Origin of the sequence: Paracoccus broussonetiae (assembly GCF_031854425.1) — a bacterium.
Lineage (GTDB): Bacteria > Pseudomonadota > Alphaproteobacteria > Rhodobacterales > Rhodobacteraceae > Paracoccus > Paracoccus broussonetiae.
In genome coordinates, this window is sequence record NZ_JAVRQI010000006.1 from 1 (window position 1) to 115,343 (window position 115,343).

At 65.3% G+C, this 115,343-nt stretch carries 91 protein-coding genes (1 of these 91 running past the window's edge); 43 read left to right on the forward strand and 48 right to left on the reverse strand.

What is annotated here, in order from left to right; all coding sequences use genetic code 11:
- Positions 1 to 35: 35 nt before the first annotated feature.
- Positions 36 to 1,310 (reverse strand): L-rhamnose catabolism isomerase, encoded by a 1,275-nt coding sequence (gene rhaI, locus RM190_RS08875; protein WP_311759063.1) that lies wholly within the window; start codon positions 1,308 to 1,310, stop codon positions 36 to 38.
- Positions 1,311 to 1,315: 5 nt separating this feature from the next.
- The gene (locus tag RM190_RS08880) at positions 1,316 to 3,418 is read right to left on the reverse strand and encodes a bifunctional rhamnulose-1-phosphate aldolase/short-chain dehydrogenase (protein ID WP_311759064.1); all 2,103 of its coding nucleotides are present in this window, start codon (positions 3,416 to 3,418) and stop codon (positions 1,316 to 1,318) included.
- A gap of 190 nt (positions 3,419 to 3,608) precedes the next feature.
- Between RM190_RS08880 and RM190_RS08885 the strand changes: the two genes are divergently transcribed.
- Genes RM190_RS08885 through RM190_RS08915 form a run of 7 tightly spaced genes read left to right on the forward strand, consistent with a single transcriptional unit; the run spans position 3,609 to position 10,641 of the window.
- A complete protein-coding gene (locus RM190_RS08885; RefSeq protein WP_311759065.1) occupies positions 3,609 to 4,415 on the forward strand; it encodes a DeoR/GlpR family DNA-binding transcription regulator in 807 nt (268 codons plus the stop codon).
- Between the two features lie 30 nt (positions 4,416 to 4,445).
- Complete coding sequence (rhaS, locus tag RM190_RS08890; RefSeq protein ID WP_311759066.1) at positions 4,446 to 5,438, forward strand: rhamnose ABC transporter substrate-binding protein; 993 nt, start codon at positions 4,446 to 4,448, stop codon at positions 5,436 to 5,438.
- A gap of 59 nt (positions 5,439 to 5,497) precedes the next feature.
- The gene (locus RM190_RS08895) at positions 5,498 to 7,030 is read left to right on the forward strand and encodes a sugar ABC transporter ATP-binding protein (RefSeq protein WP_311759067.1); all 1,533 of its coding nucleotides are present in this window, start codon (positions 5,498 to 5,500) and stop codon (positions 7,028 to 7,030) included.
- Positions 7,027 to 7,998, forward strand: coding sequence for an ABC transporter permease (locus RM190_RS08900; protein WP_311759068.1), 972 nt, complete (start codon positions 7,027 to 7,029; stop codon positions 7,996 to 7,998). The genes RM190_RS08895 and RM190_RS08900 overlap by 4 nt, the downstream gene beginning before the upstream one ends.
- Positions 7,995 to 8,984: an ABC transporter permease gene (locus RM190_RS08905; RefSeq protein ID WP_311759069.1), complete on the forward strand. Its 990-nt coding sequence runs from the start codon at positions 7,995 to 7,997 to the stop codon at positions 8,982 to 8,984. Before RM190_RS08900 ends, RM190_RS08905 begins: the two co-directional genes overlap by 4 nt.
- Positions 8,984 to 9,298, forward strand: coding sequence for an L-rhamnose mutarotase (gene rhaM / locus RM190_RS08910; RefSeq protein ID WP_311759070.1), 315 nt, complete (start codon positions 8,984 to 8,986; stop codon positions 9,296 to 9,298). The genes RM190_RS08905 and rhaM overlap by 1 nt, the downstream gene beginning before the upstream one ends.
- Complete coding sequence (locus RM190_RS08915) at positions 9,295 to 10,641, forward strand: FGGY-family carbohydrate kinase (RefSeq protein WP_311759071.1); 1,347 nt, start codon at positions 9,295 to 9,297, stop codon at positions 10,639 to 10,641. Before rhaM ends, RM190_RS08915 begins: the two co-directional genes overlap by 4 nt.
- 18 nt (positions 10,642 to 10,659) lie before the next feature.
- On the opposite strand, the gene RM190_RS08920 is transcribed toward RM190_RS08915, so the two are convergent.
- Positions 10,660 to 11,463, reverse strand: a complete 804-nt coding sequence (locus RM190_RS08920; protein WP_311759072.1) for a transporter — start codon at positions 11,461 to 11,463, stop codon at positions 10,660 to 10,662.
- Between the two features lie 443 nt (positions 11,464 to 11,906).
- On the opposite strand from RM190_RS08920, the gene RM190_RS08925 reads away from it, so the two are divergent.
- Both RM190_RS08925 and RM190_RS08930 read left to right on the forward strand, forming a co-directional pair.
- Complete coding sequence (locus tag RM190_RS08925) at positions 11,907 to 13,997, forward strand: TonB-dependent siderophore receptor (protein WP_311759073.1); 2,091 nt, start codon at positions 11,907 to 11,909, stop codon at positions 13,995 to 13,997.
- Between the two features lies 1 nt (position 13,998).
- Positions 13,999 to 15,222 (forward strand): MFS transporter, encoded by a 1,224-nt coding sequence (locus tag RM190_RS08930; protein ID WP_311759074.1) that lies wholly within the window; start codon positions 13,999 to 14,001, stop codon positions 15,220 to 15,222.
- On the opposite strand, the gene RM190_RS08935 is transcribed toward RM190_RS08930, so the two are convergent.
- Positions 15,219 to 15,854, reverse strand: coding sequence for a GntR family transcriptional regulator (locus RM190_RS08935; protein WP_311759075.1), 636 nt, complete (start codon positions 15,852 to 15,854; stop codon positions 15,219 to 15,221). The genes RM190_RS08930 and RM190_RS08935 overlap by 4 nt on opposite strands.
- Before the next feature lie 83 nt (positions 15,855 to 15,937).
- On the opposite strand from RM190_RS08935, the gene ggt reads away from it, so the two are divergent.
- Together ggt and RM190_RS08945 are read left to right on the forward strand one after the other, a co-directional pair.
- Positions 15,938 to 17,521, forward strand: coding sequence for a gamma-glutamyltransferase (gene ggt, locus RM190_RS08940; protein WP_311759076.1), 1,584 nt, complete (start codon positions 15,938 to 15,940; stop codon positions 17,519 to 17,521).
- Positions 17,522 to 17,545: 24 nt separating this feature from the next.
- Entirely contained in the window at positions 17,546 to 18,532 is a 987-nt protein-coding gene (locus RM190_RS08945; protein ID WP_311759077.1) for a bile acid:sodium symporter family protein, read from the forward strand.
- On the opposite strand, the gene RM190_RS08950 is transcribed toward RM190_RS08945, so the two are convergent.
- Together RM190_RS08950 and RM190_RS08955 are read right to left on the reverse strand one after the other, a co-directional pair.
- Positions 18,529 to 19,233: a Crp/Fnr family transcriptional regulator gene (locus RM190_RS08950; protein WP_311759078.1), complete on the reverse strand. Its 705-nt coding sequence runs from the start codon at positions 19,231 to 19,233 to the stop codon at positions 18,529 to 18,531. The genes RM190_RS08945 and RM190_RS08950 overlap by 4 nt on opposite strands.
- Before the next feature lie 339 nt (positions 19,234 to 19,572).
- Positions 19,573 to 20,229, reverse strand: a complete 657-nt coding sequence (locus RM190_RS08955) for a TetR/AcrR family transcriptional regulator (protein WP_311759079.1) — start codon at positions 20,227 to 20,229, stop codon at positions 19,573 to 19,575.
- Between the two features lie 164 nt (positions 20,230 to 20,393).
- Between RM190_RS08955 and RM190_RS08960 the strand changes: the two genes are divergently transcribed.
- From RM190_RS08960 to katG, 3 genes are all read left to right on the forward strand, one after another.
- The gene (locus RM190_RS08960; protein WP_311759080.1) at positions 20,394 to 21,593 is read left to right on the forward strand and encodes an HlyD family secretion protein; all 1,200 of its coding nucleotides are present in this window, start codon (positions 20,394 to 20,396) and stop codon (positions 21,591 to 21,593) included.
- A gap of 3 nt (positions 21,594 to 21,596) precedes the next feature.
- Positions 21,597 to 23,177, forward strand: a complete 1,581-nt coding sequence (locus tag RM190_RS08965) for a DHA2 family efflux MFS transporter permease subunit (protein ID WP_311759081.1) — start codon at positions 21,597 to 21,599, stop codon at positions 23,175 to 23,177.
- A 182-nt stretch (positions 23,178 to 23,359) separates the two neighbouring features.
- A complete protein-coding gene (gene katG / locus RM190_RS08970; RefSeq protein WP_311759082.1) occupies positions 23,360 to 25,585 on the forward strand; it encodes a catalase/peroxidase HPI in 2,226 nt (741 codons plus the stop codon).
- 58 nt (positions 25,586 to 25,643) lie between these two features.
- Here katG and RM190_RS08975 read toward each other — a convergent pair whose 3' ends face one another.
- Positions 25,644 to 26,033 carry a DUF1801 domain-containing protein gene (locus RM190_RS08975; RefSeq protein WP_311759083.1) on the reverse strand — a complete coding sequence of 130 codons (390 nt, stop codon included), beginning with the start codon at positions 26,031 to 26,033 and terminating at the stop codon, positions 25,644 to 25,646.
- 119 nt (positions 26,034 to 26,152) lie between these two features.
- Between RM190_RS08975 and RM190_RS08980 the strand changes: the two genes are divergently transcribed.
- Complete coding sequence (locus RM190_RS08980) at positions 26,153 to 27,031, forward strand: alpha/beta hydrolase (protein WP_311759084.1); 879 nt, start codon at positions 26,153 to 26,155, stop codon at positions 27,029 to 27,031.
- Positions 27,032 to 27,086: 55 nt separating this feature from the next.
- Here RM190_RS08980 and RM190_RS08985 read toward each other — a convergent pair whose 3' ends face one another.
- The 24 genes from RM190_RS08985 to RM190_RS09100 all read right to left on the reverse strand — a co-directional run bounded on the left by RM190_RS08985 (position 27,087) and on the right by RM190_RS09100 (position 62,704).
- Positions 27,087 to 27,815 (reverse strand): hypothetical protein, encoded by a 729-nt coding sequence (locus RM190_RS08985; protein WP_311759085.1) that lies wholly within the window; start codon positions 27,813 to 27,815, stop codon positions 27,087 to 27,089.
- Positions 27,812 to 32,209, reverse strand: a complete 4,398-nt coding sequence (locus RM190_RS08990) for an eCIS core domain-containing protein (RefSeq protein ID WP_311759086.1) — start codon at positions 32,207 to 32,209, stop codon at positions 27,812 to 27,814. Before RM190_RS08990 ends, RM190_RS08985 begins: the two co-directional genes overlap by 4 nt.
- A gap of 189 nt (positions 32,210 to 32,398) precedes the next feature.
- A complete protein-coding gene (locus RM190_RS08995; protein ID WP_311759087.1) occupies positions 32,399 to 35,719 on the reverse strand; it encodes a hypothetical protein in 3,321 nt (1,106 codons plus the stop codon).
- A gap of 65 nt (positions 35,720 to 35,784) precedes the next feature.
- Positions 35,785 to 39,072 (reverse strand): phage tail protein, encoded by a 3,288-nt coding sequence (locus RM190_RS09000; RefSeq protein WP_311759088.1) that lies wholly within the window; start codon positions 39,070 to 39,072, stop codon positions 35,785 to 35,787.
- Entirely contained in the window at positions 39,069 to 41,600 is a 2,532-nt protein-coding gene (locus RM190_RS09005; RefSeq protein WP_311759089.1) for a hypothetical protein, read from the reverse strand. Before RM190_RS09005 ends, RM190_RS09000 begins: the two co-directional genes overlap by 4 nt.
- Before the next feature lie 13 nt (positions 41,601 to 41,613).
- The gene (locus RM190_RS09010) at positions 41,614 to 44,043 is read right to left on the reverse strand and encodes a hypothetical protein (protein WP_311759090.1); all 2,430 of its coding nucleotides are present in this window, start codon (positions 44,041 to 44,043) and stop codon (positions 41,614 to 41,616) included.
- Positions 44,040 to 44,438, reverse strand: a complete 399-nt coding sequence (locus tag RM190_RS09015) for a GPW/gp25 family protein (RefSeq protein WP_311759091.1) — start codon at positions 44,436 to 44,438, stop codon at positions 44,040 to 44,042. Before RM190_RS09015 ends, RM190_RS09010 begins: the two co-directional genes overlap by 4 nt.
- Positions 44,439 to 44,453: 15 nt before the next feature.
- A complete protein-coding gene (locus tag RM190_RS09020; protein WP_311759092.1) occupies positions 44,454 to 44,930 on the reverse strand; it encodes a hypothetical protein in 477 nt (158 codons plus the stop codon).
- A gap of 4 nt (positions 44,931 to 44,934) precedes the next feature.
- Positions 44,935 to 45,681: a phage baseplate assembly protein V gene (locus RM190_RS09025; RefSeq protein ID WP_311759093.1), complete on the reverse strand. Its 747-nt coding sequence runs from the start codon at positions 45,679 to 45,681 to the stop codon at positions 44,935 to 44,937.
- Positions 45,678 to 46,823 (reverse strand): hypothetical protein, encoded by a 1,146-nt coding sequence (locus tag RM190_RS09030; protein WP_311759094.1) that lies wholly within the window; start codon positions 46,821 to 46,823, stop codon positions 45,678 to 45,680. The genes RM190_RS09025 and RM190_RS09030 overlap by 4 nt, the downstream gene beginning before the upstream one ends.
- Before the next feature lie 10 nt (positions 46,824 to 46,833).
- Positions 46,834 to 47,112 (reverse strand): hypothetical protein, encoded by a 279-nt coding sequence (locus RM190_RS09035; RefSeq protein ID WP_311759095.1) that lies wholly within the window; start codon positions 47,110 to 47,112, stop codon positions 46,834 to 46,836.
- A gap of 13 nt (positions 47,113 to 47,125) precedes the next feature.
- A complete protein-coding gene (locus tag RM190_RS09040) occupies positions 47,126 to 47,815 on the reverse strand; it encodes a hypothetical protein (protein WP_311759096.1) in 690 nt (229 codons plus the stop codon).
- Positions 47,812 to 48,084, reverse strand: a complete 273-nt coding sequence (locus RM190_RS09045; RefSeq protein ID WP_311759097.1) for a hypothetical protein — start codon at positions 48,082 to 48,084, stop codon at positions 47,812 to 47,814. The genes RM190_RS09040 and RM190_RS09045 overlap by 4 nt, the downstream gene beginning before the upstream one ends.
- A 2-nt stretch (positions 48,085 to 48,086) precedes the next feature.
- Positions 48,087 to 50,009, reverse strand: a complete 1,923-nt coding sequence (locus tag RM190_RS09050) for an ATP-binding protein (protein ID WP_311759098.1) — start codon at positions 50,007 to 50,009, stop codon at positions 48,087 to 48,089.
- Positions 50,006 to 51,163, reverse strand: coding sequence for a Pvc16 family protein (locus RM190_RS09055; RefSeq protein ID WP_311759099.1), 1,158 nt, complete (start codon positions 51,161 to 51,163; stop codon positions 50,006 to 50,008). Before RM190_RS09055 ends, RM190_RS09050 begins: the two co-directional genes overlap by 4 nt.
- 1,006 nt (positions 51,164 to 52,169) lie before the next feature.
- Positions 52,170 to 52,907, reverse strand: coding sequence for a hypothetical protein (locus RM190_RS09060; protein ID WP_311759100.1), 738 nt, complete (start codon positions 52,905 to 52,907; stop codon positions 52,170 to 52,172).
- A gap of 16 nt (positions 52,908 to 52,923) precedes the next feature.
- On the reverse strand, positions 52,924 to 53,424 hold the full coding sequence (locus RM190_RS09065) for a phage tail protein (protein ID WP_311759101.1): 501 nt from the start codon (positions 53,422 to 53,424) through the stop codon (positions 52,924 to 52,926).
- A gap of 30 nt (positions 53,425 to 53,454) precedes the next feature.
- On the reverse strand, positions 53,455 to 55,362 hold the full coding sequence (locus RM190_RS09070) for a phage tail sheath C-terminal domain-containing protein (RefSeq protein ID WP_311759102.1): 1,908 nt from the start codon (positions 55,360 to 55,362) through the stop codon (positions 53,455 to 53,457).
- 385 nt (positions 55,363 to 55,747) lie between these two features.
- Entirely contained in the window at positions 55,748 to 57,631 is a 1,884-nt protein-coding gene (locus RM190_RS09075) for a bifunctional sugar phosphate isomerase/epimerase/4-hydroxyphenylpyruvate dioxygenase family protein (protein ID WP_311759288.1), read from the reverse strand.
- Between the two features lie 163 nt (positions 57,632 to 57,794).
- Complete coding sequence (locus tag RM190_RS09080; protein WP_311759103.1) at positions 57,795 to 58,796, reverse strand: TAXI family TRAP transporter solute-binding subunit; 1,002 nt, start codon at positions 58,794 to 58,796, stop codon at positions 57,795 to 57,797.
- Positions 58,797 to 58,933: 137 nt separating this feature from the next.
- Entirely contained in the window at positions 58,934 to 59,716 is a 783-nt protein-coding gene (locus RM190_RS09085; RefSeq protein ID WP_311759104.1) for a heme ABC transporter ATP-binding protein, read from the reverse strand.
- Entirely contained in the window at positions 59,713 to 60,783 is a 1,071-nt protein-coding gene (locus RM190_RS09090) for a FecCD family ABC transporter permease (RefSeq protein ID WP_311759105.1), read from the reverse strand. Before RM190_RS09090 ends, RM190_RS09085 begins: the two co-directional genes overlap by 4 nt.
- Complete coding sequence (locus tag RM190_RS09095; RefSeq protein ID WP_311759106.1) at positions 60,783 to 61,667, reverse strand: heme/hemin ABC transporter substrate-binding protein; 885 nt, start codon at positions 61,665 to 61,667, stop codon at positions 60,783 to 60,785. The genes RM190_RS09090 and RM190_RS09095 overlap by 1 nt, the downstream gene beginning before the upstream one ends.
- On the reverse strand, positions 61,664 to 62,704 hold the full coding sequence (locus tag RM190_RS09100; RefSeq protein ID WP_311759107.1) for a hemin-degrading factor: 1,041 nt from the start codon (positions 62,702 to 62,704) through the stop codon (positions 61,664 to 61,666). The genes RM190_RS09095 and RM190_RS09100 overlap by 4 nt, the downstream gene beginning before the upstream one ends.
- Before the next feature lie 157 nt (positions 62,705 to 62,861).
- On the opposite strand from RM190_RS09100, the gene RM190_RS09105 reads away from it, so the two are divergent.
- From RM190_RS09105 to RM190_RS09115, 3 genes are all read left to right on the forward strand, one after another.
- Positions 62,862 to 64,931, forward strand: a complete 2,070-nt coding sequence (locus tag RM190_RS09105) for a TonB-dependent receptor domain-containing protein (protein WP_311759108.1) — start codon at positions 62,862 to 62,864, stop codon at positions 64,929 to 64,931.
- A gap of 175 nt (positions 64,932 to 65,106) precedes the next feature.
- A complete protein-coding gene (locus RM190_RS09110; protein ID WP_311759109.1) occupies positions 65,107 to 67,509 on the forward strand; it encodes a mechanosensitive ion channel family protein in 2,403 nt (800 codons plus the stop codon).
- 40 nt (positions 67,510 to 67,549) lie between these two features.
- On the forward strand, positions 67,550 to 68,752 hold the full coding sequence (locus RM190_RS09115) for an AGE family epimerase/isomerase (protein WP_311759110.1): 1,203 nt from the start codon (positions 67,550 to 67,552) through the stop codon (positions 68,750 to 68,752).
- Between the two features lie 4 nt (positions 68,753 to 68,756).
- On the opposite strand, the gene RM190_RS09120 is transcribed toward RM190_RS09115, so the two are convergent.
- On the reverse strand, positions 68,757 to 71,978 hold the full coding sequence (locus RM190_RS09120) for a hypothetical protein (RefSeq protein WP_311759111.1): 3,222 nt from the start codon (positions 71,976 to 71,978) through the stop codon (positions 68,757 to 68,759).
- 445 nt (positions 71,979 to 72,423) lie between these two features.
- Here RM190_RS09120 and RM190_RS09125 point away from each other — a divergent pair, with 445 nt between their 5' ends.
- Positions 72,424 to 73,968, forward strand: coding sequence for a S8 family serine peptidase (locus RM190_RS09125; RefSeq protein WP_311759112.1), 1,545 nt, complete (start codon positions 72,424 to 72,426; stop codon positions 73,966 to 73,968).
- 10 nt (positions 73,969 to 73,978) lie between these two features.
- On the forward strand, positions 73,979 to 74,233 hold the full coding sequence (locus RM190_RS09130; RefSeq protein WP_311759113.1) for a hypothetical protein: 255 nt from the start codon (positions 73,979 to 73,981) through the stop codon (positions 74,231 to 74,233).
- Positions 74,234 to 74,238: 5 nt separating this feature from the next.
- On the opposite strand, the gene hmgA is transcribed toward RM190_RS09130, so the two are convergent.
- Positions 74,239 to 75,624: a homogentisate 1,2-dioxygenase gene (gene hmgA / locus RM190_RS09135; protein WP_311759114.1), complete on the reverse strand. Its 1,386-nt coding sequence runs from the start codon at positions 75,622 to 75,624 to the stop codon at positions 74,239 to 74,241.
- A 132-nt stretch (positions 75,625 to 75,756) separates the two neighbouring features.
- Between hmgA and RM190_RS09140 the strand changes: the two genes are divergently transcribed.
- Positions 75,757 to 76,182 carry a MarR family winged helix-turn-helix transcriptional regulator gene (locus RM190_RS09140; protein WP_311759115.1) on the forward strand — a complete coding sequence of 142 codons (426 nt, stop codon included), beginning with the start codon at positions 75,757 to 75,759 and terminating at the stop codon, positions 76,180 to 76,182.
- A 9-nt stretch (positions 76,183 to 76,191) separates the two neighbouring features.
- Here the strand turns inward: RM190_RS09140 and RM190_RS09145 are convergent, their stop codons facing one another.
- Entirely contained in the window at positions 76,192 to 77,055 is an 864-nt protein-coding gene (locus RM190_RS09145) for an urea carboxylase-associated family protein (protein ID WP_311759116.1), read from the reverse strand.
- 132 nt (positions 77,056 to 77,187) lie between these two features.
- Here RM190_RS09145 and RM190_RS09150 point away from each other — a divergent pair, with 132 nt between their 5' ends.
- The 9 genes from RM190_RS09150 to RM190_RS09190 all read left to right on the forward strand — a co-directional run bounded on the left by RM190_RS09150 (position 77,188) and on the right by RM190_RS09190 (position 86,921).
- Complete coding sequence (locus RM190_RS09150) at positions 77,188 to 78,822, forward strand: acyl-CoA dehydrogenase family protein (RefSeq protein WP_311759289.1); 1,635 nt, start codon at positions 77,188 to 77,190, stop codon at positions 78,820 to 78,822.
- 253 nt (positions 78,823 to 79,075) lie between these two features.
- On the forward strand, positions 79,076 to 79,816 hold the full coding sequence (locus tag RM190_RS09155; protein WP_311759117.1) for a hypothetical protein: 741 nt from the start codon (positions 79,076 to 79,078) through the stop codon (positions 79,814 to 79,816).
- A gap of 78 nt (positions 79,817 to 79,894) precedes the next feature.
- The gene (locus RM190_RS09160) at positions 79,895 to 80,656 is read left to right on the forward strand and encodes a DUF2092 domain-containing protein (protein ID WP_311759118.1); all 762 of its coding nucleotides are present in this window, start codon (positions 79,895 to 79,897) and stop codon (positions 80,654 to 80,656) included.
- On the forward strand, positions 80,653 to 81,279 hold the full coding sequence (locus RM190_RS09165; RefSeq protein ID WP_311759119.1) for a hypothetical protein: 627 nt from the start codon (positions 80,653 to 80,655) through the stop codon (positions 81,277 to 81,279). Before RM190_RS09160 ends, RM190_RS09165 begins: the two co-directional genes overlap by 4 nt.
- Positions 81,280 to 81,369: 90 nt before the next feature.
- The gene (locus RM190_RS09170) at positions 81,370 to 82,620 is read left to right on the forward strand and encodes a CHAD domain-containing protein (RefSeq protein WP_311759120.1); all 1,251 of its coding nucleotides are present in this window, start codon (positions 81,370 to 81,372) and stop codon (positions 82,618 to 82,620) included.
- 61 nt (positions 82,621 to 82,681) lie between these two features.
- Positions 82,682 to 83,140, forward strand: a complete 459-nt coding sequence (locus RM190_RS09175) for a (2Fe-2S)-binding protein (protein ID WP_311759121.1) — start codon at positions 82,682 to 82,684, stop codon at positions 83,138 to 83,140.
- A 2-nt stretch (positions 83,141 to 83,142) separates the two neighbouring features.
- Positions 83,143 to 85,284: a xanthine dehydrogenase family protein molybdopterin-binding subunit gene (locus RM190_RS09180; RefSeq protein ID WP_311759122.1), complete on the forward strand. Its 2,142-nt coding sequence runs from the start codon at positions 83,143 to 83,145 to the stop codon at positions 85,282 to 85,284.
- Positions 85,284 to 85,874, forward strand: a complete 591-nt coding sequence (locus RM190_RS09185) for an Isoquinoline 1-oxidoreductase subunit (protein ID WP_311759123.1) — start codon at positions 85,284 to 85,286, stop codon at positions 85,872 to 85,874. The genes RM190_RS09180 and RM190_RS09185 overlap by 1 nt, the downstream gene beginning before the upstream one ends.
- Before the next feature lie 348 nt (positions 85,875 to 86,222).
- Positions 86,223 to 86,921, forward strand: a complete 699-nt coding sequence (locus RM190_RS09190; protein WP_311759124.1) for a hypothetical protein — start codon at positions 86,223 to 86,225, stop codon at positions 86,919 to 86,921.
- 3 nt (positions 86,922 to 86,924) lie between these two features.
- Here the strand turns inward: RM190_RS09190 and RM190_RS09195 are convergent, their stop codons facing one another.
- On the reverse strand, positions 86,925 to 87,650 hold the full coding sequence (locus RM190_RS09195) for a hypothetical protein (RefSeq protein ID WP_311759125.1): 726 nt from the start codon (positions 87,648 to 87,650) through the stop codon (positions 86,925 to 86,927).
- 73 nt (positions 87,651 to 87,723) lie between these two features.
- On the opposite strand from RM190_RS09195, the gene RM190_RS09200 reads away from it, so the two are divergent.
- The 4 genes from RM190_RS09200 to RM190_RS09215 all read left to right on the forward strand — a co-directional run bounded on the left by RM190_RS09200 (position 87,724) and on the right by RM190_RS09215 (position 90,246).
- Positions 87,724 to 88,674, forward strand: coding sequence for a glycosyltransferase family 8 protein (locus tag RM190_RS09200; protein ID WP_311759126.1), 951 nt, complete (start codon positions 87,724 to 87,726; stop codon positions 88,672 to 88,674).
- Positions 88,667 to 89,530, forward strand: a complete 864-nt coding sequence (locus RM190_RS09205) for a hypothetical protein (protein ID WP_311759127.1) — start codon at positions 88,667 to 88,669, stop codon at positions 89,528 to 89,530. The genes RM190_RS09200 and RM190_RS09205 overlap by 8 nt, the downstream gene beginning before the upstream one ends.
- A gap of 150 nt (positions 89,531 to 89,680) precedes the next feature.
- On the forward strand, positions 89,681 to 89,902 hold the full coding sequence (locus tag RM190_RS09210; RefSeq protein ID WP_311759128.1) for a hypothetical protein: 222 nt from the start codon (positions 89,681 to 89,683) through the stop codon (positions 89,900 to 89,902).
- Between the two features lie 59 nt (positions 89,903 to 89,961).
- Entirely contained in the window at positions 89,962 to 90,246 is a 285-nt protein-coding gene (locus tag RM190_RS09215) for a hypothetical protein (RefSeq protein ID WP_311759129.1), read from the forward strand.
- Between the two features lie 78 nt (positions 90,247 to 90,324).
- Here the strand turns inward: RM190_RS09215 and RM190_RS09220 are convergent, their stop codons facing one another.
- The 7 genes from RM190_RS09220 to RM190_RS09250 form a co-directional block, all read right to left on the reverse strand.
- Complete coding sequence (locus RM190_RS09220) at positions 90,325 to 90,729, reverse strand: PIN domain-containing protein (protein ID WP_311759130.1); 405 nt, start codon at positions 90,727 to 90,729, stop codon at positions 90,325 to 90,327.
- Positions 90,726 to 90,965, reverse strand: coding sequence for a type II toxin-antitoxin system PrlF family antitoxin (locus tag RM190_RS09225; protein WP_311759131.1), 240 nt, complete (start codon positions 90,963 to 90,965; stop codon positions 90,726 to 90,728). The genes RM190_RS09220 and RM190_RS09225 overlap by 4 nt, the downstream gene beginning before the upstream one ends.
- 63 nt (positions 90,966 to 91,028) lie before the next feature.
- A complete protein-coding gene (locus tag RM190_RS09230; RefSeq protein ID WP_311759132.1) occupies positions 91,029 to 92,117 on the reverse strand; it encodes a glycosyltransferase family 2 protein in 1,089 nt (362 codons plus the stop codon).
- Positions 92,020 to 93,027, reverse strand: coding sequence for a hypothetical protein (locus RM190_RS09235; RefSeq protein ID WP_311759133.1), 1,008 nt, complete (start codon positions 93,025 to 93,027; stop codon positions 92,020 to 92,022). The genes RM190_RS09230 and RM190_RS09235 overlap by 98 nt, the downstream gene beginning before the upstream one ends.
- 14 nt (positions 93,028 to 93,041) lie before the next feature.
- Positions 93,042 to 93,998 carry an NAD-dependent epimerase/dehydratase family protein gene (locus RM190_RS09240; protein WP_311759134.1) on the reverse strand — a complete coding sequence of 319 codons (957 nt, stop codon included), beginning with the start codon at positions 93,996 to 93,998 and terminating at the stop codon, positions 93,042 to 93,044.
- Complete coding sequence (locus tag RM190_RS09245) at positions 93,995 to 97,594, reverse strand: glycosyltransferase (protein WP_311759135.1); 3,600 nt, start codon at positions 97,592 to 97,594, stop codon at positions 93,995 to 93,997. The genes RM190_RS09240 and RM190_RS09245 overlap by 4 nt, the downstream gene beginning before the upstream one ends.
- A 418-nt stretch (positions 97,595 to 98,012) precedes the next feature.
- On the reverse strand, positions 98,013 to 99,989 hold the full coding sequence (locus RM190_RS09250; protein WP_311759136.1) for a PhoX family protein: 1,977 nt from the start codon (positions 99,987 to 99,989) through the stop codon (positions 98,013 to 98,015).
- Between the two features lie 200 nt (positions 99,990 to 100,189).
- Here RM190_RS09250 and RM190_RS09255 point away from each other — a divergent pair, with 200 nt between their 5' ends.
- Genes RM190_RS09255 through RM190_RS09280 form a run of 6 tightly spaced genes read left to right on the forward strand, consistent with a single transcriptional unit; the run spans position 100,190 to position 107,077 of the window.
- Positions 100,190 to 101,131, forward strand: a complete 942-nt coding sequence (locus RM190_RS09255; protein ID WP_311759137.1) for a D-ribose ABC transporter substrate-binding protein — start codon at positions 100,190 to 100,192, stop codon at positions 101,129 to 101,131.
- A gap of 55 nt (positions 101,132 to 101,186) precedes the next feature.
- Positions 101,187 to 101,843, forward strand: a complete 657-nt coding sequence (locus RM190_RS09260) for a DUF2291 family protein (protein WP_311759138.1) — start codon at positions 101,187 to 101,189, stop codon at positions 101,841 to 101,843.
- Positions 101,840 to 103,363, forward strand: coding sequence for a sugar ABC transporter ATP-binding protein (locus tag RM190_RS09265; RefSeq protein WP_311759139.1), 1,524 nt, complete (start codon positions 101,840 to 101,842; stop codon positions 103,361 to 103,363). Before RM190_RS09260 ends, RM190_RS09265 begins: the two co-directional genes overlap by 4 nt.
- Positions 103,360 to 104,415, forward strand: a complete 1,056-nt coding sequence (locus RM190_RS09270; RefSeq protein ID WP_311759140.1) for an ABC transporter permease — start codon at positions 103,360 to 103,362, stop codon at positions 104,413 to 104,415. Before RM190_RS09265 ends, RM190_RS09270 begins: the two co-directional genes overlap by 4 nt.
- Positions 104,412 to 105,413 carry a Gfo/Idh/MocA family protein gene (locus tag RM190_RS09275; protein ID WP_311759141.1) on the forward strand — a complete coding sequence of 334 codons (1,002 nt, stop codon included), beginning with the start codon at positions 104,412 to 104,414 and terminating at the stop codon, positions 105,411 to 105,413. The genes RM190_RS09270 and RM190_RS09275 overlap by 4 nt, the downstream gene beginning before the upstream one ends.
- Positions 105,410 to 107,077, forward strand: a complete 1,668-nt coding sequence (locus RM190_RS09280; RefSeq protein WP_311759142.1) for a hypothetical protein — start codon at positions 105,410 to 105,412, stop codon at positions 107,075 to 107,077. Before RM190_RS09275 ends, RM190_RS09280 begins: the two co-directional genes overlap by 4 nt.
- Here RM190_RS09280 and RM190_RS09285 read toward each other — a convergent pair.
- Both RM190_RS09285 and RM190_RS09290 read right to left on the reverse strand, forming a co-directional pair.
- Positions 107,029 to 108,342 (reverse strand): four-carbon acid sugar kinase family protein, encoded by a 1,314-nt coding sequence (locus tag RM190_RS09285; RefSeq protein ID WP_311759143.1) that lies wholly within the window; start codon positions 108,340 to 108,342, stop codon positions 107,029 to 107,031. The two genes, RM190_RS09280 and RM190_RS09285, sit on opposite strands and share 49 nt — an antisense overlap.
- Positions 108,339 to 109,598, reverse strand: a complete 1,260-nt coding sequence (locus RM190_RS09290; protein WP_311759144.1) for a ribulose-bisphosphate carboxylase large subunit family protein — start codon at positions 109,596 to 109,598, stop codon at positions 108,339 to 108,341. The genes RM190_RS09285 and RM190_RS09290 overlap by 4 nt, the downstream gene beginning before the upstream one ends.
- Positions 109,599 to 109,705: 107 nt before the next feature.
- On the opposite strand from RM190_RS09290, the gene RM190_RS09295 reads away from it, so the two are divergent.
- The 3 genes from RM190_RS09295 to RM190_RS09305 all read left to right on the forward strand — a co-directional run bounded on the left by RM190_RS09295 (position 109,706) and on the right by RM190_RS09305 (position 111,976).
- The gene (locus tag RM190_RS09295; RefSeq protein ID WP_311759145.1) at positions 109,706 to 110,530 is read left to right on the forward strand and encodes a phosphogluconate dehydrogenase C-terminal domain-containing protein; all 825 of its coding nucleotides are present in this window, start codon (positions 109,706 to 109,708) and stop codon (positions 110,528 to 110,530) included.
- Positions 110,531 to 110,589: 59 nt separating this feature from the next.
- Positions 110,590 to 111,324 (forward strand): transcriptional regulator NanR, encoded by a 735-nt coding sequence (nanR, locus tag RM190_RS09300; protein WP_311759146.1) that lies wholly within the window; start codon positions 110,590 to 110,592, stop codon positions 111,322 to 111,324.
- Between the two features lie 178 nt (positions 111,325 to 111,502).
- Complete coding sequence (locus RM190_RS09305; RefSeq protein ID WP_311759147.1) at positions 111,503 to 111,976, forward strand: VOC family protein; 474 nt, start codon at positions 111,503 to 111,505, stop codon at positions 111,974 to 111,976.
- Positions 111,977 to 111,989: 13 nt separating this feature from the next.
- On the opposite strand, the gene RM190_RS09310 is transcribed toward RM190_RS09305, so the two are convergent.
- From RM190_RS09310 to RM190_RS09325, 4 genes are all read right to left on the reverse strand, one after another.
- Positions 111,990 to 113,327: a sensor histidine kinase gene (locus RM190_RS09310; RefSeq protein ID WP_311759148.1), complete on the reverse strand. Its 1,338-nt coding sequence runs from the start codon at positions 113,325 to 113,327 to the stop codon at positions 111,990 to 111,992.
- A complete protein-coding gene (locus RM190_RS09315; RefSeq protein WP_311759149.1) occupies positions 113,324 to 113,986 on the reverse strand; it encodes a response regulator transcription factor in 663 nt (220 codons plus the stop codon). The genes RM190_RS09310 and RM190_RS09315 overlap by 4 nt, the downstream gene beginning before the upstream one ends.
- Positions 113,987 to 113,989: 3 nt before the next feature.
- The gene (locus RM190_RS09320; protein ID WP_311759150.1) at positions 113,990 to 114,337 is read right to left on the reverse strand and encodes a PepSY domain-containing protein; all 348 of its coding nucleotides are present in this window, start codon (positions 114,335 to 114,337) and stop codon (positions 113,990 to 113,992) included.
- A 176-nt stretch (positions 114,338 to 114,513) separates the two neighbouring features.
- A protein-coding gene (locus RM190_RS09325; RefSeq protein ID WP_311759151.1) for an arylsulfatase crosses the window boundary here: on the reverse strand, positions 114,514 to 115,343 show its 3' portion. 799 nt of this gene lie beyond the right edge of the window; the window shows 830 of its 1,629 coding nt (coding positions 800-1,629); the start codon falls outside the window, past its right edge — the gene reads right to left on this strand; its stop codon occupies positions 114,514 to 114,516.

Sequence of the window (115,343 nt, forward strand, 5' to 3'; positions counted from 1 at the left end):
AAGGGAAGGGGGGACGCGGCGCCCCCCAGCCTGTTTCAGACGATGCCGCCGCCGCCCGCCGTGACGCGTGGCCGCTCTTCCGCAACCTTCGCCCGATAGCCCGAGGCGCGGTAGGCCGCGACCGGGTCGATTGCCGCCCCCGCACGTGCGCGCGCCATGGCAAGGATCGGCTCGACATCGGTGCGGAAGGCCGCGCGCAACGTCGCCGCGGCCATCAGGGCGTCGTTCGCATCGCGGAAGCCGTCCAGCGCCTCGCGGTCGACCAACGAGGCCTGGATATAGGCCCGCTGGATCTCGCAGGCCGAGACGATCAGGCTTTCGATCGGGTCGGTCACGTTGTGGCTTTGGTCGATCATATGGGCGAGGTTCAGGCCGGGCGTATCCTCAAGTTCGACCAGTTCGTTGAAGACCAGGAACAGGCGGAAGGGCTCGATCGTGCCGCTGTCCAGATCGTCGTCGCCATATTTGCTGTCGTTGAAGTGGAAGCCGCCCAGCTTGCCCGCGCGGATCAGACGGGCGACGATCATCTCGATATTCACGTTCGGCGCGTGATGGCCCAGATCGACGAGGCATTGCGCCTTGTCGCCCAGTTCCTGCGCGATCATCAGGCTGGTGCCCCAGTCCTGCACCACGGTCGAGTAGAAGGCGGGCTCATAGATCTTGTGTTCCGAGAAGATCCGCCAATCGTCTGGAAGTCCGGCATAGACCTGTTTCATCGCGTCCAGATAGCGGTCGAACTGGCGGCTGAGTGAGGTCTGTCCGGGGAAGTTCGAGCCGTCGCCGATCCAGACGGTCAGGGCCTTCGACCCGATCGCGCGCCCGATCTGGATACATTCCAGGTTATGTTCAACCGCCTGCGCGCGCGTTGCCGCATCGGTATGGCTGAGCGAGCCGAACTTGTAGCTGCGCGGTTGATCCGGTTGGTCCTGGAAGGTGTTCGAGTTCATGGCATCGAAGCCGAGACCGGTTTCCTCGGCCTTTTCCAGCAGCAATGCGGGCTCGGCCTTGTCCCAGGGAATATGCAGGCTGACCTTGGGTGTGGCGTCGGTCAATCGGTGGATGACCGCGCAATCGTCCAGCTTGTCCATGATGCCGCGCGGCTCGCCCAGACCCGGGAACCGGGCAAAGCGCGTGCCGCCAGTGCCGGTGCCCCAGCTTGGCACGGCGACGCCGAAGGCGGTGGCACGGGTGGTCAGCGCCTCGATGTCCACGCCCCGGCGCGCAAGGCGTGCGCCAAGGGCTTCGTAATCGGCCGTCAGATCGGCCTCGCGGGAGGCGTTTTCCGCCTCGATCAGGTTCTTGTCGATCATCGCGCTTACCGGGGGAAGGATTGGACGTTGCCGGCATCCACGTTCAGGATGTTGCCGGTCGACTTGGCGGAAAGGTCGCTGGCGAAGAAATAGGCGCCTTCGGCGATATCCTCGGGCAGGACCGAACGTTTCAGCATAGAGCGCTGGCGATACATCTCCTCAAGCCCCTCCTTGTCGGTCTTGTAGGTCGAGGCGCGCTGTTCCAGCCACTCACCCTCCCAGATCTTCGAGCCGCGCAGCACGGCATCGGGGTTCACGACATTGACGCGGATCTGCGCCCCGGCCCCCTCCAGCGCCAGGCAGCGCGCAAGATGGATCTCGGCCGCCTTGGCGGTGCAATAGGCGCTGGCGTTCGGGCTGGCGGCAAGGCCGTTCTTGGATGCGATGAAGATCACCGAACCGCCGATATCCTGCAGGCGGAACGCCTTGAACGCCTCGCGGCTGACAAGGAAATAGCCCGTGGACAGAATGTCCATGTTCTTGTTCCAAAGTGCCAGCGAGGTTTCCTCGACCGGGGCCGAGGAGGCGATGCCGGCGTTCGAGACAAGGATGTCGATGCCGCCAAATTCCACCGCCATTTCGGCATAGGCCGCGATGACCTGATTTTCGTCGGTCACGTTCATCTGCACCTTGCGCACCACGTCCTTGCCATGACGCGAGGCCAGCGCCCTGGATGCCTGATCCAGCGCGTCGGCGTCGATGTCGGCCAGCATCACGCAGGCGCCCTCGCGCAGGAAGCGTTCGGCCGTGGCGGCACCGATGCCGCCCGCGCCGCCGGTGACCAGCGCGACGCGCCCGGCCAGCGATTTCGCCTTGGGCATGCGCTGAAGCTTCGCTTCCTCAAGCAGCCAGTATTCGATGTCGAAGGCTTCCTGTTCGGGCAGGCCCTGATAGGTGCCGATCGCGCTGGCGCCACGCATGACGTTGATCGCGTTGACATAGAATTCGCCCGAGACGCGGGCCGTCGCCTTGTCCTGCGCAAAGGTGATCATGCCAACGCCGGGCACCAGATAGACCACGGCATTCGGATCGCGCAGCGCCGGGCTGTCGGGGCGCTTGCAGCGGTCGTAATAGGCCGCGTAATAGTCGCGATAGTCGGCGACCGCCTTCTCAAGTCCCGCGATCGTCGCGTCCAGATCGGGCGCGGCAGGGTCGAAATCGATGACCAGCGGGCGGATCTTGGTGCGCAGGAAATGGTCGGGGCACGAGGTGCCGAGCGGCGCGAGGCTGTCCAGCATCTGCGAGCCGACGAATTCCAGCACGGCCGGCTGGTCGTCGAAATGGCCGACCTTGTGCCGCTCGTTCGAGATCAGGCCGCGGATCACCGGCATCAGGCGCGCGGCAATGTCGCGGCGCTGCGCGGCGGGCAGGGCGGGGCGCTTTTCGCCGCCGAAGGCGGGCTTGCCTCCGGTCCGCGCCTGAAGCCAGGCCGCGGCCTTGTTGATGATCGCCAGCGTCGTCAGGTAGCAATCCTTGGCGTCGTCAGCCCAAGTGAACAGGCCGTGGCTTTCCAGCACGCAGCCCTTGGCCTGCGGGTTCTCGGTCGCGAATTTCTCAAGCCACAGGCCCAGTTCATAGCCGGGCTTTTTCCAGGGCAGCCATCCGATCTCATTCCCGAAGATCTCGGCCGTCAGTTCCTTCGAATTGACCGAGGCGGCGATGGCGATGATCGCGTCGGAATGGACGTGGTCGACATGCTTGCGGGGGACATAGGCATGCAGCGGCGTGTCGATGCTGGCGGCGCGCGGGTTCAGCGCGAAGGTGCAATGGGGCAGATAGCCGACCATCTCATCCTCGTGCTCGACGCCGCGATACTTGCCCTTCAGCGCGTTCAGGCGATCCATGTAAAGGGTCGAGAAGCCGTCCATCTTCATCGAGCCGATATCGCCGCCCGATCCCTTGACCCACAGCACCTCGACGGACTCACCGGTCAGTGGATCGGTTTCCATCACCTTGGCCGAAGTATTCCCGCCGCCGTAGTTCGTCACCCGCTTGTCCGAGCCGAGCAGGTTGGAGCGGTAAAGAAGCTTTTCCGACTCACTCATTCCCGCGGCGCGGGCATCTTCCCACAGGTTCTCAAGCCTATCGGCCGCAAGTGTCTCAGTCATGGAAACCTCCCTTGGCGGCGGCGATTGCCGTGCCTTCCCTTGCACCGGATACACGGGCGATCTGGCTTTGGTCAATCAATTTCAATCAAAAACGATCATTATGCAGGCGCAGAAAAAGAAAATACGATCAATAATGATTGACAGTGAGCGGTAATGATGGAAACTGATCCGCTAAGCGGAAAGGGCCGACATGCTGGAAACCGAGCGTCATCGCATCATTCTGTCGGCCGTGCAGGAACGCCCCGTGGTCACGGTATCGGACCTTTGCGCGCTGACCGGCGCATCCGAAGCGACGGTCAGGCGCGATATCGGCCAGCTGCACGTCGCCAAGAAACTGCGTCGGGTGCGGGGTGGGGCCGAGGCGATCTCGCCACCGCAATTCGTCGGGATCAATGCGCGCCCCTTTGCCGTGAACCAGACCTACCACATCGCCGAAAAACGCTCTATCGCGCAGGCGGCAGTGGATCTGTGCGAGGATGGCGACGCGATCATCGTGAACGGCGGAACGACCACCTTCCAGATGGTCCATCCACTGACGACGAAGCGGTTGCAGGTCTTTACCAACAGCTTTCCCATTGCCGAACATCTGCTGAAGCATTCCAAGAACACCGTGCTGGTTCCGGCGGGTGCAATCTATCGCGAGCAGAACATCATCCTGTCGCCCTTTGACGAAGACGGCAGCAACCATTTCTATGCCCGGCGCATGTTCATGGGCTGTCGAGGGCTTGGCCCGCTTGGCCTGATGGAGGGCGACCCGCTGCTGGTCCAGGCCGAGCAGAAGCTGATCGACCAGGCCGATGAGCTGGTGGTGCTGGCCGACAGTTCGAAATTCAACCAGCGCTCCAGCCTGCTTCTGTGTCCGCTGAGCCGGATCCACACCGTCATCACCGACGACCGGATCGAGGATCGCGCCGCGCAGATGCTGGAGGCTGCCGAAGTCCGCCTGATCGTGGCCCAGGCCACGGCGGATCGCAAGAAACGCGCGCAGGAGGAGTGACGCGCTTAACTGCTCATAGGGGAGGAACGAATGAGCATAATCGGAAAGGCCCTGACCACCGCCGCGATGGCCTGTGCCATGATGGCCGGGACCGCCCAGGCCGAGGAGATGCGCATCGCGCTGGTCGTGAAGGCGCTGGGGATCGGTTTCTTCGAAGCCGCGAACAAGGGTGCGGAAGAAGCCGCGAAGGAACTGGGTGACGTCAAAATCATCTATACCGGCCCGACCGACACCACCGCAGAAGGCCAGATCGAGGTCATCAACAGCCTGATCGCGCAAAAGGTCGATGCGATCGCAGTCTCGGCCAATGACACCGACGCGCTGGTGCCGACGCTGAAGAAGGCCATGGACCGGGGCATCACGGTCATCAGCTGGGATTCCGGCGTCGCGCCCGAGGGGCGGCAGATGCACCTGAACCCGTCCTCGTCGCCGCTGATCGGCAACATGATCATCAAGTTGGCCGCCGACAACCTGCCGGATGGCGGGGATGTCGCGGTGCTGTCGGCCACCACCACCTCGACCAACCAGAACACCTGGATCGAGGAGATGAACAAGGTCGCGGGCAACTATCCCAAGGTCAAGGTCGTGGGCACGGTCTATGGCGACGACCTGGCCGACAAGTCCTATCGCGAGGCGCAGGGCCTGATGCAGACCTATCCGGACCTCAAGGCGATCATTGCGCCCACCTCGGTCGGGATCGTCGCGGCGGCGCAGGCCGTGACCGATGCGGGCAAGATCGGGCAGGTGAACGTGACCGGCCTTGGTCTGCCGTCCGAAATGGCGGGGCATGTGAAGTCGGGCGCGTCCAAATCCTTCGCGATCTGGAACCCGATCGACCTGGGCTATTCGGCGACGATGGCCGCCTATCACCTGGCCAAGGGCGACGTGAAGGCCGAGCCGGGTGCCAAGATCTCGATCGGGCGGATGGGTGAAATCACCCTGGACGACAAGAACGAAGCCGCGATGGCCGATCCTTTCGTCTATGATTCCAGCAACATCGACCAGTTCAGCTCGATCTTCTGATCCGGCGGACGGACAGGCCCGGCGGTCGCGCCGGGCCGACACCCCAGGGATTTTTCGTCATGCAGCCCAGTCCAGGGGCCGCGGATGGTGCGGCGCCGCCCGTACTGTCGCTTCGCGGCATCGTCAAGACCTTTCCCGGCGTCCGCGCCCTTGGCGGGGTTCAGCTTGACCTGTTTCCCGGTCAGGTCACAGCCCTTGTCGGCGAGAACGGCGCCGGGAAGTCCACCATCGTCAAGATCCTGACCGGCATCTATCAGCCGGACGAGGGGCAGATCCTGGTCGACGGGGCCGAGGTGCATTTCCCCACCGCCGAAGCCGCCGGCCGCGCGGGGGTGACCGCGATCCACCAGGAAACCGTGCTGTTCGACGAACTGACTGTGGCCGAGAACATCTTCATCGGCCACGCCCCGCGCACGCGCCTTGGCCTGATAGATCGCCGCGCCATGCGGGACCGGGCCGCCGCGATCCTGCGCGGGATCGGGGCCGAGCTTGACCCCGGCGTGCGGCTGCGCGATCTCAGCATCGCGTCGCGTCACCTGGTCGCGATCGCCCGCGCGCTTTCCATCGATGCGCGTGTCGTCATCATGGACGAACCCACCGCCGCGCTGTCCCACAAGGAAATCGCCGAGCTTTACGAACTCGTCGAGAAGCTGAAGGCGCAGGGCAAGGCGATCCTGTTCATCAGCCACAAGTTCGACGAGATTTTCCGCATCGCGGACCGCTGGACCGTTTTCCGCGACGGTCAATTCGTCGGGCAGGGCCTTATCTCGGATGCGACCGAGGCCGGGCTGGTGCGCATGATGGTCGGTCGCTCGGTCGACCAGATCTTTCCCAAGCGTCCGGCCCGCATCGGTGATCCCGCGCTGACCGTCGTCGGGTATTGCCACCCGACCGAGTTCGAGGACATCAACTTCACCCTGCGCCAGGGCGAGATCCTGGGCTTCTATGGGCTTGTCGGGGCCGGGCGCAGCGAGGTGATGCAGTCCCTGTTCGGGATCACCCGACCCTCGCGCGGTGCCTGTCGGATCGGTGATGATGTGCGCGCCATCCGTTCGACCGCGCAGGCCGTCGAAGCGGGGATCGTCTATGTCCCCGAGGATCGCGGCAGGCAGGGCGCGGTCAAGGGGCTGCCGATCTATCAAAACATCACGCTGCCGTCGCTGGCGCGCACCAGCCGCGCGGGTTTCCTGCGGTTGGCGAACGAATTTGCGCTGGCCCGCGACTATACCCAGCGGCTGGACCTGCGGGCGGCCAGCCTGGATCAGGATGTCGGCCTGCTGTCGGGCGGCAACCAGCAGAAGGTGGTGATCGCGAAATGGCTGGCGACAAAGCCTCGCGTCATCATCCTGGACGAGCCGACCAAGGGCATCGACATCGGATCCAAGGCGGCCGTGCACGACTTCATGTCCGAACTGGCAGGGCAGGGTCTGGCCGTCATCATGGTCAGCAGCGAGATCCCCGAGGTTCTGGGCATGTCCGACCGCGTCATCGTCATGCGCGAAGGGCGGATTGCCGCCGAGTTCGCCGGCGACGACATGACGCCCGAAAACCTTGTCCGCGCCGCCGTCGGCATCAACGGAGCCGCCGCATGAGCATCCCGAAATCGCGCGAGGCCATCCTTGCGCTGGCCATTTTGTTTCTGCTGGGGCTGATCGCAACCCGCTTTCCGGGCTTCATCGCGCCCGCGAACCTTGCCCGTGTCCTGACCGATACCTCGCCCCTGATCCTGCTGGCGCTGGGGCAGATGGCGGTGATCCTGACGAAATGCATCGACCTGTCCGTCGCGGCCAACCTTGCCCTTTGCGGCATGATCGCGGCGCTGATGGACGGGGCGGGCGTTCCCTTGCCCCTGATCCTGCTGGTGGTCGTGGCCCTTGGGGCCGCGCTTGGCGCGGTCAATGGCGTGCTGGTCTGGAAGCTGGGGATCCCCTCGATCGTGGTGACCCTGGGGACAATGACCATCTATCGCGGCTCGATCTTCCTGCTGACCAACGGCGCCTGGATCAACGCCCACCAGATGAGCGCGGGGTTCAAGGCTTTTCCGCGCATGATCCTGGCGGGGCTGCCGGTGATGACATGGATCGCCATCGCCATCGTCGCCGGGGTCGCGGTCCTGATGAACCGCACGCCCCTTGGCCGGGCCTTTCACGCGGTCGGAGGCAATCCCCATGCGGCGGTCTATACCGGGATCTCGGTCGGACGAACGCAATTTGCGGCCTTCGTTCTGGCGGGGGCGCTGGCCGGGCTGACCGGCTATCTGTGGGTCGCGCGTTATGCGGTGGCCTATGTCGACATCGCGGGCGGGTTCGAACTGGACGTGGTCGCGGCCTGCGTCATCGGCGGGATCGCCATCGCGGGCGGCTCGGGTTCGGTCGCGGGCTGCGTCATGGGGTCGCTGTTTCTGGGGATCATCAAGAACGCGCTGCCCGTCATCGGCATCTCGCCCTTCTGGCAGATGGCGATCTCGGGCGCGGCGATTCTGATCGCCATCGCCTTCAACACGGCCGGCCGGCGCGAGCAGGGCCGCATCATCCTGAAGCAGGCGGAGCATCGGACATGACCACCGTCACCGGACGCCAGATCCCCGACCGGCTGACCACCCCGGCCGCCCGCGCCCTGAAAAGCTGGGAGGCGCTGCTGCTGGTGGTCGCCGTCGCGATCTTCATCGCGAACTCGATTGCCTCGCCCTATTTCCTTGATCCCTGGAACCTCAGCGACGCCAGCTTCAACTTCACCGAAAAGGCGATGATCGCCTTTGCCATGGCGATGCTTATCATCGCGGGCGAGATCGACCTGTCGGTCGGCTCGATCATCGCGCTGGCATCGACGGTGATGGGGGCGGCAATGGCTGCGGGCGCGGGAACGCCGGTTCTGGTCTTGTTGGGGCTGGGCACGGGACTTTTGTGCGGTGCCTTCAACGGGTTGCTGGTGGCGCGCTTCGGTCTGCCCTCGATCGTCGTGACAATCGGCACGATGAGCCTGTTCCGCGGGATCTGCTATATCGTGCTGGGGGATGGTGCCTATACCGGCTATCCCGCCAGCTTCGCCTGGTTCGGTCAGGGTTATGTCTGGTGGGTCTTCACGGTCGAACTGGCGATTTTCGCGCTGGCAGCGGTCGCCTTCGGCATTTTGCTGCATCGCACGAATTTCGGCCGCATGGTCTATGCCATCGGCAACAACGCGACCGCCGCGCGGTTTTCCGGTATCCGCGTCGACAAGATCCGCTTCATTCTGTTCCTGTTGACCGGTCTGACCAGCGGGATCGCCGCGATCTGCCTGACCTCGCGCCTTGGTTCGACGCGCCCCAGCATCGCCTCGGGCTTCGAGCTTGAGGTGGTGACGATCGTCGTTCTTGGCGGGATCAGCATCCTGGGCGGCTCGGGCACGATCACCGGGGTCGTTCTGGCCGCGCTGGTGATGGGGCTGGTGACTTTCGGGCTGGGACTGCTGAACGTGCCGGGCATCGTCATGTCGATCATCGTCGGCCTGCTGCTGATCGCCGTGATCGCGCTGCCCCGGCTTTGGACCATGATGTCGAGGAAATGATGCAGAAATACGCCTTTCGGATGCAGCTCAATCCGGGGATGCAGGATGAATACCGCCGCCGCCATGACCAGATCTGGCCCGAACTGGTCGCCTTGCTGAAACAGGCGGGCGTGCAGGATTATTCGATCCATCTGGACCCGGAAAGCAATGCGCTGTTCGGTGTCCTGTGGCGGCCCGAAGATCACGGGATGGACGATCTGCCCGCGCATCCGGTCATGCAAAGGTGGTGGGCCCATATGGCCGACCTGATGGCCACCCACCCCGACAACGAACCTGTGGCGGTTCCGCTGATCCCGATGTTCCACCTGCCATGACCCGCATCGCCGTCATCGACATCGGCAAGACCAACGCAAAGCTCGCGCTGGTCGAGGGCGAGACGCTGGCCGAGATCGCCGTCGTCACCCGCCCCAACCGCCCGCTGCCCGGCCCGCCCTGGCCGCATACCGACCTTGAGGGGCACTGGCAGTTCTTCCTGCATCACCTTGCCGCCTTCCATGCGGCGCACGGGATCGATGCGATTTCGGTCACGACGCATGGCGCGGCCGCGGTTCTGCTGGATGGGCGGGGAAATGTCGCGGTGCCGATGCTGGACTACGAACATCCCGGCCCCGATCAGCTTGGCGCGGATTATGATGCGCTGCGCCCGGCCTTTGCGCAGACCGGTTCGGCACGGCTGCCACACGGGCTGAACCTTGGCGCGCAATTGCACTGGCTGCTTCGCACTTGCCCGGACCTGGCCACGGGCTTGGCCCAAGTCGTCACGTATCCGCAATACTGGGGCTGGCGGCTGACTGGGGAATTGGCGACCGACGTGACCTCGCTTGGTTGCCATACCGACCTGTGGGATCCGTGGCAGGGGCAATTCTCGGATCTGGTCGAGCGGTTGGGGTTGGCGGGGCGGATCGCCCCCGCGCGCAAGGCAAACGAGGTTCTAGGCCTCTTGCGTCCCGAACTGGCGGCCGCGACGGGCCTGCGCCCCGGCACGCCGGTCGCTGTGGGGATCCATGACAGCAACGCCTCGCTTTATCCCTATGTGCTGGGGCAGGGCGGGGCATTCTCGGTCGTCTCGACAGGAACATGGGTCGTCGCAATGGCGGTCGGCGGCGCCAAGGCGGTGCTGGACCCGGCCCGAGACGTGCTGGTCAACGTGAACGCGCTTGGCCAGCCGGTGCCCTCGGCCCGCTTCATGGGCGGGCGGGAATACGAGATCGTGGGCGCGGGTTCGGATGTCACTGCCAGCGATGCGGGACGCGCCGCCGCCCTTGCGGCGGGCGCGATGATCCTGCCCGCGGTCGAACCGGATTCCGGCCCCTTCCAGCGGCGCGCGATGCAGTGGAGCGTTCCGCCCGGCTCGGCCGAGGCGCGGATGGCGGCGCTGTCCTGGTACCTGGCGATGATGACCGACACCTGCCTTGGCCTGATCGGCGCGCGCGGCCCGGTCTTTGTCGAAGGACCGTTCGCCCGCAACCCGGATTATTGCGCGATGCTGGCGACCCTGCGCCCGGACGGGGTGCGTCTTGCACGTTCCGCGACCGGAACCTCGGCCGGGGCGGCGCTGCTGTGCATGGCGGGGGCAGGCGTGCCGGATACCGACCCGGTTGCACCTACCCCCGAATTGGAAAGCTATGCCGCGCGCTGGAGGGGCCTGGTCGCGTGAACGGGGCCGGGGGCCATCCTAGCCCTTCTTGGGATACAGCAGCGTAAAGGCTGCGCGCAGACCCCAGTCGTCCGGTCCCGCCTCGGGGGCGTCGGCCCAGTAACGTGCGCCGATCTGGAAGCTGACCGGCTGCTTGCCCATCTTGGTGACCTTCGAGACGCCGATATTGATCGGTACGCTCCACTCCTCGGCCTTCCAGTCATAGGTGCTTTCGGTGTTCAGCATGAAAGTCCAGGCCGAGGGGGTCGTATAGGTCAGGAAAGGTTGCAGGAAGGTCGAGCTGAGGTCAGAACGATCATCCTCGCCAGCAACGGACCAGATGTGGTTGGCCAGCATGCCATAGGTCCAGCCATGCTGTTGCTTCAGGACGACGGCGGTGGGACCGATGCCCCATTTCTCACCCCCCAGCAGCTCATCGGTCGCGGTCGGCAGCAGGAAGGCCGGCCCGACGCCCCAGATGATGCCGCCGGGGCCGGGGGCCTTGGGCGAGAAGAAAAAGCTTTGCAGCGTGTCACCCAGGCCGGACTGGCTGCCGGAATCGCCCGCGACGTCGTTCTGCCAGACCACTGGCAGGATCGTGCGCGAGATCACCGTCCAGTCGTCGTTCAACGAGATCGGGATGACGGGCTGGATGTTCAGCACCGTCTTGTCCCCGTCATTCGGGCCATAACCGCTGTCATGGTTCAGCTGGAACGGCAGGCTGATCAGCGAGGCGATGGGGTTTGCAAGTTGCTTGGCCAGATCCGCATCCTGTGCGGCGGCCCCGGTGCCCGCAAGGGCAAGGGCGATGGCGGGGGCAAATACCGTAATGGTTCTGTTCATGCGATCACCGTCCTGAAGGTTAGTCGCCGGGATTAGCTGCCTGTTCCGGCCGTTCCGGCTCATCCGGTCTTGCGCTGATGGTAAAAGCGGGGACAGTCCGGCACCAAGCCACATTGCACGCCCCGGTGGCAGGACGGGCGGTGCTGTGGCGGTTTCGTCACCCTGCGGCCGGGGCAGCGGCCATTAGGGACAGGCGAAATCATTTCAATCTATAGTTGAATGTGGCCCAGCACTCCGGTCCGCGTGGTCGCGCCCTTCAATAAGCGGCTGCGCGTCAGAACTGTGACATCTGCGCCATGCCTGGGACGGCAATTTATCGAGTTGCCTCTAATCCGATTGTTTCAGTCGGCATTGATGCCTACACCGCGCGGGACCCGGACGGAACCCGGTACCGCCGATGTCTTCCGTCCTTCCAAGATAACCGATCGCATCGGATGAATGACATGAAGCCGCGACATCTCCTGACCATGCTGCTGGGCAGCGCCGTCTTTTCCACCGCAGCGTTTGCGCAAGAGATCGTGCAACTGGACACCGTGGTGCTTGAGGCCGAAAGCGACGAAACCCTGGATCAGGATGGGTACATTGCCTATTCCGGCCGCCAGGCGATGCGGATCGATACGCCCATCGCAAGGCTGCCGCAGGCGGTCAGCGTCATCACCCAGGACCAGCTTGAGGATCAGGCCCCGCGCACCATGCTGGAGGCCCTGAATTACACAGCCTCGGCCACGCCGGGGAATTTCGGGTTCGACAGCCGTTATGACTCGTTCTATCTGCGCGGCTTCCCGGCCTATCAGACTGGTGTGTTCCGCGACGGGCTGCGCAGCTTCAACGGCCTGTCGGCGTGGTATCGCAACGACCCCTATACGCTGGAGGGGATCGCGGTGCTGAAGGGCCCGGCTTCGTCCATGTTCGGGGTCAGCACGCCGGGCGGTCTGGTGAATGTGGTCAGCAAGCGGCCCAAGGATACGCCCTATCACGAAACCCGGCTCAGCTATGGCAGCTATTCGCGGGTCGAGGCGGCGGTGGACTTCACCGGTCCGCTGGATCCCGAGGGCGATACGCTTTACCGCTTCGTCGCGCTGGCGCGCGATGCCGACACCTTCATCGACGGCTATGCCGATGACCGCGTCCTGCTCGCGCCCTCGATCAGCTTCCGGATCGGCGATGACCAGCGCCTGCTGCTGACCGCCGAATACGCCAAGGACCGCACTGGCGCGGTGGCCTATTTCCATTTCGCCGACGATCTGGACGTGACGGACGAGCCTGCGGGCGATCCCGATTACAACCGCTTCGATCAGGAGCAATTCCGGATCGGCTACGAATATACCTGGGACATCTCGGACGACACGCAACTGCGTCAAAGCTATCGCTGGACCAAGGTCCGCGCCGACATGCGCTATGCGACGCGTTCCGGCACCTATCCCGATCTCGTCCCCAGCTACTGGCAACGCTACCACGAGACCGCGAAGTCCCACGTCCTCGACCTGATGGTCGAGCATCACGCCCAGACGGGGGATTTCGACCACACCTTCGCCATCGGCGCCGACTATCTGCGCGGCGAATACGATGCCGATTACGGCGGGACGGCGCTCGGCCAGGCCGCGAACGAGGCGCTGGACGTGCCCTTCTACGCCTGGCGCAAGCAAAGCCAGACCGGCGTCTACATCGCCGACCAGATCGAACGCGATGCGCTGACCATCTCGGCCTCGGCGCGCTATGACTGGGTGGATACGGATTATTCCGACTACAACTTCTACACCGGCGCGATCGACAGCGGCAGCCAGAAGGACGAGGCGTTTACCGCGCGCCTCGGCGTGTCCTACGAGTTCGAGAATGGCGTGACGCCCTATGTGAACGTCGCGAGTTCCTTCGCGCCGAACGTGGCGCAGGTCTTTGACGACGTGTCTGACCTGAGCGGCAGCCCCGCCGATCCGACCGAGGCGCTGCAGAAAGAGATCGGCGTCAAGTATCAGCTTCCCGACCAGCGCACCGTTGTGACCGCCGCCTATTACGACATCCGGCAGGACAATGGCATGTCGCTGGTCGTCGGCGGGGACGGCCGCAATCGGGGCCTGCAATACGACCTGACCTCGCGCGGGTACGAACTTGAGGCGATGAGCAATCTGGAGAACGGCGTCAGCCTGATCGCCTCTTACGCGCATATGGATGTCGAGATCAACGAAGGTGCCCCGGGCACCGAAGGCAAGCAACTGTCGGGCGTGCCCGACGACACCCTGTCGCTTTTCGTCAAATATGAGCCGCAGCAGGGCGCGTTGCAGAACCTCGCCGTGATGGGCGGCATGCGCTATATCGGCCGCAGCTATGGCAATGACACCAACACGATCGAGAATGCCAGCCGCACCTATTTCGACCTTGGCCTCAGCTATGATTTCGCGGCGTTCGGCTATGACGGCACCCAGTTGCAGTTGAACGTGAAGAACCTGTTCGATCGCGAGGGGCAGACCTGCACTGGCGACTGGTGCTACCGGGACGAGCCGCGGATGATCGACCTGAGCCTGTCGCGCCGCTTCTGACATGCGGGGGGACCAAATCGGCCGGGCGATGCCGCTGGCGCTGGCCTCGCTTGGCGGTCTTTACGTCACCCAAAGCGTATTGGGCGGATTCATCTGGTCTGCCCTTCCCGCTGTCATGCGCGAGCGTGGCATGGCGCTGGAGCGACTGGGTTTCCTGTCCCTGCTGGTCTTGCCCTGGGCGCTGAAATTCCTGTGGAGTCCCTGGATCGAGGCATGGCGGCGTCCGGTTGCCGGCCCCGCCCGGACCAAGTCCGTGATCCGGCTGGGCGGCGGGCTGATCCTGCTGGCGACGCTGGCGCTGGCACTGGTCGTGGACATGCCACTGCCCGCCCTGATCCTGACGCTGTTCATCATCGCAACCGCCACCGCCACCGTCGACATCGCCTGCGACGGTCACGCGGTCGAGGCCTTCCCATCCTCGGCCTATGGCTGGGCGAACATGATGCAGGTGGGCGGCGCCTATGTCGGCGCGGCCTTGGGCGGGGGGCTGGTCCTGGTTGCCATCGACCGGCTCGGATGGAGCGCGGGCATCGCCGTCCTGATCCTGACTTGCCTGGCCTGCACCCTGCCGTTCCTGTTGTTGCCACAACCCGCGCCCCGCGCCGCGCCTGCGCCAAGCGGTCCAAGCCTGCGCGCCGCGCTGGCCCGACCGCAACTTCGCCGGGGTATCTGGATCACCGCGCTGTTCGTTGCCGCGATGAAGTCGACGCTGGGATATTTCGGGCCGTTCCTGGTGGATCAGGGCTTCACCCTGACCGAGGTCGGGCTGTTCAGCGCCTCGGGCAGCTTGGTCGTCGGCGTCATTGGGGCGATCTTCGGGGGCTATGTCGTGGCAAGGCTGGGCACCCTGCCAGTGCTGATGATCGCGCTGGCGGGGCAGGCGCTGGTGCTGGCCTATTGCCTTGGCGTCGCGGCGGGTCTGGCGCTGCCGCTGCGGCCATTGGCGGTGCTGACGCAGATCGTGTCATCGGCCTGGCTGGCCTTTGGCTTTGTCGCGCTTTACGCGCGCTTCATGCAATGGTCGGATCCCGGTCAGGCGGGTGTCGACTTCACGATTTTCCAGTGCACCGACGCCGGTATCGGCATGGTGCTGGGATTTTTGGGCGGCCAGTTGGCCGGGCATTTCGGATATTCCACGCTGTTCGGAACGGCTCTGGCCTGCTCGGCGCTGTGCGCATTTGGTATCCTGATAAGCTGGCGCCGTGCCGATCCGGCCCGCGCCTAGGCATGCGCCTCGGCCAGCAGCATTTCGGAGATCGCGCTGAGCGAACTGGCCATATGCGCCCGCATCAGGGTCGCGGCGCAATCACCGTCGCGGGCCAGAACGGCCTGCAGGATTGCGCGATGTTCGTCCCGTGACTGTCCGATCCGGTCGCCGCTGCCGCGAAAGCTGGCCTCGCGCCAGGGCAGGCTGCGGCGGTTCAGGTCATCCAGCAGCGCGGCGATCGTCCGGTTTTGCGCGCCACGGCGCAGGGCGTCGTGAAAGCGCGCGTTCACCGTCGCATAATGGCCGTTGTCGTCGGCAAGAATTCGGGTCAGGGCATCCCGCTCAATCTCGGTCATGCGATGCGCGGCAAGGCGGGCGCAGATCGCCTCGATCTCTCCCAAAGTCTCGAACAGGTCACGCAGGTCGGCCACGCTCATCCGGCGCACGACAAAGGCGCGACGGGGGCCGCGTTCGACCAGACCTTCGCTGTCCAGCCGGTGCAACGCCTCGCGCACCGGGGTGCGAGACATGCCGAATTCCTCGGCAATGCCGGATTCGGTCAACGCGTCGCCGGGCCGCAGCGTCCCGGCCACGATCCGCTCGGACAGTGCGGCATGGACGTGATCGGCGGATCTTTCACTATTTGCCATCGAGAACCAATTATGTGTACTGGACAAATCAATATGTATACATAAAAACGAATCCTGACCAGACCAATCCGTGGGAGCATGCCATGACCTTCGATTTCCTTTCGGGCCGGCGCCCTTCGACCTTTGCCCGCAAGGCGATGATCGCAACCTCGCATCCGCTGTCCACCGCAGCGGGGTTGGAGATCCTTGACCGCGGCGGGAATGCTGTGGACGCGGCGATTGCCGCGGTCGCCGTGCAATGCGTGGTCGATCCACTGATGACCGGCTTGGGCGGCGACTGCTTCGCGCTTTACGCGCCGGCGGATGGGCAGGTGAAGGCTTTGAACGGCTCGGGCCGCGCCCCCGCCGCAGCCACCGTCGCCGCGCTGAAAGCCGCCGGGCTGGAAACCGAGATCCCGCAGGGATCGGCCCATTCGGTGACGGTGCCCGGCGCGGTTTCGGCATGGTGCCGCCTGCATGGCGATCACGGCAGCATCCGACTTGCCCAGTTGTTCGAACGCGCCATCGACTATGCGCAGAACGGCTATCCGGTGACGCCCCGCGTCGCGCAGGACTGGGCCGAGGCGGCAGAGTTCATTGGCCGCGATGCGCATGCGGCGGCAGTCTTCCTGCCCCGCGGCCGCGCGCCCCGCGCGGGCGAACACCACGCCCAGCCCTTGCTGGCCGACCGGCTGCGTGAAATCGCGGCCGATGGCGCGGCGGGCTTCTACAAGGGCCAGACGGCGGCGCACATGGTGGCGCATCTGCAAAGCCTGGGCGGCCTGCAGACGGAACAGGATTTCGCCGAAGGTTGCGACGGCGCCGAATGGGTCACGCCAATCAGCGCCAGTTATCGCGGCTATGATATCCACGAATGCCCTCCGAACGGGCAGGGGCTGGCGGCGCTGCTGATCCTGCGCATTCTTGAGGGCTTCGACATGGCCGCGCTGTCCGAGGCGGACCGCATCCATGTCCATGCCGAGGCGACGAAACTGGCCTATCACCACCGGGACGAACTGATCGGCGATCCCGCCCACTGTGAGGGTCTGGTCGAGCGCCTGCTTTCGGACAAGGCGGTTGCGGCCCTGCGCGCCCGGATTGACATGACGCGCGCCCTGCTGCCCGCGCTGTGGGATGAACCCGAGCACAAGGACACGATCTATCTTTGCGTCGTGGACGATCAGGGCAATGCGCTGTCCTTTATCAACTCGATCTTCCACGGCTTCGGCTCGGGCCGGCTGGACCCAAGGACGGGGATCCTGTTCCAAAGCCGAGGCGCCTCGTTCCGGCTGATCGAGGGGCATCCGAACGCGATCGGCCCGCGCAAGCGCCCGATGCACACGATCATTCCGGGCATGGTCACGCAGGCTGGTCGCGTTGTCATGCCGTTCGGCGTCATGGGCGGGCAATATCAGGCGGCGGGCCATGCGGCCTTCCTGTCGGGCGTGATCGATCGCGGCTTGGGTCTGCAAGAGGCGATCGACCAACCGCGCAGCTTTGCCTTTGGCGGCACGCTGGACCTTGAGCGCACGATCCCTGCCGAGACCCGCGACGATCTGCAGGCCCGGGGCCATACGCTGCGCGTCGTGGATTCGCCGATGGGTGGCGCGCAGGCGATCCGCATCGGTTCGGACCTTCTGGAAGGGGGCTCGGACAGCCGCAAAGACGGCATGGCCCTTGGCCACTGACACAATGAGTTCGGAGTTCGGAAAATGCGTTTCCTGAAACGGATCGGCATCGACAGCTACATGTTGATGCTGATCGGCGCGGTCCTGCTGGGGGTGATCCTTCCTGCGCAGGGCATGGCCGCCAGCCTGTCGAAATTCGCCACCTATTGGGCGGTGGCTCTGCTGTTCTTCCTGTACGGGGCCAAGCTGGACGCGGCCTCGGTCCGGGCGGGCATGATGAACTGGCGGTTGCAGGGTCTGACCTTTGCCGCGACCTACGTCATCATCCCGCTGATCGGACTTGCGGTCGCCACGATCTTCGGCGGGCTGCTGCCGTCCGAGGTCGTGCTGGGCGTCCTGTTTCTGGCGGTCCTCCCTTCCACCGTGCAGTCCTCGATCGCGTTTACCTCGATGGCGGGGGGGAACGTCCCCGCGGCCATCTGTGCGGCATCGGTATCGAACCTGATCGGCGTCGCGCTGACGCCGGCGCTGGTGGCGCTGATCCTGCATCAGGGCGGCGGCGGCATCAGCATGGATGCCGTGGTCAAGATTGGTACGCAGATCCTTTTGCCCTTCGTCGTAGGCCAGCTTGTGCGGCCTTGGCTGGGCGAGTTCGTCAAGCGGCACAGGGTGCTGACGCTGACCGTCGATCGCGGCTCGATCCTGCTGATTGTCTATTCGGCCTTCAGCGCAGGGACGGTGTCGGGCCTTTGGAATGAAATCCCGCCGCAAAGCCTGATCCTGCTGATCGCCGTGATGCTGACCTTCCTGGCCGCGGTCTTCGGTGTGATGCTCGGGGCGGGGCGGCTGTTCTCCTTGCCTTACGAGGATCGGGTTGTGCTGTTTTTCTGCGGCTCGACCAAAAGCCTGGCGAGCGGCCTGCCCATGGCCACGGCCTTGTTCCCTGCGGCGACCGTGGGGGCGACCGTGCTGCCGGTGCTGGTCTATCACATGTCCCAGCTGCTGGTTTGCGCCATGATCGCGCAGGCCAGTGCGCGGCGGCGCGCAAGGGCAGGGGCCGTCCCTGTCTAACCGCGAGCTTCTGCCGCGCCGGCAACCCGGCGCGGCGCGTCTTCGGGTTCTATGGACAGGCGGTCGTGCAGAAGGACGGTGATCCGGCCGCGGCTGATGTCGATGATCCCCTGCAGCCGCAATTCATTCAGCTTGCGGTTCACCGTCTGGCGCGAACATCCCGCCAGCGCCGCCAGATAGGTCTGGTTGATGCGCAGCTCCGGCTGGCCGGGGGTGGTGAACTGCTGCAGATAGACGCAGATCCTTTGATCCGCCGTCAGGAAATGGTCCAGCGAGCGTTGGCGATTATCCCGGACCAGCTTGTCCAGCAGCACGCTTGCAAGGTTGGTGACAAGGGTGCGGGCTGGGACATGCTTCAGCAACTGCGCCGTCGTGCAATACAGAACGCGGCTGTTCGCCATCGCCCGGCAGGTCGCGGCACAGGGCTTGCCCGACAACGCCTCGACTTCGCCCAGAACTTCTCCCGGTCCGGCGATATGGACGATGATCGAATTCCCCTGATCGTCGATATAGGTCACTTCGACCTGTCCCTGTTCGACCAGGAAGAACCCCTCGGTCCGTTCGCCCTGCCAAAGAATGTCGCGCGCCGCACGAAAGCTGCGGAACTGGCATTCGGCGATAAAGGCCCGCTTCTGGGCCAGTGTCAGCCCGTCCAGGATCTCGGCGGAAATCAGCGGGGATCCGGCTGCGGGCTGGGTCATGGCAGCAAGCCAAATCCCGTGCCCGCGGGGGGCGCGGCGGGGCCGGGACGGGCGCGGAAGCTGCGAAGCGGCATGGGGGGCGATGCTGGTCAGTGGCCGTTCGCATCATCTTGATGCGCGAAACGGGACGGCGCAAGCCGTCCCGCTCCAACGCCTGCAATAAATGCATGTTCAAACAAAGATACTCGTCAAGCACTGCTGGAGTAATTGCATTTCCACGCCCAGTAATTGCCATCTAGCAGCAGGCGCATCGGCGGAATGTCGCGCAGGCGACATATCCGGCGGTAATCCGCCGAACCTGTCCGAAAGGGCAGGTCGATCTGTCGGGATCGGGCGTCCTCAGACGATTGCAGGCTTCAGGCCGGTCAGGAAACGGGCCACCCGCCGGGCGACATAGGCTTGGGTTTCAGCCGCGCTCAGCGGCGGCATCATCAACAGCGCCCGGCGTTGAAGTCCCGACAGGATCAGGTCCACGAACTCGGCTGCGGCGGCAGGGCAATCGCCGATGGCCAGATCGCCGCGGCTTTCGCGCAAATGCAGGTAATCGGCCAGCGTCGCCACCGAGCGTTCGGGCCCGGATTGATAGATCTTTCGCGCGAGGTCGGGGAATTTCTCTCCCGCGCCGATCATCATGCGCATTGCGGCAAGGATTTCGGGCTGCAGAAGCATTGCGATCATCTGGTGGGCGATCGCCTGCAATTCGTCCTCGACGCTGCCCTGGCCTGAACCGAGCCGGCGCAGGGTTTCCTGCATCCGCCCGCATTCCTTCAGCACCAAGGCCTCGAACATCGCTTCCTTACTGTCAAAATAGACGTAAAGGGTGCCTTTGGACACCGCCGCGGCACGGGCGACGTCCTGCATGGACGCGCCCTCGAACCCCTTCGACAGGAACATGCGCCGCGCACCATCCAGGATTTGCTGGCGTTTGGGGCTGTCATCCGGCTGGGACGCGCTGCCATCGCAGGCTGGTTCCGTCGCAGGCATCGTCGGGGTCATTTTCTTCCTTTTTTGCTGGCAAGGCAGACCGCTCGTCCCTATATCGCTATATTGACCGAACCGTTCGGTCAATATTATTCTGCACCTGCATTCAGCCTCGGAGAATCGGGGCAATCCCAGAACATCCCAGCGCCGCAGCCGGCACCATCCGAAAGGCCGAAACAATGTCGTCGAATTCCGAGACGCCGGAACAGCCGCCGAAGGCGAAGCCCGGAAAGGCCAAGCGTGTCCTGGCGATCCTGGCGCTGATCGTGCTGGCGGGCGGAGGCTATGAAGGCTGGAAATGGTTCACCGTCGGGCGCTTCCACGAAGCGACGGACGACGCCTATCTGCAGGCCGACCTGATCTCGCTTCAGGCACGGGCGACGGGTTATGTCTCGGACATGCTGGTGGCGCCGAACGCCGCGGTCGAACGCGGGCAGGTGATTGCCCGCATCGACCCCGAGGATTATCGCCTTGCGCTGGAGGCCAAGCAGAACGACCTGGCGCTGGCGGAAAGCGCGCAGGTGCAGCTTGAGGCCCAGATCCGTTCGGGCGACGCGGGTATCCAGCAGGCGCAAGCCTCGTTGGTCGCGGCGACTGCGCTGAATGACGGGGCCCAAAAGACCTTCCAACGGGCGCGCGACCTGAAAAGCAGCTCGGCCGGGACGCAGGCCGCCGTCGATGCCGCCGAAGCCAATGCCAAAAGCGCGGCCGCCCAGGTGAAAAGCGCCGAGGCCGCGCTGAAGCAGGCCGAGGCCGAGTTGACCGTGCTGCACGCGCGCCAGGACAGTGCCGAGGTTGACATTCGAGCCGCACGTACCGCCGTCAAGCAGGCCGAGCGCGATCTTGGCTTTACCGAGATCCGTGCCCCCTTTGCAGGTGTCCTGACCGAACGCCAGGTCCAGCTTGGCTCGTTCGTCACCACCGGCAGTCGGATCGGTACGCTGGTCCCGGTGCAGGATGTCTATGTCGAGGCGAACTTCAAGGAAACGCAGATCGCCCATATCCATCCCGGGGCCAAGGTCGCGGTCCATGTCGATGCCTGGCCCGACGCGGTGCTGCACGGCACTGTCGAAAGCATGACCGCCGGAACGGGGCAGGTCTTCAGCCTGCTGCCTGCGTCGAACGCAACCGGCAACTTCACCAAGATTGTCCAGCGCGTTCCGGTCCGCATCGAGATTTCGCCCGAGGATCGCGGTCGCCTGCCGCTGCGTCCCGGCATGTCCGTCGTTGCCACGATCGACATCCGCACGGGCGAGGACAAGCCCCTGATGCCCGCTTCGGACCGCAGCCAGGAGACCGCGCCCGTTCCGCAGGATGCTCTGACCAGTTCGCTTGAACACGGCTCTGCCGCCCCGCGCCACGCGCGGACCGGAGGCTGATCCATGGCCGCCCCCGCGGCAACCGGCGCGGGTGCGGTCGTCGACCCTGACCGCATCGATCCCCGCCGCCTGATCACCTTCCTGCTGATGGTGCTGGGCATGTTCATGGCGATCCTGGACATCCAGATCGTCTCGGCCTCGCTATCCGAAATCCAGGCGGGACTGGCCGCCTCGGGCGACGAAATCCCGTGGATCCAGACCTCGTACCTGGTGGCCGAGGTCATCATGATTCCGCTGTCGGGCTATCTCTCGCGGATGCTGTCGACGCGCTGGCTGTTCACCATCTCATCCGCGGGTTTCACGCTGATGAGCCTGCTTTGCGGCTTTTCGAACTCGATGGGCGAGATGATCCTGTGGCGCGCGCTGCAGGGCTTTATCGGGGGCGCAATGATCCCGACGGTGTTCGCCTGTGCCTATACGATCTTCCCGCGGTCGAAGATGCATATCGTCTCGCCCATGATCGGGCTGGTCGCGACGCTGGCCCCGACCATCGGGCCAACGCTTGGCGGCTATCTGACCGAGTTCCTCAGCTGGCACTGGCTGTTCTTCATCAACGTGATCCCCGGCATCATCGTCACGACGGCGGCCTTCGTGCTGATCGACTTCGACAAACCGGATATGAGCCTGCTCCGCCGCTTCGACTGGTGGGGTTTCCTTGGCCTGGCGGTCATGCTGGGCGCGATGGAATATGTGCTTGAGGAAGGCGCGGGTGACGACTGGTTCGCCGACGAAACCATCGTGGCCATGACGGCGATCATGATCTCGGGCGCGTTCCTGTTCTTCTGGCGCGCCTTCACCGCAGAGGAACCGATCGTGCGGCTCGACGCCTTTGCCGACCGTAACTTTGCGATGGGATCGGTCTTTTCCTTCGGGATGGGGATCGGCCTTTATGGCCTGATCTATATCTTCCCCGTCTATCTGTCGGCGGTCCGCGACTACAACTCGTTGCAGATCGGCGAGGCGATGATGGTCTCGGGGATCGCGATGTTCCTGACCGCGCCGCTGGCCGGGCGGCTGTCGCAGACCACCGATCCGCGATGGATGATGGGCGTGGGCTTCACGCTGTTCTCGCTCAGTTGCTGGATGATGACGCAGCTGACGGCGGACTGGGATTATTGGCAGATCTTCGTGCCGCAGATCCTGCGCGGGGTGTCGCTGATGCTGTGCATGGTGCCCGTGTCGAACATTGCGCTGGGGATGCTGCCGCCCGAAAAGATCAAGAACGCCTCGGGGCTGTTCAACCTGACCCGGAACCTGGGCGGGGCCGTGGGTCTTGCGGTCATCAACACGATCCTGTCCAGCCGCGAGGACATGCATTATGCCCGCCTGTCCGAGGCCGTGAACAACACCAGCGAAGCCGCCACGCAGGCGATGGAGATGCTGGAGCACGCCTATTCCAGTCTGGGCGACGCAGCCCATGCGGCGGCGCTGTCGACCATCACCGGGATGACACGGATGCAGGCCGTCATCATGTCGCTGTCCGACATCTTCCTTTTGCTGATCGTCCTGTTCGGATGCCTTGCGACGCTTCTTTTGTTCGTTGAACGGCCGGGTCAGGCAGGCGGCGGTGGCGGCGGGCACTGACCGGCGGCCCCTTCGGGGACCGTCATCGCTGCGACATAACCGCCCGTTATCAAGATCATTAGACATTAGAAATTAATCTAATCGTTGCAATGGGCTAATAACGTCTTCGAAGCGCGAGTCACCCGAAGCCGCCGCCAACCCGGCAGCGCGCCAAGGTCGCCAGATAGCCGAAGGAAAGTGCCATGGACGACAAGATCGTGAAAACCGGGGGCGGTTGCCCCGTCATGCATGGAACCAATCGCAACACGCGGGCCGATGCCCGGTCGAACCGCGAATGGTGGCCGAACCAGCTGAACCTGAAGATCCTGCATCAGGACAACGTCGCCCTGAACCCGCTGGGCGAGGCGTTCGACTATGCCGAGGAATTCAAGAAGCTGGATCTGGAAGCCGTCAAGGCTGACCTGCGCAAGGTGATGACCGACAGCCAGGACTGGTGGCCGGCCGACTGGGGCCATTACGGTCCGCTTTTCATCCGCATGGCGTGGCACAGCGCCGGGACCTATCGCACCGCCGATGGCCGCGGTGGCGCACGCGCGGGCGCGCAGCGCTTCGCGCCGCTGAACTCTTGGCCGGACAACGTCAACCTTGACAAGGCGCGCCGCCTGATCTGGCCGATCAAGCAGAAATACGGCAACAGCCTCAGCTGGGCCGACCTGCTGATCCTGACCGGCAACGTCGCGCTGGAATCGATGGGCTTCAAGACCTTCGGCTTCGGTGGCGGCCGTCCCGACGTCTGGGAACCGCTGGAAGACATCTACTGGGGTTCGGAAGTCGAATGGCTGGCGCTGAGCGGTTCGAAAGGCAGCCGTTACTCCGGCGAGCGTGAGCTGGAAAGCCCGCTGGCCGCCGTGCAGATGGGCCTGATCTACGTCAATCCGGAAGGGCCCGACGGCAATCCCGATCCGCTTGCTGCGGCCAAGGACATCCGCGAGACCTTTGGCCGCATGGCCATGAACGACGAGGAAACCGTCGCGCTGATCGCGGGTGGCCACACCTTCGGCAAGACCCACGGCGCGGGCGAGGCGACCCATGTCGGCGCGGACCCCGAAGGCTCGGCGATCGAGTTGCAGGGCTTTGGCTGGAGCAGTTCCTTTGGTTCGGGTTCGGGCGGCGACGCGATCTCGTCCGGGCTGGAAGTCGTCTGGACCCAGAACCCGACGCAATGGAGCCATGGCTTCTTCCGCAACCTGTTCGAATATGAATGGGAGCTGACCAAATCGCCCGCTGGCGCGCATCAGTGGAAGCCCAAGGATGGCGCCGGGGCCGGCACCGTGCCGGACGCGCATGATCCGTCCAAGCGGATCGCGCCCTCGATGCTGACCACCGACCTGTCGCTGCGCTTCGATCCGATCTATGAAAAGATCTCGCGCCGCTTCTATGAAAACCCGGAAGAGTTTGCCGACGCCTTTGCCCGCGCGTGGTTCAAGCTGACCCACCGCGACATGGGGCCGAAAGTCCTGTATCTGGGCCCGGAGGTTCCGTCCGAAGACCTGATCTGGCAAGACCCGATCCCCGCGGCCGCTCATCCGCTGGTCGACGCCGCCGACATCGCCGATCTGAAGGCGAAGGCCCTGGCCTCTGGCCTGACCGCGTCCGAACTGATCCAGACCGCCTGGGCCTCGGCTTCGACCTTCCGCGGTTCGGATTATCGTGGCGGCGCCAATGGTGCCCGCATCCGTCTGGCCCCGCAGAAGGACTGGGAAGCGAACCAGCCCGAGCAGCTGGCCCGTGTCCTGTCGGTACTGGAAGGCATCAAGGCCGAATTCGACGCCAAGGGCGCGAAGAAGGTCTCGCTGGCCGACCTGATCGTGCTGGCGGGCGATGCGGCGGTCGAAGCTGCCGCCAAGGCCGCCGGTCATGATCTTGCGCTGCCCTTCGCCGCCGGCCGTGGTGACGCCACGCAGGAACAGACCGATGTCGAAAGCTTCGACTGGATGGAGCCGCTGGCTGATGGCTTCCGCAACTATCAGCGCAAGCAATTCTCGGTCGCGGCCGAAGAGCTGCTGATCGATCGCGCCCAGTTGCTGAAGCTGACCGCGCCCGAAATGACCGTCCTGCTGGGTGGCCTGCGCGCGCTGAACGCCAATTACGGCGGCACCGCGCATGGCGTCCTGACCAGCCGTCCGGGCCAGCTGACGAATGACTTCTTCGTCAACCTGCTGGGCATGGACACGGTGTGGAAGGCCCAATCGGATGCGCAGGACGTGTTCGACGGCACCGACCGCAAGACTGGCGCCCAGAAATGGACTGCGTCCCGCGTCGATCTGGTCTTCGGCTCGAACTCGCAGCTGCGGGCGATTGCCGAAGTCTATGCCCAGGACGACGCGAAAGCGAAGTTCGTCGCTGATTTCGGCCGTGCCTGGAGCAAGGTGATGAATGCAGACCGCTTCGACGTGAAGAAGGCCTGATTAGACAGGGGGGCGCGGGCCAGGGTCCGCGCCCTTTCCTTTTCTGCGGCGTCGGGGACTATCCCTTGCGCTTGCGGGACAGGTTCAATGCGATTGCCGCGTTGACCAGATCCCTGAACGCGGCTTCGTCTATCCGTGCGCCTTCGTGCAGGTCGATGGCGCGGCGCGTGTTCCCCTCAAGACTGGCATTGAAGAGCCGGGCCGGGTCGTCAAGCGACGCGCCCTTGGCAAAGGTCAGCTTCACGACGGCCTTGTAGGTTTCCCCTGTGCAGATGATGCCACCGCGCGACCAGACCGGGACGCCGCGCCATTTCCATTCCTCGACGATCTCGGGGTCGCAGGACAGGATCAGCGTGCGCATGTGGGCCAGCGTCTCACCGCGCCAGTCGTCCAGTTCGCGGACGCGGCCATCGATCAGGGCCGAGGCATCCTGGGTGGTGTCAGTCATCTTTCCTCGCTTCCGCCCTTGCCGTTTCGGGCATTTGCCAAAATACAGTGCCGTGCCCAGAAGAAACCCGGCCTGTCCACGCGTCAAGGCAAAGCCGGTGGGGGCCGGAGGAGGGTAACATGCTGCGCAAGATCGTCGATTGGGATGCGGTCTACGAAAATACCGGGAACATTGCCGACGGAGAATCCTGGCCCGAACGCTGGGTCGAACCGTCCCGCAAATTCCGCGAAACGATGGCCGCTTTGGGGCGGGCACGTCTGGGCCTTGCCTATGGGGCGGGGCCGCGCAACCGGCTTGACCTGTTCCTGCCCGAAGGCGCGCCGCGCGGGCTGGTCGTCTTTGTTCACGGCGGGTTCTGGATGCATCTGGACCGCAGCTACTGGTCGCATCTTGCAGGCGGACCGCTGGCCCATGGCTATGCAGTCGCGATGCCGGAATACGATCTTTGCCCGCAGGTGAGGATTTCAGAAATCACCGCGCAGGTGGCGGCGGCAATCACCCTGGCCGCGGGTCAGGTGGCGGGGCCGATCGCGCTGGCCGGCCACTCGGCGGGCGGGCACCTGGCCAGTCGGATGGTCTGCGCGGGCGCGCCGCTGACCCCGGACGTGCAATCGCGGATCGGAAAGGTGGTTTCGATCTCGGGCATCCATGATCTGCGCCCGCTGCGCCGGATCTGGCGGGCCGACACATTGCGGCTGGACGAGACTGAGGTGCTGGCGGAAAGCCCGGCGCTTCTGGACCCGGCTCCCGGCACCCGCATCACCTGCTGGGTCGGTGCGGGCGAAACTTCTGAGTTCCGTCGCCAGTCCGCGCTGCTGGCCAACCTGTGGCTGGGACTTGGCGCCGCGACCGAGGCGGTGGAAGAGCCGGACCGCCACCACTTCACCGTCGTAGACGGACTGGCCGACCCGCATCACCCGCTGGTCCGCAGCCTGCTGGATCTTGATGCAGGTCCGGTCCTTGCGGCCGGCGGTCAGGGTCAGGCGGCACTGGCTTAAGGAAGCGGATCTCGGTCCCAGTACTGCGGTTCCGGCACCGCGTCGGGGCCGCGGATCAGCCCGCGGGGACGATTTGCGCGGTCAGGCCGTTGCCGCGGCTTTCCCCAGGCTCCGCGGCGCCGGGGTCCAGTCGAGAGGCGGCGGTCAGCGCCTCGGTCAGCAGGGCAAGGTCGGCCTCGTTGACCGGGCGCTTGTCACCCGCGTGAAGCTGGAAGGGCTGGGGGATGCCCGAAAGGCCAAAGGCACGTCCGAAGGCACTTTCCACGGCCGGGTGACCGCGTCCCAGCACCGCCGCCAACCCGTCCAGCGCCGACAGCTCCTCGGCATCGGGGCGGCTGGTGTCGTCAAGAATGACCAGTCCCGGCCCCTCGACAATCATCGCAAAGCGCGCGCCACGTCCGGGGATGTCCAGTGCCAGCAGGCGTTCGTCCTGCGGCCAGCCGCGTGCGACACGGTCGCAAAGTGCGGCGAAGGCCTGGCAGAAACGACCGACCAGCAGCGCATCCTCGATCCGGGCCATGGTGTCGGGATTTTCGATATCCAGCGCGATGACCGCGAAATCCGACCGGGCGGGTTCGCCCCAGGGTGCGGGATCCAGCCCATTCCCTGCCAGCTGCGGTTCGCAATGGATGCTGCGCCCCTGCGCGATGTCCTGCAATTCGGGCATCGCCTCGGCCAGGGTCGGGGCAACCACCACGGGACGGTCCGGGTCGCCCGGAAACAGGAACCACGCCGTGGTTTCCGGCTGGCCCATCGGCCCGATGGCGGCAAGGAAAAGGCTCATGGCTGGATCACCTGTGATTTGCTGATCATGTCGAAAAGGCGCTCGATCTCGCGCTGCAGACCGGCTGTGTCGCTGAACTCCATGTTGCGCACCGCCAGATAGACCATCTCGATCTCGCGCATCATATAGGCTTGGCCAAGCTGGCCCGGAACGGTGTTCAGGTTCAGCGATCCGCCCGTGGCCACCGTGTCGGCATTGCGGCCTGCTTCGGCCGCCTTGAGCATCGAGGGCGGGAAGATATTGCCGCCGGGCTGCCACCCCGTGCTGCCCAGCTCGGGGTTGAGCTTCTCGGCCGGGAACAGATTGGCCGCGACCGAGGGACTTGCCTTGTTTCCGAACAGCGTCGCGGGCGCGACTCCCTGCTGCATCAGGTGCAGCGCCAAGGGCGAGGTGGCCGAGGCATTGCTGGATTGCAGCACCTCGCGCCCGAACAGCAGCGCGAAAAGCGGGGCCTGCGCGCCCGGACCGCCGGGCTTGGCCGCCGCCATAAGCGCCTCGGCCGCTTGCGGACCGCTCATGCCCGCCTTAGTCAGAGCCTCGCCGATCTCGGGATAGCGGCCGATATCGTCGATGAAGATATTGCGGCGCGCGGCGTCGCTGCCCAAAAGGCCAGGCTGCTGATGCGCGCCGACCGCCGTGCCGCCAACCTGGATCGGGATCGGGGCCTTGCCCTGGAGGCGGCCGGGTTTGCCCGGCACGACCGGACGCATGTCAAGGCTCGCGCCCAGATCCTCGGGCTGGCCGCCAGCCGGGACGGAATGGGGCGGTCCCCCTGCGCCGACCCGACCCTTGGACTGCTGGAAGCGTCTCTTGCCGATGTCATGGACCATGCGGCGCACCGCTTCGGGATTGTCGCGCAGGACCTGACGGACGGTCACGTCATCGCTGTTCCCGGCCACGACGCGGCTGTCCTCAAGCGACAGCTTGCGCAGGCGGTGACGCAGGCGCCACAGGCCCAGCTGGACGCCCAGCCGCAGGCGCGAGACCCCCTTGGACAGCAGGCTGCCCAGCGGCGGACCGATGGCCCGCACGGCCTCGTCCCGGCGTTCGCGGCGACGGCGGGCCTCGTCCTCTTCGCGCTTGCGGCGGCGCTCGGCATCGGTCTCGCGCTTCTTGCGAGGGTCTTCGCTACGTTCGCGGTCGCGCTTGCGCCGGTCGGATTCGTGGCGGTCCCGGTCCGCCTGCGCCCGCGCGCGGCGGCGGTCATTGGCATTCCCGCCCCGGTCGTCGCCATCGTCCCTGCGCCGCCGGCGCTTGTCGCCGCCACGCCGCCTTTCGCTGCGCTGCCGCCGCCGTGACATGAAGGCGCGGAAACGCTGCTGGATGCGCGCGATGATCCCCTTGAAGGGCCGCGCGATGGCCCCGATGATCCGCCCGATCAGCGCATCTATGCCCAGGAAGGTCAGCACCATGTCGACCGCCGCGACGATGCCATGCGCCAGTGCGCGCGCGAAAGCCGCCGCGCCATTGCCGGGCGCGGCAACCTGCATGACGAATTCGAAGAAGGCCGAGGCAGCCGAGAACAGCGATTGCACCAGCGCCCAGGCCGCCTTGATCGCATCGATCACCGCCATGATCGCCCCCGCGCCGGGGATCAGCTTCAGCGCCAGTTGGGTGGCCATCCACGTCATCGCCGCGACGCCGATCGCCGGCAGCATCAGGGGCAGGTTTTCGGTGATCAGGCCGATCATGCTGCTTGCCAGCGTGGTCAGCATCTCGACCCAGTTCGGAGGCAGGTTCATCAGCAGCTGCAGGCCGGGAACCTTGTTGAAGAACCATTCCTTGAACGCTTCCTTCAGGGAATCCCACAGATTGTTCCTGACGCCCTCCTTGGCCTGGCTTCCTGCGGCGGACAGGAAGGCCCCGATCCCCATGCGGGTGACTCGGGCCAGCAGCCGCATGAACTTGCCCAGAAGCTCGGCCAAGGCCTTGATCGCGGCGGCGATGCGGTCGACAAGCCCCGCATTCTCGGCCTGGATTTCGGCCAGCTTCGCGTCCATTTCGCGGATCGCGCGGTCGCGTTCGCGATCAAGGGCGGCCAGCGCGCTGCGACGCGTGGTTTCGATCCGTTGCTCCATCGCGGCGAACTGGTTGCGGGCGCGTTCCAGTGCCGCCTGTGCGTCGGTGTCAAGCTTGCCGTGATTGTCCGAAACAAGCTGGTCAATGCTGGCCTTGGCCTCGGCCAATGTGGTCTTGCAGCCGTCGATCGTCTTCTGGATGCCATCCTTGATCTCGACCAGAAGCGCATCGATATCGGCGATATAGGCGCTGCGGTTGCGGTCGTAGAGCGCCTTGACCTCGGACAGGCTATTGATCGACAGGACCCAGTCGCGACCGCGATAGTAAAGGCCGCGCAGCCCGCGATAGCGGCGGCTCTTGAAGGCGTCCAGTTCGGCCCGGACGCCCGCGGCAAAGGCCTCAAGCCGCTGACCCTGCCTTTCGCGGAAGGATTGCACCGCGTCATTCTGAAGCGAGGCGAGCTTGTCGTTCACCTGACCTTCCGCCGTGGCATAGATGCCGCTGATCTGCTCGGCCAACGTGCGGTGGCCGGTTTCCTCACCGCCCCGGGTGCCGGTCTGTTCGGCGCTGACTGCGCCTTGTGAGGCATGGCGCTGGCCCGTCATCGCGCCGACGGATTCGCCCTCGGTCGCAGTCAGACCACCCTGCGCCTCGGCGGTGGCGCCGCTTTCGGTCATCCGCGCCTCGGTCGAGGCCCCATCCACGTTTTCGTTCAGCTCCTTCTTGTCCTCGCCGATGGCGTGCAGGGGGCCTTCGTCGGCGCGGGTCAGGGTCGCGTCGTCAACGTCATGTTCAGACAGGGCCTGATCGGCATCCTCCTTGAACTCGGACGCGTCGAGCGATTCCTCGGGCACTGGCGGGGGCGCGGCGGCGGCAAGGGCCGGGTCGGCACTGCCCGGCGCGCCCATGGGCTCGGGCTGGGGCACCGCGGCTGGTGGCTCGGCGCCCATGGGGGGCGTGCCCACCTGCGACATCGAATCCCGCACCGGAGCGGCCTGCTGGCCCGCATCGGCGGCGATGCTTTGGGCCAGCTGGTCGCGGGTTCCCGCACCGCCGGGACCGGCGAAATTGTCCAGCTCCTCAATGGTAGTCGGCGCGACCGAGGCCAGCGCCGATTGCGCGCGCTGCGCGGCCCCTGCGGCATCCGGAGAGGTGATCGTCGCCTCGGCCAGTGTTCCCGCCTGCTGGCGCTGGCCGTCGGCTTCGGCAGCGGTCGGGGCAGGCTCGGCAGCTGCGCGGGCTGCCCCGATGCGCGATCCTGCGCCCTCGTTCACGCGCAGGGACTGGGCGCGGGTCGTCAGGCGCTGGCGGGCTTCGTCCGCCGCCGGTTCGCCACGGTCGCCCAAGTTCTGGCCGAAGCGCTTGCGGCGACCGCCGCCACCGCCGCGTGCGACAGGCCCGCCGCCGCCCCCGGCCATGGCTGCGGCGCCTTCGCCCTTGGCGGCTTCACCCTCGCCTTTCTTGCCGCGGCCCTTGCCGTCGCGCTTCTTCTTTTTCTTGGCGTCCGGAGCAGCCTCGCCCGCGCCTGCCGTGGCGCCCGCCACCGCGACCGAGGGGTCAGGCGCGGCTTCGGCGGCGTTTTCGCCGCGCGCGGTCTGGGCGTCATCGGGTGCCTTTGCGGTCGCGGACGCGGTCGCCGGGGTGGCGGCATCCCCCTTGGCCTTCGTCTTGTCCTTGTCGGGACGTTGAAGGCCGGTGACCTGTCCACCCGCGGCCGAGACCTGTGCAGTCATGGCCGGGGTCAGAACGCTGCCCGCACCCGGCGCGACGGCACCGGGGCGAGACGGGGCAAGCGTCATGGCCGGCGACAGCGACAGGGACGCGGTGCCGGGCAAGGCGCGACGCATGATCTGGCCGCGCAGGGACTGGCCCGCCGCACCGACCTGCGCGCGCCCGCCCGACAGCACCGTTGCCGCAGCCCGGTCCGCCGAAACCTCGGCCGCCTCTCCGGGGTTCGAAACCTGCGATCGTGCCTGCACAGCGCCGCCGCCGCCGGAATGGCGCTGCTGGATCACATGGGCCAGTTCATGCGCGATCAGCCCGTCGCCCGACGCCGATCCGGGTCGGTAGCGGCCGGGGGCAAAGGCAATGTGGTTGCCGCTGGTCAGCGCCTCGGCGCGCAGGGTGCCGGTCGCGTGCACGGCCTCGGCCCCCGTATGGACACGAACATCGGCCAGCGAGGTGCCATACCCCGCCTCCATCCGGCTGCGCAGTCCCATGGGCAGGGGCGCGCCACCGGTCAGCCCGCGTTGCAGGCCGGTCAGCACGGGCGTGGCCGTTTCAGGAAGTTGGGCCGGTCCCGCCTGCATCCGGCTGCCGCCCGAGGATTCGGCGCTGGTTGCCTTTTGCATCTGGGCGGATTGGGCCGATTTCATCTGCCGGCTCCGTTTCGCGCGGATGGCCGGGGCGCTGAACGCGAGAGAGGTCCGGGCCGGAGCCAGAACCTCTCCCAGGGACTTGAACCCTTCGGCGGACGCCGACCACATGACACGAACACGATCACTCGGGTCCGGGTCTGATTCAGTCTAACATTTCGGGCCGCGCGCTCCAAAGCAAATCTCCGGTCAGGGCAGGGTCGTGGGTTCGCTGGGCTGGCCCATCCCAGAATAGGCGTTGTCGGCAAATGCGCGCACGAAACGGTCCGGGCGGCCCCATGACGGTTCCAGCCCGCCAAGACGGTTCCAGCGGATGCCATAGGCCATTCCGTGGCTGAAATTGCCCCGCACCTCCAGCAATGGCCCGTACCAGCCCCACAGCCGGATTCCTTCGGAATCAAGGCCGATCGGGGCCTCGTTATCGGCCAGCGGGCGATACAGCCGGTCGACGATGCGGTTCCCGTTGATCCGGGCCGACAGGGCATGGCCGACGCGGATGCCGCCGCGCTGGCGCGACTGCCATGGCATCAGCAACGAGATCTGGTTGTCCATAATCTCGACATCGCGGACAAAGACGAAGTTGCTGCGGTCGAGGAACGACGATGCGGCGACACGGATCCCTTGCGCAAAGCCCGCAACGCGGTTGCCTTGGATGCGCGCGCTTTGACCGGGGTCGGTGCTTGCGTAAAGCGCTGCGACCGGCTCGGCCCGCGACAGGGCGCGCTTGGGACCGCGGCTCATGGCGACGACGATTCCGGCGCGGCCGTGGCGCTGCGGGTTGCTGGCCACCAGTCCGCTGCGCAGGTTGTTGAAATTGCCATTCAGGTCCGCGGGGATCGTGGCGGATCCGCCGATCCCGAACATGCGCAGGGCAAGGTTCTGCCGGAAGAAGCGCAGGAAATCGTCCATCGTCTCGGGCGGCTCGTTCTGGCCTCCGGGCGGGGGGTTCACCTCGGCCAGATGTTCCCACAGGTGGCTGTCCAGCGATGAATGGGTTTCAAAGGACAGCGTCCGGTTGCCCCACATCCCGTTCGCCATCGCGATGCCGAGCCGCGCAAAGGTTGGCCGGTCCAGCGAAATCCCGATGACCGGGCCACCGACGAAGTCGAAGCCGCCATCACCTTCATGCAGCATGATCCGGTCCAGCAGGACGGCGCCGGTCGCGACCAGCATTTCGCCGCCCTGTGCCAGCTCGTTCAGGAAGGTGATCGCCTCGGGGCGGACTTCGATGCTGTTGCCCGAGATGTCGGCATGGCCCGGATCGCTGGCAGTGACGCCGCTGTCATACATCCCAAGGCTCAGCGCGCAGCCCCGCATCGAGAAACTGCGCGTCGGACGCGCCGCGGCCGAGACCTGGCGGATCGCCGAGGCACCCGGCTCTGCCGGACCGGCAGCCCGCAGGCGGATCGTCTCCAGCCGAACCTCTCCGCAATCCACGAAGTCCAGCACCGCGCCCGATCCCCCGGTCAGCGCCTCAAGCGCGAAGTCGCGCAGATCGACCGAGCGGCAGCGTTCGAACCGGATCAGGCGGCGCAGGTTGCCGCGCAACAGGGTGCCGGGACCGATGCCCCCGACGATCAGGTCGCCCTTGTCCGCGATGATAAGGGTCTCGGTCAGGTCGCGCGTGCCCGCGTTCAGGCAGATGCGCGCACTGCCGCCGGCCGGGATCGTGTCGATCACCGCCTGCACCGTGGCCCCCGGAGGCACCGCGATTTCCCCGCAGCCATCCGATAGCCGCAGGAAAAGCTCGTCCAGCGCCTCTTGCACGGTGTCCGAGACTGTGCCCACGCGTTCGCCGTCATAGCGGGTCAGGTCGGCTTCCTGGGCGCAAAGCTTGCGATACCGTCGATCCAGCCAGGCGCGCAGGATCATCGGATTTCCCGCCGCCGCGCGCTCAAGCAGGGCCAGCGGCGCGAATTGCCGTTCGGGACCATGCGCGGTGGTGACAGCGGGGCCGTTGGCCTGCGGGGCCAGCACGCGGGCCTCGGCCTGCCACCAGTCGCCCTGTTCGAACTCACCGGTGATCTGCGCGGTCAGGCCGTGTTCAAGGACCAGCTCGGCATTGCCGGTGCCTGGGCGTTCCAGCAAGCCCGACCACAGCCGCAGCTTCAGCCCCGCGCCACCGAAAGGTGCGGGGCTGAAGGGGGCGGTGGGGTTCTCGGTCAACGGGTCCAGCAGCAGGAACTCGCGCAGCGAGCCGCCGACGACATCCCCGCCATCCAGCCGGAACAGCCGCCCCTGAGTCCGGCGCGCCCGCCTGAACCCGGCGGCGGCAAGGGTTGCCGGGGCACTGTCGCCCTGCTCGGTCGCGTCGGACAGCAATTCGACCAGATCGCCCGCGCGCAGGGGGGATGCCGCATCGACCCGCAGATGGGTGACAAGTGCGCCGGGGGGCTGGTCCGGCATCAGGGAACAGGACCAAAGGCCCGCCGCATTGTCCCGTGACCACTTGAAGCGGGTGACCGCACCCGCTCCGGTCGTCACCTCATGGACGACAAGGCGGTAAAGCCGGTTTTCTGTCCCGCTATAGCCGCCCGGAACGGGCAGGTCGCAGGGGTCGGCGGCATCGGCCCCGGCGGCGGTGCCAAAGGTCACGCGCCCCGTCGGCTGGATCACCTGGGCAAAGGCCGCGGCGATGGCGACCGGATCGGTCAGGCCGGTGACGGCCGCCAGCTTGACTTGCGCCTGCACCTCGGTCCGACCGGTCGTCTCGCGTCCGGTTCCAAGGGCCTGTTCGCGCAGGCCTGGATCCTCGATGGCGGTCACGACGCGTTCGGTCAGCTCCAGATAGGCAACCGTCAACGCCCCCGCGGCGCTGGCCGAGGCGGCCTGCATCGCCTCGGCCGCCGGGCCGGTCAGGGCGGGCCAGGTCGCTTCGGTTGCGGGGGCGATCAGACCACCGACCTGATAGCTGCCGGCGGCCCAGTTGAACAGCGCGGGCACTGCGGCGGGGGCAAGCGTCTCGACCAAGGCCAGCCAATAGGGCTGCGCGGTGGGCAGCAGGATGATCTCGCTTCCGGTCAGGGTGACGGCAAAGGGGGCATAGTCGCCGCCGGCGGGAATGTTGACCGGACTGCCCGCGATGCTGGCCGTCACCGCCTGATCAGCGCGCAACCAGACACGGCAAGGCGTCGCTGCCGACAGGGGCAGGCGCAGCGGCACCGTCACCTGTCCCGCGCCGCCATTGATGCGCAGCCCCGGCAGGCGATCCAGATACTTGCGCGAGAAGTCACGCGTCGCATGCGCACCCCCGGTGACCCGGGCACGCTGTCCCAGAACGGGATCGAAGCAAGCCAGCAGGCGGCCCGGCGTCACCAGGAACCCGGCATCTCCCGAACCGCTGTCGCAGGCCAGGTGGGTGATCCCCTGACGGTCCAGACGGTCGGACAGGTCCATCAGCGCATGCAGGTCGCTGTCCAGCACCGGCGCGCCCTGTCGCGCCAGCACGCGCCGATAGCTGCGGCCGCGCTTGGCATCGGGCCTGTGCCCGCGCGAGAAATCCCCTTCCATCGACCGAACTCCCCTTTCTGACATTGCGCCCCGGCCGGACGGCCGGAACGCGCACTTGTTCCCCGTCAGGGTCTTGTGACGATCCCGCTGCGCAGCCCCGCGGGCGTGTGCTCGGACAGCCTGCGGGCAAGCCCGCCGTAAAGTTCGCCCAGCCGGGCAGCGCCAAAGGCGCCCATCTCGCCGCCATCCGATGCACCGGCAAGGATGCGGGGATCGCCTTGTGGCTCCAAACGCAGCCAGGCCGGGTCGCGGCGATCGCGGCTTTCGAAGGGCACCCGGATCGGCCGCCCGGTCACGGGATCGGTCTCCAGCACGCGGTGGCGGCGCGGTGTCAGGCTGCCCGGCCCGACCAGCGAATAGCGCAGGCAGCCCCGGAAGCGTTCATGGGCATCAAGCCGCCCGGTCACGATGCAATCCGACAGCTCGACCTCGCCCACCTCGACCCGTCCCGCAAAGGTGGCGCGTTCAGCATCCAGCCGCGCGGCGGGGGCCGACAGGGCGAAGCTGGTATCGTTCCCGGCGGCAAGAATGCTGTCGAGCACCGCGATTTCGCCCGCATCCTCGACCGAGACGGGGCCAAGGGCGCAGCGCCGGATCGACACGCGCTCGGCACCGGTCGCTTCGAACAGGCGCAGGCGCAGGCGTGCCTCGGCCCCATAAACGGACAGGAATGTCAGCGAGACCTGCTGCGCTGACGGCAGGTCAAGATCCAGCGCCCCGGAATCGATCGCAAAGCCCGACAGGACCAGCGCGCCATACCCGCCCGCGCCGGGGGTTGAGGACGCGATCTGCAACACCGGACGCTGGAATGGCGCGGCCCTGAGTTCGAGCTGTCGCGGTCCGGCGGGCCAGATCAGCGCCTCGGCGCGGTAAAGCCCGGAATCGACGATCTCGATCACCTCGTCGGGCAGGCCGGAGCCTGCGGCCGCCGCCAGCGCCGCCGCCACGCTGCGATGCAAAGGCAACCCGACCAGACCGGGCAGCGCATCCCGCCCCAGATGCCCAAGCGCCGAAACCAGCCGCGTCGGTGCCGGGCGCAGCCCGAGGTGACGGCGATGGTCGATGGGCAACGCGCCGATGGGCATCGTCGCCCCTTCTTCCAGGTCGACCGTTACCGGGTCGGGAACCGGAATCCCGGTTGCCTTGGGATGGGGCACGATCTCGTCGGCCAGGTTCAGCGCGAACAGGCCAAAGCGGGGATCGATGTCCAGTCGCGCGGGCTGCGTCGGTTCAAGCACATCCGCTGCCGTCTCGTTCCGCCAGGGACAAAGCCTGCGCCAGCCAGCCTCGCGACGTCGCATGGGACGAGCGGCCAGCAGGGGCGCGGCGGGGCCAAGGCTTTTGCGGGCCAGCGTCGTCGTACCGGCGATCCAGCTTGAACCGTCGCTGCCCGCCTGCACGGCGACGCTGTGGCGGACCAGCGGGGCCGGCCCCCGCGGCCAGAAGGCACTGCCATCCGGCGCGGCCTCGGCGGTTTCCGAAGCCACCATCTCGGGCAGATTGATCAGCACCGAGCTTGAATCGTAGGCGGTGAAGGCCAGTTCGCAAGGCGTCATGATCGCCCCCGCCACCCCGCATTCGTAACGCAGCGCAAGCGCCAGGTCCGACGGGTTGGCCGACACCGTCTCGGCCAATTCCGCGAAGCGCGCCCGCAGGGACGCGGCGGCGATCGGCGCGCCATTCGCACCAAGGGCGGCCCATGTCGCGGCGCGCGGATCGGGTCCCTGCCAGGTCAGGCGCAGCATCGGCATGAATCGGCGCTGCCCGGCAAAGAAGGACAGTGCCAGAACCAGCGCGGAACGTGCGCCGCTGCTGATCACGCCTGACGCATTGGCGCGCAGGATCTCGCCCCCATGCAGGATTGCGGGCGCGGCGGCGGGCGCGGCCAGCGCGGGGGCAAAGGGTGTGCGCAGGGCGGTTTCGGGCGCTTCGGGCCAGACCGGGCCGACCGGGGCCGAGACAAGCGCGCGGGCAGGCAACGCGCCCCCCTCCAGCGGGCGCAGCGGGGGGACGGCCCCCGGCGCCTCGGCTTCGTGCAGCGATCCGTCAGCGGCGATCCACAGGTGGCGGGCACCGTGGATCCGCTGTTCAGGGATGCGCAGGTACAGCGCGCCGCGCAGATAGCCCGCCTGCGCCAGCGCCGGATCGGTCGCGCGCCGCCTGCCGTTCGCCGTCGTGCCGCTGATGGCGATCACGGTCTCGCCCAGCATCCGGCTTGCCGCCCCCGCTTCGGGCGTCAGGCGCAGCAGCATGACGTGATCGACTGGCACGTTCCCGGCGCCCGTCGCCGCGCCCGAAGCTCCTGCGGGTCCGACACTGACGCGTCCCCGCAGGACGGATTGTGACAGGTCGGGAAGCCCGCCCGCCTGCGGGGCCGACACCAGCGCGATCTCGATCGGGCCGGAATAGCGGCGGGTCTGCGCGTCGATCAGCGCCACGGTGGCCGGTCCACGACCCAGCGCATTGTCGGCGCGCACCCTGACCGGATTGCGAGGGACCGGCGCGGCCGGACGGGTCGCGGCGGCCGGCACACCGGTCAGGCGGACCTGGAAGCGCCCTTCGGCCCCGAACCAGTTGCCGGGGGCTTCGGCAAACAGCCCCTCGGGGACGCGGTCGCTGCCGGGGCGGTCGGCGAAGCCGGTCGCCCTGACCCGCAATGGGCGCCAGTCATTGGCCGCGTCGAAGGCAAAGCGGCGGTCCCCGACACCCGCCGGCAACTCGTGGCAAGCGGCGCGGCGCAAGGGCTGGAACTGGGTCGGAAAGGCCCAATGCACCAGATGCAGCGGATGGACATGGCCTGTGTCCGCAGTGATGGGACGGGGATCGAAAAGCCGCATCAGGGTGGCCAGCGGCCCGGCGGCAAGATCGGCCACGGAGGCGGGGCGCAGGTCCGCGATCACCCGCTCGGCGCGCAGGATGTTCAGATCCTGCACCATCTGCACGGCCTTCCAGCCTTCTTTCAGGGCCACTTGCCGGTCGAACAGCACGCGGCCCATTTCTTCAAGCATGGCGGGCGTGCCCTTGCGCCTGCGCCAGCCGATCGCGGCGGCCAGGTCGCGCCGGTTGGCCTCGGCATCGCGAAAGACCAGTTCCAGCCCGATCGAGGCTGCAAGCGAAGGCAGGGCGGCTTCGCCCGCGGTTTCGATGAACAGGTCTCCGTAAAGCTCCTCGACGGATTGGCGCAGGGCGGCAAGAGGCGCGGCAAGGGCTTCAAGCAGGCCGTAAAGCTCTTGCGGTTCGGGTGGCACCGCGACGGCAGCCGCGCGGTCGCGGCGCTTGTGGAATTCGGGGATCAGCGCGTAAAGCAGCTCGCGCGTGCGGTCCAGATGATCGCGATCATAGGGATAGCTCATGGCGCGCCTCCGGGCATCACGCGGTCCAGCAGGTCCGGCTCGACCATCTGGATTTCCAGCGCCGAGGGGGCCAGGCGCAGCCACTGGCGCGTGCTGGCATGAACGATGTCGGCGACGGCGTGGCTGTTGATCCCGGCCGTCAGCCCATAGCGGCTGGCATGGACCGCCGCGACGCCGGGCAAAGCCAGAAGCCGGGCATAGATCCCCGACAGCGATTGCGGCGCGGACAGATCGCGCCCGGCAAAGGTGAACAGCCCCGCGTCCTCCGGTCCGCCCAGCAAGCTTTCCTCGACCGCGCGGCGAATCGCCTCGGCAAGCCAGGCGCGATCGCGTTCGACCCGCAGGCCAAGGCTGACATCCACCGCCTGCGGCGCCAGCACCTGAAGCGCCATGCCGGTATCGCGGCGCGCATCCATGAACGCCAGAAAAGCGCCCGGATCGGCGGGGCCCGCGCCTGCCGCGTCGGCGGCGACCAACTCGATCCCCGTGCCGTCCCGCCATCTGGCCGAGGCGCGGACAATACCGGGGAAAAGCAGCGCGAGATCGGCATGATCCTCGACCGAAACGGCGCGGTCGAAGACGCGGACGGGCCGCACCGCCTGGCGCGCGATATCCTCGGGTCCGGCGGCATCGGTTCCGCCCGCGATCGCCAACGGGTTGGTGACGCTGTCCAGCAACGGCGATGCGCGGCGGATCCGGTTCAGCCGGCCCGGCCCGGCATTGCCCGCATCCCCCAGACCCTGCCGATAGGTCGCGGTGATGTTGCGCCGCCCGGATGGCGGGATCGCGCCGCGTCCCTCGCCTCCGAAACGGACCGTCACCGCACCCTTGGCATCGGTCTCGACGCTGTGGATCCGGGCCTCGGCCGCTTGGGCGTGGAAATCCGGGGCAAGATCCCACAGCACGCCATCGACGCGGGTTTCCAGCGCGATCTGGCTGCCTTCGGCACCGGCCAGGCGGGTCACGGGTGACTTCTTGAGAGCAAAACCCTGATGCGGAGTGACCCCGTCCGAACCGCCCAGGATTTCGGTCACGGTTTCGCCGTCGCTGACGCGGATGACGTTGCCCAGCAGCTCGACATCGCCGACCGCCCAGCCCGATGGGAAACCACCCGGCATTTCCAGGCGCAGGGTCCAGGCCTGCTGGCCTGCGGGCGGCGGTTTCAGCGCGGCGATCACGGCCTCGCGCGCTTCTCCGGTCGACAGGCGGCGCAGGATGGCGGGGCGGCCCGGACGCATGGCCGAAAGATCCGCCATGACGGCGAATTCTGGCTGCAACGCCGCCGGGTTCGGGATCGTGGGCCAAAGCTCCAACGCGTCGGCCCATCCCGCCAGCACGGTCGCGTCCAGCGGATAGCTGGTCCAATTGCGCGGGGTGATCGCGCCCGGCAGGATGTTCAGCGCAAGCGTTGCCACCCGCGCGGACAACCGCGTCTCGACCAGTTTCTTGACGGTGGTGACGGTGACGACGGGGCGCCCGTCCACCGTTGCGGTGCTGACCTGAGGTTGCTCGACGATCTCGCCCCGGACAAAGGACACCATGTCCTCGTCATTGCGGTCGACCCAATAGACGGCAGCGCCCGAGGGAGAGACGACGGCCGCCAGTTGCGAGGCAATCGATCCCGCCAGCGGTTCGGCCAACAACAGCCGCGACGCAGCCGAGGCCGGGCTTTCGTACCCATGCGCAACTGTCCCTGCCGCGGCGGTGGTCGCGGGCGGCGCATAGGTCGAAGGCGAGGCCAGCGCCGCAGCTGGCCAAAGTCCCGGCGGGGCATTCCAGCCGAAGACCCGGCTTTGATGCCGCGGGCGGCACAGCAGCCGAAAGCCGCCCGCCCAATCGGCGGCTGTCGCGGTATCGGCATAGGGACTGCCCCCGACATGACGCAGCGCGAGGCGGGGCGGGGATGCGTCAGGCAAGGGATCGACGACCCGAAAGACCCCGGTGCGGCGAACATTGGCCAGCACCACGACATCGTCGCGGGCAAGCCCGTGACGCTTGTTCAGCCGGATCTCGATATAGCCGCGATCGGCTTGCATCGGGTGCAGGATCTCGGCGGCAGCGGGTCGGATCGCGTTCCAGCCCGCATCAAGCTGCGCCTCGGCCAGCGTCTCCAGCGTCCGGGCCTTGATCTCGCCCAAGGGAGAGGTCTGAAGCGCGAAGCCCTTGGGCAGGCTGCCCGACAAACCGGGCTTGACCGTAAAGGCCGCAAGCCCGGTCGCCGCCGCGCCGGGATCGGGGGTATAGGCCAGCCGCCTTGCATGCCGCGACAGGTTCTCGGGCAACAGGGCCGAGCCGAGATTGGCCTCTCGCGCATACAGGCCCTGATGTTCGCCAAGAACATGCGCAAGCAGCGCGGGCAGTTCGATCAAGGTGCGGGCAAGGCCACGACCCTTGGCCGGGATCTCGATCCCGTGGCCATCGCGGGCCACGGCCTCGGCCAGTTGGACGAGCGCGGCGAAGTCGGGACCGAAATAGCTGTCATCGCCGCGGGGCGAGGGGGCGGGACGGTGGATCGGCGGTCGGGACATCGGATCACCTCGCCTAGGACGAAACGGTTTCGGGCGCGGGTCCGTCGACGACGAAGCCCTGTCCCGCGGGAATGGCGTCGGTTCCCAGCACCCGGACCGACAGGCGGCCAAGCTCGGGGCGGGATTCGTCGCCCATGAATTGCGCGATCTCGGTTGCGCCCAGCAGGATCACCTGCGCCACCTCGGGTGCTCCGGCCTGCAGTAGCGGGCGGAAGGTCGCGGCCTTGACCGCCCCGACTTCGGGCAGGCGGGCGACGGCGGCCAGCAGGTCGGGCAGCAGGATGCTTTCCCCGAAGCCCCGCCGCGAAGGGTGAAAGAAGCCGGGGCGGGCGGCACTGCCCGGCACCAGCGCCTCGCGCACGGCGCGGCGGATCGCGGCGGCCCCGGCCTGTCCGTGCGGGCAGACAAGCAGCGCGATGTCCAGCGCGACGTAATCGGGCGCGCCCAGAACATGTTCGCGTCCCGACATGCGCAGCCGGTCCAGATGGGCGTGGACCGCGGCTGAAGTCGCATCATCCAGCCGGTCGCCGTCGCCCGGCGCGCAAAGCACCATGATCGTGTTGAAAATCCCGCCCAATTGCCGCGCCGTCGCCCGTGCGACACCCGGCACCTCTTCGGCGGCGCGGGCGTAATCGGCGGCGGTCACGCAGCGCTCGCGCGCGGGATGGCGGATCGATTCCGGGATCATTGCGCGCGCCTGCGCGGCCGAGACCCGGCGACGCCCGCCCGACGCGGGCAGCAGGTTCGTCGCGGCAATGGGAGACAGCGCCGCGAAATCCGCCGCCGCCCCGGCATCGCCCGACAGGGGCGGACGCGCCGCGCCAAGGGCGAAGGCGCCAAGGTTCCCGGCCTCGGCATCGCCCTGCCGCCAGTCCAGCCGGATGCGCTGATGCGCGGGCTGTTGGGCCAGGGCCCGGCTTGTCGTGCCATCGGGCAGGGGTAGGGCGCGACCCCGCGTGCCGTCGCCAAAGATCAGCCAGACCGAGCCGTCCTCTTCCGCCTCGGTCGTGAAATGGCGGTCAAAACCGGCCGAGTTCATCAAGGTCGGTTGCCAGTCCCAGCTTTCTGCCCCGACGCTGAGCCGGATCGAGGGGCGGCCGTCATCCTCGCACAGGATCTGCGGCTGCGGGGTGCGCAGCGCGCGGATGCCCAAGGCCCCGGTCACCAGATCGGTCGCAGCGACCAGGTCGCGCCGCCCCGCACCCAGTTCCATCGCGGCACCTTCTTCATTCGCGGCGGTCACGGGTTCTCCGTGGATCGCCTCGATCAGATTGACGGTGATCAGGACCGGCGCGCCTTCCGGATCGGACCAGGGCCGGATGAGCTGGGGCAGGGGGTCGGCCATGACCAGCCGTGTCAGTTCGCTCAGGGCCACGTGCGGGGCATCGGCAGGATCCTGGACCCAGCCGGGCAAGCTGATCTCGGCAGTGCCAAGGATATGGGTGACATGGGCGATGCGCCCCTGCACCAATGCGATCCGCTGGCCCTCGATCAGGTTCGCGCCCCAGCCCCACAGCAGGATCTCGCGCGTGCCGGGGGGCAGGACGGCATCGGGGGCGCCCGGCCACGCGGCAAGGCGCAAGGTGCCGCGATCAGCATCCCGCGTCAGCCCGGCGTTCCACGCCGCGTCCAGAAAGACCGGAACCTCGCTCAGGAAGGTCGCAGTGATGCGGCCCAGTTCTTCCTCGCGCACGAAACGGGTGCCCGCGGGCAGGAAGCCGCTGCGCCCGGCGGGCAGATCGACCGCGACCACAGCCCGGGCCGAGGCGCCTTCGTCCAACGCCATGCCCAGCAGAGCCGCATGACGCCGCAGCGACAGTCTTTCGCGGGCGGTGTCGATGAAAGCCTCTTGCACGACCCGGTCCTGATGCAGGGACAGAAGCTCGGCATGATGGGCCAGAAGCTCCATCAGCATCATCTCGGTCGAGGCGGGGTTGACCGCCGCCCAGTTCGGATCGCTGGCTAGCGCCCATTCCTGCAGCACCGCCAGAAAGCCGGTATAGTCCTTGGTCGCCAGGTCAATCGCGGGCTGCGCGCCGGCGGGCGCGAGCGCGGGGGGCGGCTCGTGGCAATCTCCGGCGGGGCAGGCAATGAAGAAGTCGAATTCGGCTTCGGCAAAGAATGGGTTCAGCGGATCGTTCCCGCCCGACAACAGGGTGACGCGGGTCTGGCCGCGCGGTCCCTGATGCGGAAACCGCAGCGCGATCAGCCCATCCCCGTTCGAAACTGGCAGCCGCTCGAACGCGATCACGCTGCCATCGGGACTGGCCAGCGCGACGTCTTCGGGGACCATGCCGGATGCGGCCTTGGCCAGCATGATCCACAGCTCGGCGACATAACCGGGCGGAGGAGGCTCGGCGAAGCTCAGCGCGGTAATGCCTTGCCAGCCTGCGCCGATCTCGGCCTCGCCCCATTCCAGCCCATAGGCGCCGGGTTCGGTCACAGCACCACCTCCAGCCGCAGGGGGCTGCGGTCGCGGCGCAGCGCATAATCGATGGTGACAAGGATCGCGCCTTCGTCCTCGGCGCCGGTGACGGTCAGATCCTCCAGCAGCACCTCGTCCCCGAAGACGGCGTCAAGGCTTTCGCGGATACGGTATTCCAGCGCCGACAGCGCGAGCGGAGAGATGTTCTGGAACACCTGCGCATCCAGCCCCGCGCCGAAACGGGGCCGCATCACCCGTTCCGCCGGCCGGGTGAACAGCACTGCCATGATCCGGTCGCGGACATGCGTCTGGAAATCCTCGGTCTCGGCCAGACCCTCGCGGCGCAGGCCGGTCCCGGCACGAACCAGCGGCGGGCCCAGCGAGAACGGATCAGAGATGTAGCGTGCGGACATGGGATGTTCCGGGGTTCACATGACGGGGGATGGCGGCATTGGCGGCGGGAAGGTGACGATCGAGGACAGCGCCTGCGCGTGCAGCGCTGCGGCGATCTGGTCGGCGCGAGAGGATTGCGGCACGTTCAGGTCGGCAAGCACCATCCCGATCGCGGCCGCCGCTGCGCTGGTGGCGATGGGCGGCGCGGCGACGCCGGGTCCGAAGGATTGGCCCGCGACATAGGCCATGAACGAAATTGCGATGCCCTGTCCCGCAGCGGGGGCGACGCCAGCCTGCAGGAACGGCAGCAGCATCGATTGCAGCTGGCCCTGCCGTGCCGACGCGGTGGCGCATGGGATACCCGAGGCCATCGCCAGCGCGAACCATTCCGCGATGGCCCCGGCCAATGCCTGGGCCGAGGCCGCCGCATCGTCATGGAACGGCCCCTTGTCATCGCGCGGAAGCCAGCGCGATTGCAGTGACTGCGACAGGGCCGAGGGTATCAACGGCATCTGGTCACTCCGTCTTCGTCACCTGGCTGAGCAGGCTTGAAGTCATGGGCTGGGTCGGCGGTCCCGAGGGGCCGACGCCCGTCGGATGGGTATGTGTGTTGAAATACTGCATGAAACTGTCTCCCAGGATCAGCGCCTCGGCAGCATTCGCGCCAAGCTTGATCTTGTCGGCCTTGATGGTGACCTCTCCCTGACCCGAGATGCGGATCTCGGCCCCCGAGGCTTCGGCGATGACGATCAGTCCGCCATCATCGTCCAGGCTGACGACATGACCGGCGCTGGTCCGCAGGATGTAAAGGCCGGGCGCGGCGGGACCATCCGGCCCCTCGGGTGTCTCGGCCCCGGTCTTGCTGCCCAGGTCGTCCTGTCCTCCGGCGCTTTCGGGTGCGCCCCAGAAGGTGCCGGCCCAGATCGGGCGCATCGGGTCGCCCGCCTCGAATTCGATCCAGACGGTATCGCCGACATCCGGAAGTGCAAAGAAGCCCCGGTTTGCGCCGCCGCCCCACGGCATGCAAGGCAATGCCCAGCCGCAATCCTGATCGGGACCGAAGACTTCGGGCACGCGGGCGCGCAGGCGGGCGATCTTTTTCGGGTCGTCGCGGTCGGTGACGATGCCCGCGTATTTGCCGTAGAAGCTGGCGCGACCGGCATCGCCGACCAGAGCCGCCACGGCGCGCATCGTGTCCGAGGTCATGCCGCCCATCTGCAGCATGTGGCCAAGATCCAGAGGCTTGCCGTTCGTCTCGCTCATGCCGGGGGCTCCTCTTCGGCGGATTGGCCAAAGGTCTCGCTGCCCTTGCGGCCAAGCGCGTTCGAGACAGCGACAAAATTCTGGGTCAGGTTGCCGTCTGCCATCGCCGTCACCACCTCGCGGATGTAGTAGCTGCCGCTCAGCCGGTCGCCGACGCCCTTGATCAACGCGGTGCGATGGGGGCGCAGCAGCCCGCGATAGCGCGCGGGATCAAGCTGGCCGCGCGCTTCGATCACCAGATGGTCCTGCGTCCCGCGCCCGCGGGCATGGGCGCCAAGCGCGGCGTCCCGCGGCAAGGCCCCGCGCAGCAGGCGGACCGATCCGGTCGCCCCGGCGCGCACCAGACCCTGCGCCGCCTCCGAGGCGAACAGCGCCTCGCCCAGCGGCTCATCCTGGGCCTCGTCCTCGGCCCGCAGCATCCGCTTGGCGACGGCGTCGATCGCATGGGCGATCCGCCGTTCGGGCCGGTCTAGCGCCATCGCGAAGTCGATCCAGTCAAGATTGGCATTCTCGCGCAGGACGGTCAGGTCCGCTTGCGGGGGATCCGAGAACCGGCGGGGGTGGAAATGGCAGACCTGCTCGGCGCTTTGGGGGTCAGGCTCGAAATAGACGACATAGCCGTTTCTGGCGGCCAGATGGCGCAGGAAAGCCCAGTCATCGGCGCGCTGGATCAGCAGCATGTCGTCGGCGGCCAGACGCGCGGCGGTATCCTCGGCATCGATCTGCAAACCATAGCGGCCCGCTATCTCCGTCGCGGCATCGGCGTCGCCCGCGTCGGGATAGCTGGCGACGCGTTCCTCGGCCTGCAGCAAAAGGGTCGCGTCCTGCGCCAGCACCTCAAGATAGGAATTCGCCTCGGGTTCCTCGAAATGGGGACGCAGATGCGAAAGATGGCCCGAGAACACCACCAGATCGCTGCCCCCCGGTGCCCCCAGCGTCAGCCGCAGCGCGGCGCCGGGTTCAAAGGGGCTGTCGTCCAGCAGGTCATAGGTGCCGTCCGCGCCCTGCCGCAGGCCCAGCCGCAGCGCCAGCCGCGACGGCATGTCATCGGCTTCTGACAGGTCGAATCCCGAAACGCGCCCCATCAGGTCCGCCGGAAGGCGGGTGCCGTCGATTTCGATCGAAAAGCGGGGCGTCGCCATGTCAGGATTCCTATTTGTCGGGGGGGATCGGGACCGGCGTTCCCGGCTGGATCGCGTCGAACGGGTCCATCGCATCCGAGGCATCGGCGATCCGCCACAGCTTCAGCGGGTCGCGGTAATAGCGCGCGGCCAACGTATCCAGACGGTCGGTGTCCGTCGCGGTGGCGGCAAAGATGGCGGCGCGCTGGGGCCGGGGGGTCATCCCGATCAGCTCGACCCGCGATCCGTCCGCGCGGATCCACGGAATGCGCGGGGCGCTTGCGTATCTGCTTTTCTTGTCGACCGCCATTTCGCGCCCTCCTTCACTGGGGCAGGTTGATCGACGTGCCCTGATCGGCCGTCGTGTCGAGGTAAAGCCGCGCCATCTTGCGCCGATTGGCGCCGGTGAAGCCCAGCGAGGAACTGACGCGGGTATTGTCGCGGGCCTCGGCCTCGCCCAGAACCTCAAGACCGACCTCGATTTCGGCCCGCACTGGGTAAAGCTTGCCGTTGAAGAAGGTCTCGGCGATCGACATGCCGGTGATCTTGACCGGGACCACGCGTCTTTCGCCCCAGACGAACAGGACGATGGGCCGCCTGCCGCGCGCCCGGACCGGTTCGCTGCCGTCCGAAGGCGCCTCGCTTTCGCTTTCGACCGGATAGAGCAGTTCCTCCAGCGCCGAGATCTCGGGCATCACCCCGAATTCGATGGGCAGGGACGAACGCGTCTCTTCGCGCTCGGCAAGGTCGAAGCGCAACAGGACCGAAAAGCTTTCCTTCAGCGTGCCAGACGAGGCATCGGCCCCTTGCTCGCCGCTGGTGCCACCCTGACCCGCGCCCTGTGCCCCCGGCGTCGCGCCCTTGTCCGCCCCGCCCTGTGCCTGTTCCAGCTGCAATTGGCGCGTCAGCGTTTCGGGATTGAAGCGGAAGGGGATGAAGCCCGACATGACCGATGTGTCGTCTGGATTGTAGACGGCGAACGCACCCTGGACGAAGTTGATCTGGTCGGTCATTGCCCGCGCTCCCATGCTGCCCTGATCGCATCGCCGATCCGGCGCGCCAGTTCGGCCTCTCCCCCCGGAGCAAGCAGCGTCTGCGCATCGGCCAGATCCAGTCGCAGATCGCCAAGCCGGATGTCACGGATCGCGCCCTCGGTACCCGAAAGCTGCCGGGCGACCTGGGCCAGCGCGCGCTCGATCACCGCGCGCAGGCGCTGTCCCTCGTCCGCCGTCGCGCCCTCGACGGTGATGTCTGCGATATCCAGCGTCAGGTCGCGGACCATGCTCAGCGCGCCTCCGTCAGCCATTGGGCCAGCGGGCCCAGGTCTTCGGCCCCGCGTGGCAAGCCCGATTTCTCAAGCTCGCGCAGGATGGCGCGGGCCAGATGGCGCTGGCCCAACGGCGCGCCCTCGGCCGCGGCCAGATGGGTCGCGGCGACGGCGGCATTCCTGATGTTGCCGCCCGCGAAACGAAAGCGTTCTGCCAGCATCGACAGGTCCAGATCATCCTCGCGCCAATCGGGCAGGGGCAGGTTCCGCCGCCAAAGCTCTTCGCGCTCGGCCTGCTGGGGCATCGGAAAATCGATGATGAACTGCATCCGCCGGGTGAAGGCTGGGTCCAGATTGGCGCGCAGGTTGGTGGCAAGGATCGTGACCCCACCAAAATTCTCCAACCGCTGCAGCAGGAAACCGACCTCGATATTGGCATAGCGGTCATGGGCGTCCTTGACGTCCGATCGCTTGCCGAAGACCGCGTCGGCTTCGTCAAAGAACAGGATGCCGTGGCCGGCCTCGGCCTCGTCGAAGATGCGCGACAGGTTCTTTTCGGTCTCGCCGATATATTTCGAGACGAGCTGCGACAGGTCGGTGCGATACAGGTTCAGCCCCAGCGCATTGGCAAGGCAGCGCGCGGCAAAGGTCTTGCCCCCCCCGGGCGGACCCGAGAACAGCAGCGTCAGCCCGTTCGCCTCGCCCGCATCGCGGGGCAGGCCCATGACGTTCCAGACGCGCGACTGGCTTTCGCGCCAGGATACGGCGTCGCGAAGCTGGGTCATGATCTCGTCCCCTGCGACCAGATCGGACAGGGTGACACTGGTGCGGACATTGCTGACGGAAGGCCCCATTCGCCTTGCCCCCGCCGCGCGGATTGCCGCCGCCATGGCGGCACGGTCGGGCGGGGTCAGAAGCTGGTCGCCATCCTGCGCAAGGTTTGCCATCAACTCGGCCTCGCGTCGGGCGCCCTGCAATTCGGACAGGGTCAGTTGGAAACGCGGTGCAAGGGCATCGGCGATGGCGGGCGCGATCCCGGCTGCATCCCAGACCGCGCGGTTTTCGACCGCGTCAAGCGCAGGCGCGTCAACGGCCTGGATATGCCCCGCATCGAACCGGTCGGGGGCAAGCAGCAGAAGCCCCGCCCCGTCGGCGATGACCGGGGGAATGCGCGGCGGAGCGTCCAGCGCGAAAAGATCCACCGCCAGCAGGGGGGCATGGGGATCGGGCAGGGGGACCGGTTCGCCTCCGCGCAGCTCGATAAGCTCATAGCCCCGCCCCGCCCCCAGTGAGGCGATGTCGCTGGCAAGCTGGCGGGCCATCCGGCGCGAGGAGCTGCGGACCCAGACCACGCCTTCGGCAGCAAGGATGCGGGCAGCGACACGCGCGGGGCGCAGCATGACGGCCGTGTGGGTCGCCGCGAAGAAATCGCCCCTGGCACGCAGGGCGCGGCCAAAGCAGCGGCCCCGCCCCTCGGCGGAGAGCCGTATTCCCCATTGCGAGGCCGGCAGGCTTGCGGCGGCCGGCGGGACCAGTTCCAGCCCGTCCTCGGCGCCTGCGGCAAGCAGGGCGGCCGCCAGCGCCTCGTCATAGCCAAGCCCCAGCCCGGCCATTGCAATGCGGGCAAAGACGCCGGGTGTCGGCAGGTGCAGGGCGGGATTGTCGGCCAGGATCGAAAAGGCGGCCGCCGCGTCGGGAAAACGCTCGGCCGCCAGCGCCGCGACCGTGGTCCAACCAGAGGCATCGACAGGCAGTTCCGCCGCGCGGCGGACCAGTTCCTGCCATTCCCCGGCGCGATCCGGCCATGCCGAACGCGGATCAAGATCCTCGGGTGGCCGGGTGCGGCTGGCCTGAAGGTGATGTGTCACGGCCAGCAGCGCCGCATCATGCATCCATTCGGCCGGCTCGGCGGCCAGGGGGCCAAGTCCCATCGCGGTCATGGCGCCACCTCGACCAGCACCGCCGGGGTGAAGCTGGCGGGGCCGCCCCGCAGCGCGACAAGATAGGGGATGGCGCGCAGGCCCGCCGCGTCCAGACCAGCGCGGGCCAGCGTGACCTGTCCCGCCGCAACCGTCGTCGGGGCCAGGTCGATCACCTCCAGTGGCGAGTGGATCCCGCGGGCGGGCCACAGGAAGGCACGATCGGTGGCGGCCAGACCACCACCCGTCAGCAGAAGGTCGGCGCCTGCGGGCAGGGCATCCACCGGCGCATCAAGCGCCGCCCCCGTGGCGGAGACGGTTACCGGATGGCGTTCCGAGGTGCCCCCCGGTCCGGTCAGCACCACGTCCAGCGGTCCGTCTGGCGCAGCGGCGGGATAAGTTGCGAAGATGCGGCCCAAGGCATCGGGTCTTGCGATCTCTCCCGCGCCAAGGGGCGGGTCCGCGAAGACGAAAACCTGCTCCCCGATCCGCAATTCGGTCGCGTTGGCTGCTTGTGCACTGTCGATGCGGATGCGTCGTCCCCGCCCCAGCGGCGAGGGATGAAGCGTGGTGATCGCCGGGCGTGCGACCGGCGCGGGGCCCGCCAGCCGGACTCCGCCCGGCACGACCGGCACGGCGGCTGGCAAGGGCGCATCCAGCCGCTCAAGCTGGACCGGGCCAAGTTCGACCAGAGCCCAGGGCCGGTGGCGCATCTGCAGCGGGGTGAATATCTTCTCCATCAGGTCGGCGGCAACCGGCACCAGCGTGGCATTCATCCTGCCGCTGCCCGGTACCGGATCGATATTCGGCGCGGCGGTGATCGGCATTTCGATCGTCGGTGCGGTTTCGATGACCTGCAGCGCCTGTCCCAGCCGGTTCACGGCCTGCACCGGCTCTCCCGCCGGGGAATTGCCATAGGACGTGACGACGAAATAGGCCGACAGCGACAGCGGCGGCGGCCGCCGTTGTCCGGCATCGTCCGTGAACCAGGGATCGTTGCGATGGGTCGGCTGCGGCGTCACCCACAACAGCGAGACCCGGATCGCCTCGCCCTGGGTGGCGGGGTTCTCGATCGGGGGTCCGGCGACGATATCGGACAGAAGCGGTGCAATGCGCGCCTTGAGATGCGAGGCGAGCGCCCGTCCGGCGTCGTGGAGATTGACAAAGCGCGCCATGCCTAGCCTCCGTCCGGGCGGGGAATGGAATGGCCGCGCGGCCCGCGCCGCACCACCGGCCCCAACGAGGATTGCGGCTTGCCGGGTCGGTCGGCGGGCGGCCGCGTCACCAGCTTCAAGCTGCCAATGACGATGCGGAGGGATGGCTCCGGCCGAGGCGGCTGGGCCGGAAGCACCGGCTGGGCGGCGGTCCGGGGCTGCAATGAGGGTGGTTTCGCAGCCTTTTCAACCCATGGTCGCGCGGCCTTGGGCGTCACCTTGGGCGCGGGGCGTGGCGCGTCGGGCTGATCTGCGGACAAGAGGGCCCTGCGGGGCGGCGGCGCAGGGGGGGCATCCTCTTGCGGAACCGGTTTCGGCTTGTTCGGCGGGATCGGCGCAGGCGCGACCTTCGGCGCGGGCGGCAGTTTCGGCGATACCGCGGGCCGGGCAAGTCCAAGCCGGGCGGCGCTTTCCTGCAAGCGCTCAGGTTCGACCGGCTTCAATCGGGCTGGGGCAGGCGGCGACGGCAGTTCTGGCGTCTTGCTGCGCGCAGGCGGCAGATCTTCACGCGGGACCTGCAGGCGGACGGTATGGGCCGGCTTTGGCCGGGGTGTCTCGGACGCGGTGGCCTTTCGCGTGACGCGCGCGGAAGGGGGTGGTGCATCGACTGCTCCGCTGGCAGGCCTTGGTCGCGCAATTCCGGGCGACGGGGCAGCGGGGGGAGCAGGCGCGATCCCGGCCCGGGCATGCACTGACGCGGGGGCAGCAGGCGGCGGTTTCGGCTTTGCGACCGGGTCCGCGGGATCGGCCATGCGGGCACGGGGCCTTGGTTGTGCCAGCGCCTTGGACTGCGCGGTTGACGTCGGCGAAGCGTCCGCGCGCGCCGGTCCCGCAGTCTCGGCCACAGGCGGGGCAGGGGCTGGATCGACCGGCGCGGCCTTCGCGACTGGCGCAGGTGCCAGCCGGGATGGCGCAGCCTCGGCGTCGGGGATCGTGCCGATCAGGGCGGACAGGCGGGGCGCGCGCATCATCCACCCTCCGCCCGGCCAGCCCCTGCGGACAGCACCTGACTGGCGAGGATGCGGCGCAGGTAATCCTGTCGGCGTGCGTGGGGCAGGGACAGGATCTCGGCTTCGGACCAGTGATAGCTGAGCGCGATCAGATGGACCTCGTCCAGCAGCCGCTGTGCGCGATTGCGCAACTCGGCATCGACGTAATCGGCGACATCAAAGGGCAGGGTGATCGGCTCGCCACAGCCGGTGCAGGCCGTCGCAATTTCAAGCCCCAATCCCGCCGCAGCCTGCTCCAGCGCCAGAATGGCCGCGTCGCGGTCCGGTCCCCAAAGCTGGCGGACGGTCTCGGCTTTCCCAAGCTCCGTGGCGGCGGAAAGCAGGCGCGACAATCCGGCCTCGCCTTCCAGCCCCTCGGCCTCAAGGGCCAGCAGGTCGGCAAGGTGTAGGTGAAGTGCGCGACCGTTCAGCACAGGGGACGCCGCAGGTTCGCGCGGGAGGTCACGGACGGGGAAGATCAACGAGTTTCCCACGCCGCAGGCCGGGCAACGCGCCTCGGCATCGATGCGCGGGCCGTCCAGCGCAACCAGCAGGTCAAGCAGCAGCCCTTCCCACTCTGCCAGGCTAAGGCCCGGGAGCAGGTCGGCTTCGGCCAGACCCAGCCCGGCAACCAGCCCGGCAAGCCGGGCATGGCGGCCGGTCGGGCCGGTGGCGGCGTGGAACGCGATCTCGTCCTGTCCGGTCAGGTGACGCATGGCGACCTCGGTTGCGTCAGCTTTCGGCGGGTTCGACGACGGCTTCGTCGAGCTGGAAGCTTTCGTATTCAACCTTCAGCGTCTGGATGGCGACCGCGTTGGCATTGGCGTCCATCTCGGGCAGGGCCTGGAACTCGCTGGCCCAGGCGCGCATCAGGTTGAACGCCATGACGGGCGTGCCTTGCATGTTCAGCACCTCGACCCGGACGGATTTGCGATAGTTCAGCAGGCTGTTCGCGGCCTCGCCCTGCGGGTTGTTGACCTGATTGGCCCAGTCCAGGAATTGCCGGTCATGGGTCAGACCGGATTCGAAGGTGACGGGTTCGAACTTCGTCCGGCCTGGCATCTTGCGGATGATCCCGGCATCGGCCGCGGCGCGCCATTCGATGGCCTCGGTCGATTTCTTGATGGCGGACATCTTGGACAGGGCGGCCACGACCCGGCCGTCCCATGTCACGCGAAAGCGGAAGTTCTTGTAGGGATCGATCCGATGGGCATTCACATTGAATGTCGGCATGTCCCGGCTCCTTTCTCTGCGCGGCCCAGCCTAGCGGCGGGTCATCTGGCTGAGGGTTACGATGACGAATTCCGCGGGCCGCAACGGTGCGAAGCCGACTTGGACGTTCACGATCCCCGCAGCCTGATCGTCGGGGGTGGTGGTGTCCGCGTCGCATTTCACGAAATAGGCCTCGCGGCTGGTCGCGCCGGCGAACGCGCCGTTGCGGAACTGTGCCTCCATGAAGGCCCCGATCGAGGCCCGCAATGCGGCCCAAAGCCGTTCGTCATTGCCTTCGAACACCGCCCACTGGATGCCGTTGAAGATCGACTTGCGCAGAAACATCGCGGTCCGTCGGACGTTGATATAGCGCCATTCCGTCGTCGGCCGCCCGGTGCGCCCGCCCCAGACCACGCGACCCGCGCCCGGAACGGTGCGCAAGGCGTTCAGCCCATAGGGGTTCATCCGGTCCTGGTCGCGGTCGAGAACCTGGAAATCCAGACCAACCGTGCCAAGCAGCGCGGCCTCGATCCCGGCGGCGACTTTCCAGACGCCGCGCCTGCCGTCGGTGCGCCCGTAAAGGCCCGCGACATGGCCTGCCGAGGGGATTGCCCGCACAGGGTTGCGACCCAGTCCTGCAGGATCGGCCACGACGATGCGCGGCCAGTAAAGCGCGCGGAAATCCGATCCGGTGATGCCGTTGCGCGCCTGGTCCACGGCATTCCCGACGGGGTCCGCAGCCGCGACCGAACGCGGCGCATCGGCGACCAGGAACAGGTCGCGCTGTGGCCGTGCCTCGACATAGGTCAGGACGGCATTGACCAGCTGGTTGTGTTGGGCATCGCCGGTTGCGTTCAGCATCCCGTCCGAACCGCAGACGATCAGCGCGGCGTCGTCGATCCCGTCCAGCGCCGACAGTGCGGCGGGATAGTTCGCCGAGGCGAGGGTCGCATTGCCGCCGGTTCCGCCCGCCAGCGCCACGCCCGGTGTCGCCCCGGTCGTGTCGCCCTGATTGCGCGGGCGGAAGACCCGCGGCGGATCGACATTGCCCCAGGCAAGAAAGCCCGAGCGCGCGATCTGGTCCAGCATGTATTTCTCATCCGCGGGATCGGGCGAAAGGCCCTCGAACCGCTCGACTTCGGTGAAGTTCGCCTCGCCCACCGGGCGGTAATAGACGATCAGATTGAAGCGGATCGGATCGCCATCGGTGCTGTCGACGATTGCCGCCCGCAGCCCATTCCCCCACACGCCCGCACCGCGCGCCTGAAGGGTCGATCCCCCGTCGCTGCCCGCGGGGCCCAGCAGGACGCCCGCCGGTCCGGCCGCAAGGTTCGCAGGCCGGATTGCGGGACCGGACCAGCGGATATCGGGGTCATTGGCCAGCATGGTCGCGACGTTGTTCGCGTCGCCTGTGACCGTCGTCAGGTTGGTAAAGGTCGGGTTTGCGGCCCGGTTCGCGAAACTGGTGCCGTTATTGGTCGAGACCCGCACTGTCAGGTTGAAATGCGTGGCATCGCCATCGGTCGCATTGGCGATCACGATCTGCAGCTGCTCGTTCGCGGCAGGCGCACGCGCTTGCACGATCCGCGCGCGGGCCCCGCCCGCCGCCGTGACCGTGACCGCGCGCTGTGCATCGACCGCAAGGGACGCGGTCGTCGCGGCGACCGCCCCGACCCCGGCGACCAGGCGCAGCACATAGCATCGCGGCCCGCCATTTTCGAAGAAGCCGCGGATCGCATAGGGCAGGAACAACCGCGCCGTGGCGGCGTCGCCTTCGTTGCGGAAATAGCCCCCGAACACGCGTTGGAACTGGATTTCCGACGAGATCGGGGTGGGGGTCGCCGGGCCGCGCTCGGTCTCGCCCACGAAGATCGTCACGGCGGTGGGAACGGCCTCGATCGCACGCGCGCCGCCCGGCGCCTCGCGAACATAGACGCCCGGAGTAAGTGGGGTGGTCATGATCCATGATCCTTGCTGCATGTCGGCAGCGGTCGGGGATGCAAGTCCCTGACGACAGGATAATCCCGCCTTCCCGCGCCGTCTCCGACCCAGTGAACCTCGAAATTTTCCGGTGTGACCCTGCCCGTCCGGGCTGGGGAATGCTCTCAAATCTTCCGGGGAAGCAGCCGTCGGAAGAGCAGTCGGTCGTTCAATGCATGTCTGCAGATCGGCGTGAAAATCGAATGTCCTGGCGGTGGCAGCGCGACGTTAAAATTGTGCTGCGCACCTGCGATCAACTGACCATTGAAAGGATATAATGATCTTAATCCGAGTCAAGGAATTCATCTGTCCCGCAAGCGGCCGGAATGCACAAACGAATTATGCAAATCCGGCACGAACTCATTTAGGCGCGGGGCATTCCGGTCGGGCGCGCGGTGCGTTTTTGCGCGGCGATGCGGAATGGCGCGTTCGGCGCGCCATAGCCGTTGTAATTGCCCTGGCGCTGAACGATTTCAAGGAAGAAGCCATCCTTGCGCGGCATCGAATAAAGCTGGAAGAACTGCCCGCCGGCATCCTCGTCATACATGATGTTGCCACGGCGCAGACGCTCGGTCAGTGCGGAATCCAGCCCGAAGCGGGCGGCAACGTCATCGTAATAGTTCGCGCCGATCCGCAGCACCGGGAAGTCGCGGGCGCGCAGGGCCTCGGCCGTGGCGAAGATGTCATTGGTGGAAAAGGCGATGTGCTGGACCGAGGAGCCGAAGCTTTCCTCGATGAAGCGCCCGGCAAGGGTCCGACGCGCCTCGGCCCCGTTCAAGGTCACGCGCATCCCACCGGTGCGGATCGCCTGCGAGCGGACCAGCCCGTCCGGGTCGATCACGTCCACCATCGGCGATTTCTCGGCGGCGAAGATTTCAGTATAGAACAGCGACGAACTCAGCATTTCGTCATAGGGCATGGTCTGGGCCAGATGGTCGATTCCGGTGATGCCTGCCCCCGTGGCCGGTTTGTCCGCGATACGGAAATCCACGTCCCAGATCCGCCCAAGTTCGGAACTGCTGTCCAGGAACCGCATGACGCTGCCGCTGACACCACGGATCGCGGGAATGGCCAGTTCGCCCTTGCCGACCTCTTGCTGATGAGGCTGCGCCAGAAGCGCGGTGGCGCGCTGGAAGCTAGCCTGCGCATCCGCGACGCTCAGCCCGATTTCCGAAACGGTGGTACCATGCGCGACATAAGAGGTACGGGCAAAGCCCCGCGCATCGGTATTGACCAGCAGGTTCACATCGCCCTGCCGCCACAGGGTCACAGGTTTCGAGACATGGCTGCCCGCAGGCTGGAAGCCGGTCGCCGTCAGCAGCGCCGCAAGCTCGGGGGCCTCGTCCTCGCTGGTGGCGAATTCGATGAACTCGACACCCTTGACCGGGACGGGGGCGGGAATGTCCGTCTGGTCGGCCACCGCCAGCGCGGGTTCCGCCCGCCGGGCGCGATCCTGGACCGAGATCAGGCTGCGCCGCCCGTCCAGAGCGACCAGTCGCGGTAGCCCGGCGCGGAATTGGTCGTTGAAGATCTCAAGGCTCAGCCAGCCGTCATAGCCGGTCGCCATGACCGCACGCATGAAGGCGGGAACGTCAAGGTCGCCCTCGCCCGGCATGTTGCGGAAGTGGCGCGACCAGTAGAGCAGATCCATGTCGATGGCGGGCGCGTCGGCCAGTTGCACGAAGAAGATGCGGTCGCCGGGGATCGAACGGATCGAGTCCGGGTCGATCTTGCGGCCCAGCGTGTGGAAGCTGTCAAGGATCAGCCCGATATTCGGGTGATCGGCGCGGCGCACCACCTCCCATGCGTCGCGGTGGTCGTTGACGAAGCGGCCCCAGCACAGCGCCTCGTATCCGACACGCACGCCATATTGGCGGGCAAGATCGCCCAGCTCGTGGAAATCATCCGCCATGCGGTCGATGCCGCCCATCGCAGCCGGATGCACGGACGAGCAGAACAGCACCAGGTCGGTGCCCAACTGGTTCATCAGCTCGAACTTGCGGGCGGCACGGGCAAAGGCGCGCGAGCGGTGGGGTTCCGGCAGCCCCTCGAAATCGCGGAAGGGCTGGAACAGCGTAATCTCCAGCCCGTGGTCGCGGACCATGCGCCCAACCTCGGCGGGGCCGAAATCAGATGCGATGAAGTCTTGCTCGAAGATCTCGATCCCGTCGAAGCCGGCGGCGGAAATCGCGGCAAGCTTCTCTGTCAGATTCCCCGAAAGGGAGACGGTGGCGATCGAGGTCTTCATCTTGTGGCTTTCCATCTGCAGGGGGCGTCGCGGTGGTCGGGCGCCCGTCACGGGCGCAAGAATTGGCGATGCGTGTGTTAACTGCAATTATCGATATGTCGGCATTGTTAACATGATGTAATTCCGGGGGCCATGCTCCGCGGGTGCCCGGACCGGGGCGCGCTCAGGGTAGAACCCGTGCCTCCTTATAGAAGCGCTCGGCCCCCGGATGCAGCGGGATGCCCGCGCCTTTCGTCGCGTTTTCCAGCGTGATCAGCCTGCCCTTGGCGTGGCCCGCGGCAAGCAGCCTTTGCGACTGACTATTGTAAAGCGCCGCCGTGATGTCATGGATCAGCGCCTCGGGCTGGTCCGCGCTGGTGACAAGCTGGGCCCCCACTGACAGCGTCGGCACGTCCTTGTCCTGTCCGGCATAGGTGCCTGCGGGAAAGGTGATCTCACTGAAGAAACTGTATTCCGCCCGTAGCTTTTCGGCGCCTGCGCCATCCAGCGGGATCAGCCGGACATGCTGCTGGCTGGCCAGTTCGGCGATGGAGGACGCGGGATAGCCGCTGACGAAGAAGAAGGCGTCGATGGTGCCCTCGCGCATTCCCTGCGCGGCTTCGTCGGGGGTCATGAACTGGGGCTCGATGTCCGTTTCGCTGATGCCATAGCCGCCAAGGATGATGCGCGCATCGACCAACGTGCCCGAGCCCGGCTCGTCCAGCGACACGCGCTTGCCCCTGAGATCGGCGATGGTCTCGATCCCGGCATCCGCGCGCGCGACCAGGTGGATGTTCTCGGGATAGAGGTTGGCGATCAGGCGCAACTTTTCGACCGGCGGCTGGCCTTCCCAAAGGCCGGTGCCGGTCTGCGCCCAATAGGCGATGTCGGATTGGGTCAGGCCCGCCTCGATCCGGCCATCCGCGATCGCGTTGATGTTTCCGACCGAGCCGCTCGAGGCCACGGCCGTCGCGATCAGGCCCGGAACCCCGCACGCCCCGCCATCGTCGCAGGCGCGCGAACCCGGCGGGGTCGAGATCACGTTCGCGATCAGGCCGCCGATGGGATAGTAGGTCCCCGAGGTGCTGCCGGTGCCGATGCGGAAAAACGTCAGTTCCTGCGCCACGGCCGCCTGCGACAGGATGCCGATTACCGCGACCATACCCAGGATGAATGCCTTGCCCATGCCACGCCTGCCGTTGGAATCACGGAACGGTAACACGAAGGAATGCCGGGCGTCGTCCCGCTAGAAACACGATGGGGACGGTTTTGTCAGGCCCTGTCGAAACGCGGCGACAGCCTGTCGGCCGTCGCCCCGATCGGTCAGGCGGAAAGCCCGGCGGTCTGTGGAAGGATCCAGATCCCGTCCCGGGGCACGGTGTTCACCTGCAACTGGCAGCCATAGGCCCGCGACAGGCCCGCGTCGGTAAACACCTCGGCCGGGGTGCCCTGCGACAGGACCTGTCCCTTGCCCATCAGCACGACCCGATCCGCCAGCAGCGCGGTCAGGTTCAGGTCGTGCATGACCGCGACGACGCCGCCGCCACGCCGGGCATAATCGGCGGCAAGCCGCATCACCGTCAGCTGATGGGCAATGTCCAGGCTGCTGACCGGTTCGTCCAGCATCAGCCAGCGAGGCCCCTTGGGATCGACGGGCTGCCAGACCTGTGCCAGCACGCGCGCCAGTTGGACGCGCTGCTGCTCTCCGCCGGACAGTTGCTGATAAAGACGACCCGCGAACCCTGCCAGATCGACCGCGGCCAGCGCCGCCGGAACCAGCGCCCCGGCCTGTTCGTCCCGCGCCTCCAGTCCGATGCGGACGACCTCGGCCACGGTAAAGGGAAAGGACAGGGCCGTGGCCTGCTGCAGCACGCCGCGCCGGCGGGCCAGCGCCTCAGGCGTCAGGGAAGATATGTCCCGCCCGTTCAGCGTGATGCTGCCGCGCGGGGTGATTTCGCCGGTCAGGGCACGCATCAGCGTGGTCTTGCCCGATCCGTTGGGTCCGACGATGGCGGTAAGTTGGCCCGGCTCGGCCCGGAACGAGACGCCGGACAGGATCTGCTGGCGGCCAAGGCTGACGAAGATGTCGGTGGCGATCAGGGTCACAGGTCCAGCACTCCGCGGTTGCGCAACAGGATCCACAGGAAGAACGGCCCGCCGATCATCGCGGTGACGATCCCGATGGGCAGTTCCGCCGGGGCGATCAGGGTGCGGCTGACCATGTCGGCCAGAAGCAGCATGATCGCGCCCAGCAAGGCCGAGTTGACCAGAAGCCAGCGATGGTCGGGTCCGCTGGCCAGCCGCAGCAGATGCGGCACGACGATGCCGACAAAGCCGATCCCGCCCGAAACGGCGACCGCGGCCCCGGTTGCGGCGGCGACAGTCAGGATCGCGCGGCTTTTGACGCGCTGGACGCGGATACCCATATGGCCTGCCGCGGCCTCGCCCAAGGCCAGGGCGTTCAATCCGCGCGCCAGCAATGGGGCCGAAGCCAGCGCAAGGATCATCACGGGGGCTGCGGCGGCAAGCTTGGGCCAGTTCGCCCCGGCGAGCGAGCCGAGGCCCCAGAAGGTCAGGTCGCGCAGCTGGCTGTCATTGGCCCGCAGGATCATCAGCCCGGCCAGGGCGCTGAAGATCGCCCCCAGCGCGATCCCCGCCAGCAGCATGGTCGCAACCGATGTGCGGCCCTGTCGCGTCGCGACCCGGTAAAGCAGCGTCGTTGTGATCCAGCTTCCCGCAAAGGCAGCCAGCGGCACCTGATACCAGCCGAAAGCTCCGGCCAAGCCGACCGGCAGCATGCCGCCCCAGACGATGGCCAGAATCGCACCAAGCGACGCGCCAGAGCTGACGCCGACGATCCCCGGATCGGCCAGCGGGTTGCGGAACAGGCCCTGCAGCAGCGCGCCCGAGACCGCCAGCGAGGCCCCGACCAGCATGCCCATCAGCAGGCGCGGGACGCGGATATCCATCAGCACGACCCGGTCCTGCACGGCCAGTTCGCGCCCGGCCAACAGATCGGCGAGCGCGCGCGGCAGCGAGGTGCCCGAGGCACCCCAGCCCAGCGAGATGACGGAAACAAGAACCAGCGTCGCGGCCAGCAGCAGGCCAAGCCGTCGGGCCAGATGGCGACGGTCGCCGTCAAGCCGGGGCATGTCCGGGCAGAGCGCGACCATCACGGCGCCCCATAGACCAGGTCATGCAGTTCAAGCGCCGCCTGCCCGGTACGGGGGCCAAAGCCCAGGAGCTTCAGCCCGTCCATGATCACCAGCGCCCCCGAACGTCCCGCGGGCGTCTGGGCCAGCGCCGGCATGGCCAGCGCCGTCGCCATGGCGGCATCGTGGCCCGACCCGCCATTTGCAGCGGCATCGGCGTCTGCTTCGCCACGCTGCATCATCAGGATGACGTCAGGGGCAGCCTTGATGATCGCCTCGTCCGTGATGGGCTTGTAGCCCTCGACGCCTTCCAGCGCGTTCTCGGCCCCTGCCAGACGGATGATCCCGTCGGCCGAGGTTCCCGTCCCGCCCGCCATTACCCGCCCGCCTTGCAGCGACAGGACGAACAGGACACGGCGCGGGGTTCCCACGGCCCGCGCACGTTCAGCGGCCGAGTCCAGCTCTGCCGCCAGTTGCTGGTGCAGGGCGCGACCTTTTTCGGGCACGCCCAGTGTTTCGGCGACGGTATCGACCTTTTGCAGGACGCCCGCCGCGTCATGGCTTTCCCCGACCGCGACATAGGGCAGCCCGGCGGACTTCAGGACGGCCACTGCCTCGGGCGGGCCAGCGCCATCCTCGGCCAGGATCAGGTCTGGCGAAACCGACAGGACGCCTTCGGGCGACAGGGCCCGCATGTAACCGACATCGGGCAGGGCATTCGCCTGCGGCGGCCAGTTCGAGGTGGTGTCACGTCCGACCAGCCGGTTCTCTTCGCCAAGGGCATAGATGATCTCGGTCAAGGACCCGCCGATGGACAGCACGCGGCTGGCCTCGGGATGGGTTTCGGCGGCCATGGCCGGGACTGCCACGCCCGCAAGCAGCAGGGCAAGGGCCAGTCGCCTCATTCCGCGGCCTCCGCCTGCGCGGGCAGATCCGCAACCAGCGCGGCCCAGGCGGCGGCATCGCCGCCCTTTTCCGGGCGCAGGCCGAAGCATTGAAAGATCAGCGCGCCCTCCGCGTCGAAGGCCTCGACAGAGATTGCCGGTCCGCGCTTGGTCGGCTTTTCGACCGCCCAGACCTCGGCGACATGATCGCCGCGCAGGTGCAGATTGAACCGGGGATCCATCACGTTCAGCCACGGTCCCATCGGTTTCAGAACCTCGAAGCGGCCTGAATGGATCTCAATACAGCCTTGATTGCCGACGAAGAACATGACGCCGGTTCCGGACTGGTGGACACGTTCGATCAGCGCGGGCACGGCCTCGACCGCAAGCGGTCTGGCTTGCGGCGCGCCGATGACGCGATAGGCCCCCAGCCGGTTCATCTTGAGCCGCCGGATCAGCGTGTTGAACTGGTGGGTATCCGTCATCTCGTTCCATTCCCGGCGCAGCGTATCCACCCGATCAGGGGCGGCGCGGGGCGGATCGACCGGTTCGCGCGCGCGGAACTCTGCGCTGTCGGATTGCTCGGGCAGGGCAAGATCGCGCTTCAGCACCTCCCATGCGGCAAGGTCCGAGGTGGCCCGCAGATGCACCTTGTGGACCGCGTCGCCTGCCGCGTCGAAGACCTGCACCGAACGGCGGGTGCCGCTGTCATCCGTCTTTTCGACGGCAAAGGCATGGACCCATTGGCGCGGGAACATGCGCATGTCGATTTCGGGGTCGACGGTCATCGCCGCATGGTCGCCGTCGTGGAAGTCGTTATAGGTGCCGACCTTTTCGATCACGCAGGACCGGTTGCGGGTCAGGGCCATGACTTCGCCAAGGGACTGGATGGCCGGAAACAGCCGGCCCAGCGTCGAATCGATCCGCAGCGCGCCGTGTCCGACCTGCGCGGCGACCAGCGCGCCTTCGGGCAGGCCCAGCCGGGCCGCAAGGTCAAAGGGGCGGGCAGGGTCCTCGGCCAGAAGACGGCGCAGGTCGGCGGGGGAGTGTTCGGACATCGGAGAGCCTTTTGTGGTTTTTGGTCTGGCACCCGTGGCTGAACGGCTGGGGGCGATCGGAAGAATCATTGACAATTTTAGTCTGATTAAATTACCCCGCGCAAGATGCCAGCCTCAGCCAGCCTTGCGTAAGAAATCACAAGCCTGACGGGGACCTATGTCACGTTCTTCAATTCACGTCGCGCTGCTGGCCAGCACGACCTGTCTTTCTGCGCTCGCCTTGCCGCTCGCCGCGCAGGAACAATCAAACGTCGCGGATGCCGATCCCGCGACCGCCGAACAACGCTTCATGCTGGACCCGCTGGTCCTGCGCGCGGGCACGCCCAAGGTCGCATCGTCGGTGCCGCAATCTGTGACCGTCGTCGACAGCCAGCAGCTTGACGACATCGCGCCCATCCATATCGGCGAGGTGCTGGCCACGGTGCCGGGGGTCGCGGGCGTCGGTTCGGGCAGCTTCTTCGGGCAGGGGTTCAACATCCGCGGCTTCGGGTCGTCCGGCACCGCCGCGTCCGAAGCCGGGATCGTCCAACTTATCGATGGCGAGAAGAAATACTATGAATCCTACCGTCAGGGTTCGCTTTTCGTCGAACCCGACTTCCTGCGCGCGGTCGAGGTCCTGCGCGGGCCGGGCTCGTCGACGCTGTATGGATCGGGTGCGCTTGGCGGCGTCATCGCCATGGAGACAATCGAACCCGGTGACCTTCTGGACGATGGCGACATCTGGGGCGGCAAGGTCAAGCTGGGCTATTCCAGCAACCCGGACACGGTGCTTGGCAGCGTCGCGCTTGGCTGGCGTCCAACCGAGGATTTCGAGGCCCTGACCGCCTTTGCCTGGCGCAAGATCGGCGACACAAAGGATGCCGACGGCAATACCACCGTCCGTTCGAACTCAAAGACGCCGAACCTGCTTCTGAAAGCCAAGAAGACCTTCGGCGATCAATATGTCGCATTCTCGTACCAGCATCTTGAGGCCAAGGGGACCGATCAGGACTTCAACCAGCTGGAAGGCGCGCAGATCGGGCTGTTCCCCGGCTTTACCGGTTGGGGCGTGGGCGACATCACCACGCGGGACCAGACCGCGAAGCTGACCTGGGGCTGGAACCCGCAGGACAACCGCTATGTCGATCTGACCGCAACCCTGTCCTATACCAATACCATGAAGGACGTGCGCCAGGGCGACGACCCGGACGAACCCATCATGGACACGCTGCTGGGCAAGCGCGATTATCGGCTGTGGAAGTTCAAGCTGATGAACGTCGCGGACCTGTCGGGTGACAGCTACGACCACTTCCTGACGACCGGAGCCGAGGTCTACAAGCAGGACCGGTCGTCCAGCGTGATCTCGTCCTCGCATCCCGAGGCCTATACCCGCTCGATCGCCGCCTATGCACTGTCCGAAGTGACTTGGGGCGATCTGACGGTGAACACCGGTCTGCGCTATGAAAAGCAGCGGACAGAACCCAAGGGCTCGGTCACGGCGACCGATGACGAATACAATGCCGAGGCGGTCGAGCCGCAGGTTGCCGCCATCTATCGCCTGAACGACAGCTGGTCGGTCTTTGGCTCGGTCGCCTTCGTGGACCGGATGCCGACCGTTGATGAGCTTTACGACAGCTTCATGGGCGGTGCACCTTCGGGCAACCTGAAGGATGAGAAAGGCAAGAACCTTGAGATCGGCCTGTCCTATCGCGGGTCCGGCCTGTTGGCCGATGGCGACGAGGCGGTGATGAAGGTCACGCTGTTCCGCAACCATATCGACGACATGATCATCCGCACCAACGCGCTGGCCCCGACCCCTTCATACGTCAACGTCGACCGCGCCTATCTGAAGGGTGGAGAGCTTGAGGCGAACTACATCATCAGCGCCTTCGAGTTCGGTGCAGGGGTCTCGGTCGTCGATGGCGAGGATCAGAATGGTGTGGTGTTGGATACGCTGCCGAACGATCGCGTGACGCTGTCCGCGACCTATACCGCCAGCGATGCCTGGCGCGTAGGCCTGCGCAGCACGCTGGCAGCGGGCCGCGACAAGCCCGACGGGTCGCGTCGCGCCGGCTATGGCGTCCACGACATGTTCGCGACCTGGGCCCCGCAAGCGGGCATGGCCGAGGGGCTGGAGGTGCATATGGGCGTCGACAACTTCACCGACCGCGACTATACGCCCGCGACCTGGCTGACCGGTCCGGCACCGGGGCGGAACTTCAAGCTGTCCGTGTCCCGCGCGTTCTGATCCGCGCCTGACCGACCTTTGCGAAGGCCCTGTCTTTGGCAGGGCCTTTGTTCATGGCAGCACACCCCCTCGCGCGCGGCGGGCCAATCGAAAATGCCTGTTGAAGCCATTGAAGCTCAAGGGCTAGGTTCGCTGCAAATGGGCGGGTGAAATTCCGCACCTTGGGGGAGTTTGGATGCTGCAAAGATGCGAAACCTTGCGCCTCGGCGCGCTGCTTGGGGTCTGCCGGATTCCGGTCGCATGGATGCTGCTCGCGTTGGTCCTGGCGCTTGGCCCCTGGCCCGGTGCCGCGCGCGCGCAGGACGCTGCCGCCACATCCCCCCCGCCCACGCTGGAACAGAAGGTCGACGAACTTCAACGCCTGCTGGCTGATCCGGACCTGCGTGCGGCACTGAGCAAGGCCCAGCCCCCGGCAGAGCCGGCAAGCGGCCTTGGCGGAATGGCGCGGCCGCGCATGGATTCCGCGCTGGACCGTTGGGTCGCGCGGATGGAGGCGCATGTCTGGGCCATCATCTCTGCCGCGCGCGATCTGCCGAGCGACCTTGCCCACGCCATCGAAAATGCCTTCGCGCTGATCGGGCAAGAGGGCTGGCTGCGTTTCCTTCTGTCCATCGCGGTGACGCTGGGCGCCGCCTTCGGCGTGGAAAGGCTGTGCCGGCGCGCCCTTGCAAACAAGCTGCCCCCCATCCCCGAGGACGCGGGGCAGAAGCCCGATGACCTGCCCATCCCAGCCGAGACCACTGCGGTGGCCGAACCGCTGGTCGCGGTGCCGGTTGTGGCCGAGCAATCTGCTCCCCCGGTTTCCGCTGAAGCGGTGGCCGAACCCGCGCCGGTGACAGGGGCAGAACTGGTGGCGACGCCGCCTTCGCCATTGCCCCCGGACGAACAGATCGGGGTTCCCCTTTCCCCTCTGCCGCCCGCGCCCGAAATTGCCGAACCCGGCCCGACAACCGATCCGCGCCAGATGGAGCGTATCGCGAACGGAATGCTGCCGCTTGCCGGTTTCGTGCTGACGGTGATCGTCCTGCACATCCTGCTGCGTGGGCCGGACCCGCTGGGCCCGCTGGTACAGCCCTGGCTGATTGCGGTGATGTTCGTGCGGGTAATCCGTGCGCTCGTGCGCCTGTCCTTTGCGCTTCCCGACGCCGCGACCCGACCCGAAGCGCGCGGTTTCTGGCTGCGTCGCATCACCCAGATGGCGGTTGTTTTTGTCGGAGGCTGGGCCATCAGCCACTCGGCAGGGGTGCTGGGCGCCCCGATGGATTGCGTGATCCTGCTGCGCTACCTGACCGGATTGGCGCTGCTGATCATGACGGCGGTGACGCTGTGGCGCAATCCGGGCGTACTTGCTGACCCCGCTGCCGGCCGCAAGCAGCGGTTGTTCCTGACCTTCTGGCTGGCGCTGATCGCATTGTTTGAAATCGCGGGTGCGTTGCTGTTCTTCTGGCTGGCGGTCTATGCCGTCGCGTTGCCACCCTTGCTGCGGCAGGTGACGCGCATCGTCCGCGGGATCGTCCCGCAGCGGACGGACATGGCGCGCGGTCACGCGATGCGGCTGGTGCTGCTGGATCGCGGTGCGCGGGCGCTGGTTCTGATCGGTGCGGCGCTTTGGCTGGCCTGGCTGGTTCGCAACGATCCGACCAGCCGGATCATGCACGAGGACACGATGGGCATGATCATCAGCGGCGCGCTGCGCGGGGTCATCATCCTGCTGTTGGCCGATCTCAGCTGGCACGTGCTCAGCGCCATGATCTCGGACAGCCTGACCCGCGCCGCTGCCTCGCAGGATCCGGGCGCGCTGGCCAAGACGGCCCGGATGCGGACCTTGCTGCCGATTTTCCGTTCGGTCGCGGGGGCAGCCATCCTTGTCATCGCCCTGATGATGGTCCTGGCTGGCATGGGGGTCGAGATCGGGCCGCTGATCGCCGGTGCCGGGATCTTTGGCGTCGCCATCGGCTTCGGCTCGCAGACGCTGGTCAAGGACGTGATCAGCGGCATCTTCTACATGATCGACGACGCCTTCCGCGTGGGCGAATACATCCAGAGCGGCAGCTATCGTGGCGTGGTCGAGGGGTTCTCGCTGCGCTCGGTCCGGTTGCGCCACCATCGCGGACCGGTCTTCACCGTGCCCTTCGGCACGCTTGGCGCGGTGCAGAACATGAGCCGCGACTGGTCCAAGGACAAGTTCCTGATCAATGTGCCCTTCGACACCGACATCGAAAAGGTCCGCAGGCTGGTCAAGAAAGTCGGCCAGACCCTGCAGGAGGATCCCGAATTCGGACCGCTGTTCATCCAGCCCATCAAGATGAAAGGGGTCGAGCAGTTCACCGATTACGGCATGACCCTTGCCGTTGCGATGATCCTGCATCCGTCCCCGATGTTGTCGACGATCCGGCGCCGTGCCTACAAGATGATCCGCGACGCCTTCCAGGAAAACGGGATCGACTTCGCATCGCCGACCGTGCAGGTGGCCGCCCATGCCAGCGACGACGAGGAGGGGGCCTCGGACCGCGCGGCGGCGCTGGCGGCCGAGCAACGCCGCCGCGCGGCTGAGGCGGCGAAGGCCGCTGGCGCCTAATCCCCGGCAACGGGGCAAGAAACCGGAAAGGGAGGAACTGATGACCGAGGAAACCCGTCCGCTTATCCCGGACGCCGATTGGCTTGACGGCCAGGCGCGGGCGTTGTGGGATTTCCACGCGGCGGCGCTGGATCCGACGGGCGGCTTTCGCCCGCTGGACCTGGAGGGCAAGCCCAGTGGGGACGAGCCGCGCGGACGCGGGGCGGCGCGCGCCCTGCATGACGTCTGCCGGATGGTCCATTCCTATGCGCTGGCGGTGCCACAGGGTTATCCGGGGGCACGCCAGATCGTCGATCACGGCATGGATTGGCTGCTTGGCCCCCAGCATGACGACGTGCATGGCGGCTTTTTCTGGTCGGTCGATGATGCCGGGCCGGTCGACAGCCTGAAGCAGGCTTACGGCCATGCCTTCGTCCTGCTGGCGGCGGCCTCGGCGGCGCGGGTCGGGCACCCCGATGCGGAAAACCTGCGCGACCTGGCCATGCACCCGCTGCGCGCGCATTTCTGGGACGTCGATTTCGGTGCGGTCAGCGACACATTCGATGCGGATTGGCGCAACGGTCTGGACTACCGCGGCCAGAACGCAAACATGCACCTGACCGAGGCGCTGCTGGCCGCCCACGCCACCTGGGGCGATCCGTCCTGCCTTGTCGCGGCGACGGGGATCGCCGAGCGCCTGCTCAATCGCAATGCGCGGGCAGCAGGCTGGGTCGTCCCCGAACATTTCATGCGCGATTGGCGCGTGGACCCGGATTTCGACGGGGATGCGATGTTCCGCCCCTCGGGGACGACGCCGGGCCATGCGCTGGAATGGAGCAGGCTGGTCCTGGACCTGTGGAACCGGGGTGGGCGCGTGCATGACTGGATGCCCGAAGCCGCTGACGGACTGTTCCGGCAGGCGGTCAAACTGGGCTGGCTGCCCGAAGGGGGCTTCGCCTATACGCTGGGTCAGGACGGCGCGGTTTCGCGCGACTGGCGATTGTGGTGGCCCTGTGCCGAGGGGATCGCCGCCGCGTGGACTTTGGACCAGTGCCGCCCCGACGCCTTCTACCGCGAATGGTATGCACGCTGCTGGGGCTTCGCCGACCGCTTCTTCATCGATCATCGGAACGGTGGGTGGTTCCACCAGATCGATGATACAGGCCGGCCCGCGACCGGCATCTTCCCCGGCAAGCCCGACATCTATCACGCGCTTCAGGCTTGCCTGATCCCCGCCGGGCGGATGTGGCCGGAACCTGCCTGAGCCATCAATTTGTCGTCCCGGTCGTGTCTGGCGCGGCCGGGACCGGTTCGTCGCCCTTCAACCGGGGCTGAAGGCCATAATTCTCTTCGTTCTCGACCGCGTTCAGCAGGAACAGATAGGCCAGCGCAGGCGACATCTCGCGTCCCGGAAAGCTTGAGGCGAAGCGGCTGGTCATCTCGGTCCGGTTCGAGAACATCTCGTGGATGCGACGCTGCACGAACTGCACCAGCCTTGGATTGCTCAACGAGATCAGGAAGGCATAGGGCTCATATGACAGGTATTCCGCACCCTGTGGCCGCTCGATATTGCACGAGCCGTTGACGCGGACCCAAGATTCCAGCCTTCCCAGGATCAACTCGCGATCGCCCATATAGACGCGCCTTTGTGTGCCGTGGGCGGTGCAAAGCCAGCGGATCAGATCCTCATGGCTTTGGCGGGGGCAGAAATGATAATCGGGCCAGGGGGCCTGCTCAAACGCCTGGCGGCGCGGACCGGGTGGCGGCGGCTGGTAATCCAGGGCGCAGACAGGGTCCGAGATCAGCGAGATGGCCTGCGGGCAGGCATTGGTTCCCGCGGTCGCGCAATCGGCGAAGGCCGGATCGTCGGTGACGCGCCGGGCAAGATCCAGCGTTGCAGGCGACAGGTTCATCTCGGGACTGGCGGCCAGCTTTTGCAGGCGCTCGGCGACGTCGGAGAGGTCCTGCAATTCCTGGCGCAGCAGCGCCCGGTCCTCGGCCATGCCGATGCCATAGACCTGATTGCTGAAGCGGTTCCAGCGTTCGATCGCCACTGCCGCGTGCCACAGCAGGTTGCAACGTTCGAACAGCAGGGACCGCTGCGGGGGCAGCAATGCCTTGAAATAGTCGATCTCGCAGACCTTGCGTGCGACGTCGCGGGCGGTCGTGTTCTGGACGTAGCCGATCACCACCTCGCCCGAAGACCGCGAGACCAGTTCCAGAAAGGACACGCCCGAGGCGAAGACGATGGGGGAATAGATCCCGCGTCCCGCGCGTTCGCGGTCCGAGAACCGCATGGTCACGGCATCGCAAAGCATGTCGATCGGCTCGGTCTCAGCCACGCCGGTTCCGGGCGGGGGCGGAGAATCGGGATCGCGCAGCCGCGCAAATCGGTCCTCGGCCGTCACCGGGACAGCCTTGATCCGATAGCGATCGTCTCCGGCAAAGATGTCAAAGCACAGGTCGGCCAGGAAACCCTTGAAGGGACGGGTCTCGGCCGGGTTCGCGCGGTTGCGGTCGCGATAGGAAAAGGGCGGCGCGTCGGCGCGAAATCCCACGACCACTTCCTCGGGGGGCGGGGCAACTTGCGCCCGTGCATCCATCGCGGGCAAGAGCGCAAGCAGTGCGATCACCGGCAGGCTGCGGGGCAGGACGCGGGCGGGCTGCATCCGCGTCCGTTCCGGCAATTCGCCAAAGACCCCTGCGGCCAGGAAGGCCAGGATCACCAGAATGACATGCCCCACCAGGTCGAGCCGTCGCGCACAGTCCAGCGTCGCGATGACGCGCAGGCCGGGGCAGTGAAAGGACAGGCTGCCGTTCCAGAAATAGCTGTGCTGCACCGACAGGAATCCGACGCCCACCGCGCAGAAGACGCCATACCACAGCCGGATCGAGGTCGAGGCGCGCAGGTCCGCCGACATCAGTGCGACCGGGATCAGGACGATCAGGACCACGGCCTGCGTGGGATAGTAAAGCAGGAACGGAACCGCTCCCTTGAACAACAGGCTGTAGAAATAGGTGGCGTTCGGTGCGACGAAGAACGCTCGCAGGGCTGCCACACAGACCAGCCCGATCAGCGAGACCGAGATCCCAAGGCAAAGGCAACTGAGGATCTGGGACAGGTAATTGTTTGGCCTGTGGGACTTGCGCGCGCGCGCCCAGTCGCCCGTGTCCCACAGGAACTGGCGCAGGGAAAACGCGGCCAGCAGCGGCAACCATGTCAGCGAGGCGATGCGCAGCGTCTCGACCAGTGCGGTGATGAGCATCCCGTACAGGTTGCTTTCGTCGACGAACTGCCCGATCGGCTCTTGCAGGCCTCGCCACGCCGCCGCTGCATAGATCACGAAGACTGTCAGGATCGCAAAGAACAGCCCGGATTCCGGCCCGGTGCCAGAGGTGTCGGGGCGTTCGGTTTCGACCAGCAGTTCCTGCAGCGCCAGATCGGTGACGGTGCGGTTGGCCGTGGCGGCGTCCGTGTCCGGGCTGTTGATGTCGCGTTCCAGGAAGATCGCCAGGATGCTGACCAGGTCGAAACGCAGCGCCTGCGCCCGGTCCAAGGCCGAGCCGATATATTCATTGAACCGCGTCTTGCGCACGGTCGTGTCGGTTTCCTTCCCCTGTGGCGGGCTTTCGGACATGCGTTGCTGGAATTCGTTCAGCAGCAGATCGGCTTCCTTGACGAAGTCGCGCTCGATCTGGCGCACCTCCTGCGAGACTTCATGTCCGGGCCAGCTGCCCCGCGCGGTCTTGGCCCAGAACACCAGCAGTTCAAGCTGGGACAACAGCGACAGAAGTTCATCGATGCGGGACTGGCGCTGGTCGGCAAGCTCGACCAGCCAGTCGTGATGCCGCATCGAGGCGTTCCATTGCGTGTGATATTGTCCAAGCTTGGTGCCCAGCTCCCCCTTGCCCTTGCCGGCCGCGCAGGCCCGTTCCAGCGTGACAATCAGGTTGCGCATGGTCTGTTCCAGCCGGACCGGAATGCCGACCGCGCGATAGGCTCGATTGCGCAGCCAGCTTTCAGTCAATTCGACAGGGGGCAGCATCTGCGAGAGGCCGGCAAAGGCGAAGGCCAGCATCAAGGGCCATTGCGGGCTGTCGAATTGCAACTCGTCCAGATCGACCTTGATCCCGGCCACCGGGATCATCTGCGTCGATTGCAGGATCAGCTTGCCGAAAAAGGTCAGCGATACGTAAAGCAGCAGGATCGATCCGGCATAGATGAAATAGGCGCGCACCAGTGCACCATTGCCGCCCAGATCGCTGGGGCTAAGGTTGGTCAGCGCGCGCGATGCAGAATTGACCTCGGATTTGCGCCGGAACCTTTGCCAGGCGAATATCGCGACGAATACGCAGCCAAAGGCAAAGGCGTATAGAAACGCCGAGGTGAACTTCACCCCCATCATCGGCAATTGTGCCAGCTCTTCCGCCCGAAGCTGGTTATAGGTCCATAACGACCACGGAACCCCGGCAGGCCACGGATTTTCCACGCGCCCTCCGCACCAAATGACAACTACAGTCTAAAATTCGCTCGTTCTGAAATGGACGCCTTGTTCCCGGCCGGTCAGCAGCGCTGAACGTTCGGATCGCACGGCCCGGCTTGTACCGGATCGGTCGTGATCGCACCGACGGAGGTCAGGGCAAGAAGCGTCACAAGGGCAACATATAAAATCTTCATCTCGAATCTCCTTCCCGAGGATCAAATATAGCACGTTTCGCGCGATGCGTTAAATTTGTCTGTTTTGTGCGTTCTGGTTGTCAGACTACGACGATGAAGGGAGAAGTTCTGTGATTCATCCATAATCACTTGATAACAATTCAGAACATCATTTCTGTGCGCTATCTTCTGCCGGCGCTTGACCCCACGCCAGATGTCGAGGTTTTCTGGTGGTCCCAGCCCCGGCATTGCAGCGGCGCCCAAAAAGGAAGTGCGCGATGGCCCGAAAAACGCGGAAATATGTCGTTCTGCCGCAAGACAATGTCTTCAACGGCCGGATGGAGACGACAAGTTTCCGACTGTTCCAGACCATGCACCGCCACCTGTTCCGGGGCGATGGGGCAGCCATGATGGCGGCCAGCCTGCCCACCGGTACGCGGGACGGGCAGCAGCCGCCGACCCGGCCGCCGCAGCGCATCCTGGATACGGATGCCGGGCCGATCCGTCTGATCGACTCGATCGGCGTCGATGAGGCGTCGTTGGTCAGCATGACGCCCGAGCAGGCATTCGTGCTGCAACGCGCATATCCGGGCCTGCGGGTGCGACCGGAGTTGAGGCTTTATCCGCTGCGTCTTGGCCAGCTTGACCTGGTGCGCAAGCAGGCCAAGCCTGCCGCCTTTCGGACGGCGAAATCGCTGGCACTGCGCTGTGTGGACGCCGAAAGCGGCAAGCCGGTGGCAGAGGCCGATATCGTCGTGCTGCTGGACCCGAAGAAGGGTTTCGGGATCTCGGGCGTCAGGACGGATGCCGAGGGATGGTTCCGCACCGCGCTTCCCGCGGCGCAGGATCGGATTGCGGCCATCATCTGTTCGCCCCATGCGGGCTATTGGCAGGGCGGGGCCGAGAATGTTGCGATCGATGCCGCGGGGGAAACATCGGTGATGATCCATGTCCCCCCGATCCGGGAAGGTTTTCAGGATGCGCTGTCGCGGATGGTCAAGCCTTCCCGCGACGATGACGGCCATGGCGTCAGGGTCGCGATCATCGATGCGGGCGTCGATCCGGTTCCGGACCTGAACCTTGCCGGTGGGTTGAACACCACCGGCACCGAACCTGCAGACGAATGGTTCGACAATGGCTCGGGGCACGGTACCCATGTCGCGGGAATCGTGGCCCGGATCGCGCCGGCGGCACAGCTTCACGCCTATCGCGTGTTCGAGCGGGGCGAGGGGGGAGCCAGCGAATTCGCCATTGCCCGCGCCATCCGTCAGGCGGTCGACGATGGCTGCGACATCATCAACCTGAGCCTTGGCCAGCCGCTGGAACCGATCGCCATCACGCGCGAGGCGCGACGCGCGCGGGCGATGGGCGCGGTCTGCATCGCCGCCAGCGGGAACGACTACATGTCGGCAGTGTCCTATCCCGCGCGATCATCGGCGGTGATGGCGGTTTCCGCGGGCGGTGTCATCGGAAGTTGGCCCGAAGGCGCGATCACCGGGCGCAATGTCGCCGCGCGACCCGCCCCGATCGGCGAGCGGTTCTTCGCAAGCTTCAGCAATATCGGCCCGGAACTGGACTTTATCGGTCCGGGCGTTGGTATTATATCTTGGGTCAATGCAAGGGCCAAAGGGGTGATGGACGGAACGTCGATGGCATCTCCCGCAATTGCGGGCCTGTTTGCCAGGCTGTTGTCGCGCAATCCCGCGCTTGTCGCGGCGGCGCGAAATCAGCAACGCTCGGACGACATCATCCGGATGGCAAATGAACATGCGAAGCCGGTCGGTTTCGGCAAGGAATACGAAGGCTCCGGCTTGATCGGCTAAGGTTTTTAAGATGAGCGCACGTCAGGGAAGCATTCGCAATTTTGTCCTCGTCTATTCCGAGGCGGGTGATCCCACGCGCGAGGAAACCGCCGAGGTGCTGGATCACCTGAAATCGGTCAAGGCCCAGGAGGTCATTCCCGGCACGATCAAGGTCACTGGTCGCCAAAGCGAGGTTGAAAAATGCCTCGACGGGCTGAACCAGTGGGAACTGTCCAGCGAAAAGATCCTTGCCTTTGACCCGCCGCATAAATCGCAACTGCGCTAGGCGGGCTATTTGACGCCGGGCGTACCGTCGAACTTCTTTTCCAGCCGGTCCCAGACTTCGATATATTCCTGCTGCATCGGGGCTTCGCGGGCTGCAAACTCGGTCAGGTGCTGGGGGAAGCGTGTTTCGAACATGAAGGACATGGTGTTGTCCAGTTTCTGGGGCTGCAATTCTGCGTTGCTGGCCCCTTCGAAGGCGTCGCGATCCGGGCCATGCGGCAACATGCAATTGTGCAGGCTGATCCCACCGGGTGCGAAGCCCTGCGGCTTTGCATCATAGACGCCGTAGATGTTGCCCATCAGCTCGGACATGATGTTCTTGTGATACCAGGGCGGGCGGAAACTGTGCTCTGCCACCAGCCAGCGTTCGCGAAACAGCACGAAATCGATGTTCGCGGTCCCCTCTTGCCCGGACGGCGCGGTCAGAACGGTGAAGATCGACGGATCGGGGTGATCGAACAGCACCGCGCCAACGGGGGCATAGGTGCGCAAATCGTATTTGTAGGGGCAGTAATTGCCATGCCACGCCACCACGTCCAGCGGCGAATGGTCGATCCAGGTTTCGTGGAATTGCCCACACCACTTGATGACGACGCGCGAACGCGTCTTACGATCCTCGAAGGCGGCGAGAGGGCATTTGAAGTCGCGCGGATTCGCAAGACAGTTCGCACCGATGGGACCGCGATGCGGCAGGTCGAATTTCTGGCCGTAATTCTCGCAGACGAAACCGCGGCATGGTCCGTCCAACACCTCGACGCGATAGACAAGTCCCCGCGGCAGGATCGCGATCTCTCGGGGTTCGATCTCGATGATGCCAAGTTCGGTGCAGAAGCGCAGGCGACCTTCCTGTGGGACGACCAGCAATTCGCTGTCAGCGGAAAAGAAATACTCGTCCTGCATCGAGCGGGTGACAAGATAGACATGGCTGGCCATTCCGACCTGGATGTTCACGTCGCCTGCGGTGGTCATCGTCCGCATTCCGCTGATCCAGGTCAGGTCCGCATCACTGTCGGGCATCGGAATCGGATCCCATCGATATTGACCAAGCGACATGATGTTCCGGCGATGCGGATCATGGAGCAGGATATTCGGCGCCGTCCGCCAATAGGGCAGGTCGATCGGCGCGAAACGCCCTGTATGATGGACCGAGGGTCGGATGCGATAGCACCAGGTCCGTTCATTCTTGCCCCGTGGCGCGGTGAAGGCGGTCCCCGAAAGCTGTTCCGCATAAAGCCCGTAATTGCATTTCTGGGGTGAGTTCTGACCTTGGGGAAGCGCGCCCGGCAGGGCCTCGGTTTCGAAATCATTGCCAAAGCCCGGCATGTACCCGGGCAGCGTGCCCACGCTGCTGCTGGCGCGGGTCAGGGGTGGGGGCATGTGCTGAACCGTCATCGGAACTCCTCCTTCTCCGGCGAAGGTCGTTGCTTGTGCAACAAAGATACCGTTGCATCAGCAACGACGTCAATCCACACTTGTGCGGACGCGAAATCTGGTGTCGTTGCAGGCAAAAATTCGGGACCAGCCATGCCGTTTCATCTTGAGGAATTCCTGCCCTATCGCCTGAGCGTGGCGGCCACGCAGGTCAGCCGCCGCTTCGCCGCGCTTTACGCGGCCGAGGCCGGGCTGAGCATTCCCGAATGGCGCGTCCTGGCCCATCTCGACCAATCGGCCGAAGTCAGCGTCCGCGACATTCATCGCCGGGTCAATCTCGACAAGTCCGTGGTCAGCCGCGCCGCCTCGCGGCTTGAGGGGGCGGGGTTGGTCTGCAAGTCGGGCCATGACCGCGACCGGCGCCTGATCGTCCTGAAACTGACGCCGGGCGGCAAGGCACTGATGGATCGACTGGCCCCCTTGGCCGAGCAGTTTCAGGCCCAGCTTCTGGCAGAGCTGGGCGCGGACGCCACTGGGCTTGGGCGTGCATTGGACCGACTGGCCGCAAGCAGGGATTAGGGCAGGCGCCTAGCCCCGGCCGTGGCTGCGGTCATAACCGCTGACCGGTAGCGGGACCCAGCCAAGGGGCGGCCCGGTCGGGCGCAGCACCTCGACCGCCAGCGGGTGACAGTTCGCCGCGTCCGAGGAATGCTCGGACGAGCAATCTCCGCCCGGACAGGCCGACATGCAGGCGAGCAGATCGATCTCGGCAAAGAATTCAAGGTAATCGCCGGGACGGACGGGGCTGGCCTTCATGAAATACTGACCGGTATCGCGGGTGAACCCGGTGCACATGAAGACGTTCAGCACGTCATGGACATGGGCCTCGGCCTCGGTGAGCGACAGGCCGGTGTGATCGGCAAGGGCGCGGGTCAGGTTCGAATGGCAGCATTGATGATACATCCCGCCATCGCTGAGTAGGTTATGGGTATAGGGGTCGCAACGTGTCCCGATGACGTCATGGACGGCGGCCCCGAAAGCGTCGAAGCCATACCAGTCCAGCGTGTCGTGGGTGATGGTCGCCATCGGTCGCAGGAAGGGCAGGTTCGAGAAAAGCTGGTCGCCCCGGCCGACATGCGTGCCGTTCAACGCCCGTGTCTTGCCGGTATAAAGCCGCTCGGTCAGATTCGTCGCGTTGAACAGGTTCAGGTCGCCGACCTGCGGGCCTTCATGGCAATGGATGCGACAGAAATGCCCGGCCGGGATGGACCAGCACCGTGCATCCCGTGCGGGAATGATGACCCGGGCCACCGGCTCCAACCCGTCCCGCAGGGCGCGATACGCGTCAAGATCGGGCCGCGGCAGCGTCTCGACCGGATAGCAGATGACGGGGCGGACCGCCTTGCGCGCCTCGGCGTCCGGTGGCGGTGGGGTCAGAACATTCGGTTTCATGGCGGGTCCCTTTGCCGGGTAATGGGGACAGGCTTCCAGCATCGGCACGGTCGCGCAAGCCCCCGCATGCGAACAGGGCGACTCGCGCGCTGTCATGACCTAGACTTGAATGTGAACGATCAGGAGGAGGTCATGGCCCGGCTTGACGGGGTCTCGGGGCTGCACACCCATGAGGTCCAGAACCAGCCCGCCCCGGCGGGCGACCGCGATCTTTGGCAGGACGATCCGGCCATGCGCCGCATGCTGCCCGGCGATGGGGCAGGTGTCGATGGTCTGGCGCGATACGGTGAACTGCTGGGCCGCTGCGCTACCCGCGATGCCGCGCGTGAGGCGAACCGCCACCCGCCCGAACTGTGCCTGTTCGACAGCGGCGGGCGACGGCTGGACGAGGTGAAGTTTCATCCCGCCTATCACCAGATGATGAGCATGTCGGTCGCTGCCGGGTACCATGCCGTCGCGTGGCAAGGTGGTGAGGCCGGGCATCGGACGCATGCCGCGATGGTCTATCTGGCAAGCCAGGTCGAGCCGGGGCATTGCTGCCCGCTGACCATGACCTATGCCGCCTATCCGGTGCTGCGCGCCGCGTCGGGCCTGCCGGGCGATTGGGCCGACCGGATGCTGTCACACCGCTATGACCCCTCGGTCCAGCCGATGGCGGCGAAGGCGGGCGTGACGGTCGGCATGGCGATGACCGAGAAGCAGGGCGGCTCGGACATCCGCGCGAACACCACGCGGGCCGAGGCAGATGGCGCGAACTGGCGGCTGACCGGCCACAAGTGGTTCTGCTCGGCCCCGATGTCGGACGCCTTTTTGACGCTGGCGCAGGCTCCGGGCGGGCTGACCTGCTTTCTGGTCCCCCGCTGGCTGGACCAGGGGCGCAACGCAATCCGCCTGCAGCGGCTGAAGGACAAGCTTGGCAACCGCTCGAACGCGTCAGCCGAGATCGAGTATGATTGCGCCCTTGCCTGGCAACTGGGCGAGGAGGGGAACGGTGTGCGCACCATCCTTGAGATGGTGCACCACACGCGTCTGGATACCGCAATGGCGCCCGCCGGCCTGATGCGTGCCGCCCTGCGCGAGGCGGTGCATTGGGTCAGCCATCGCAGCGCCTTTCAACGCCGTCTGGTCGACCAGCCGCTGATGCGCGCGGTGCTGGCCGATCTTGTGCTGGACTGGCAGGGCAGCCTGGCCCTTGGCATGCTTGTCGCGCAAAGCTTCGACGGTCAGGACCCCCAGGATCGCGCCTTTGCCCGGATCGGGGTCGCGCTGGCAAAATACCTGTCGAACAAGCTGTGCCCGACCGTCGTCGCCGAGGCGATGGAGGTCATGGGCGGCATGGGCTATGTCGAGGATACCCCCTTGCCGCTCCTGTATCGCGAAGCGCCGCTGAACGGGATCTGGGAAGGCTCCGGCAACATCATCTGCCTGGACGTTTTGCGCACCTTGGCGCGCGATCCGCTGGCCGCACGGATGCTGGCGGCGCGGCTGGATGCAGTTCAGGGGCATGACCCCGCGCTGGACGCGGCGCTGGCCCAGCATCGCGCGCGTTGGGGCGCCGATGTCCCCGAGGCTGAGGCACGCTGGTTCGCCGAACGCAGCGCCCTGCTTCTGGCAGCGGCCGCGCTGGTCGATTCCGCTGAACCCGCAATTGCCGAGACCTTTATCCAGACACGACTTGTCGGGGATCGCGGTCGTCTTGGCGGCGCGATATCCGGCCGTTCGGCCCAGCGTATCCTTGCGGTCGGCCTGCCCTTTGCAGGGGAGTGACCCGCCGCGAGGTGCCATTATTGCGTGCGCGAAAGGACACGCTGTTCCGGCATCCGGTTGCGCTCACTTGACTTGGAGCGGAACTCTGGAATTCTGGAATTCCGCTGTCCTCGCCGGACCGCGCAAGACCCGATGCAAGATCGCAGACCCAGCCGCGCTGGGACCAGATGCGCGGATCGCCGCGGCGGCCGCCCGAATGGGCGAAAACTGCCTTGCGGCCCAGGGACGGACGGTGAAAAAGGACATGCTTTCGATGAAGAAGATCGCGATATTGGCCCTTTGTGGCATGCTGCCTATTCCGGCGCTTGCACAGGACGGGGGCTGGGATTTCTCGGCCTCGATCTATGCCTGGGTGCCCGGTCTTGGCGCGACGGTCGACACGCCTTTCGGCGAACTGGAAAGCAAGTCGACGGGCGGCAATGTCCTGGACAATCTGGATATGGCCTTCATGGGCGCTTTCGAGGCGCGCAAGGACCAGTGGAGCGTGCTGCTGGACCTGCTTTACACCAAGCTTTCGACCAGCAAGGACGCGCCTTTCGGCGAGGTGTTCTCGCAGGCAAACGTGCAGGCGGAGGTCACCGCGTTCAGTGGCTATGGCCTTTACCGCTCGTATGAAAGCGACCACCTGATCGCGGATATCGGTCTGGGCCTGCGGGCCTTCAAGATCGATCTTGGCACCGAGTTCGAGTCGGGGGACCTTGGTGGTGACGACCACAGCTTTGGCGGTGACCGCAGCTGGTTGCTGCCGCTGGTGGCCGGGCGCTTCATCGTGCCCTTCAACGAGAACTGGTTCGGCACAGCCTTCTTCGACTATGGCCAGACCCGCAGCGACGTGTCGACCTGGCAGGGACTGGTGACGGTCGGCTATCATTTCAACGAAAGATGGTCGATGCAGGCCGGATACCGCTACATGGATGTCCAGCAAAAGATCGGCGGGCTTGATGCGGATCTTGAGTTCAGCGGCCCCGTGATCGGCGTCACCGCGCATTTCTGACGGTCGCGCTGGACTCGCATTCGGCATTGTAGTCTGATGCGCATGATCTGACCGGGAACCAACCGGAGGAGAGGACAAATGCGTCTGCGCAAGCGGCTTGTTCTGGGAATCCTTCTTGCAGCGATGTCAGGGCCGACATGGGCCGAAGACGCGGTAGAGCCTGCTGCGATCGATGCGCTGCGCAAGATGGGGGCGCATCTGGCGACGCTCGACCGCTTCGCGGTGCAGGCGGATACGGAAATGGAAATCGTCCTTGATGATGAGCAGAAGCTGCTGATCGGGGGCGAGATCACCTATCAGGTCAGCCGTCCCGACCATCTGAGGGTCGATCTGGTCACGGATGTGGTGAAGCGGCAGCTGTACTATGACGGCAAGCAGGCGGCCTTTGTTGCGCCGGAAGAGGCCTATTACGCGTTGATCGAGAATCCTCCGTCGACGATCCATGACCTGCTGGCCGAGGCGGCGCAGAAATACGCGTTGTCCTTTCCCGCCGCCGACCTGTTTGAATGGGGCACCCCGGACGAGCCGGTCGACGAGGTGACCGAGGCGTTCCTGGTCGGCAAGGCCACGATCGCCGGGCAAGAGACCGATCACTGGGCTTTCCGCACCGAAGATCAGGATTGGGAGGTCTGGATCGGAACGCAGGGTTCGCCCCTGCCGCTGCGGGTATCGCTGACCGACCGGCACGACCCGGCACGCCCACGCTATATCGCCACCTATGCCTGGACCGAGCAGGGCGAGTTCGGCGACGATATCTTCAACTATGCACCCCCGGAGGGTGCCCGGCGTATCGACTTCCTTGCGGCCGCTCCGCCGGATGATGCGGGAAAGCAGCCATGACCCTGGGTGTGAGCAGCAAATTCGTCCTGGCGGTTTCCGCTTTGGCCGCCATTGGCGGTGTGGTCCATGCGCCCATGGCCCTTGCTCGCGGCGGTTTTGGTGGCCTGCGCATGGGGGGAATGCACATGGGTGGCGGCCATATGGGCGGAATGCACATGGGCGGGGGGCACATGGGCGGGGGGCATATGGGAGATCACATGGCCGGCCGGATGGGCGGTGGTCCGCCCCATCCCGGTGGTGGCCCCCATCCCGCCGGGGGCAGGGGCCATCCGCCGCATCCGCCGGGGCCGCATCCCGGTCCTGGGCCACATCCGCCTGGACCCGGTCCTGGGCCGCATCCGGGGCCCGCGCCGCATCCGCCGGGGCCACCGCCTGACGGGCATCATCACCACCCGCCACCACCACCCGGTCCCTATTGGCCGGGATACTGGGACGACGACGACGATTTTCTGTGGGGCGCCGCGACTGCGCTGGCCATTGGCACCATGGTCCGAAGCGCGCCTTCGGGATGCGCGGATGTGCAAGTCGGCAACCACATCTACAAGCATTGCGGAGATACCTGGCTTCAGGCCGCCTATAGCGGACACCAGCTTGTCTATATCGCGGTGGAAGACCCGCGCTGATCCGGGTGGAGTGGGGCGACGCCGACCCTCTTGCACGGGACGGGCGCCACGGGCCTAGTATGGTCGGCACAGCCAATCGCCGGAGCACACATGACCGCCATCGACATCACCGTTCAGGTTCCGCCCGGCACCGGCGATACTGCGGGAGCCGGCGCGCTGCTGGCAGCAGAAATCGAACGGCAAGCGGGTCGCGCGGCGACGCCCGGCGCCGAGGATATCGGCCCGGCGCGTTTTGCCCTGTTCGCCGAACGCCACAGCTGGCTTCTGGTCGAAGGCGGCGCGCCCCTGCATATCAATCTGGATCGCGGAATGCTTGCCGCCGCGGACCGTTTCGCGCCGTTCTGCGACCTGCGGCTTTTCGGGGCCAGCCAAACCGTCCTGACCCTTGTTCGTCAGCTGGACGGGATCGTTCCCCTGAGGATTTCGGCCCTGACCCCGGTCCAGCGGGGGGAAAGGCTGATTGCTGCTCTGCCTGGCTACGCCAAGGCCGAACAGGTCGCTCTGAGCAGGGACATGGACGCCGTTCAGGGGTTCCGCGAAATCGCCTGCAACTGCATTCACCATTATCGCCTGAACGAAGACCTGCTTCATTGCGGCTATTCCGAGGAAGCGCTGCATCAGGCCCGCGTCGCAATTCGGCGCCTGCGATCGGCGTTTTCGATCTTCCGGCCGATGCTGGGCGCCGAGGCGGCCGGCGCGCTTGGCGACGAGTTGCGCTGGCTGGCCCAGGAACTGGCCGAGGCGCGGGATCTGGACGTTCTGGTTGGTCGGTTGCGGGCCGGAAGCCTGCGCGGTCGCCTGCTGCCGATGCGCGATCGCGCGCATGAGCGCGTGTTGGCGACGCTGCGCGACAGCCGCTCGCGCCTGTTGATGGTGGACCTCGCCGCATGGCTGCAGGATGGCGACTGGTTGCAGGACCGCGACCATGCGGACGCCCGTGCCTCGCGCCTGCCGGAACTCGCCTCGGGGGCACTTGATCGCTATCTGCACAAGATGCGCAAATTCGGCCGGGATCTTGCCAAGCTTGAGGACAGCGACCGGCACGAACTTAGAAAGATGGCGAAGAAATTGCGTTATGCCGCTGATTTCTTTGCACCAATATGCACCCGCAAGGCGATGGCGAAGCCGCAAAGGCAGTTCCTGGCCTCACTCGCGTCGTTCCAGGATTTGATGGGGGTGTTGAACGACCGCGCCACCGCGCCGATCCTGCTTGAAAAGCTGGGTGTTCTGGACGACCCAGAAGCCGCTTTCCTGCTTCAGGACAAGGACAAGCGGTCGGAATTGAAGGCGGCGGTGCGCGCACATCAGGAGCTGCTGAGCGCCCGACCTTTCTGGAGATAGGTCTTGACCTCGGCCGTCACAGGGGCATCATCAGGTCTTCCGCCCAGCTATGAGGCCAGGCATGGTAACTCTTCGTGTGAACGGTCGGGACCATGATCTCGACATTGATCCGGAAACTCCGCTGCTTTGGGTCCTGCGGGACGAACTTCGCCTGACGGGCACGAAGTTCGGCTGCGGGATCGCGCAATGCGGCGCTTGCACAGTGATGCTGGATGGGATGCCGCGACGATCGTGCGTCACCCCGGTCGGCATGGTGGACGGCAGCGAGATCACCACGATCGAGGGGATAGAAGGCGTCGAGGCCGAGGCCGTCCGGTCTGCCTGGACCGCCATCGACGTGCCGCAATGCGGCTGGTGCCAATCCGGCCAGATCATGTCCGCGACCGCCCTTCTGCAGATGGTGCCTGCGCCTACGGATGAGGACATCGACAACGCGATGGCGGGCAATGTCTGTCGCTGCGCGACCTATGTCCGCATCCGGCAGGCGATCCACGACGCCGCCAAGACGCTGGAGGGCTAACCATGGGTTTCTCGACAACGCGCAGGGGCTTTCTGGCCGCAGGTGCTGGGCTGACGCTGGGCATGGTGCTGCCCTTGGGCACTGGCCGGGCGCAGGTCGCCGCGGCGGGGCCGTTTGCCCCGAACGCCTTTATCCGCATCGGCAAGGATGACCTTGTCACCGTTCTGATCAAGCATATTGAGATGGGACAGGGCCCCTATACCGGCCTTGCCACACTGGTCGCCGAAGAGCTGGACGCTGACTGGTCGCAGATGCGGGCCGAAGGCGCGCCTGCCAATGACGAACTTTACGCCAACACCCTGTTTGGCGCGCAAGGCACGGGTGGATCGACTGCGATTGCCAATAGCTTCATCCAGATGCGCAAGGCCGGGGCGGCAGTGCGGGCGATGCTGGTTGACGCCGCCGCAGAAAGCTGGGGGGTCCCCGCGTCCGAGATCACCGTCAAGGCTGGTGTCGTCTCGCATGCGGGCAGCGGGAAAAGCTCTGGTTTCGGTGCCTTGACAGAGGCGGCGGCCAAGATCCCGGTTCCCGCGGATCCGCCGATCAAATCTCCTGCCGAGTTCGTGCTGATCGGGCATGATCTGCCCAAACTGGATACGCCCGGCAAGACCAATGGCACGGCGCAGTTCACGCTGGACATCTATCGCGACGGGATGCTGACGGTGCTGGTCGCGCATCCGACGCGGTTCGGCGCAAAGGTCGCCAGCTTTGACGACAAGGCAGCGCTGGCGGTGCCCGGCGTTGAACTGGTGCGCCAGATTCCAACCGGCGTCGCCGTCTACGCGCGCAATACATTCGCCGCGATGAAGGGGCGCGACGCGCTGGTGGTCGAATGGGACGATTCCGCCGCCGAGACGCGTGGCACCCCCGCGATGTTCGAAAGCTTCCGCAAGGCTCTGGACGCCGGCGCGCTGACGGTCGAGGAAAAGGGCGACATGTCGGCCATGACCAGCGCCGCCAAGGTGATCGAGGCCGAGTATCTGTTCCCATACCTCGCCCATGCCCCGTTGGAGCCGCTTGATGCGGTGATCGAACTCAAGGGCGGCAAGGCCGAGATGTGGTTCGGCTGCCAGTTCCCCTCGATCGACCGGCCGACGGTGGCTGGGGTTCTGGGCGTGCCGGTCACGGATGTTTCGATCAACGTGCTGCTGGCAGGTGGATCCTTTGGCCGCCGCGCGCAGGGGACCGCGCATCTTGCTGCCGAAGCGGCCGAGGTCGCCAAGGCTGCGGGGCGGGATGGGGTCTTCAAACTGGTCTGGACGCGAGAGGATGACCTGCGCGGCGGCTATTACCGACCGATGACGGTGCACCGTTTCCGCGCCGGAATCGACGCCGAGGGTCGGATTCTCGGCTGGGAAAACATGGTCGCCAACCAGTCGATCATGAAAGGAACGGCGATGGAGCCGATGCTGAAGGGCGGGCCCGACAACACCTCGTTCGAAGGTTCGACCGGGCTGCCTTATCAGTTTGGTGCGCGCCGGATCGGCTGGGCGCAGATGGAAAGCCCCGTCAGCGTGCTATGGTGGCGCTCGGTCGGCCATACGCACACGGCCTATGCGGTCGAGACCTTCCTGGACCAGGTGCTTGAGGCGGCGGGCAAGGATCCGGTGCAAGGTCGGCTTGAGCTTCTGCCGCCTGAAGCCAATCGCGAACGTGGAGTGATCGAGAAGGCGGCCGAGATGTCGGGCTGGACCGGACCGACCCGCGACGGCAAGGGCTATGGTGTCGCCTGGGCAAAAAGTTTCGGCACCTATGTCGCGCAGGTGGTCGAGGTTGAGACCCGCGACGGCGCGCCGCGCGTCTCGCGCGTGTGGTGCGCAGTCGATTGTGGAATCGCGGTCAATCCCAATGTGATCCGCGCCCAGATGGAGGGCGGCATCGGCTATGCGCTTGGCGCGGCCCTGCACAGCCGCATCACCCTTGCCCCCGGGGGCGAGGTCGAACAGTCGAATTTCCACGACTATCCCATGCTGAGGATATCCGAGATGCCCGCTGTCGAGGTCGCCATCATCACCAGCGACGCCGACCCGACCGGAGTGGGAGAGCCGGGGGTGCCGCCTTTGGCACCCGCAGTTGCGAATGCCCTGCGCGCGCTTGGCGGCGAGCGTCATTACAGCCTTCCCTTTGTCGGGGCGACGGCATGATGCGGCGCTGGATCCCGGCGCTGGCCCTTGCACTCGCCACGACACCCGTTTTTGCGCAGGACCTTTCAGGTCCCGAGGCGTTTGAGGGCATCAAGGATGAAAAGGAACGCTCGGCCGCGATCTTCGAAGAGATGGGGAAGGTGCTGACCCATCCCCGCTGCCTGAACTGCCACCCTGTCACTGGCGGGCCGACGCAGGGCGACGACATGCACCCCCATAGCCCCCCCGTGGTGCGTGGAGAGGCGGATTTCGGCGCGGCGGGCATGAACTGCAACGTCTGCCACGGAACCGAAAACGTGGCTTTGACCGCGAACCACCGTTCGATCCCCGGCCATGAGCCTTGGGCGCTGGCTCCGGTCAGCATGGGGTGGCAGGGACTGGGGCTGGGCGCGATCTGCGCGCAGTTGAAAGACCCCGAACGCAATGGGGGCCGGACGCTGGAACAGCTCTATGAACACAATGCGCAGGATGGGCTGGTCGGCTGGGGCTGGGACCCGGGCGAGGGCCGAACCCCAGCACCCGGTTCGCAAGAGCTGTTCGGCAAGCTGACCCGCGCCTGGATCGACAGCGGCGCAGCCTGTCCCGGCTGACGCGTCGGTCCTTGGCCAGTTCCCTGCGTAAGGCGCGGAATGACCGTCGGCAAGGCGTTCCATTCCGCGCCCGTCATCCGGCTTTTCCAGGTGGGGTGCGCTGTTCTGATGCGGCCCAACCGGCATGTCGCGCAAGTGCTGCCATTGGGGGGCAAGACGAACTGGCCGCGTTCCTCGGCGGGTTCATGCAACCAGCCTGCACGCCGGCAGGCGGCATGTGATTTCGCCCTTGAATCTTCTGATTCCGCAGGCTTAGGCTTGAATCAACCAAAGCGAGATCCGGGCCTATGACCCACGGAAAGCCAGCCCCGGACCCGATAGGCACCCCCTTTTTCCGTGGAGCATGACATGACGGATCTGAAGGTTTTCATCGGCTGGGACTCGCGCGAGGATATTGCCTATCAGGTGGCAAAATCCTCGTTGCTGGAAAAAGCGACGGTTGATGTCGATGTCCATCCTATCAAGCTGCAGGAGCTGGTTGATCGCGGGGTCTATACGCGCGAAGTCGATCCGCTCGCCTCGACGGAATTCACCTATTCCCGTTTCTTCACGCCGTGGCTGGCGGATTACCGGGGATGGGCGCTGTTCTGCGACTGCGACTTCCTTTTCTTTGGCGATATTGCGGGTTTGCTGGACTATCGCGACGACAGCAAGGCGGTGCTGTGCGTGCATCATGATTACAACCCGAAAGCCGGGGTAAAGATGGATGGCAAGGTCCAGACGACCTATCCCCGCAAGAACTGGTCTTCGTTCATGCTGTTCAATTGCGACCACCCCTCGACGCGGAAGCTGACGCCGGAGCTGATCAACCGGGAAAGCGGCGCCTATCTGCACCGGATGCAATGGGCCGCAGATGATGAAATCGGGGCGCTGCCCGAAGAGTGGAACTGGCTTGAAGGCTGGAACGCTACGCCAGATTCCGGTTTTCCGAAGGCGGTCCACTACACGAATGGCGGCCCCTGGTTCAAGGATTGGCAGAACGTCGCCTATGCCGACCGCTGGATCGGCATGGCCAAGGCGATCGATCCCGACTTCAGGCCGATCTGAGCCTTAACCCATCCAAAGCGGCAACTGGGTCCGTTCCGCGACATGGGGATCGGCGGTAAAGAGCGGATAGCCGCGCTGCCGGAAAATCTCCAACGCGCCCAGATCCATCGAGGCGTGAAGGCGTGGATGCGCCAGATCGTTATAGGCATGGCCCGTCGATGCCGGATCGATGCCGGTCAGGATAACGTTGGCGGCGCCGCTGTGAATGGCCAGAGCCGCGCCGACGATCCCGTTCGACCATTTCGTATCCGCCTCAAGCTCGACGTTGAGTCTGCCCGTGACCTCACGCATCAGAGCGATCCGCTCATACCTGCCCATCAGCCGAACCTGGTCATGGCCATAGTCGAAACTGGCCAATCCGCGCCGCAGCCGTTCAAGGTCGTGACGCCAATGCAGCATGAACAGAATCCCCGTGCGGCGATGCTGCAGCACCCTGCGCACGTCTACGGCAGACGAATTGGTTCCCTCGATCTGGTTGAACTGCATCAGGGTCACGTCCGGCTGCTGGGTAAGCCAGCCTTGCGCCGCAATTTGCGAGGCATTGATGGTCAGGACGCGGAAATCGGGGTTCCATCCCATTGGCCGGGTCGAGAACGGTGCCGACCCCACGACCACCACCGTCTTGCCCTCAAGTGTGTCCAGCCGGGGCGCGCGCGCCGCGGCGAGGTGGAATTTCACGAAACGATAGGCATATCGCCTTGCGCGTGAGAGGCTTAGTAGAACAGTCACAATTGCCTTCCCATCCGCGCGCTGTAGACTTGACGTCAAGCGATTCTGCAGATGAGGGGCGGGTAGCGCAAGCATGAATGCCGTCGATGACGAGGCCGATTTTGCGGTCGTCACCTGTGCCGACCACAACATGCTCGCCGCGGCTTGCTGCGCCCTGCTTTCTGCGCGTAATCAGCTGGATCGCCCTGCGCGTTTCTTCCTTGTCACGTTGGACGCCACTCCAGCGGATCACGATGCAATATCGGATTTCAAGAAGCGCCACGGGCTTCCGCTTGAAGTCCTGACATTCACGCGGGACCAACTGCCCAAGGTGACGCGCGGCCGTTGGTCGCCCTCGGTCCTGACGCGGCTGTTTCTCGACCAGATCCTGCCGCGCGATCTGGACAGGGTTCTTTACATGGACGCCGATACGCTGGTCGTCAGGCCGATGAATGCGCTGCGTCGGATCGGCTTCATGCGCAAGCCCGCCATTGCCGTCGATGACTTCATCATGGCCTTCCCGCGAAAGGTGCAAGAGCGGAGGCAAAAGCTGGGCCTGGGACCGGATAGCGCCTATTTCAACTCGGGGGTGATCCTGTTTGACTGGCCCTCCACGTTGCAAGGCGAACTGCTTGCACAGGCAAGGCACAAGCTTGAAACCTGTCTCGACAATTACCACGCCACCGATCAGGATGCGCTGAACGCGGCGCTGGAAGGGAAATGGGTGCGGCTAAGTCCGCGCTGGAATGCCCAGACCGGCTTTCTGCCCGAAATTTCGAAGCCGGTCATCGTCCATTTTACCGGTCGCCGAAAGCCTTGGCAGCGTCAGGTCGCCTGGATCCACCGGGAACATGCGAAAACCTATCGCCAATATCTCGCCGGGACGCCTTGGCAGATGGAAAAGAACAGAAGCCTGCCGGGACAGGTCGCCAGCTTCCTGCTGCATCTTGGCAAAAGCATCGAGGGGCTTCGTAAATCCCGAAAACTTCACGGCTATCTGAACCGTCCCGATGCCGGGGATGTCTGGAAGAATGATAATGACTGACGCCTTTTTCTCGACCACTGCGACGGTCAAGGTCGATCCTGCCGCAAGCGAGTGGAAGGCATTCTTCCAAGCCTATTCGAACGTCGTCCTTGTTGCGAACAGCGCGGAAACAGATATCGCGTCGCTGCTGCGGGACTTTCCGCAAGATACGCTCTTCATCTTCTTCAACAAGGTCTACAAGGTGCTGGACGTTCCGTTCCCGCGGCCCGCGATTCTGGCCTGCCGAAGCGGGATGATGGGGGCGAATATCGTCCACCGGCGCGAAGTCCCGGAGGTTCTGAAATTCTTCGATCGCGACACCTTTCTTGGCGTCGTCAACATCAAGGTCGGACCCGACGAGAACCTCAGCCCTCCCGAGGCTTTCGGCGATGTCCCGGTCAAGCATCTGGACCTTAGCGGGGTGCTGCTGCCCTTCTATCCGCAGGACAAGGCGCCGACGACCGGGTTCGGGTTATGCGTCTGGCTGCGCCAGATCGATGTGACCCCGAAAATCCACCTTGCCGGCTTTTCCTCGAAGCGCAGCGAAAAGTGGAAGGTCTTCGACGTGCATGACTGGACGTTCGAGCAGGTCGTCCTGCGACTGCTCTTTCGTCATGGCGAGGTCGATCTGGTGGGCGGGCATCAGGCAAATCCCTATGCCGCGCTTCAGCAGCATTTTCCCCGCTTCACGCAATCCGAAATCGCGCTGACTGCAGGAGAAGTGCTGTCCGAACGCCTGCAGAACCTCAGTTCGGTGGTCGACAGGCTGATGTCGGTGACCAAGGTGCTGCGGTTCTTCGACAATACGTTTCGCAAGGTCCGTCCCAAGACCCGCAAGCAGAAGTTCCTGCAAAAGCGGAACGGCCGCCCGGAATGATGCGAAGGCATCAGTTTGCCCCTTCCTCATCGAAACCCTGCATTGCGCCGGAATGTCCGCCTTCCTGATCACGGGAACATCTGCCGCACTTGCCGGTTTGCTCCATCTTCAAATCGGCGCCTGTGGCCTGATCGGAGAGGGAGCAAGACGATGCGAGACGAGATCCTGCCATTCTGCCTTGGCATCGCGGCCGGGTTTCTTCTGAAATCCGTCTGCGACCAAGCCCGCTATCGGACCTTTCCGGACACCGCCCTGACCAAGGTGCGCGACGCAGGACGCCGCCAGATGACTACGCCGCCGCGAAACTGGGACATGGTTGATGAGCAGGGGGACGAATCCTTTCCGGCCAGCGACCCGCCGGGGAATTATTGATCGCCGCACCCCACTCGCTTTTTGCGCCCGTTCCGGGCAGCATGGCCCAAGCCGCGCGAATGACGGATTCCGACATGACCCACCCCCTGACACAAGCACAATCTGCCGAGGCGCGTCTGATCGCCCTGGAAAAGCTGGTCGATGCATTGCCCGGACTGATCGAGGCCAAGGACCTGCGCAAGGTGGTCTTGTGGCTGGAGGACCGGCAGATTCTGCAAGACGGACAAGAAGACCCGGGTTCCGTCGCGACCGACGGGCTGGAGATGGAGCTTGCCATCGCCAACGTCTTTCGCCGCATGGCCGAACGGCTTGAAGCCGGGATGCAGGGTCGAAGCGCCCGCTGAACGACTTGCCCTCTGCTGTGGCCATCGTGAGTGATGGTTTGAACCGGCAGTGCCCGGAGCGCCCCGATGCCAGCTTTCTCAGTCGGGCGCGCGCAAAGGCGACATCTGGGCCGAGGCAATGGCCTTGCGATCGAAACTGAAGATCGCACTGCAGCCGGCATCACGGGCGGAAAGTGCGATCATGTGATCGGCAAAGCCCGCGCCACCCTGACGGTAACGCTCGATGGCAAGGCCGACGCGGTCTGGCATTTCGACCATGATTTCGCGCGCCGCCAGAAGCCCGTCCACCGCCATCGCAATCTCGGCGCGCGGCAGTTGATAGGCGCGCTCCAGCACCCATACCAGCTCGACCATGACCTCTCGCGACAGGTAGCCTGGTTGTGCTTCGGTCAAGCCGGCGAAAAGCGCCACGGCCTGTGTCGATTGCGTGGCGTCGTCGCGCGTCAGAAACCGGACGAGAACATTGGTATCGATGCCGATCATTCGTCCCGCGCGGCTTGGCCGATCGCCTCGTCCATGTCAGCCAGCGAAACCGGCGGCCGCCCTGGCCGGTGCAGCATCCCGGCCAGTTCCGACACAGCCCGCGTCCGCATCAGCCGCACCTGCCCGTCATCCAGGATGACATAGCGCAGCCGATCGCCCGGCCCCAACTCCAGCGCCTGACGGACAGTCTTAGGCAGGGTGGTCTGCCCTTTGATCGTGATTGTGGATTCGGACATGATAGGCAATCCGTATTTCTGATTTGCATTACAATCTAATCGATCGAATTGCAAAATTCAATTCTAGAACCCGCCGATGGCCACCGATAGCCAAAAGGCCGCGCGCGCCTGCGGGCTTTGATAATAGACGCCTGAGCGTCGCAGCGACGCCAGCTTACCTGGCAAAGGGGCGGAAAGGGCTTCGGTAAAGGCCCGCAGCCTTTCACGATTTTCCGGGGTAAGACGCGCGGATGAGGCCGCCAGCGCGGCGCTGTTCTGCAGTGCCCATTCCCGGTGCTTGCCCCGAAGGTGACGCGCCAGCCGCCCCGGAACCGTGCGGATCCCACGTTTCAGGCCAATGACATTCGCCCCGTGCTGCCGGTAAAGCAGGCCCGGTTGCTCGTCCAGGATCGCCGTGCCGCCTGCGCCCGTGACAAGCTGATAGGCCCACCAGTCGTGGATCGGGATCGAGCCCGCCTCGGCTTCGGCCTCTTGCAGCAGCTGGGCCGCAGCGGGGGTCATCAGCATGGTATTGCCGCTCAGCATGTTCTGGACCAGCGCGTTCCGAAACCCCAGGGGCCGTGCGGGGCGGGGCGACAGATGCAGTTCCTGCAGCGCCGCATCGCAGACACGCATCCGGCACCCATAGACCGCAAGCGGGTTCGGCACATCGGTCAGCGCCTGCAAACCCCGCGCAAGATGGTCGGCATCCCAGACATCGTCTTGATCGCAGAACGCAAGGCACCGGCCAGCAAGGTCGGCGCGGCGCAGAAGGCTTCGGAAATTCTCGGTCGCGCCAATCCCCGGTCCCCGAAGCACCTTGATTTGCCCCTGCGGTCGCCGAGCCGCAAACGTCCCCACGATCTCCAGCGTCGCATCGGTCGAGGAATCGTCGGAAACCCAAAGCTGCCAATCCGCATGGGACTGGCGCGCAATGCTCTCCAATTGATCAGAAATGAACCGCCCCCCGTTCCGGGTGGCCATCAGGATCAGGATCGGTTTCAAAACTCTGCCATCTGATACTTGTGCCGCAGATATCTCGCGGCTGAACGAGCGGATCCGATCAGCCGCGCAGTCACTTTTTTGAATTGTGCAAGTCGGAAAGCAGCAATGCCAAAGATTCAGTTGTCTCGCGATCTGGAATCTGAACTGACTCAGGGTGCGCAAATTCATCAACAAGCATATCTGGATAGAAATCCAATCCACACTTGTCTCTCAGCCACGCGATCTCTGGACGAGATGCCTCGCGAATCCGACGTGTATTCTCGTAATCAAGGGCAAAGCGCGGTCCCTTGATTGTCAACAGCTTAGCAAGCTCTCCATTTTGTCTGAGCGGATTAAAAACCCCATCTTTGAACATTGGAACCAACCTGTTTAAGGCGTCCAATGTATATCCGCATAGCATGCTCATAGATTCGTTCTCGACAGTGGCGCTGTCTATAATTGTATTCGCAGTTTCCCAAGGAACGTAAATCTGTTCACAAAAGGCACCGACAGGTCCACTTGGATGCTGTATGCAATCTTCAAAGCGATAGATGCGCATAGCTTCTGCCCCAAAAGCAGCTATCGCGTTTTCCAATCGCCGTTGGTAGTTGCTAAGTGGCAGCATTCTATCGATCATATCATCGATAGTCTCTCCGCCTTTCAGCATTTGCTGGATGACGCTAACCGTAAATGAAACAGGATGACGGAGCCAATAGATAACTTCGATCTCATCCACGAAGCCATCAAGCCAGGAACGAAGATCACGTAATGCCCCGGTATGCAGATTTGCAAGCCCCTCAGCAGACAATACGAGAGTGTCCCAACCGCCTATTGAAAGCTCAGCTTCCATCTTTTGAAAGCAATTGCTCACAAATCGTTCGGCTTGCTCCGGTGTGGTAATTCCCATCATCTTCACGCTGATATGACTGCGTGGATCAGGTAGGAACATCGGGCAGAGTGTATTTGTGTGATTTGCTCCTACCGCTGGGTAGAGAATTCGGTGCCTATCAAAAAGCGTATGACGGTGTTCATAAACGGCGTTCTGAAACGAAGTGGTTGCCGTTTTCGGCATCCCCATGTGAACGATTGCGCGCTTCATGATTTTTCCTTGTCTCAGGCCTCAGGGCGGGACTGCATGTCCGCAAGAAGATTGGCGATGCCCGCTCGCAATCCAATCACAGGCTCCCAATCCAATGCTCGTTTTGCCTTCGCGATATCAAGTATATTCCGCGGCACATCGAAACTGCGTGCAGCCCGGTATGTCACCGTTGGTGCGTGGCCGAGTTGGGCGGTGATACCCGAGACGAGCTCGTTGAGCGATGCCCCCCGTCCTGAGCCTATATTGATTTCTGTCCCCGACACCTTGACTGCACGCGCGGCAGCGAGAAGTGCAGTGGCCACGTCACGGACGTCGATATAGTCGCGCTCGACCGTACCGTCGCCCCAGATTTCAATCGGCTCATTTCGAACCGCTCGGTGACAGAAGGTCGTCAGCGCCCCTTGCGCCTTGCTGATGTTTTGCCCCGCGCCGTAAGGGTTTGCGACACGCAGGGTGACCGTGCTTAGTGCGCCATTGCCGACCCCGGAACCGCTGCTTGCGTCGTAGAGCCGCATGTATTTCTCGCAGGCGAGTTTCGAAATGCCGTAGGCCGAGATGGGATTGGTCGGCGCAGTCTCCGGGATCAGGTCAAGGTCCGTCGGTCCATATACCGTCCCGCCGGATGAACAGAACACCACGCGCTTGACACCAGCCTCGCACGCATAATCAAGCAACTGCAACGTGCCCAAGATGTTTTCCTGTGCATCGCGCGCCGGATTCTGGTTCGCTTCGCGCGTAAACGTGGTCGCCGCCAGATGGAACAGGCAATCCACCCCCGCCATTGCTTCGCGCGTCAGACCGTGATCGAGGAAGCTGCCTTGAAAATGCCGCAAGCCAGGTGCGGTGAAATCGTTCGGCACGAAGTCCAAATTGCGAACCTTGATGCCTTGCGACAACAGCAGTCGGGTCAGCGCGGTCCCGATGAAACCGCCACCACCAGTGACCAGAACCTGTCCAACTGATCCGCTCATGATATTTGTCCGCCCTTGGCAGTGACCCGTCGATAAACGCTATCGTAATTGTCGGCCATCCGCTGCGGATCGAAGCGATCAACTGCCGTCGAAACCCGGGCTTTCAGCCGCTGAATTTCGCCCGGCTCGCTTGCCAGATCCGCGATCAGCTGGGCCAATCCCTCGGTGTCTATTCTCCATTCCTCGTCCAGCGAAAAAAGAGCGCCCGCGGGTCCCTCGTTGGTGGAAAGCATATAGCGGATCTCTCCGATATCGCTGGCAAGCACAGGGGTTCCGGCCAACAGACTATCAATGACCACCAGTGGAAAACTTTCTCCCGGAAAACGTGACGGCAGGAATCCGAGGTCAGATGCAGCGAAGTAATCCCTGATATTCTGCCGGAAGCCCTGGAGATGGACGTGACCTGGAATCCCGGCTTCCTCGGCTGCATCCTTGGCCTCGCCTTCGCCAATCAGGATCAGATGGATGTCCCGTCCCGAGATTTCCCTTGCGCGACCGACCGAAGCAATTGCTTCAAGCCAGCCTTTGCTGTGCAAGGCGCGTGATACCAGCGTCAGGACGAACGCCTCGTTAGGAATGCCAAGCGTGGCGCGATCAAGCGGTTTCACATCGGATTTCGACAGGGCATTGTCGATGCGATGAATCTCGCGCACGTCAATCAGACCAGCTTGACGAATGGCGTCAAGATTTTTCCCGGCCGTATAAACCAGGCCACCGCTTCGGTTGATCAGTCGCGGCAGAAGAACCTTCAACTGCGCTTCGGGCACGGTCTCATAAAAGCCATGCAAGGTCACGACCGTTTGCGTCGGCGAATTTGGAGGCAACAGGTCCAGGACCGTATTGTCGACCCACCCGTGATGCGAGTGGACCAGTTCGATGTCGAAATCTTGAACGATCCGGCGAAGATGGGTGAAATCACTAATGACAGGAATATCGGTGGCCAGCATGGCCCTGATGCCTTCGACGCGCTCTTCGCGTGCACAGTCCAGGAAGGTTACTTCATATCCCGTAAGCTTCAGCTCATTGGCAAGTTGAATGGGGAATGTCTCGCCGCCACCGGCGCAGAATGCGTAGCCCGCCATGAGGATACCCGGCTTGCGCGTTTGCTCGACTTGGATGCGGGCAGCATCGAAGCAGGTGTTAAATGCCTCATCCGAATAGTCGCCGCGAGTAATCTTCCAATGATGCCGCAGATTGGATTCCATCCGAACAAGATTTTCGGCAGGAACGCGATAATGGCGGCGCAGGCACTTTGCCACCTCTTCATGCTCTCGGTAGAACTTGTCTGCTTTATGAGAAGTAACTGAGGTGTTGCTTTCATGAATGCGATAGAAGTTCTGCGCATCTGGAGTATAAGCCATCATCCCGCCACGAATGGCGTTAAGATAGAACATCCAGTCTCCGCAAGTTCGCATACCTCGCCATGAGTCGATTTCCAGCGCCTCCAGTCGATCAAATCGACGGAACACAGCTGAACTGACGTTTGGCACGATGTTTGTCATCGAGAAGACATCACGGACAATATTGGCAGCTGTTTCTACCCAGCTTCTGCCCCAACGCTCACCGCCGAATTGGGCAAGATATTCCTCCATCGACCAGATCTGGTTTTCGCCCGCGCCATCCATAAAAATGGTACGCGCATAAGCCAATTGAACGGCCTCGTTCTGGAAGTAGGGAACGAGGGATTCCAGGAAGTTGGGACTGGCCCAATCGTCGCTTTCCGCGATCCAGATCAGATCTCCGCGCGCGGCGGCAAGCCCTTTCTCCCACTGGAAGAAGACGCCACCAGAATTCGCCTCGTTGAACAGGGTACGTGTGCGATCTGGGAATTTTTCTGCAAATCGGTTCAGAACCTCGCGACTTTCGTCGGATGAACAGTCGTCCAGCAGCAGAACTTCGTAGTTCTGGTAGGTCTGGGCATAAATACTGTCCAAACGCTTTTCCAGATAACGCGCGTGATTATAGTTCGGGACAATGATCGTGACCAGCGGCGCGAATGGGGGGAATTCACGTGTCTGCTGATATTCAAAGATGGAATTCGAGGAAAGCACCGCGGAAGGCTCGGCTTCCCGCATGGCAATTTCCTGCGCGGGATTGTACTGCCCGAGCAGCTTCATGTTTGCGCGCATCATCAGCGGCTGGATGTTTCGCCGCAGCAACTCCGCAGTCTCCGGGTGCGACCGTTTCAGCCGTTGGTGCGCGACCTGACTGGCGCGATTCAGCTTGCGCAATCCGATTGCGGGCAGCCGCTTCGCATCGCGGGCCATCGTCCCCGCCTTGCGCAGGGGATAGGTCAGCCGCCAGGACCGAGAGGAGAGCATGGCCCCCATGCTTTGTTGCAGGTAATCCGAGACCTTCTGCAACTCATCCATCCGGACCTGCATGGCCGCACGCGCGACCTCGGCTTCGGCCAAGGCACGGTTGTGCCGTTCAGCCGCCTCACGCAACTCCCTGCCGCGATCGGCAATTTCCCGATCACGTGCCGCAAGGCCCTCGTTCAGCCGGGTCAGATTCTCGCGCAACCCGCCTTCCACCTTGGCAGCGGCGGCGGCAACGGAATCTCTGGACCGTGCGAATTCGTCACGTGCGGCGCGCGTCACCTGCAGGGCGTTCTCGGTCCGAAGCGCTTCCATCCGCTCATCGCGGCGACGCGCCGACAGCCGGCCGTATGCGCGGGCCGTGATCCGGGATAGCGACTTGCCGAAGGCGGGCTGGTCCAGTTCCTGAAGGATCGGCGACAGTTCCGCTTCGCCCACGACACGTCCGGACAGCGCCGCAAGACATTGCTCGGCGGCTCGCAATCCCGGAAAGGCCTCTTCAACCTCAGCAACGGCCATGTCATCGACGTGGCTGCGCCATAGGCTCGCATCGATGAATTCGTCAGCGAATCTGGCGATCCGCACCGGATCCGGGGCTATCTCCAGGAATGCGCCAAGTGCCTCGAACAGTTCCGCCGGACGCTCCAGGAAGTCCCGATAGGACAGCACCAGCAGCTCGCGGCCGAGGCAGTCGCGCAGAATGGGGCGAATGTGCCCCAACCAAAGTGCGGCGCCTTCTGCCAAGTTCTCGCCGAACTCATAGTAATCGGGGCTCTTGCGGCAGCGTGTCCGCTGCGAAATAGCGACTTCGACCGGATCGCGGGTGACCAGCACGCATCGCACGCTCTCGTCGCGATAGCCCGCCGCACGCAGGGTCGGGAACCAGAATGGAAGCAGCCGGCACATCCGGGGATCCTTGACTGCCGAAAGTTGGGCCTTCAGAAGATCCTGTCGAAGGATATCGCCAGCGGTCTGTTCCAGCGCGGACCGGGTATCGGCCGAAAGCTCAAGCAAGGCTTGGCCGTCAAAGCCCGGATCGTCCCATGCACTGCCAGCCAACTGCAGGAGTCGATCGTCCAGCGCGACGATGTCGCCATGCTCGAAGAAACCCTTTAGGTTCTCATCACTGGCTTCGTGCTCCGGCAAGGCCAATCGCGCGCCAAGGGCCTCAAACGCTGCCGCGATCAGCGATGTGCCGGATCGATGCGCCCCGAGGCAAAGGGCAATGCGATGCTCCTGTTCTATATCAAGGTTCTGGCGGCTGGCGGTCTGAGCCAATTCTATCATCAGTGAAAACAGGGATCGCTAGGTCGGTTCCTGCCGGTTTAGGCGTTTTACCATCACTGCGCCATAGGTAACTGTCCCACCGCTTCCGGCCGCACCGGAATATGCCAAGACCGGCCCCTGCAATGCCCTGACGGCTCTGACGCGGGCATCGCGTCGGATATGGACAGGTGCGTAAAATCTCGACGGGGAATAAAGCTGAAAGGACCGATCAGGTCACTGCATGGCCATAGATCGACCCGATCGGCATCGACTGGAAGGCAACGGCATGGTGCTGGCGAGCGATGGCCAGATGTCTGGTGATGCAACTCGAGTCGGCGGATCCGCGTGATTGTCAAAGGCGCGCACGGATCCTATCGCGACGGGGCAGGGCGGCGACCATGGCTGGCCAGTGTCGCCGCCCGCCTCACTGTCAGCCGATGCGACCGCCGCCCTGCCGGGTGATCGCGACGACGGCCGGGCGAACCGGCATCCTGTCATTGAAATCTGGCCAACGCGTCGAAAGATCCTCGTAATAGGACGGGCGGCCATGCCCTTCCCAATCATCGCCGCCATCGCCGGGATGCTGGACCGCGACGAACATCGTGGTCATGTCTCCCGTCGGGCAGGGACCGCACATCTCGGCCCCGACCGGCACGCGATAAAACAGGCGCGAGGTGCCGCGCGCCGGCCCGTCGATATCGACCGCCCACAGCCCATCGGTGCGGCCCGTGTCGGACATCGAATTGCCGTCGGTCGAAATCCACAACCGGCCATCCGCGTCGATTGCAGCGTTGTCCGGCATCCCGAACCAGCCGTTCCTGGTCGTCTCGGTCGAGAAGGTCGCCCCGACCTCGGCCACCGCGGGGTCTCCGCATTGCAGCAGGATCTCCCATTTGCCGGTGGTCGCGGTGAAATCCTCGCCAGCTTCCAGGATCTCGATGACATGGCCAAAGGCGTTCCCGGCGCGCGGGTTCGCGGCATCGGGTTCCGTCCGCTTGGTGTTGTTGGTCAGCATGACATAGGCGCGGCCGGTTTTGGGGTTCGGCTGGATGTCCTCGGGGCGGTCCATCGGCGTCGCTTCCAGCAGGTCCGCGGCACGGCGCGCCTCGATCAGCACATCGGCCTGACTGGCAAAGCCGTTCGCCTGGGTCAGCGGACCCTGACCGTGGACCAAGGGCAGCCAGGTCAGACTGCCATCGACTTCGAAGCGGGCGACGTAAAGCGTGCCCTCGTCCAGCAGGTCCATGTTGGCCGCGCGGTTGGCCGGATCAAAGGCCCGCGCTGTCACGAACTTGTAGACATAGTCGAAACGCTCGTCATCGCCCAGGTAGAAGACCACCCGGCCATCTTTCGCGACGACGCTTTCCGCCCCCTCATGCTTGAAACGGCCGAGAGCGGTGCGTTTTTTCGGAACCGAGTTCGGGTCCATCACGTCGACCTCGACCACCCAGCCGAAACGGTTCGGCTCGTTCGGCTCCTGGCTGACGTCAAAGCGCTTGTGGAACCTGCCCCATTGATAGTCACCAGCAGGAACACCCAGACGCTTGTAGTTCCCGGCCTCGGCATGGCCCTCGGGCAGCTCGCCTGAGAAATAGCCGTGGATGTTCTCCTCGGCCATGATGTAGGTGCCCCAGGGCGTCACGCCGCCCGCGCAATTGTTGATGGTGCCGAAGACCTTGCTGCCCGAGGGATCCTCGGACGTCTTTACGCGGTCATGCCCGGCGACGGGCCCAGACAGCTGCATCTGGGTCTTGGCGGTGATGCGGCGGTTCAGTTTGCCATCCAGCACCGGCTGCCATTTGCCGTCAGCCTTGTGGATCTCGACGATGGTCCCGCCATGCGCCGCCATCTCGATGTTCACGCGATCCTCGGTCGCATCGGCAACCTTGATCTTGCCATCCGCGACCGTGACGAGGCCGGGGAACATCAGATGTTCGTTGGTGTATTCGTGGTTGACGACCAGAAGGCCGCGATCGGTCGCGCTTTCCAGCGGGATAAAGCCCACGAAGTCGTTGTTATAGCCGAACTGGCGCTGCTGCGCCGCCTCGGACTGGTTCTCGGGATCGAAATCCGGTGCGTCGGCGAACAGCTTGTCGCCCCAGCGCAGAAGCACGTCCGCGTCATAGCCTTCGGCGACGTGGTGATCGGCGTCCACCCCTGCCTCGACCTCGGGGAAGTCGAAGGCCGATCCCGACCCGGCCCGCGCCCGATCCGCCGCGAGCATCGCGATCGGCGAAACCGTCGCCGCAATCGCGACCGTGGCCATCGACCCGCTGAGGAAGCTTCGGCGCGAAAAACGGGCGGCGATGATATCGCCCATGGTGCGGTTGGCGGTCGGATTCAGACCGGGCCCGTCGGCTTCCTCCAGCTTCGAGGTGCGGAAAATATCACTTTGGCGCAAGTTCATGGCTGTTCCCTGGCAAATGCTTGGCCCGACACCCCCTACAGCCCGATTGCGACAGTGGTTTGGCAGTCAGGGCTTTGCCCACATCTTAGCATATCATACCAGTTGACAAGATGATTTCACCCGGCCAAGCTGACAGGCGGGAGAGAGGACGCATGGACGGCGCGAAGCCATCCGGCGAAACAAAATCAGGGAGAAGCCATATGAATATTCTGCGCCGCACCCTTATTGCGAGCGTGGCGGTCGCGGCATTCGCGACCTCGCCTTTCGCCGCATCGGCCGACGGGTTGATCGCGATCATCACGCCAAGCCACGACAACCCCTTCTTCAAGGCCGAAGCCGTCGGCGCCGAAGCCCGCGCGAAGGACCTGGGATACGAAACGCTGGTCCTGGTCCATGACGACGACGCCAACAAGCAGTCGGAACTGTTCGACACCGCCATCGCGCGTGGGGCCAAAGCGATCATTCTGGACAATGCGGGCGCCGATGCGACCGTGGGCGCGGTCAAGCGCGCCAAGGATGCGGGTATCCCGTCCTTCCTGATCGACCGCGAGATCACGGAATCCGGCATCGCCGTCAGCCAGATCGTCTCGAACAACTATCAGGGCGCGCAGCTTGGGGCCGAGGAATTCGTGAAGTTGATGGGCGAAAAGGGCAAGTTCGCCGAGCTGGTCGGCAAGGAGTCGGACACCAACGCGGGCATCCGTTCGTCGGGCTATCACGACATCATCGACCAGTATCCCGACATGGAGATGGTCGCCCAGCAATCCGCGAACTGGTCGCAGACCGAAGCTTATAGCAAGATGGAGACGATCCTGCAGGCCAATCCCGAAATCAAGGGCGTGATCTCGGGCAACGACACCATGGCGATGGGCGCATGGGCCGCGCTGGAGGCGGCGGGACGGACCGACGTCATCGTCGTCGGCTTTGACGGATCGAACGACGTGCGCGACTCGATCAAGGCGGGCGGTATCAAGGCGACCGTGCTGCAGCCCGCCTATCGTCAGGCTCAGCTGGCGGTCGAACAGGCCGATCAATACCTGAAGACCGGCAAGACCGGGCAGGACGAGAAGCAGTTGATGGATTGTGTCCTGATCAATTCGGACAATGCCGGCAAGCTGGAAACCTTCGCCCTGGCCGAGTGATCGAACCGGCGGCCCGGCAGTCCGGGCCGCCACCCCAGCCCAAGCGGAGACATGCATGTCCCGGACCAAGTTGACGGCGCTGTGCCTGCTGGCACTGATGCCGCTTGCCGCCTGCAAGATCGTGAAAAACCCCGACCCCGTTCAGCCTTCTGCCGAGGGACAGGGGCAGGCGGCGCAGACCGCGGGCAGCGACGAAGCGCGCATGGCTGCCCGCGCCGCCGAGCTGTGGAATCCAAAGATCCTGCCGTATATTGCTGAAAAGGCGACGGATATCGCGACTCTGCGTGCGGCGTTGAAGGATGGGCCCGACGCCGCCGCAAGCTATGGCTTCCGGCCCGCGGCTGAAGGCAGCCCCTGGAACTTCATCGCCAAGGGCGAAGGCAAGGTCGTCGCCGAGGACCGCAAAAGCCGGGCGGCAAAGCTGGAGATGGACACCGACGGCGATGGCGCGGGCGACGTGACCGTGCAGCTTGGCCCGGTGATGAAGGGCACCACGCTTAGGGATTCTTTGAATTTCCTGGTTTTCACCGATTATCGCGACCAGATCGAGTTCGCAAAGCTTGCGCGCGCGCTGAACGATCATGCCCATGCGGCGCTGTCGCTGCCCGAAGGCGACCTGACCGGGCGCAATGTCGCCTTTTCAGGTGCCTTCACCATCCGCACCAAGGGAGAGGCGATCCTGCTGACCCCAGTGACGCTGGAGGTGAAATGATCGGCCTGCAAATCCGCGACGGCACCAAGGTCTATCCCGGCACGATTGCCCTGAAATCGGTGGATTTCGACCTGCACATGGGCGCCGTCAATGTGCTTGTGGGCGAGAATGGTGCCGGCAAGTCCACCATGATGAAGGTCATCGCCGGGGTCGAACGTCTGACCGAGGGGCAGGTCCTGCTGGACGGTCAGCCCGTCACCTTCAACGGCACCGATGACGCCGCGCGGCACGGGATCGGCATCGTCTTCCAGGAATTGAACCTGTTTCCGAACATGACCGTGGCCGAAAACATCTTCATCGGCCGAGAGAAGCTGCGCGCGGGCATCGACATCAATGCCGAAGGCCAGCGGCGCGAGACGCGCGCCCTGATGCGGCGGCTTGAGCAGGACATCGACCCGGACACGCCGGTCGGCGAATTGCGCGTTGGACAACATCAGATCGTCGAGATCGCGAAAAGCCTTGCGCAGGATGCACGCATCCTGATCCTGGACGAGCCGACCTCGGCCCTGTCCGCGGCCGAGGTCGAAATCCTGTTCCGGGTCATCGCCGATCTGAAGCGCAATGGCGTCGGCATCGTCTATATCTCGCACCGGCTGGAAGAGCTGATCCGCATCGGCGACCACATCACCGTGCTGCGCGACGGCCGCATCACCGGCACCCGCGGCATGGAGGGCGTCGATGTCGCATGGATCGTCCGCCACATGATCGGCGAGGCCTCCAAGGATTTCGCCAAGGAGATAGAGCATCCCTTCGGGGCCGAAGTCTTTCGCGCCGAAGAAGTCTGCCTGCCCCGCGCAGGGGGCGGGCTCGCGGTCGACCATGTCTCGCTGTCGCTGCGCGCAGGGGAAATCCTGGGTGTCTATGGCCTGATGGGCGCAGGCCGCTCCGAACTTCTGGAGTGCATCATCGGCAAGCACCGGCATTCCACCGGGCGTTACTTCGTCGGCGGCGAACCCCTTGCCGCGCGCAATGTCGCGGATCGGATCGAGCGGGGCATCGCCCTGATCCCCGAGGATCGCAAGAATGACGGCCTGATCCAGATGCTGTCGATCCGCGAGAACATGAGCCTGTCCAGCCTTGGCGATTTCACGCGCCTCTTTCACATGGACCTGGGTGCCGAACGCAGCCGGGTGCGCGAATTCGTGGACAGGCTGCGCATCAAGATCGCCTCGACCGAACACCCGGTCTCCAGCCTGTCCGGTGGCAACCAGCAGAAGGTGGTGATCGGCAAGGCGCTGATGACCAAGCCCCGCATCCTTCTGATGGACGAACCATCACGGGGGATCGACATTGGTGCCAAGGCCGAGGTGTTCCGCACCATGCGCCGGCTGGCGGCCGAGGGGCTGGGGATCATCTTCGTGACCTCGGACCTGGACGAGGTGCTTTCGTTGTCGGACCGCATCATCGTCATGTCGAACGGGCGCGTCACCGCAGAATTGCCACGCGCCGAGGCGAACGAGACCGCATTGGTCGCCGCCTCGGCGATCGGCCACAACCATGCAAGGGAGCCCGCAGCATGATGACCGCAACCGCGCCCCGCACCACCGGATCGGGCAGCGCGCTTCTGCTTCTGCTGAAGCTGCGTACTTTCATCGCGCTGATCGCGGTTTTTACCTTCTTCGCCTTCGCCGCCCCCAACTTCCTGAGCGCCGCGAATTTTGTCATCATGTCGAAGCACGTCGCGCTGAACGCGTTCCTGGCCATTGGCATGACCTTCGTCATCATCTCGGGTGGGATCGACCTGTCGGTCGGCTCGATCGTCGGGCTGTGCGGCATGGTCGCGGGATGGTTGATCCTGTATGGCATCGACCTGGGACTTGGCTGGTCGATCCAGTTCAACACGCTGGAAATCTGCCTGATCGTTGTCCTTGTCGGCATCGCGGTCGGGGCGGTCAACGGACTTCTGATCACGCGGCTGAACGTGGCACCGTTCATTGCGACGCTGGGCGTGCTTTATGTCGCGCGGGGCGCGGCGATGCTGTCCTCGGACGGGCGGACCTTCCCGAACCTGAATGGTAATCCCGAATATGGCTCGGACACGTTCCGGCTGATCGGGGCAGGGAACCTGCTGGGCATCCCGGTTTCGATCTGGATGCTGATCGTCGTCGGGCTGCTTGCATCATATATCGCGAACCGCACCCCCCTGGGCCGCCACATCTATGCCGTCGGCGGCAATGAACGCGGTGCGGCGCTGTCGGGCGTCAAGGTCAAGCGGGTGAAGATGTTCGTCTATATGTTCTCGGGCTTTTGCGCGGCACTGGTGGGGCTGATCGTGTCGTCGCAACTGGTCGCCTCACATCCTGCGACCGGCGAGACATTCGAACTGAACGCCATCGCCGCAGCGGTCCTGGGCGGCACCTCGATGTCGGGCGGTCGGGGGCGCATCCTTGGCACAGTTGTCGGCGCCTTCGTCATCGGGGTGCTGTCGGACGGGCTGGTGATGATGGGGGTCTCATCTTTCTGGCAGACGGTCATCAAGGGGCTCGTCATCATCGCCGCCGTGGTCATCGACCAGGCCCAGCAACGGTTGCAGGCGCGCGTCGCGCTGCAGGCGCAGGCGAACCTGGCATGAGGGGCGCACTGATCGGATGCGGCTTCTTCGCCCAGAACCAGCTTCACGCCTGGCGGGATCTGGCCCAGATCACCGCGATCTGCGACCGCGATCCGCAGCGACTGGCCGAGACCGCGGCCCGCTTCGGGATAACGCGAACCTATGACGACGCCGCGCGCATGTTCGCGGATGGCGGCTTCGACTTTGTCGATATCGCCACCACCGTCCCCTCGCACCGCCCGCTGGTCCAGATGGCGGCCGCAGCCGGTGTCCATGCCATCTGCCAGAAGCCCTTTGCCGAGACGATGGCGGATGCCCGCGCGATGGTCACGGCAGCAGAAAGCGCCGGCATCACGCTGATGGTGCATGAGAATTTTCGCTGGCAATCCGCCATTCGCCGCTGCATCGACGCGGTGCGGGGCGGCGCAATCGGAACGCCGTTCTTCGCGCGCGTCAGCTTTCGGTCCGGCTATGACGTGTTCAGCGGCCAACCTTATTTGGCCGCGGACCAGCGCTTCATCATCCAGGATCTGGGCATCCACATTCTGGATATTGCCCGCGCGCTCATGGGCGATGCCACGCGGATCACGGCGACGACACGGCGCATCAACCCCGCGATCCGGGGCGAAGATGTGGCGACAATGCTGCTTCAGCACGAAGGCGGCGCGACCTCGGTCGTCGATTGCTCCTATGCCACGCGACGGGTGCCCGAAACTTTCCCCGAAACCCTGCTGGAAATCGACGGGGATCGCGGGACGCTGCGGCTGGATGCGGGCTATCGCCTGACATTGCCCGAAGGCAGCAGCGACTTGTCGCCCCCGGTCCTGCCCTGGGCCTCGCGACCCTGGCACAACATCCAGGAAAGTGTGCTGCTGATCCAGCGGTATTTCCTTGATTGCATTGCGGCGGGGATCCAGCCCGAGACTTCGGGCGCGGACAATCTTCGGACGCTGGCGCTGGTCGAGGGGGCGTATCTTTCCGCTGCCGAGGGGCGCAGTGTTGCGCTGGACGAACTATGACGCTGCTGACCACCGGGCCCCTGTCCTTGCGTCTGGAAGGGGGTGCCCTGCGCGACATACGATGGAACGGGATCGAGGCGATCCGCGGCATCGCCTGGCTGGTCCGCGACCGCGACTGGGGCACATTGCCCGCCCGGATCCGGAACCTGCGTATCGACCGCGAGGATGCGGGCTTTCGCGTTCATTTCGGCGCCGATGCCGACGGGCTTCATACCCGCATGACGATCGAAGGGCGGGCTGATGGTTTCCTGCGGGTCGAGGGGCGCGCCGTTCCCCCCGCCGATCTGCTGACGAACCGCACCGGCTTCACCATCCTGCACCCGATCACGGGCGTCGCGGGGCACTGGGCGCGCATCACCCATTCCGGCGGCGACAGCGAAGAAACCACCTTTCCCGATCTGATCGAGCCATGGCAGCCCTTCAAGGACATTGCCGCCATCGCCCATCGCATCGATGGCGCCGAGGTCTGCTGCGAGATGGCGGGCGGTGTCTTCGAGATGGAGGATCAGCGCAACTGGTCGGATGCAAGCTTCAAGACCTACGTCCGTCCGCTTGCCCTGCCGTGGCCCTATGTCCTGCCCGCTGGTCAGGAAATGGTTCAGTCCGTCACCCTGCGCTTTCGCCCCGGCCCCCCGCTGCCACCACCGCGCCCGGTGGCGCGGCGGGATGCCGTGATGCCCCGGATCGGACTGGTGATCTCACCCGAGGAACTGCCGGACGCGCTGGCCCATGCGGCGCGACTGGCCGAGATCGGACCCCAGCATATCCTGTGTCACCTTGATCCCACCGCTGGCCACGGGGCCGAGGCATTGGCGGGCTTCGCGCAGCTTCAGCGCGCCTGTCCCGCCGCTTACGATCTGGAATATGTCGTGGCCTGCACGGGTTCACTGCCGGACGAGATGCAGGCGCTGGCACGCGCTGTCGCCGCATCCGGCCTGCGCCTTGCCAGCCTGGCGGTCTGCCCGTCTGTCGACCGGCAATCGACTCCGCCCGGTTCCGCCTGGCCCGATTGCCCGCCGCTTGCGCAGGTCTATGCGGCGACGCGTGCGGCCTTTCCGGGCCTGCCCTTGGGCGGCGGCATGTTCAGCTATTTCACCGAGCTGAACCGAAAACGTCCACCTGTCGAGTTGCTGGACTACGTCACTCACGGAACAAATCCCATCGTCCATGCCGCGGATGATGAAAGCGTCATGCAGACGCTTGAGACGATCCCGCATATCCTGCGCTCGGCCCGCGCGATCATCGGGGCGGGGGAATATCGGCTTGGCCTGACCTCGATCGGGATGCGCCAGAACCCCTATGGATCGCGCACGATCCCCAATCCGGACGGCACGCGCATCTGCATGACCGATTCAGATCCGCGCCAGTCCGGGGACTTCGCGGCAGCCTTTACCACGGGCTATGCCGCGACGCTGGCCGGATCGGGGGTCACGACCTGGGTTCCCGCCGCCTTCACAGGCCCGCGCGGTATCGTTGGCGCGGATGGCACAGTTTGGCCTGTGGGCCGCGTCATTGCCGCACTTGCGAAAATGGCGGGCAAGCGCGTGGTGGCGACGGGCGAAGGCTGGCTGAAGCTCGAGGATGGCAGCAGTCTTGAGGCTGATCTTGCTGCGCCCTATGCGGTCCGCCTTGGCCCTCCGCCGTCGCGGACCCAGCCGAAATAATCCTCGCTGCCCATCTGGCCGCCTTTCAGGGCAAGCTGCAATCCGTCATGTGCCCCGCCCTGAACGGCGCAAATTGCGGCACCGGGAATGGTCGGGGCCAAGGCCCGAAGCGCCCGGACCCCCAAGGCCCGCGCGGCATATCCCGAGGTATCGCCTCCCGAGATCACCGCCCGACGCAAGCCGGCACGACGGATCAACTGATCCAGAATGCGACCAAGTGCGGTTCCCACCGCCTCATTCGCGGTCGGATCGTCGCCGAAGCGCGCGCGGAAACGCGCGACCGCAGGATCGTCGGGGCCTTTCGCGCTGTAGATCAGCGGATCGGCCCCGCGATCAAGCGCAGCCAGACCCTGCGCGACGGCTTTCGCCTCGGCGTCGCTCCCGCCGGTGCTGGCGTCAAAGGGGATCGCGGCAAAGCCGTTCGCCTCGGCCCAGGCGATCTGAGCCGCCGTCACGGGTGAGACCGAGCCGGAAACGACCGCCAGCCGGTCGCGACCCAGCGAAGGCGGCAGCACCTCTGGCGCCAACCAGCCTTGGCTGCGCCAATGTTCGATCAGCGCATATTCCACGCCCTGGCTGCCGATGACAAAAGGCGCCTCGGCGCGGTGGTCCCAGATCAGCCTGCCGCAACGCGCCATTCCGGCATCGTCCACAGCATCCAGCGTGACCAGCGACACCCCAGCCTCCCGTAGTCGGGCCAGCGCGTGTTCGGGATCGTCGGCAAGCGTGATGCAGCCGGTGGGGCGCGTGGTCTGCCGCGCCAGGTGGCGGGCCACATCGGCCTCATCCATCGGCGTTACCGGGTGGCGCGACATGACCGGGTGGCGGTCCAGTCGATGGACCTGTCCCATCGCCTCTGCAAACAAAGAGCCAAAGGCCTGATAGCGGCCCATCCTTGGTGCGGCGATCAGGACACTTGCCCAGCCCTCCGTGCCAATCTCGGCCGCCGCACCGATCGAGCCGATACCCGGCGCGGAATCCAGTGTCGAGCACACCTTGTAATGCAGCAGCGGCGCGCCCGTTTCCCGCAGCAGGGTAAAGGCGCCCGGCAGTTCCTGCCGCATCCGTTCGGGCGACCATGTCCGCGCGGTCGTGGCGATGCCGACGGCACGGATCCCGGACAACTCCGCCAATTGCGCAGCATCCGGGGGATCCAGAAACAGAAGCGAGGGCAGGCCCGCAAAGCTCAGCACCTCCATCACCGCGGCCGAGCCGGTGAAGTCGTCGCCCAGCCAGCCAAGCAACAGTCCCGGGGGCAAGGTCACAGCAGGATCTCCGGCCGCTTGAACGCCGTCAGTGCCGCGGCAAGTTCGGGCTGGGCGCGGGCCGCCTCGGTGATCTCGACGCCTTCGCGCGCCGCGTCCGCCGCCTGTCGCAGGGCGATCACGCCCGCGGCGGGACCCCCCGGATGGCTCATGATGCCGCCGCCCGCGCAAAAGATGAAATCGTCATTGCCCAGCACCCGGCGCGACGGGGCCATCTGCCAGACTGTTTGCCCCGAGGAGAAGACCGGCATCGCGCCATGTGCCGGGCCGCCCGTACAAACGGGTGCCTGAACTGCGCGCGCCGCCTCGGCCACCACTTCGTCGGGCTCGGTGAACTTGTTGGCGATGCCATTCACATGCAGGTGGTCCGCTCCGGCCAGCCGCCACAGTTTCTGCCAGACCGGAAAGGCAATGCCGATATGGGGAGAACGCGAAAACAGCCCCCAACCTGCACGATGCCCGTGGATGGGCAGGTTGCAGCGGCCCCGCAGCGCGCGCAGGCCCGACAGGCCGACAGGAATGACCGACACCATCGCGCAGGTCGCGCCGGCCTTCTCCAGCATCTCGGCGTGGCGCCACATCGCTTCGATTTCGTCAGTGATATTGAAGGCATACATCACCTTCTTCCCGGTCCTGTCGGCGTGGTCGTTCAGGACACGCATGACCGCGCCGACCCGCTGGGCCAGCGGGCAATAGCGGCCATTGGCCTGCAACTCGTCATCCTTGATGAAGTCGATCCCGGCCCCCGCCAGCGTTCCGACCAGTGCCGCGGTTTCATCGGCGGACAGACCGACGCTGGGTTTGATGATGGTGCCGATCAGCGGTCCCTCCACCCCGGCCACGCGATGCGTCCCCTCGGCCCCGAAGCGCGGCCCGGGATTGGCCAGCGCGAAACTTTCGGGCAGCGTCAGACCGGTCAGACGCAGCGCAGAGATATCGGCCAGCTCGAACAGGTTGCCCGCGACGGTCGCCATCAGGTTCGGCAGGGAGGGTCCGGTATTCTCCTCGGGCCAGCTGATGGTGACGCGCCCGCGTTCATAGACCTCGCCACGACTGCGCGAGGGCAGGGCCGGCACCCCCGAGGTGCCGGTGATCTCGACCGCTTCGATCCGCGCACCGGACCGGTCGCGCAGCGCGTCGGTTTCCAGCGCCAGGCGGACAAAGGTGCCGGTCGATTGTTCGCCCGCCAGAACCTCGGCGGCATGGGCGATGCCACGCGGCGACTCGATTTCATAGACTGCCTCGAACCGCTGCATCTGCTTCCTCCGCTTGCTGGCCGCAAATCATCATATTCACACGTTATACCAGTTGACAAGGCGGGGTGGCGCGGGAATGCTTGCCCCATGGGATGGAGAGACAGCCAATGAAGATCGCACTTATCGGCGCGGGCGGCAAAATGGGCGTCCGCCTGGGCCGCAACCTTGCGCGCAGTTCGCATGACATCAGCTATGTCGAGGTCAGCGAGGCAGGGCAGGCCCGCGTCCGCAGCGAGTTGGGGGCAGAGGTCACACCGGTCGAACAGGCCCTGCAAGGGGCAGAGGTCGTGATCCTGGCCGTTCCCGACACCGCCATCGGCGCGGTTTCGGCAAAGATCGTTCCCAGCCTTGCCGCCGGGACGATGGTCGTGATCCTTGACGCCGCCGCGCCCTATGCCGGGCATCTGCCATCGCGCGCCGATATCAGCTACTTCGTGACCCATCCCTGCCACCCGCCGATCTTCAACGACGAAACCACGGCCGAGGGGCGGAACGATCATTTCGGAGGCATCGCCGCGCGGCAATCCATCGTCAGCGCCCTGATGCAGGGGCCGGACACGGATTTCGCCAAGGGCGAGGAAGTTGCCCGGATCATCTGGGCGCCGATCCTGCGTTCGCATCGCCTGACGATGGAACAGATCGCGCTGCTGGAACCGGCTCTGTCGGAAACGCTGGCCGCGACCCTGCTTGCGGTGATGAAGCAGGGCATCGACGAAGTCGTGGCCCGCGGTGTTCCTGCCGAGGCGGCCCGCGATTTTCTGCTGGGTCACCTGAACATTCTGGGCGCAGTGACTTTCGGGCATGTGCAGGGCGTCTTTTCCGATGCCTGCAACAAGGCGATCGAAAACGGTTTGCCCCGGCTGATGCGTGACGACTGGAAGGGCATTTTCGAGCCCGAGGAACTGGCCGAAAGCATCCGCCGGATCACCTGAACGCTGGCATTCCGGGCACTTCCCGCCTAGGTTGGCGACCGAATTTGCAAGGACGACCCATGGCGCAACCCTCTTCCCCTCTGGCACCCAGTTCCGAAGACCGGATCGTGCGCCGGAAGCTGTCGGACCTGGTGCTGGAGCGGCTGACCGCCATGGTCCTCAGCGGAGAGTTGAAGCCCGGTGACACGGTGCCTTCGGAGCGCGACCTGATGGCGCGCTTCGGCGTCGGGCGTCCCGCCGTGCGCGAGGCGCTGCAGGCCATGCAGATGCGGGGCCTGATCACCATCGTTCATGGCGAACGCAGCCGGGTCAATCCGCTGACGGCCGAGATCGCGCTGCACCAGGCCGACACCATGGCACAGGTGATCCTGTCGACCGCGCCCGAGGCGCTGGACCACCTGAAAGACGTGCGGCGGTTGTTCGAGACGGGAATGGTCCGCATTGCCGTCGCCAAGGCCACGCCCGCCGAAATCGCCGAGCTTCGCGAGGTGGTGCACAGCCAGCGCCGCGCCTTGGGTGACGCGCCCGCCTTCATCGCCTGCGACATCGCCTTTCATCGCCGGATTGCGGAAATCTCGGGCAATCCGATCCTGCGCGCGGTCAGCGAGGCGATGCTGAACTGGGTCTTCCGCTATCACAATGACCTGCTGCACTGGTCCGGGCGCGAGGATGTCACTCTGGGCGACCACCTGCGCATCATCGAGCGGATCGAAGCGCGGGATGCCGAAGGTGCGGTCGCGGCGATGCAGGCGCATTTGGACCGCTCGACTGGCGTGATCCAGCACTCCGCCTGAAGATTCCATTACAACCATTTGATAGAGATACATTTAACCTGACGTTTGGCGCCGTGGGCCGGTTCTTCATTCCCCCGCCAAGGCATTTCGGGCTGCAAAATTCGCGCCATCGCGCCTATACTCCGCCCCTGACCCGAACAGCGCCGACTTCCCGCTGACAGCGAAAAAGGATGATGCGATGAACAAGAACACCATCTGCCTGTGGTTCGACAATGATGCCGAGGACGCCGCCCGCTTCTATTGCGAAACATTTCCCGACAGCGAGTTGCAGCGGGTATATCGCGCCCCAGGCGACTATCCTTCGGGCAAGGAAGGCGACGTGCTGCTGGTCGAATTCACCGTCGCCGGCATTCCCTGCGTGGGCCTGAATGGAGGCTCTGCGTTCCATCACAGTGAGGCGTTCTCGTTCCAGATTTCGACCGAGAATCAGGAGGAAACCGACCGCTACTGGAATGCCATCGTGGGGAATGGCGGGCAGGAAAGCGATTGCGGCTGGTGCAAGGACAAGTGGGGCCTGTCCTGGCAGATCACCCCGCGCGTCCTGATGGAGGCGATGGCGGCAGGGGGCGACGAAGCCCGGCGTGCCTTCGCGGCAATGATGGAGATGAAGAAGATCGACGTCGCCACCATCGAGGCCGCGCGACGCGGCTGATCCCGCCACCCTCTCAGGTGCCCGGTCCACGCCAAAACATCAGGCTGACCCGAAAACCCGGATCGAGGTTTTGCAGAAGCAGGTCGCCATCGGCGGCCTCGACGATCTCTTTCGCCAGCGATAGCCCGACGCCAGTGCCGCCGCTGTCAAGAAAGTGGCCACGTCGCGTCACCTCGTCCAGCTGCTCTGGCGGGACGCCGGGGCCGTCATCCTCGATCAGCAGGATTATCCGGCGGCCTTTCGCCTCGGCCCGGATCACGACGCGTTCGCGGGCATGGCGCAGGGCATTCTCTGCCACGCTGCCCAGGGCTTCGGTCAGGTCATAGGCATCGATCCGCACCAGCATTCCGGACGGAACCTGCGTGATGATCCCGATCTCGTCGCCGCGCGCCGTGCGCCGCAGGACGGCGGCGATCCGTTCCACCACCTGCGCCAGATCGGCTGACCCTTCGGCCCCGATCCGGGCACGGCCAAGTTCGCGATCGACGCTGCCCCGGATCTGCTCGGCGATCTCGTCGATGGCATCGGCCGCCTCGTTCTGGCCGGACTGGCGCAAGCGGCTTGTCTCTCCATGCAGGGCCTGAAGCGGAGTTTTCAGCGTATGGGCAAGGTCCGCCGCGCGATGCCGCGCACGTTCGATCCGGCGGTCGCGGTCGTCCAGAAGCTCGTCTATGGCCGAGGCCAGTGGGCGCACCTCGGTTGGCAGATCCTGTCCCAGGCGCGCCAACCGCCCGCTTTGCAGCGCCTCGACCTTGCGGTGGACATCGGCAAACAGCCGCAATCCGATCGCCACCTGCACGATCGAGGCCAGGATCAGCAGCACCCCCAGAATGACAAGGGCAGGGACCAGGTCACGGTCGAAAAGCTGCTGCGCCTCGTCCATCAGGGCGGTGCTGACGGCAACCGCGATGCGCACCGGATGCCCATCCGCGCCAACCCGGATGCTGCGGTCCAAGATCAGCAGGCGCTGACCATCCGGTCCATCACCACCGTAAAGCTCGGCCCGGCCGCGACCGGGCATCGCGGCAGTCAGCGGCAATACCGTGTCCCACAAGGATTGTGAACGATGGGTGCGGCCATCAACCTCGATCTGCCAGTAAAGACCGGAATAGGGCTGAAGATAGCGGCGGTCCCCACCGATGTCGTCAGGCGGCGCGGCGGGGGGCTGGTCGCCTTCGAACCCCGCGACCAGCGCCATGCTTTTGGCCTCCAGCTCCTGCGAGGTCAGGCGCGTGACCTGCCGGTGGAACATCACGCTGAGCGCAAGATCGGACAACAGCAGGGCCAGCACCACAGCAAGGATCGCGCCTATGCTCAGCCGCCAGCGGATCGAACCGCGCGTCAGCTTCACGGGGACTGTTCCAGAAAATAGCCAAAGCCCCGGCGCGTTCCGATCACGGCCGGGCCGGTCTTGCGGCGCAGGCGGGCGATGATTGCCTCGATCGCATTCACGTCGCGGGACTCGTCATCTCCGTAAACCTGTTCAAGCAGTTCGCCCGGCGAAACGACGCGGTCGGCATTCATGACAAGGCAGGAAAGCAGCCGGAACTCCAGCGCCGTCAGGTTCAGCGCGTGGCCATCGACCGAGGCCGTCTGCCGATTGGTATCCAGCGCAAGCCGCCCGACCTGCTGGACCGGGTTCACCCGTCCCGAGGAGCGTCGGACCAGCGCCCGGGCCCGGGCCACCAATTCCTCCATGCGGAAGGGCTTGGGCAGGTAGTCGTCCGCGCCCGCGTCGATCCCTTCGACCCTTTCATTCCAGCTGCCCCGCGCGGTCAGGACCAGCACGGGGGTTTCAACCCCCTCGGCCCGCCAGCGCTTCAGGACCGTCAACCCGTCGATGCGCGGCAAGCCAAGGTCAAGGACGACAAGGGCATAATCCTCGGTCCCGCCAAGAAACCAGGCCTCGTCGCCATCAGCCGCGCGTTCGGCCCGAAAGCCCGCGCGCTCCAGCGCCTGGGTGATGTCCGCGGCGATGCGGGGGTCGTCCTCGACGATCAGGCAGCGCATGGTTCAGTCATCATCCTCATCCTCTACCTCAAGGATCTTGCCGGTTGCGGCTTCGATTTCCACCTCGAAGAGCCGTCCCTCGGGGCTTAGGAGATCGAATTCATAGGTCAGGATGCCTTCTTCAAGCTCAAGCTGGATCTCGACGATCTCGCCATCGAAATTCGCGCGCAGGATGCCAAGGATCTTGTCCAGCGACAGGATCTCTCCCCGCAGGACGGCGCTGCGGGCAAAGCCTGCATCCAGCCCGTCCTCGGGTTCAAGCTGGGGCAGGGGCTGCGCCTGCGGGGCGGCCGCAGGGGCCAGCCCGACAAGGCCAAGGGTGACAAGGATCGCAAGGGCGCGTGTGTTCATCGCGCGACTCTAGCCGATTCTTCCTGACAGCGGGCTGACAAGGGGCTGCCGGAGGACGCGACCAAAGGAAGATAACGATATATGAATCAATATTTTACGACAATTATTTCAATGAATTCTTCTTGGATGCACCCGCCACACTGGTTGCCGCAGCACCGCCGGACAGGAAAGGCCGGTCAGGCCCCATCCTCTTTTTCCCAAAAGGCGGTCCCGCCCAGCTTTTTCATCGACTCGAGCACGGTTTCGCGCGGGATCACCCCGCAACGGGCGGCCCAACCCTCGTAAAGCCCAAGCATCGTCGTGACGCGGTCAGGATGGGCGGCGGCAAGGTCGTGCATCTCGGTCCGGTCGCTTTCCATGTCGTAAAGCTCCCACGGGTCGGGATACTTGCGAACCAGCTTCCACTTGCCGGTGCGCACGGCGGCATTGCCCTCATGTTCCCAGAATAGCGGCGCCTCTCGTGGTTGATCGGCCGCAAAGCTCGGGACAAGGCTTGTCCCCTCCAGCGGCAGGATTTCGTGCCCGGCATGGGCCTGGGGATAGGTCGCGCCGCTGACCTCGACCACGGTGGCCATCAGGTCGGGCAATTGCCCTGGCGTATGACGCAACTCACCCCGCGCCGCGATCGCCTTCGGCCAATGCGCGATCAGAGGGGTCGAGATGCCGCCTTCGTGGATCCAGTGCTTGTAGAGACGGAAGGGCGTGTTCGACAGGTTGGCCCAGGCGACGCCATAGCTTTGATAGGTGTCCTCGGCCCCTGGCATGATCGAGGGGTCGTTGCCCAGCCGGACAGGGCGGCCGTCCCGCGTGGTTCCGCGCGCGATCATCAGGTCATCGACCAGAGATCTCAGATCGACGCCCTCGGGGATGTCCTCGGCGCAGGCGCCGTTGTCGGACAGGAACAGAACCAGTGTATTGTCGAGCCGCCCGGTTTCCTCAAGCGCGGCGAGGATCTTGCCGATGCCCTGGTCCATCCGGTCGATCTGGGCAGCATAGACCTCCATGC

Bases quoted from the DNA above. Each gene is read 5' to 3' on its own strand.
- RM190_RS08945 (WP_311759077.1), top strand. From the start codon at position 17,546: ATGCGTTTCCTGAAACGGATCGGCATCGACAGCTACATGTTGATGCTG.
- RM190_RS09065 (WP_311759101.1), bottom strand. From the start codon at position 53,424: ATGCCGACATTCAATGTGAATGCCCATCGGATCGATCCCTACAAGAAC.
- RM190_RS09050 (WP_311759098.1), bottom strand. From the start codon at position 50,009: ATGACCGCGATGGGACTTGGCCCCCTGGCCGCCGAGCCGGCCGAATGG.
- RM190_RS09020 (WP_311759092.1), bottom strand. From the start codon at position 44,930: ATGCCGTTGATACCCTCGGCCCTGTCGCAGTCACTGCAATCGCGCTGG.
- RM190_RS09170 (WP_311759120.1), top strand. From the start codon at position 81,370: ATGACCGCCATCGACATCACCGTTCAGGTTCCGCCCGGCACCGGCGAT.
- RM190_RS08900 (WP_311759068.1), top strand. From the start codon at position 7,027: ATGAGCATCCCGAAATCGCGCGAGGCCATCCTTGCGCTGGCCATTTTG.
- RM190_RS09270 (WP_311759140.1), top strand. From the start codon at position 103,360: ATGATGACCGCAACCGCGCCCCGCACCACCGGATCGGGCAGCGCGCTT.
- RM190_RS08960 (WP_311759080.1), top strand. From the start codon at position 20,394: ATGTCGTCGAATTCCGAGACGCCGGAACAGCCGCCGAAGGCGAAGCCC.
- RM190_RS09105 (WP_311759108.1), top strand. From the start codon at position 62,862: ATGTCACGTTCTTCAATTCACGTCGCGCTGCTGGCCAGCACGACCTGT.
- RM190_RS09040 (WP_311759096.1), bottom strand. From the start codon at position 47,815: ATGACCGACCAGATCAACTTCGTCCAGGGTGCGTTCGCCGTCTACAAT.
- RM190_RS09235 (WP_311759133.1), bottom strand. From the start codon at position 93,027: ATGAAGCGCGCAATCGTTCACATGGGGATGCCGAAAACGGCAACCACT.
- ggt (WP_311759076.1), top strand. From the start codon at position 15,938: ATGACCTTCGATTTCCTTTCGGGCCGGCGCCCTTCGACCTTTGCCCGC.
- RM190_RS09230 (WP_311759132.1), bottom strand. From the start codon at position 92,117: ATGAATTTGCGCACCCTGAGTCAGTTCAGATTCCAGATCGCGAGACAA.
- RM190_RS09070 (WP_311759102.1), bottom strand. From the start codon at position 55,362: ATGACCACCCCACTTACTCCGGGCGTCTATGTTCGCGAGGCGCCGGGC.
- rhaS (WP_311759066.1), top strand. From the start codon at position 4,446: ATGAGCATAATCGGAAAGGCCCTGACCACCGCCGCGATGGCCTGTGCC.
- RM190_RS09025 (WP_311759093.1), bottom strand. From the start codon at position 45,681: ATGAGCGAGACGAACGGCAAGCCTCTGGATCTTGGCCACATGCTGCAG.
- RM190_RS09165 (WP_311759119.1), top strand. From the start codon at position 80,653: ATGACCCTGGGTGTGAGCAGCAAATTCGTCCTGGCGGTTTCCGCTTTG.
- RM190_RS08885 (WP_311759065.1), top strand. From the start codon at position 3,609: ATGCTGGAAACCGAGCGTCATCGCATCATTCTGTCGGCCGTGCAGGAA.
- RM190_RS09185 (WP_311759123.1), top strand. From the start codon at position 85,284: ATGCGGCGCTGGATCCCGGCGCTGGCCCTTGCACTCGCCACGACACCC.
- RM190_RS09155 (WP_311759117.1), top strand. From the start codon at position 79,076: ATGAAGAAGATCGCGATATTGGCCCTTTGTGGCATGCTGCCTATTCCG.
- RM190_RS09125 (WP_311759112.1), top strand. From the start codon at position 72,424: ATGGCCCGAAAAACGCGGAAATATGTCGTTCTGCCGCAAGACAATGTC.
- RM190_RS09075 (WP_311759288.1), bottom strand. From the start codon at position 57,631: ATGAAGACCTCGATCGCCACCGTCTCCCTTTCGGGGAATCTGACAGAG.
- katG (WP_311759082.1), top strand. From the start codon at position 23,360: ATGGACGACAAGATCGTGAAAACCGGGGGCGGTTGCCCCGTCATGCAT.
- RM190_RS09200 (WP_311759126.1), top strand. From the start codon at position 87,724: ATGAATGCCGTCGATGACGAGGCCGATTTTGCGGTCGTCACCTGTGCC.
- RM190_RS09045 (WP_311759097.1), bottom strand. From the start codon at position 48,084: ATGGTCCGCGACCTGACGCTGGATATCGCAGACATCACCGTCGAGGGC.
- RM190_RS09265 (WP_311759139.1), top strand. From the start codon at position 101,840: ATGATCGGCCTGCAAATCCGCGACGGCACCAAGGTCTATCCCGGCACG.
- RM190_RS08975 (WP_311759083.1), bottom strand. From the start codon at position 26,033: ATGACTGACACCACCCAGGATGCCTCGGCCCTGATCGATGGCCGCGTC.
- RM190_RS08985 (WP_311759085.1), bottom strand. From the start codon at position 27,815: ATGAGCCTTTTCCTTGCCGCCATCGGGCCGATGGGCCAGCCGGAAACC.
- RM190_RS09000 (WP_311759088.1), bottom strand. From the start codon at position 39,072: ATGAGCTATCCCTATGATCGCGATCATCTGGACCGCACGCGCGAGCTG.
- RM190_RS09055 (WP_311759099.1), bottom strand. From the start codon at position 51,163: ATGGCGCGCTTTGTCAATCTCCACGACGCCGGACGGGCGCTCGCCTCG.
- RM190_RS09005 (WP_311759089.1), bottom strand. From the start codon at position 41,600: ATGTCCCGACCGCCGATCCACCGTCCCGCCCCCTCGCCCCGCGGCGAT.
- RM190_RS09130 (WP_311759113.1), top strand. From the start codon at position 73,979: ATGAGCGCACGTCAGGGAAGCATTCGCAATTTTGTCCTCGTCTATTCC.
- RM190_RS09150 (WP_311759289.1), top strand. From the start codon at position 77,188: ATGGCCCGGCTTGACGGGGTCTCGGGGCTGCACACCCATGAGGTCCAG.
- RM190_RS09260 (WP_311759138.1), top strand. From the start codon at position 101,187: ATGTCCCGGACCAAGTTGACGGCGCTGTGCCTGCTGGCACTGATGCCG.
- RM190_RS09180 (WP_311759122.1), top strand. From the start codon at position 83,143: ATGGGTTTCTCGACAACGCGCAGGGGCTTTCTGGCCGCAGGTGCTGGG.
- RM190_RS08895 (WP_311759067.1), top strand. From the start codon at position 5,498: ATGCAGCCCAGTCCAGGGGCCGCGGATGGTGCGGCGCCGCCCGTACTG.
- RM190_RS09215 (WP_311759129.1), top strand. From the start codon at position 89,962: ATGACGGATTCCGACATGACCCACCCCCTGACACAAGCACAATCTGCC.
- RM190_RS08935 (WP_311759075.1), bottom strand. From the start codon at position 15,854: ATGGCAAATAGTGAAAGATCCGCCGATCACGTCCATGCCGCACTGTCC.
- RM190_RS09290 (WP_311759144.1), bottom strand. From the start codon at position 109,598: ATGCAGCGGTTCGAGGCAGTCTATGAAATCGAGTCGCCGCGTGGCATC.
- RM190_RS09115 (WP_311759110.1), top strand. From the start codon at position 67,550: ATGACCGAGGAAACCCGTCCGCTTATCCCGGACGCCGATTGGCTTGAC.
- RM190_RS09110 (WP_311759109.1), top strand. From the start codon at position 65,107: ATGCTGCAAAGATGCGAAACCTTGCGCCTCGGCGCGCTGCTTGGGGTC.
- RM190_RS09280 (WP_311759142.1), top strand. From the start codon at position 105,410: ATGACGCTGCTGACCACCGGGCCCCTGTCCTTGCGTCTGGAAGGGGGT.
- RM190_RS09275 (WP_311759141.1), top strand. From the start codon at position 104,412: ATGAGGGGCGCACTGATCGGATGCGGCTTCTTCGCCCAGAACCAGCTT.
- RM190_RS09315 (WP_311759149.1), bottom strand. From the start codon at position 113,986: ATGCGCTGCCTGATCGTCGAGGACGACCCCCGCATCGCCGCGGACATC.
- RM190_RS09030 (WP_311759094.1), bottom strand. From the start codon at position 46,823: ATGGCGACGCCCCGCTTTTCGATCGAAATCGACGGCACCCGCCTTCCG.
- RM190_RS08965 (WP_311759081.1), top strand. From the start codon at position 21,597: ATGGCCGCCCCCGCGGCAACCGGCGCGGGTGCGGTCGTCGACCCTGAC.
- RM190_RS08955 (WP_311759079.1), bottom strand. From the start codon at position 20,229: ATGACCCCGACGATGCCTGCGACGGAACCAGCCTGCGATGGCAGCGCG.
- RM190_RS09210 (WP_311759128.1), top strand. From the start codon at position 89,681: ATGCGAGACGAGATCCTGCCATTCTGCCTTGGCATCGCGGCCGGGTTT.
- RM190_RS09255 (WP_311759137.1), top strand. From the start codon at position 100,190: ATGAATATTCTGCGCCGCACCCTTATTGCGAGCGTGGCGGTCGCGGCA.
- RM190_RS08980 (WP_311759084.1), top strand. From the start codon at position 26,153: ATGCTGCGCAAGATCGTCGATTGGGATGCGGTCTACGAAAATACCGGG.
- RM190_RS09190 (WP_311759124.1), top strand. From the start codon at position 86,223: ATGACGGATCTGAAGGTTTTCATCGGCTGGGACTCGCGCGAGGATATT.
- RM190_RS08880 (WP_311759064.1), bottom strand. From the start codon at position 3,418: ATGACTGAGACACTTGCGGCCGATAGGCTTGAGAACCTGTGGGAAGAT.
- RM190_RS09100 (WP_311759107.1), bottom strand. From the start codon at position 62,704: ATGTCCGAACACTCCCCCGCCGACCTGCGCCGTCTTCTGGCCGAGGAC.
- RM190_RS08995 (WP_311759087.1), bottom strand. From the start codon at position 35,719: ATGGAAGGGGATTTCTCGCGCGGGCACAGGCCCGATGCCAAGCGCGGC.
- RM190_RS08950 (WP_311759078.1), bottom strand. From the start codon at position 19,233: ATGACCCAGCCCGCAGCCGGATCCCCGCTGATTTCCGCCGAGATCCTG.
- RM190_RS08915 (WP_311759071.1), top strand. From the start codon at position 9,295: ATGACCCGCATCGCCGTCATCGACATCGGCAAGACCAACGCAAAGCTC.
- RM190_RS09080 (WP_311759103.1), bottom strand. From the start codon at position 58,796: ATGGGCAAGGCATTCATCCTGGGTATGGTCGCGGTAATCGGCATCCTG.
- RM190_RS09320 (WP_311759150.1), bottom strand. From the start codon at position 114,337: ATGAACACACGCGCCCTTGCGATCCTTGTCACCCTTGGCCTTGTCGGG.
- RM190_RS09060 (WP_311759100.1), bottom strand. From the start codon at position 52,907: ATGCGTCACCTGACCGGACAGGACGAGATCGCGTTCCACGCCGCCACC.
- RM190_RS09145 (WP_311759116.1), bottom strand. From the start codon at position 77,055: ATGAAACCGAATGTTCTGACCCCACCGCCACCGGACGCCGAGGCGCGC.
- RM190_RS08925 (WP_311759073.1), top strand. From the start codon at position 11,907: ATGAAGCCGCGACATCTCCTGACCATGCTGCTGGGCAGCGCCGTCTTT.
- RM190_RS09205 (WP_311759127.1), top strand. From the start codon at position 88,667: ATGACTGACGCCTTTTTCTCGACCACTGCGACGGTCAAGGTCGATCCT.
- RM190_RS08905 (WP_311759069.1), top strand. From the start codon at position 7,995: ATGACCACCGTCACCGGACGCCAGATCCCCGACCGGCTGACCACCCCG.
- RM190_RS09175 (WP_311759121.1), top strand. From the start codon at position 82,682: ATGGTAACTCTTCGTGTGAACGGTCGGGACCATGATCTCGACATTGAT.
- RM190_RS09090 (WP_311759105.1), bottom strand. From the start codon at position 60,783: ATGGTCGCGCTCTGCCCGGACATGCCCCGGCTTGACGGCGACCGTCGC.
- RM190_RS08990 (WP_311759086.1), bottom strand. From the start codon at position 32,209: ATGAAATCGGCCCAATCCGCCCAGATGCAAAAGGCAACCAGCGCCGAA.
- nanR (WP_311759146.1), top strand. From the start codon at position 110,590: ATGGCGCAACCCTCTTCCCCTCTGGCACCCAGTTCCGAAGACCGGATC.
- RM190_RS09295 (WP_311759145.1), top strand. From the start codon at position 109,706: ATGAAGATCGCACTTATCGGCGCGGGCGGCAAAATGGGCGTCCGCCTG.
- RM190_RS09250 (WP_311759136.1), bottom strand. From the start codon at position 99,989: ATGAACTTGCGCCAAAGTGATATTTTCCGCACCTCGAAGCTGGAGGAA.
- RM190_RS09035 (WP_311759095.1), bottom strand. From the start codon at position 47,112: ATGGCGGTCGACAAGAAAAGCAGATACGCAAGCGCCCCGCGCATTCCG.
- hmgA (WP_311759114.1), bottom strand. From the start codon at position 75,624: ATGACGGTTCAGCACATGCCCCCACCCCTGACCCGCGCCAGCAGCAGC.
- RM190_RS09220 (WP_311759130.1), bottom strand. From the start codon at position 90,729: ATGATCGGCATCGATACCAATGTTCTCGTCCGGTTTCTGACGCGCGAC.
- rhaM (WP_311759070.1), top strand. From the start codon at position 8,984: ATGCAGAAATACGCCTTTCGGATGCAGCTCAATCCGGGGATGCAGGAT.
- RM190_RS09160 (WP_311759118.1), top strand. From the start codon at position 79,895: ATGCGTCTGCGCAAGCGGCTTGTTCTGGGAATCCTTCTTGCAGCGATG.
- RM190_RS09305 (WP_311759147.1), top strand. From the start codon at position 111,503: ATGAACAAGAACACCATCTGCCTGTGGTTCGACAATGATGCCGAGGAC.
- RM190_RS09225 (WP_311759131.1), bottom strand. From the start codon at position 90,965: ATGTCCGAATCCACAATCACGATCAAAGGGCAGACCACCCTGCCTAAG.
- RM190_RS08930 (WP_311759074.1), top strand. From the start codon at position 13,999: ATGCGGGGGGACCAAATCGGCCGGGCGATGCCGCTGGCGCTGGCCTCG.
- RM190_RS08920 (WP_311759072.1), bottom strand. From the start codon at position 11,463: ATGAACAGAACCATTACGGTATTTGCCCCCGCCATCGCCCTTGCCCTT.
- rhaI (WP_311759063.1), bottom strand. From the start codon at position 1,310: ATGATCGACAAGAACCTGATCGAGGCGGAAAACGCCTCCCGCGAGGCC.
- RM190_RS09015 (WP_311759091.1), bottom strand. From the start codon at position 44,438: ATGTCCGCACGCTACATCTCTGATCCGTTCTCGCTGGGCCCGCCGCTG.
- RM190_RS09240 (WP_311759134.1), bottom strand. From the start codon at position 93,998: ATGAGCGGATCAGTTGGACAGGTTCTGGTCACTGGTGGTGGCGGTTTC.
- RM190_RS09095 (WP_311759106.1), bottom strand. From the start codon at position 61,667: ATGAGGCGACTGGCCCTTGCCCTGCTGCTTGCGGGCGTGGCAGTCCCG.
- RM190_RS09140 (WP_311759115.1), top strand. From the start codon at position 75,757: ATGCCGTTTCATCTTGAGGAATTCCTGCCCTATCGCCTGAGCGTGGCG.